The sequence below is a fragment of the Streptomyces sp. NPDC016677 genome, assembly GCF_055562815.1.
Genome location: NZ_JBVHEO010000001.1, coordinates 338,367 through 451,051 on the forward strand (window position 1 = coordinate 338,367; position 112,685 = coordinate 451,051).

At 73.4% G+C, this 112,685-nt stretch carries 101 protein-coding genes and 3 tRNA genes (2 of these 104 cut by a window edge); 59 read left to right on the forward strand and 45 right to left on the reverse strand.

Translation table 11 applies throughout. The features are described from left to right. From ACZ3IG_RS01485 to ACZ3IG_RS01505, 5 genes are all read left to right on the forward strand, one after another. A protein-coding gene (locus ACZ3IG_RS01485) for an ABC transporter permease (RefSeq protein ID WP_467427946.1) crosses the window boundary here: on the forward strand, positions 1-678 show its 3' portion. The gene continues 186 nt to the left of window position 1, outside the view; the window shows 678 of its 864 coding nt (coding positions 187-864); its start codon lies off the left edge, out of view; it ends in the stop codon at positions 676-678. Between the two features lie 46 nt (positions 679-724). Next, the gene (locus ACZ3IG_RS01490) at positions 725-2,218 is read left to right on the forward strand and encodes a YfbK domain-containing protein (RefSeq protein ID WP_467427947.1); all 1,494 of its coding nucleotides are present in this window, start codon (positions 725-727) and stop codon (positions 2,216-2,218) included. 72 nt (positions 2,219-2,290) lie between these two features. Then, the gene (locus ACZ3IG_RS01495) at positions 2,291-4,216 is read left to right on the forward strand and encodes an AMP-dependent synthetase/ligase (protein WP_467427948.1); all 1,926 of its coding nucleotides are present in this window, start codon (positions 2,291-2,293) and stop codon (positions 4,214-4,216) included. Between the two features lie 138 nt (positions 4,217-4,354). Beyond that, positions 4,355-4,492: a hypothetical protein gene (locus ACZ3IG_RS01500; RefSeq protein ID WP_467427949.1), complete on the forward strand. Its 138-nt coding sequence runs from the start codon at positions 4,355-4,357 to the stop codon at positions 4,490-4,492. A 268-nt stretch (positions 4,493-4,760) separates the two neighbouring features. Continuing rightward, a complete protein-coding gene (locus ACZ3IG_RS01505) occupies positions 4,761-5,384 on the forward strand; it encodes an LPXTG cell wall anchor domain-containing protein (protein WP_467427950.1) in 624 nt (207 codons plus the stop codon). Between the two features lie 190 nt (positions 5,385-5,574). Here ACZ3IG_RS01505 and ACZ3IG_RS01510 read toward each other — a convergent pair whose 3' ends face one another. Beyond that, on the reverse strand, positions 5,575-6,861 hold the full coding sequence (locus ACZ3IG_RS01510) for a carboxylate--amine ligase (RefSeq protein ID WP_467427951.1): 1,287 nt from the start codon (positions 6,859-6,861) through the stop codon (positions 5,575-5,577). A gap of 116 nt (positions 6,862-6,977) precedes the next feature. On the opposite strand from ACZ3IG_RS01510, the gene ACZ3IG_RS01515 reads away from it, so the two are divergent. Further along, complete coding sequence (locus ACZ3IG_RS01515) at positions 6,978-8,345, forward strand: glycoside hydrolase family 26 protein (protein WP_467427952.1); 1,368 nt, start codon at positions 6,978-6,980, stop codon at positions 8,343-8,345. Positions 8,346-8,370: 25 nt separating this feature from the next. Here the strand turns inward: ACZ3IG_RS01515 and ACZ3IG_RS01520 are convergent, their stop codons facing one another. From ACZ3IG_RS01520 to ACZ3IG_RS01555, 8 genes are read right to left on the reverse strand one after another with little or no spacing between them, the layout of a single operon-like run. Continuing rightward, positions 8,371-9,474, reverse strand: a complete 1,104-nt coding sequence (locus tag ACZ3IG_RS01520; RefSeq protein WP_467427954.1) for a GNAT family N-acetyltransferase — start codon at positions 9,472-9,474, stop codon at positions 8,371-8,373. Next, entirely contained in the window at positions 9,471-10,259 is a 789-nt protein-coding gene (locus ACZ3IG_RS01525; RefSeq protein WP_467427955.1) for a YveK family protein, read from the reverse strand. Before ACZ3IG_RS01525 ends, ACZ3IG_RS01520 begins: the two co-directional genes overlap by 4 nt. Next, the gene (locus ACZ3IG_RS01530) at positions 10,256-11,407 is read right to left on the reverse strand and encodes a glycosyltransferase (protein WP_467429151.1); all 1,152 of its coding nucleotides are present in this window, start codon (positions 11,405-11,407) and stop codon (positions 10,256-10,258) included. The genes ACZ3IG_RS01525 and ACZ3IG_RS01530 overlap by 4 nt, the downstream gene beginning before the upstream one ends. Before the next feature lie 10 nt (positions 11,408-11,417). Then, complete coding sequence (locus ACZ3IG_RS01535; RefSeq protein WP_467427957.1) at positions 11,418-12,188, reverse strand: polysaccharide deacetylase family protein; 771 nt, start codon at positions 12,186-12,188, stop codon at positions 11,418-11,420. Beyond that, positions 12,157-13,866 carry a lipid II flippase MurJ gene (locus ACZ3IG_RS01540; RefSeq protein ID WP_467427958.1) on the reverse strand — a complete coding sequence of 570 codons (1,710 nt, stop codon included), beginning with the start codon at positions 13,864-13,866 and terminating at the stop codon, positions 12,157-12,159. Before ACZ3IG_RS01540 ends, ACZ3IG_RS01535 begins: the two co-directional genes overlap by 32 nt. Beyond that, on the reverse strand, positions 13,863-15,218 hold the full coding sequence (locus tag ACZ3IG_RS01545; RefSeq protein WP_467427959.1) for an O-antigen ligase family protein: 1,356 nt from the start codon (positions 15,216-15,218) through the stop codon (positions 13,863-13,865). Before ACZ3IG_RS01545 ends, ACZ3IG_RS01540 begins: the two co-directional genes overlap by 4 nt. A 5-nt stretch (positions 15,219-15,223) precedes the next feature. After that, positions 15,224-16,981, reverse strand: coding sequence for a sugar transferase (locus ACZ3IG_RS01550; protein WP_467427961.1), 1,758 nt, complete (start codon positions 16,979-16,981; stop codon positions 15,224-15,226). Then, positions 16,978-18,159: a glycosyltransferase gene (locus ACZ3IG_RS01555; RefSeq protein WP_467427963.1), complete on the reverse strand. Its 1,182-nt coding sequence runs from the start codon at positions 18,157-18,159 to the stop codon at positions 16,978-16,980. Before ACZ3IG_RS01555 ends, ACZ3IG_RS01550 begins: the two co-directional genes overlap by 4 nt. A 345-nt stretch (positions 18,160-18,504) precedes the next feature. Between ACZ3IG_RS01555 and ACZ3IG_RS01560 the strand changes: the two genes are divergently transcribed. From ACZ3IG_RS01560 to ACZ3IG_RS01575, 4 genes are all read left to right on the forward strand, one after another. Beyond that, the gene (locus ACZ3IG_RS01560) at positions 18,505-18,744 is read left to right on the forward strand and encodes a chaplin (RefSeq protein ID WP_467427966.1); all 240 of its coding nucleotides are present in this window, start codon (positions 18,505-18,507) and stop codon (positions 18,742-18,744) included. A 270-nt stretch (positions 18,745-19,014) separates the two neighbouring features. Then, the gene (locus ACZ3IG_RS01565; RefSeq protein WP_467427968.1) at positions 19,015-19,707 is read left to right on the forward strand and encodes a hypothetical protein; all 693 of its coding nucleotides are present in this window, start codon (positions 19,015-19,017) and stop codon (positions 19,705-19,707) included. A gap of 155 nt (positions 19,708-19,862) precedes the next feature. After that, positions 19,863-20,429, forward strand: coding sequence for a tyrosinase family oxidase copper chaperone (locus ACZ3IG_RS01570; RefSeq protein ID WP_467427970.1), 567 nt, complete (start codon positions 19,863-19,865; stop codon positions 20,427-20,429). Next, positions 20,413-21,279, forward strand: a complete 867-nt coding sequence (locus ACZ3IG_RS01575; protein WP_467427972.1) for a tyrosinase family protein — start codon at positions 20,413-20,415, stop codon at positions 21,277-21,279. The genes ACZ3IG_RS01570 and ACZ3IG_RS01575 overlap by 17 nt, the downstream gene beginning before the upstream one ends. A 13-nt stretch (positions 21,280-21,292) precedes the next feature. On the opposite strand, the gene ACZ3IG_RS01580 is transcribed toward ACZ3IG_RS01575, so the two are convergent. Both ACZ3IG_RS01580 and ACZ3IG_RS01585 read right to left on the reverse strand, forming a co-directional pair. Beyond that, positions 21,293-22,252, reverse strand: a complete 960-nt coding sequence (locus tag ACZ3IG_RS01580; RefSeq protein ID WP_467427973.1) for a D-2-hydroxyacid dehydrogenase family protein — start codon at positions 22,250-22,252, stop codon at positions 21,293-21,295. A 259-nt stretch (positions 22,253-22,511) separates the two neighbouring features. Next, positions 22,512-22,802 (reverse strand): hypothetical protein, encoded by a 291-nt coding sequence (locus ACZ3IG_RS01585; protein ID WP_467427974.1) that lies wholly within the window; start codon positions 22,800-22,802, stop codon positions 22,512-22,514. Between the two features lie 684 nt (positions 22,803-23,486). On the opposite strand from ACZ3IG_RS01585, the gene ACZ3IG_RS01590 reads away from it, so the two are divergent. Then, positions 23,487-23,780: a hypothetical protein gene (locus tag ACZ3IG_RS01590; protein ID WP_467427977.1), complete on the forward strand. Its 294-nt coding sequence runs from the start codon at positions 23,487-23,489 to the stop codon at positions 23,778-23,780. A 368-nt stretch (positions 23,781-24,148) separates the two neighbouring features. On the opposite strand, the gene ACZ3IG_RS01595 is transcribed toward ACZ3IG_RS01590, so the two are convergent. Beyond that, positions 24,149-24,224: transfer RNA gene (locus ACZ3IG_RS01595), tRNA-Arg, on the reverse strand. A 323-nt stretch (positions 24,225-24,547) separates the two neighbouring features. Between ACZ3IG_RS01595 and ACZ3IG_RS01600 the strand changes: the two genes are divergently transcribed. The 5 genes from ACZ3IG_RS01600 to ACZ3IG_RS01620 all read left to right on the forward strand — a co-directional run bounded on the left by ACZ3IG_RS01600 (position 24,548) and on the right by ACZ3IG_RS01620 (position 31,210). After that, positions 24,548-26,176, forward strand: coding sequence for a dynamin family protein (locus ACZ3IG_RS01600; protein ID WP_467427978.1), 1,629 nt, complete (start codon positions 24,548-24,550; stop codon positions 26,174-26,176). Positions 26,177-26,179: 3 nt separating this feature from the next. Beyond that, the gene (locus ACZ3IG_RS01605; protein ID WP_467427980.1) at positions 26,180-28,498 is read left to right on the forward strand and encodes a YfjP family GTPase; all 2,319 of its coding nucleotides are present in this window, start codon (positions 26,180-26,182) and stop codon (positions 28,496-28,498) included. A 191-nt stretch (positions 28,499-28,689) separates the two neighbouring features. Continuing rightward, the gene (locus ACZ3IG_RS01610; protein ID WP_467427982.1) at positions 28,690-29,157 is read left to right on the forward strand and encodes a single-stranded DNA-binding protein; all 468 of its coding nucleotides are present in this window, start codon (positions 28,690-28,692) and stop codon (positions 29,155-29,157) included. A 248-nt stretch (positions 29,158-29,405) separates the two neighbouring features. Further along, positions 29,406-30,809, forward strand: a complete 1,404-nt coding sequence (locus ACZ3IG_RS01615) for a TQXA domain-containing protein (RefSeq protein WP_467427983.1) — start codon at positions 29,406-29,408, stop codon at positions 30,807-30,809. Further along, the gene (locus tag ACZ3IG_RS01620; RefSeq protein WP_467427984.1) at positions 30,806-31,210 is read left to right on the forward strand and encodes a hypothetical protein; all 405 of its coding nucleotides are present in this window, start codon (positions 30,806-30,808) and stop codon (positions 31,208-31,210) included. The genes ACZ3IG_RS01615 and ACZ3IG_RS01620 overlap by 4 nt, the downstream gene beginning before the upstream one ends. Positions 31,211-31,229: 19 nt before the next feature. Here the strand turns inward: ACZ3IG_RS01620 and ACZ3IG_RS01625 are convergent, their stop codons facing one another. Further along, positions 31,230-31,898: a YdcF family protein gene (locus tag ACZ3IG_RS01625; RefSeq protein WP_467427986.1), complete on the reverse strand. Its 669-nt coding sequence runs from the start codon at positions 31,896-31,898 to the stop codon at positions 31,230-31,232. A gap of 13 nt (positions 31,899-31,911) precedes the next feature. Continuing rightward, entirely contained in the window at positions 31,912-33,012 is a 1,101-nt protein-coding gene (locus ACZ3IG_RS01630) for a helix-turn-helix domain-containing protein (protein WP_467427988.1), read from the reverse strand. Positions 33,013-33,164: 152 nt separating this feature from the next. On the opposite strand from ACZ3IG_RS01630, the gene ACZ3IG_RS01635 reads away from it, so the two are divergent. From ACZ3IG_RS01635 to ACZ3IG_RS01655, 5 genes are all read left to right on the forward strand, one after another. After that, positions 33,165-33,392 (forward strand): hypothetical protein, encoded by a 228-nt coding sequence (locus ACZ3IG_RS01635; protein ID WP_467427990.1) that lies wholly within the window; start codon positions 33,165-33,167, stop codon positions 33,390-33,392. A gap of 8 nt (positions 33,393-33,400) precedes the next feature. Next, positions 33,401-33,841, forward strand: coding sequence for an ATP-binding protein (locus ACZ3IG_RS01640; protein ID WP_467429152.1), 441 nt, complete (start codon positions 33,401-33,403; stop codon positions 33,839-33,841). 460 nt (positions 33,842-34,301) lie between these two features. Next, entirely contained in the window at positions 34,302-35,966 is a 1,665-nt protein-coding gene (gene ettA / locus ACZ3IG_RS01645) for an energy-dependent translational throttle protein EttA (RefSeq protein WP_215165884.1), read from the forward strand. A gap of 6 nt (positions 35,967-35,972) precedes the next feature. Beyond that, the gene (locus ACZ3IG_RS01650) at positions 35,973-36,386 is read left to right on the forward strand and encodes an acyl-CoA thioesterase (RefSeq protein ID WP_467427992.1); all 414 of its coding nucleotides are present in this window, start codon (positions 35,973-35,975) and stop codon (positions 36,384-36,386) included. After that, the gene (locus ACZ3IG_RS01655; protein ID WP_467427994.1) at positions 36,383-37,054 is read left to right on the forward strand and encodes a DUF8010 domain-containing protein; all 672 of its coding nucleotides are present in this window, start codon (positions 36,383-36,385) and stop codon (positions 37,052-37,054) included. Before ACZ3IG_RS01650 ends, ACZ3IG_RS01655 begins: the two co-directional genes overlap by 4 nt. Here the strand turns inward: ACZ3IG_RS01655 and ACZ3IG_RS01660 are convergent. After that, complete coding sequence (locus ACZ3IG_RS01660; protein ID WP_215165880.1) at positions 37,038-37,451, reverse strand: globin; 414 nt, start codon at positions 37,449-37,451, stop codon at positions 37,038-37,040. The genes ACZ3IG_RS01655 and ACZ3IG_RS01660 overlap by 17 nt on opposite strands. 106 nt (positions 37,452-37,557) lie before the next feature. On the opposite strand from ACZ3IG_RS01660, the gene ACZ3IG_RS01665 reads away from it, so the two are divergent. Then, entirely contained in the window at positions 37,558-38,565 is a 1,008-nt protein-coding gene (locus ACZ3IG_RS01665) for a methyltransferase domain-containing protein (RefSeq protein ID WP_467427997.1), read from the forward strand. Positions 38,566-38,577: 12 nt separating this feature from the next. Here ACZ3IG_RS01665 and ACZ3IG_RS01670 read toward each other — a convergent pair whose 3' ends face one another. The 8 genes from ACZ3IG_RS01670 to ACZ3IG_RS01705 all read right to left on the reverse strand — a co-directional run bounded on the left by ACZ3IG_RS01670 (position 38,578) and on the right by ACZ3IG_RS01705 (position 50,820). After that, the gene (locus ACZ3IG_RS01670) at positions 38,578-40,011 is read right to left on the reverse strand and encodes an FHA domain-containing protein (protein ID WP_467427999.1); all 1,434 of its coding nucleotides are present in this window, start codon (positions 40,009-40,011) and stop codon (positions 38,578-38,580) included. A 96-nt stretch (positions 40,012-40,107) separates the two neighbouring features. Then, entirely contained in the window at positions 40,108-41,454 is a 1,347-nt protein-coding gene (locus ACZ3IG_RS01675) for a vWA domain-containing protein (RefSeq protein ID WP_467429154.1), read from the reverse strand. Between the two features lie 108 nt (positions 41,455-41,562). After that, positions 41,563-42,825 (reverse strand): PP2C family serine/threonine-protein phosphatase, encoded by a 1,263-nt coding sequence (locus tag ACZ3IG_RS01680; RefSeq protein ID WP_467428000.1) that lies wholly within the window; start codon positions 42,823-42,825, stop codon positions 41,563-41,565. A gap of 3 nt (positions 42,826-42,828) precedes the next feature. After that, a complete protein-coding gene (locus tag ACZ3IG_RS01685) occupies positions 42,829-45,498 on the reverse strand; it encodes a serine/threonine-protein kinase (protein ID WP_467428001.1) in 2,670 nt (889 codons plus the stop codon). Positions 45,499-45,562: 64 nt separating this feature from the next. After that, on the reverse strand, positions 45,563-46,876 hold the full coding sequence (locus tag ACZ3IG_RS01690; protein WP_467428002.1) for a hypothetical protein: 1,314 nt from the start codon (positions 46,874-46,876) through the stop codon (positions 45,563-45,565). A gap of 77 nt (positions 46,877-46,953) precedes the next feature. Next, positions 46,954-48,006, reverse strand: coding sequence for a glutamate ABC transporter substrate-binding protein (locus ACZ3IG_RS01695; RefSeq protein WP_467428003.1), 1,053 nt, complete (start codon positions 48,004-48,006; stop codon positions 46,954-46,956). 65 nt (positions 48,007-48,071) lie between these two features. Next, a complete protein-coding gene (locus tag ACZ3IG_RS01700; protein WP_467428004.1) occupies positions 48,072-49,532 on the reverse strand; it encodes a hypothetical protein in 1,461 nt (486 codons plus the stop codon). Between the two features lie 166 nt (positions 49,533-49,698). Beyond that, positions 49,699-50,820 carry a mechanosensitive ion channel family protein gene (locus ACZ3IG_RS01705; RefSeq protein WP_467429155.1) on the reverse strand — a complete coding sequence of 374 codons (1,122 nt, stop codon included), beginning with the start codon at positions 50,818-50,820 and terminating at the stop codon, positions 49,699-49,701. Between the two features lie 331 nt (positions 50,821-51,151). Between ACZ3IG_RS01705 and ACZ3IG_RS01710 the strand changes: the two genes are divergently transcribed. After that, entirely contained in the window at positions 51,152-51,688 is a 537-nt protein-coding gene (locus ACZ3IG_RS01710; protein ID WP_189412569.1) for an HNH endonuclease, read from the forward strand. A gap of 133 nt (positions 51,689-51,821) precedes the next feature. On the opposite strand, the gene ACZ3IG_RS01715 is transcribed toward ACZ3IG_RS01710, so the two are convergent. Next, entirely contained in the window at positions 51,822-52,406 is a 585-nt protein-coding gene (locus ACZ3IG_RS01715; RefSeq protein ID WP_467428007.1) for a Uma2 family endonuclease, read from the reverse strand. Between the two features lie 38 nt (positions 52,407-52,444). Further along, positions 52,445-52,885 carry an ATP-binding protein gene (locus ACZ3IG_RS01720; RefSeq protein WP_467428009.1) on the reverse strand — a complete coding sequence of 147 codons (441 nt, stop codon included), beginning with the start codon at positions 52,883-52,885 and terminating at the stop codon, positions 52,445-52,447. A gap of 185 nt (positions 52,886-53,070) precedes the next feature. Here ACZ3IG_RS01720 and ACZ3IG_RS01725 point away from each other — a divergent pair, with 185 nt between their 5' ends. Both ACZ3IG_RS01725 and ACZ3IG_RS01730 read left to right on the forward strand, forming a co-directional pair. Further along, positions 53,071-53,979, forward strand: coding sequence for a DUF5753 domain-containing protein (locus tag ACZ3IG_RS01725; protein ID WP_467428011.1), 909 nt, complete (start codon positions 53,071-53,073; stop codon positions 53,977-53,979). After that, complete coding sequence (locus ACZ3IG_RS01730) at positions 53,979-54,182, forward strand: DUF397 domain-containing protein (RefSeq protein WP_403537928.1); 204 nt, start codon at positions 53,979-53,981, stop codon at positions 54,180-54,182. The genes ACZ3IG_RS01725 and ACZ3IG_RS01730 overlap by 1 nt, the downstream gene beginning before the upstream one ends. Before the next feature lie 74 nt (positions 54,183-54,256). Here ACZ3IG_RS01730 and ACZ3IG_RS01735 read toward each other — a convergent pair whose 3' ends face one another. The 3 genes from ACZ3IG_RS01735 to ACZ3IG_RS01745 are packed head-to-tail and all read right to left on the reverse strand — an operon-like array spanning position 54,257 to position 56,882. Next, positions 54,257-55,615, reverse strand: coding sequence for an ABC transporter permease (locus ACZ3IG_RS01735; RefSeq protein ID WP_467428014.1), 1,359 nt, complete (start codon positions 55,613-55,615; stop codon positions 54,257-54,259). After that, positions 55,612-56,310 (reverse strand): ABC transporter ATP-binding protein, encoded by a 699-nt coding sequence (locus ACZ3IG_RS01740; RefSeq protein ID WP_467428015.1) that lies wholly within the window; start codon positions 56,308-56,310, stop codon positions 55,612-55,614. The genes ACZ3IG_RS01735 and ACZ3IG_RS01740 overlap by 4 nt, the downstream gene beginning before the upstream one ends. A gap of 38 nt (positions 56,311-56,348) precedes the next feature. Continuing rightward, positions 56,349-56,882 (reverse strand): PadR family transcriptional regulator, encoded by a 534-nt coding sequence (locus ACZ3IG_RS01745; RefSeq protein ID WP_215167658.1) that lies wholly within the window; start codon positions 56,880-56,882, stop codon positions 56,349-56,351. Positions 56,883-57,120: 238 nt separating this feature from the next. Here ACZ3IG_RS01745 and ACZ3IG_RS01750 point away from each other — a divergent pair, with 238 nt between their 5' ends. Genes ACZ3IG_RS01750 through ACZ3IG_RS01760 form a run of 3 tightly spaced genes read left to right on the forward strand, consistent with a single transcriptional unit; the run spans position 57,121 to position 59,799 of the window. After that, positions 57,121-57,387 (forward strand): hypothetical protein, encoded by a 267-nt coding sequence (locus tag ACZ3IG_RS01750; RefSeq protein WP_467428016.1) that lies wholly within the window; start codon positions 57,121-57,123, stop codon positions 57,385-57,387. After that, complete coding sequence (malQ, locus tag ACZ3IG_RS01755) at positions 57,388-59,499, forward strand: 4-alpha-glucanotransferase (protein ID WP_467428017.1); 2,112 nt, start codon at positions 57,388-57,390, stop codon at positions 59,497-59,499. A 9-nt stretch (positions 59,500-59,508) separates the two neighbouring features. After that, positions 59,509-59,799, forward strand: coding sequence for a hypothetical protein (locus ACZ3IG_RS01760; RefSeq protein WP_467428018.1), 291 nt, complete (start codon positions 59,509-59,511; stop codon positions 59,797-59,799). Between the two features lie 92 nt (positions 59,800-59,891). Here ACZ3IG_RS01760 and ACZ3IG_RS01765 read toward each other — a convergent pair whose 3' ends face one another. Continuing rightward, the gene (locus tag ACZ3IG_RS01765) at positions 59,892-60,497 is read right to left on the reverse strand and encodes a TetR/AcrR family transcriptional regulator (RefSeq protein ID WP_467428019.1); all 606 of its coding nucleotides are present in this window, start codon (positions 60,495-60,497) and stop codon (positions 59,892-59,894) included. Between the two features lie 170 nt (positions 60,498-60,667). On the opposite strand from ACZ3IG_RS01765, the gene ACZ3IG_RS01770 reads away from it, so the two are divergent. After that, on the forward strand, positions 60,668-62,122 hold the full coding sequence (locus ACZ3IG_RS01770) for an FAD-dependent monooxygenase (RefSeq protein ID WP_467428020.1): 1,455 nt from the start codon (positions 60,668-60,670) through the stop codon (positions 62,120-62,122). Positions 62,123-62,182: 60 nt separating this feature from the next. Here ACZ3IG_RS01770 and ACZ3IG_RS01775 read toward each other — a convergent pair whose 3' ends face one another. Next, positions 62,183-62,578 (reverse strand): hypothetical protein, encoded by a 396-nt coding sequence (locus ACZ3IG_RS01775; protein WP_467428022.1) that lies wholly within the window; start codon positions 62,576-62,578, stop codon positions 62,183-62,185. 202 nt (positions 62,579-62,780) lie between these two features. On the opposite strand from ACZ3IG_RS01775, the gene ACZ3IG_RS01780 reads away from it, so the two are divergent. Both ACZ3IG_RS01780 and ACZ3IG_RS01785 read left to right on the forward strand, forming a co-directional pair. Beyond that, the gene (locus ACZ3IG_RS01780; protein ID WP_467428024.1) at positions 62,781-63,296 is read left to right on the forward strand and encodes a SigE family RNA polymerase sigma factor; all 516 of its coding nucleotides are present in this window, start codon (positions 62,781-62,783) and stop codon (positions 63,294-63,296) included. Between the two features lie 8 nt (positions 63,297-63,304). Continuing rightward, entirely contained in the window at positions 63,305-63,820 is a 516-nt protein-coding gene (locus ACZ3IG_RS01785; RefSeq protein ID WP_467428025.1) for a hypothetical protein, read from the forward strand. A gap of 237 nt (positions 63,821-64,057) precedes the next feature. Here ACZ3IG_RS01785 and pepN (ACZ3IG_RS01790) read toward each other — a convergent pair whose 3' ends face one another. After that, on the reverse strand, positions 64,058-66,628 hold the full coding sequence (gene pepN / locus ACZ3IG_RS01790; RefSeq protein ID WP_467428026.1) for an aminopeptidase N: 2,571 nt from the start codon (positions 66,626-66,628) through the stop codon (positions 64,058-64,060). A gap of 111 nt (positions 66,629-66,739) precedes the next feature. On the opposite strand from pepN (ACZ3IG_RS01790), the gene ACZ3IG_RS01795 reads away from it, so the two are divergent. After that, a complete protein-coding gene (locus ACZ3IG_RS01795) occupies positions 66,740-67,249 on the forward strand; it encodes a DUF1203 domain-containing protein (protein ID WP_467428027.1) in 510 nt (169 codons plus the stop codon). Here ACZ3IG_RS01795 and ACZ3IG_RS01800 read toward each other — a convergent pair. After that, positions 67,210-68,226, reverse strand: a complete 1,017-nt coding sequence (locus tag ACZ3IG_RS01800) for an aspartate-semialdehyde dehydrogenase (RefSeq protein WP_467428029.1) — start codon at positions 68,224-68,226, stop codon at positions 67,210-67,212. The genes ACZ3IG_RS01795 and ACZ3IG_RS01800 overlap by 40 nt on opposite strands. Positions 68,227-68,618: 392 nt before the next feature. On the opposite strand from ACZ3IG_RS01800, the gene ACZ3IG_RS01805 reads away from it, so the two are divergent. Together ACZ3IG_RS01805 and ACZ3IG_RS01810 are read left to right on the forward strand one after the other, a co-directional pair. Continuing rightward, positions 68,619-69,149: an RNA polymerase sigma factor gene (locus tag ACZ3IG_RS01805; protein WP_467428031.1), complete on the forward strand. Its 531-nt coding sequence runs from the start codon at positions 68,619-68,621 to the stop codon at positions 69,147-69,149. A gap of 1 nt (position 69,150) precedes the next feature. Then, positions 69,151-69,963 carry a hypothetical protein gene (locus ACZ3IG_RS01810; protein ID WP_467428032.1) on the forward strand — a complete coding sequence of 271 codons (813 nt, stop codon included), beginning with the start codon at positions 69,151-69,153 and terminating at the stop codon, positions 69,961-69,963. Between the two features lie 66 nt (positions 69,964-70,029). Here ACZ3IG_RS01810 and ACZ3IG_RS01815 read toward each other — a convergent pair whose 3' ends face one another. Continuing rightward, positions 70,030-73,344, reverse strand: coding sequence for a S8 family serine peptidase (locus ACZ3IG_RS01815; protein ID WP_467428033.1), 3,315 nt, complete (start codon positions 73,342-73,344; stop codon positions 70,030-70,032). A gap of 300 nt (positions 73,345-73,644) precedes the next feature. Between ACZ3IG_RS01815 and ACZ3IG_RS01820 the strand changes: the two genes are divergently transcribed. The 5 genes from ACZ3IG_RS01820 (at position 73,645) to ACZ3IG_RS01840 (ending at position 78,499) form a co-directional block, all read left to right on the forward strand. Further along, positions 73,645-74,079: an NUDIX hydrolase gene (locus tag ACZ3IG_RS01820; RefSeq protein ID WP_467429157.1), complete on the forward strand. Its 435-nt coding sequence runs from the start codon at positions 73,645-73,647 to the stop codon at positions 74,077-74,079. Between the two features lie 444 nt (positions 74,080-74,523). After that, positions 74,524-76,290: a TIGR03767 family metallophosphoesterase gene (locus ACZ3IG_RS01825; protein WP_467428034.1), complete on the forward strand. Its 1,767-nt coding sequence runs from the start codon at positions 74,524-74,526 to the stop codon at positions 76,288-76,290. A gap of 23 nt (positions 76,291-76,313) precedes the next feature. Continuing rightward, entirely contained in the window at positions 76,314-76,499 is a 186-nt protein-coding gene (locus tag ACZ3IG_RS01830; RefSeq protein WP_467428035.1) for a hypothetical protein, read from the forward strand. Between the two features lie 113 nt (positions 76,500-76,612). Next, the gene (locus ACZ3IG_RS01835; RefSeq protein WP_467428036.1) at positions 76,613-77,521 is read left to right on the forward strand and encodes a zinc-binding dehydrogenase; all 909 of its coding nucleotides are present in this window, start codon (positions 76,613-76,615) and stop codon (positions 77,519-77,521) included. Between the two features lie 33 nt (positions 77,522-77,554). Then, the gene (locus ACZ3IG_RS01840) at positions 77,555-78,499 is read left to right on the forward strand and encodes an AraC family transcriptional regulator (RefSeq protein ID WP_467428037.1); all 945 of its coding nucleotides are present in this window, start codon (positions 77,555-77,557) and stop codon (positions 78,497-78,499) included. Positions 78,500-78,503: 4 nt separating this feature from the next. Here the strand turns inward: ACZ3IG_RS01840 and ACZ3IG_RS01845 are convergent, their stop codons facing one another. Together ACZ3IG_RS01845 and ACZ3IG_RS01850 are read right to left on the reverse strand one after the other, a co-directional pair. Continuing rightward, positions 78,504-78,926: a hypothetical protein gene (locus ACZ3IG_RS01845; RefSeq protein ID WP_467428039.1), complete on the reverse strand. Its 423-nt coding sequence runs from the start codon at positions 78,924-78,926 to the stop codon at positions 78,504-78,506. A gap of 26 nt (positions 78,927-78,952) precedes the next feature. Further along, the gene (locus tag ACZ3IG_RS01850; RefSeq protein WP_467428041.1) at positions 78,953-79,690 is read right to left on the reverse strand and encodes a hypothetical protein; all 738 of its coding nucleotides are present in this window, start codon (positions 79,688-79,690) and stop codon (positions 78,953-78,955) included. A gap of 215 nt (positions 79,691-79,905) precedes the next feature. On the opposite strand from ACZ3IG_RS01850, the gene ACZ3IG_RS01855 reads away from it, so the two are divergent. From ACZ3IG_RS01855 to ACZ3IG_RS01865, 3 genes are all read left to right on the forward strand, one after another. Next, the gene (locus ACZ3IG_RS01855) at positions 79,906-80,613 is read left to right on the forward strand and encodes a Crp/Fnr family transcriptional regulator (protein ID WP_467428042.1); all 708 of its coding nucleotides are present in this window, start codon (positions 79,906-79,908) and stop codon (positions 80,611-80,613) included. A 171-nt stretch (positions 80,614-80,784) separates the two neighbouring features. Continuing rightward, complete coding sequence (locus ACZ3IG_RS01860) at positions 80,785-83,229, forward strand: ATP-binding protein (protein WP_467428045.1); 2,445 nt, start codon at positions 80,785-80,787, stop codon at positions 83,227-83,229. Positions 83,230-83,240: 11 nt separating this feature from the next. Then, positions 83,241-83,471 carry a hypothetical protein gene (locus tag ACZ3IG_RS01865; RefSeq protein WP_467428046.1) on the forward strand — a complete coding sequence of 77 codons (231 nt, stop codon included), beginning with the start codon at positions 83,241-83,243 and terminating at the stop codon, positions 83,469-83,471. On the opposite strand, the gene ACZ3IG_RS01870 is transcribed toward ACZ3IG_RS01865, so the two are convergent. Further along, complete coding sequence (locus ACZ3IG_RS01870; RefSeq protein WP_467428048.1) at positions 83,468-84,508, reverse strand: hypothetical protein; 1,041 nt, start codon at positions 84,506-84,508, stop codon at positions 83,468-83,470. The two genes, ACZ3IG_RS01865 and ACZ3IG_RS01870, sit on opposite strands and share 4 nt — an antisense overlap. 185 nt (positions 84,509-84,693) lie before the next feature. Next, positions 84,694-87,273: an aminopeptidase N gene (gene pepN, locus ACZ3IG_RS01875; protein WP_467428051.1), complete on the reverse strand. Its 2,580-nt coding sequence runs from the start codon at positions 87,271-87,273 to the stop codon at positions 84,694-84,696. Between the two features lie 107 nt (positions 87,274-87,380). Between pepN (ACZ3IG_RS01875) and ACZ3IG_RS01880 the strand changes: the two genes are divergently transcribed. After that, a complete protein-coding gene (locus ACZ3IG_RS01880) occupies positions 87,381-87,860 on the forward strand; it encodes a mycothiol-dependent nitroreductase Rv2466c family protein (protein ID WP_467428052.1) in 480 nt (159 codons plus the stop codon). A 137-nt stretch (positions 87,861-87,997) separates the two neighbouring features. On the opposite strand, the gene ACZ3IG_RS01885 is transcribed toward ACZ3IG_RS01880, so the two are convergent. Both ACZ3IG_RS01885 and ACZ3IG_RS01890 read right to left on the reverse strand, forming a co-directional pair. After that, complete coding sequence (locus ACZ3IG_RS01885; protein ID WP_467428054.1) at positions 87,998-88,639, reverse strand: superoxide dismutase; 642 nt, start codon at positions 88,637-88,639, stop codon at positions 87,998-88,000. Between the two features lie 176 nt (positions 88,640-88,815). Next, positions 88,816-90,198 (reverse strand): amino acid permease, encoded by a 1,383-nt coding sequence (locus ACZ3IG_RS01890; protein ID WP_467428055.1) that lies wholly within the window; start codon positions 90,196-90,198, stop codon positions 88,816-88,818. A 322-nt stretch (positions 90,199-90,520) separates the two neighbouring features. Between ACZ3IG_RS01890 and ACZ3IG_RS01895 the strand changes: the two genes are divergently transcribed. Then, positions 90,521-91,102: a biotin transporter BioY gene (locus tag ACZ3IG_RS01895; RefSeq protein WP_467428056.1), complete on the forward strand. Its 582-nt coding sequence runs from the start codon at positions 90,521-90,523 to the stop codon at positions 91,100-91,102. A 468-nt stretch (positions 91,103-91,570) separates the two neighbouring features. Here ACZ3IG_RS01895 and ACZ3IG_RS01900 read toward each other — a convergent pair whose 3' ends face one another. Continuing rightward, positions 91,571-93,010 (reverse strand): amino acid permease, encoded by a 1,440-nt coding sequence (locus ACZ3IG_RS01900; RefSeq protein WP_467428059.1) that lies wholly within the window; start codon positions 93,008-93,010, stop codon positions 91,571-91,573. A 153-nt stretch (positions 93,011-93,163) separates the two neighbouring features. Here ACZ3IG_RS01900 and ACZ3IG_RS01905 point away from each other — a divergent pair, with 153 nt between their 5' ends. Together ACZ3IG_RS01905 and ACZ3IG_RS01910 are read left to right on the forward strand one after the other, a co-directional pair. Beyond that, a complete protein-coding gene (locus tag ACZ3IG_RS01905) occupies positions 93,164-93,649 on the forward strand; it encodes a ribose-5-phosphate isomerase (protein ID WP_467428061.1) in 486 nt (161 codons plus the stop codon). Between the two features lie 70 nt (positions 93,650-93,719). Beyond that, the gene (locus ACZ3IG_RS01910; RefSeq protein ID WP_467428064.1) at positions 93,720-94,529 is read left to right on the forward strand and encodes an Fpg/Nei family DNA glycosylase; all 810 of its coding nucleotides are present in this window, start codon (positions 93,720-93,722) and stop codon (positions 94,527-94,529) included. Between the two features lie 29 nt (positions 94,530-94,558). Here ACZ3IG_RS01910 and ACZ3IG_RS01915 read toward each other — a convergent pair whose 3' ends face one another. Next, positions 94,559-95,809 (reverse strand): GNAT family N-acetyltransferase, encoded by a 1,251-nt coding sequence (locus ACZ3IG_RS01915; protein ID WP_467428066.1) that lies wholly within the window; start codon positions 95,807-95,809, stop codon positions 94,559-94,561. 164 nt (positions 95,810-95,973) lie between these two features. Here ACZ3IG_RS01915 and ACZ3IG_RS01920 point away from each other — a divergent pair, with 164 nt between their 5' ends. After that, entirely contained in the window at positions 95,974-97,170 is a 1,197-nt protein-coding gene (locus ACZ3IG_RS01920) for a SpoIIE family protein phosphatase (protein ID WP_467428068.1), read from the forward strand. Between the two features lies 1 nt (position 97,171). Beyond that, a complete protein-coding gene (locus ACZ3IG_RS01925; RefSeq protein ID WP_467428070.1) occupies positions 97,172-97,624 on the forward strand; it encodes an HD domain-containing protein in 453 nt (150 codons plus the stop codon). 9 nt (positions 97,625-97,633) lie between these two features. On the opposite strand, the gene ACZ3IG_RS01930 is transcribed toward ACZ3IG_RS01925, so the two are convergent. Beyond that, positions 97,634-98,767 carry an acyltransferase family protein gene (locus tag ACZ3IG_RS01930; protein WP_467428072.1) on the reverse strand — a complete coding sequence of 378 codons (1,134 nt, stop codon included), beginning with the start codon at positions 98,765-98,767 and terminating at the stop codon, positions 97,634-97,636. A 490-nt stretch (positions 98,768-99,257) separates the two neighbouring features. Between ACZ3IG_RS01930 and ACZ3IG_RS01935 the strand changes: the two genes are divergently transcribed. After that, positions 99,258-99,452 (forward strand): hypothetical protein, encoded by a 195-nt coding sequence (locus ACZ3IG_RS01935; protein WP_215168989.1) that lies wholly within the window; start codon positions 99,258-99,260, stop codon positions 99,450-99,452. A 19-nt stretch (positions 99,453-99,471) separates the two neighbouring features. Here the strand turns inward: ACZ3IG_RS01935 and ACZ3IG_RS01940 are convergent, their stop codons facing one another. Then, positions 99,472-100,110 carry a hypothetical protein gene (locus ACZ3IG_RS01940; RefSeq protein ID WP_467428075.1) on the reverse strand — a complete coding sequence of 213 codons (639 nt, stop codon included), beginning with the start codon at positions 100,108-100,110 and terminating at the stop codon, positions 99,472-99,474. Between the two features lie 103 nt (positions 100,111-100,213). Continuing rightward, a tRNA-Gly gene (locus ACZ3IG_RS01945) sits at positions 100,214-100,287 on the reverse strand. A gap of 163 nt (positions 100,288-100,450) precedes the next feature. Here ACZ3IG_RS01945 and ACZ3IG_RS01950 point away from each other — a divergent pair. The 5 genes from ACZ3IG_RS01950 (at position 100,451) to clpX (ending at position 105,293) form a co-directional block, all read left to right on the forward strand. Further along, positions 100,451-100,527, forward strand: a tRNA-Pro gene (locus tag ACZ3IG_RS01950). Between the two features lie 237 nt (positions 100,528-100,764). Next, complete coding sequence (gene tig, locus ACZ3IG_RS01955; protein WP_467428078.1) at positions 100,765-102,153, forward strand: trigger factor; 1,389 nt, start codon at positions 100,765-100,767, stop codon at positions 102,151-102,153. Positions 102,154-102,475: 322 nt separating this feature from the next. Then, complete coding sequence (locus ACZ3IG_RS01960) at positions 102,476-103,081, forward strand: ATP-dependent Clp protease proteolytic subunit (protein ID WP_024887530.1); 606 nt, start codon at positions 102,476-102,478, stop codon at positions 103,079-103,081. 52 nt (positions 103,082-103,133) lie between these two features. Further along, a complete protein-coding gene (locus ACZ3IG_RS01965; protein ID WP_308114655.1) occupies positions 103,134-103,814 on the forward strand; it encodes an ATP-dependent Clp protease proteolytic subunit in 681 nt (226 codons plus the stop codon). Positions 103,815-104,003: 189 nt separating this feature from the next. Then, entirely contained in the window at positions 104,004-105,293 is a 1,290-nt protein-coding gene (clpX, locus tag ACZ3IG_RS01970) for an ATP-dependent Clp protease ATP-binding subunit ClpX (protein WP_215168995.1), read from the forward strand. A gap of 60 nt (positions 105,294-105,353) precedes the next feature. On the opposite strand, the gene ACZ3IG_RS01975 is transcribed toward clpX, so the two are convergent. Further along, entirely contained in the window at positions 105,354-106,367 is a 1,014-nt protein-coding gene (locus ACZ3IG_RS01975; RefSeq protein ID WP_467428082.1) for a hypothetical protein, read from the reverse strand. A gap of 136 nt (positions 106,368-106,503) precedes the next feature. Here ACZ3IG_RS01975 and ACZ3IG_RS01980 point away from each other — a divergent pair, with 136 nt between their 5' ends. From ACZ3IG_RS01980 to ACZ3IG_RS02000, 5 genes are all read left to right on the forward strand, one after another. Next, positions 106,504-109,128 (forward strand): valine--tRNA ligase, encoded by a 2,625-nt coding sequence (locus ACZ3IG_RS01980; RefSeq protein ID WP_467428084.1) that lies wholly within the window; start codon positions 106,504-106,506, stop codon positions 109,126-109,128. A 118-nt stretch (positions 109,129-109,246) separates the two neighbouring features. Then, on the forward strand, positions 109,247-110,740 hold the full coding sequence (gene folC / locus ACZ3IG_RS01985) for a bifunctional tetrahydrofolate synthase/dihydrofolate synthase (RefSeq protein WP_467428086.1): 1,494 nt from the start codon (positions 109,247-109,249) through the stop codon (positions 110,738-110,740). 6 nt (positions 110,741-110,746) lie between these two features. Further along, on the forward strand, positions 110,747-111,091 hold the full coding sequence (locus ACZ3IG_RS01990; RefSeq protein ID WP_467428087.1) for a DUF4233 domain-containing protein: 345 nt from the start codon (positions 110,747-110,749) through the stop codon (positions 111,089-111,091). 324 nt (positions 111,092-111,415) lie between these two features. Next, on the forward strand, positions 111,416-111,829 hold the full coding sequence (gene ndk, locus ACZ3IG_RS01995) for a nucleoside-diphosphate kinase (protein ID WP_403537845.1): 414 nt from the start codon (positions 111,416-111,418) through the stop codon (positions 111,827-111,829). 299 nt (positions 111,830-112,128) lie between these two features. Further along, positions 112,129-112,685, forward strand: the 5' portion of a protein-coding gene (locus ACZ3IG_RS02000) for a rod shape-determining protein (protein ID WP_006133575.1). The gene runs 463 nt beyond the window's last position; only the first 557 of its 1,020 coding nucleotides appear in the window; its start codon is at positions 112,129-112,131; the stop codon falls past the right edge of the window.

Sequence of the window (112,685 nt, forward strand, 5' to 3'; positions counted from 1 at the left end):
GCCGGCCAGGTCTCCCTGATGGACTCGGCCACCGCGTCCGGCGCCAACTTCGCCGCCGTCACGCTGTTCGCGTCCGCGGGCTTCCTCCTGGTCGTCCCCGTCGCCCTGTTCTGCGGCGACACGGTCGCCTCGGAGGCGAGCTGGTCCTCCCTGCGCTATCTGCTGGCGGCACCCGTCCCGCGCGCCCGGCTGCTGCTGTCCAAGCTGACCGTGGGCCTCGGCCTCTCCCTCGCCGCGATCGTGCTGCTGCCCCTGGTCGCCCTCGCCGTCGGCACGGCCGCCTACGGCTGGGGCCCGCTGGAGCTGCCCACCGGCTCCACCCTGGCCACGGACACCGCCACGGCCCGCCTCGCCCTGACGGTGGCGTACGTCTTCGTCTCCCAACTGGTCACCGCCGCCCTGGCGTTCTGGCTCTCCACCTGGACCGACGCCCCGCTCGGCGCGGTCGGCGGCGCGGTGGGCCTGACCATCATCGGCAGCGTCCTGGACGAGGTGACGGCGCTCGGCGACTGGCGCTCCTTCCTGCCCGCGCACTGGCAGTACGCCTGGCTGGACGCCGTCCAGCCGCAACTGGACCTCACCCGCATGATCCAGGGCACCTCGCTGTCGGTGACGTACGCCCTGGTCCTGTTCGCCCTGGCCTTCCGGGGCTTCGCCCGCAAGGACGTCGTGTCCTAGCCGACCGGGCACCGAACGCTCCACCGGGCTCCGGCGTCACCGTCACATGCGACGACGACACCAGAGCCCGTTCCTCCTGATCCCGGCGGCCGGCCTGCTGCTCACCGGCTGCACCGTGGGCGGGACCGACGGCGGCCACCGGGCGGCGGACGAGGCCCGTGCGGCTCCCGCCACCGCCCCGGCCGTCCCCGACGACCACGGCCACCTCTCCACCTTCGCCCTGGACGTCGACACCGCCTCCTGGGACTTCGCCCGCCGCACCCTCGCCGAGGGCAGGCTGCCCGACCCGTCGACGGTCCGCCCGGAGGAGTTCGTCAACAGCTTCCGCCAGGACTACGACCGTCCCGGCGGCGACGGCTTCACGGTCACCGTCGACGGCGCCCGCACCGACGACGCGGACTGGTCCCTGGTCCGGGTGGGCCTGGCCACCCGCGCCGCCGACCGGGAGGGCGACCGCCCGCCCGCCGCCCTCACCTTCGTCATCGACGTCTCCGGCTCCATGGCCGGACCCGGCCGCCTCGACCTCGCCCGGCACTCCCTCGGCGTCATGACGGACCGGCTGCGCGACGACGACTCGGTGGCGATCGTCACCTTCAGCGACGAGGCCGAGACCGTCCTGCCGATGACCCGCCTGGGCGAGGGCCGCGACGAGGTCCACGCCGCGATCGAGGACCTGGAGCCGGCCGACTCCACCGACCTCGGCGCGGGCGTCGAGGCCGGCTACGAGACGGCCGTCGAGGGCCTGCGCGAGGGCGCCGTGAACCGGGTCGTCCTGGTCTCCGACGCCCTCGCCAACGACGGCGACACCGACGCCGACACCATCCTCGAACGCGTCGCGCACGAGCGCCGCGAGCACGGCGTCACCCTCTTCGGCGTCGGCGTCGGCGGCGACTACGGCGACGCCCTGATGGAACGCCTCGCCGACCGGGGCGACGGCCACACCGCCTACGTGTCGAGCGAGGCGGAGGCCCGCGAGGTCTTCAGCGAGCGACTGCCCCGCCACCTCGGCCTGACCGCCCGCGACGCCAAGGCCCAGGTCGCCTTCGACCCCGGCACCGTCGAGGAGTACCGCCTCGTCGGCTACGAGAACCGCCGCGTCGCCGACGACGGCTTCCGCGACGACCGTGTGGACGGCGGCGAGACCGGCCCCGGCCACACGGTCACCGCCCTGTACGCCGTCCGCACCGCGCCCGGCGCCGAGGGGCACCTCGCCACCGCCACCGTCCGCTGGCTCGACCCGGACACCCGCGCCCCGCACGAGGCGTCCGGCGAGATGAGCGCCGGCGCCCTCGACGGCTCGGTGTGGACCGCGGACCGCGGCCTGCGCACCGCCGCGACCGCCGCCTACTTCGCGGACGCCCTGCGCACCGGCGCGCAGGACCCGTCCCTGCCCGGCGCCCCGGGCCTGGGCGACCTCGCCGAGCGCGCCGGGGACCTGGCGGCCCGCGCCGAGGACGAGGACGTACGGGAACTGGCGGAGGCGATCGAGGCGGCGGCCCGGCTGGTCCGGCCTGACCAGGCGCGGCCCGAGCCGGCCTGACCCCTTGACTTTCTTACGCGCGGGTAAGTTGACTCGTCGGTAAGTAAGCGACCGCCACGAGCAGGAGCCGTCATGGGCGTACGCAAGGATCTGAAACGGGCCGCACGCCGCGCCGACCTGGCCGCCCGCGCCCGGCCCGAACTGGTCAGGGACGACTCCGGCGCGGTGTGCGAGGTCCGCACCGCGCCCCTGGTGACACCCCCGGCCACCGGCTCCACCGCCGACATCCCGTTCACCAACGCCGCCGAGGCCCCCGACGCGGTCGTCCTGCGCCGCCAGGTGGACGGAGAATGGCGGCCGGTGACCGCGGCGGCCTTCGCCGGCGAGGTGACCGCCGTGGCCAAGGGCCTGATCGCGGGCGGCCTGGAACCCGGCGGCCGGGTCGCCGTGATGGCCCGCACCCGCTACGAGTGGACGGTGCTGGACTTCGCGGTCTGGGCGGCCGGCGGACAGACCGTCCCCGTCTACCCCACCTCCTCCGCCGGCCAGGTCGAGTGGATCGTCCGCGACTCCGGGGCCCGGCACGTCGTCACCGAGACCGCCGAGCACACCGCCACGGTCCGCGCCGCCACCGCCGACCACCCGGCGGGCCCGCGCGTGTGGGAACTGGACGCCGGTGCCCTCGCCGACCTCACCGCCCTCGGCACGTCCGTCCCCGACGAGGAGGTCACCAAGCGCCGCACCGCCCTGACCCCGGCCACGGTGGCGACCCTCTGCTACACCTCCGGCACCACCGGACGCCCCAAGGGCTGCGTCCTCACCCACGCCAACCTGCACGCCGAGGCCGCCAACACGGTCGAACTGCTCCACCCGATCTTCAAGGCGGCCACCGGCCAAGCCGCCTCCACCCTGCTCTTCCTCCCCCTCGCCCACATCCTGGGCCGCACCATCCAGATCGCCTGCCTGCTGGCCCGCATCGAGATCGGCCACTTCCCGAGCATCAAGCCGGCCGAACTCCGCCCCGCCCTCAAGTCCTTCCGCCCGACCTTCCTGGTCGGCGTCCCGTACCTCTTCGAGAAGATCCACGACACCGGCCGCGCCACCGCCGAGAAACTCGGCCGCGGCGCCTCCTTCGACCGCGCCCACCGCGTCGCCGTCCGCTTCGGCGAGGCCCACCTGGACCGGTTCCTCGGCCGGGGCAAGGGCCCCGGCCCCGGCCTGTGGGCCGCCTGGGCCCTGTACGACCTGCTGGTCTACCGCCGGGTCCGCAAGGAACTGGGCGGCCGCACCCGCTACGCCATCAGCGGCGGCTCCCCGCTCGACCGCGACCTCAACCTCTTCTTCTACGCCGCCGGCATCATGATCTACGAGGGCTACGGCCTGACCGAGACCACCGCCGCCGCCACCGTCGTCCCGCCCCTGGAGCCCCGCCCCGGCACGGTGGGCAGGCCGGTCCCCGGCACCTCGGTCCGCGTCGCCGGCGACGGCGAGGTGCAGATCAGGGGCGACATCGTCTTCGCCGAGTACCGGGGCGACCCGGCGGCCACCGCGAAGGCCCGCACCGACGGCTGGTTCACCACCGGCGACCTCGGCACCCTGGACGCCGACGGCTACCTCACCATCACCGGCCGCACGAAGGACCTGCTGGTCACCTCCGGCGGCAAGAACGTCTCCCCGGCCGTCCTGGAGGACCGCCTGCGCAGCCGTCCCCCGGTCGGCCAGTGCCTGGTCGTCGGCGACAACCGGCCCTACGTCGCCGCCCTGGTCACCCTGGACCCCGACGCCGTCGCCCACTGGCTCGCCGTGCGCGGCATGCCCGCCGGCACCCCGCTGTCCGAGCTGGTCCGCGACGAGCGGCTGCGCGCCGACGTCCAGCGGGCCGTGGACTGGGCCAACCAGGCCGTCTCCCGCGCCGAGTCCATCCGCGCCTTCCGGCTGGTCGAGGGCGAGTTCACCGAGGAGAACGGGCTGCTCACCCCCTCCCTGAAGGTGAAGCGGCACGCGGCGGTGACGGCGTACGCCGACGAGATCGAGGCGCTGTACGCCCAGGGCCGCTGACGGGGCCGCCGACGGGCCGCCGTGCGGGCCGACCGGGTGAACCTCCGAAACCATTTGTCCGCCACCCGGTTGATGAGGCCGTAGGACACGCGCCGCTGCGCCTCTGGCACGCGGTCGCCGTGAGGAAAGGAACGCGAAGTGCTCAAGAAGGCAGTACTCGCCCCGGCGGCAGTCGTTGCGGCAGTCGCTGCGGCCATCGGCACGCCGGTGGCCGCCGCTCCCCACGCGCCCGCCCTCCAGGACGCTCCGGTCCCGCCGGCGAACGCCGAGGACTGAGCCGCCCCGCCCGGCCGGGCGGCCCACTGCTTCCCCACGGGCCGGCCGGCCCCGCACGGGCCGGCCGTTCGCCGGCCGGCCCGGCGGCGCGCGTGTCCGGTCCGGACGCACGACCGTCCTGCCTCCCGGGGCGCCGGAGCGCGTCCGCCCGTACCAGCCGTCCGGCTGCGTCATCGCCGGCCCCGGCCGACCCGTCGGTCCGGGGACGGCTTCTCCCACTCCTCCCAGCAGGAAGACAACGAGAGTGCGACAGACCTTGAGTAGGGGAATGGTCGTGGCAGCCGCCGCGACGAGTGTGCTGTCCCTGTGCGGCAGCCCCGCCCTCGCCGAAACGTGGTCGGACGGGCCCGCGGTGGACGCGCAGGCCCCGTCCGACGCGCCGGCGCACGTGTGCGACGAGACCGTCGGCGGCGCCGCCGCCCTGAACCGGGCGTTCGGCGAAGCCTGCTCCCACGGCACGGACGCCGCGGAGGCCAGGAGCCAGGGCGGCTACGGCGACGAGGACGAGCAGGAGCCGTCCGGCCTGCCGCTGGACATCTGCGGCGCCACGGACAACCTGGCCGGGGTGGACAACTACGCCTCCGTCAACATCTGCGTGGAGGAGGAGTCCGACAAGGGCGGTCACCACCCGGGCTACGGCGACGACGACACGCCGTCGACCACGACCCCGCCGGTGGAGCACCACACCCCGCCGGCCGACACTCCGGCCGTCGAGCAGCCCGAGCCGCAGGGCGGTCACGAGGAGGCGGCCCCGCCCGCCGAACCGGCTCCCGTCCTGGCGGAGACCGGCGGCGACGCCACGACCGCCCTGGGCGCCGCGGCCGGTTCCGTCGCCCTGATCGCCGGTGGCACCCTGCTGTACCGCCGGTCCCGGGCCGCGTCCCGCCCGTAGCGACACCCCGGGTGCCGGACGGCGACGTCCGGCACCCGACGCATGTCCCCTCCTGCCTGTCCCTTCCCGCCTGCTCCCTCCTGCCTGTTCATTCCTGCCTGTTCCCTCTGCCTGTTCCCTCTCGTCCGTCCCCTTTCGTCCGTCCCCTTTCGTCCGTCCTCTCCCGTCTGTTCCTTCCTGTCTGTCCCCCTCAGCGGCTGCCCGCCCGCTCGTCGTCGGCCAGGCCCGTCGGATCGGCCGGCGCCGCCTGGGCCGGCACCCGCACCACCCGCTCGGGCCCGGCTCCCCGCGGGTCCTGGTCCGCCCGGCGCAGCCGCCGGCCCAGCCGGTCCGCCACATGCCGGCCCCACAGCCCCCACAGCGCCCGCCCGGGCCCCCGGTCGTCGCGCGCGTGCCAGGCCAGCTCCCGCCCGCCGCGCACCGGCCACAGCGCTGTCAGCGGCGCGTAGTTCTCCACCACGAACGCCCGCCCCGGCACCGGCGCCCCCTCCGGCAGCGGCCGGTGCGTCAGATCCAGGTGCAGGGCGCGTACGACGTCCAGGCCGGCGGTGTCGGCGAACAGCCGGAACTGGGCGCCGGGGCGCGGGTTGAAGTCGAGCAGGTGGTAGGCGCCCGTCGCGCCGCAGCGCCGGAAGTCCAGGTCGAGGATGCCGCGGTAGCCCAGCTCCCCGACCAGCCGCTCCGCCAGCGCCCGTACCCGCGGGTTCGGCGTCCAGCGGCCCGCCGCCGTGAGCCCCGCGCCGCGCGGCCGGGACCGCGTCTTGCGTCCGGTGCCGCCCGCGCGCAGCGCCCCGGACCGGTCGGCGTACCCGTGGCAGAACCAGTCCCGGTCCCGGCCCGGCGGCAGGAACGCCTGGAACAGCAGCCGGCTGCCCGCCTCCTCGGCCCGCAGCGCCAGCTCCCGTGCCTGCCGCGCCGAGCGCACCAGCACCGTGCTGCGCAGCCCGCTGCCGGGCGGCAGCAACCAGGGCCGGCTCCACTTCGCCACCGCCGGCAGCCCCAGCCGCCCGGCCGCCCGGACGGCGTCGTCCGGCCCGTCCGCCACCAGCGTGCGCGGATGCGGCACGCCCAACGCCGCGCACACCCCGGCCAGTTCCGCCTTGTCCGCCACCCGCTCGGCCAGCGCCCCGCGCGGCTCGGGCAGCAGGAAGGCGGGCGCCAGCTCCTCGCGCAGCCGGCCCACCGCGACGGCGCCCGCGTCGTCCATCGGGATCAGTACGGCGGGACGCGCGAGGCGGACGGCGACCCGCCCCAGCGCCGCCGCGAGGTCGGCCGGGGACGCGCCGGGCGGCGGCGGGGCGTGCACCCCGCCCAGGAACCGGGACGCCCGGACGGGGCTGTCCGCGCAGTCGGCGACGACGTGCACCTCGACGCCCGCCCGGCCGAGTGAGCGCACGGCACCGAGCGTGCCGTGGTGGAAGGGGTTCCGGTCGGTCCGCAGCAGAACGGCGGGGACGCGGATGTCGAGCATCGACACGGACTTGTTTCCTTCGGATCGGAGAAACACCCGGAAGCCGTAGCGGCGGTGGCGCGGGTCCTTCTCATATGACTGAGTGTCAGTGGACGAACACAACCGCGGAGAAGGGAGCCGGCATGGCCCGACAGCAGTCGAGGGTCCGGTCCGGGCGGCGGCAGGCGTGTGTCGCGGCGGCCGTCCTGGCATCGGTCGCGCTGGCCGCGGCCCCGGGGGCCGCCGTCGGCGACCCCCCTGAGCCCGTCCCCGCCCCCGCCACCGTCCCCGTAGCGACGCCCACGGCACCGCCGGTCCCGGCGGCGCCTTCCGCCCCGGCGGCACCGGCACCCGGGGAGGCGGCCGGGGAGGCGCCCGAGGAGTCGGCCGAGGAGGAGGTGCCCGGGTTCGCCTTCGGCGCCTACCTCGACTACGGTCCCCGCGGCGTGGCCCGGATGGCGGAGCTGAGCCAGTGGCTGGGCGGGGCCGACCTGCGCGTCGGCCACACCTATCTGCCCGGCGACCGCTGGAGCAACATCGAGGGCGCCCCCGGCTTCCTCGACGTCTGGGCGCGCTGGCGGACCGAGCGGGACGACCGGGTGCTCGTCCTCAACGTGCCGATGCTGGAGCGCAACGAGGAGAACCTCGACGACGACGAGGTGCGGGGCCTGCTGCGGCAGGGCGCGGCCGGCCGGTTCGACCACCACTTCCGGGCGCTGGCCGAGCGGCTGGTGCGGCTGGGCGTGCCGGACACCGTCCTGGTGCTCGGCTGGGAGATGAACGGGACCACGTACACCCACCGCTGCGGCCCGGACCCCGAGGCGTGGAAGGCGTACTGGAACCGGATCGTCACCACCATGCGCGCGGTGCCGGGACAGAAGTTCCGCTTCGACTTCACCCCGAGCCGGGGCCGGGACGCCGTGCCGTGGACGGAGTGCTACCCGGGGGACGGGACCGTCGACGTCATCGGCATGGACGCCTACGACCAGCCGCGCGGCATGCCCTTCGAGGAACAGGTGCGGGAGCCCTACGGACTCCAGGCCCACGTGGACTTCGCCAAGGCGCACGGCAAGCCGGTCTCGTACCCCGAGTGGGGACTGTTCCGCAACGGCGACAACGCCGCGTACATGAAGGGCATGCTCGCCTGGATGGACGAGCACGAGCCGCTGTACAGCACGCTCACCGACTACTGCCCGCACGGCGTGTGGACCTGCGACGACAACCCCCGGTCGGCCGCGGTCTACCGGTCCGTGCTCTTCGGCCGCGGCGACGGCCCGGACACCCGGCCGGCACCGGACGCCACCACGGACCCCACCACCGGCCCCACCACGGTCCCCACACCGGTCCCGACGCCGGACCCGACAGCCCCTGTGCCCACTCCCGAGTCCACCCCCCGGCCCACTCCCCGGCCCTCGGGCGACTGTTCGCCGCTGGACCTCGGCGACTGGGCCGAGTACTGGCTCGGCGGCAGGCTCTGCGTGCGCCTGGACTGGGCCGCGCGCTCCCGGTAGTGACCCGCGCCGACGGCGGGCCCGGTCACCTCCCGCCGCCACCGTCGCGCTCCTTCCAGCGCCGCCGCAGCTCCCTGCCCCGCCGCCGCGCGGCGACGTCGCCCAGCGCCGCCGCCAGCAGCGGGGCGGTGCGCCACCGGGCCAGCAGCAGCCGCTGGTTGACCACCGGCCGCGGACGCCAGTGGTGCTTGTACGGCTCGTTGCCGCGCAGCAGGCTCAGCGTGCCCTCCGGTTCGGGCGGCAGATGGCCGGTGCACGCGTCCAGCAGCATCACCGCGACGTCCGCCTTCCGCTCCCGCAGCCGGGGGTGGGCGCCGTACAGGTAGCCGCCCGTCAGCCGCCGCCCCAGCAGGGTGACGTCGACGGCCACCACCTCGTCGTCGAGCCGGAACTCGGTGACCACCGCGTCCCCGGCCCGCACCATCGGCCCCACCGACCGCACCAGATGGTCCCGGAACCGGGCCCGCAGGTGCTCGCCCGTCACCTGCCGGCCCTGCCACTGCAGCTGGTGCAGCTCCAGCAGCCGGCGCAGGGCCGCCTCCGCCTCCTCGGGGAGGACGGTCCGGCTCTTGACGCCGAGCGTGTCGAGCCTGCGCAGCTTGGCGCGGACCCGCTGCTGGGCCTTGGCCGAGGGCAGCCGGGCGGTCAGTCCGGCCAGCGGCAGGGCGGGCAGCTCCAGGCAGAGCGAGTCGTCGACGCGGCGGCGGGGCCCGCGCCAGCGCTCGTAGACCCGTTCGGCGGCGCCGCCGGGCCGTACCTCGCGCAGGTCGACCAGCGCGGTGCCCGCCGCCGCGGACAGCCCCTCGGCGAGCGCGGCCGCCGCCCGGGGGCCGCGTCCGTCGTCCAGGAGGACGTCGCCGTAGTCCGAGATCGCCCCGCCCAGCGGCACCAGCGCCGGGACCGGACGGCGTACCCGCATCAGGGGCGCGGCGCCGACCAGGTCCCGGCCGTCGCGGGCCAGCACCAGCCGCAGCCGGCCGGGCCGGCCGTACGACAGCCACCAGGAGTGCAGCCAGGCGTGGCTCTGGAACGGGGTCGCCGCCGCGCACCGCCGGTACAGCCGCGTCCAGTCGGCGGCCAGGGCGGCGAAGTCCCGCTCGTCGGTGACCAGCTCGGTCGTGTACGTCACAGCGGGGTGCGGACGTCGGCGGCGGGGGCGGGGGCGGGCACCGGGGCGGCCGGTTCCGCCGCGGGGGCGTCCCGGCGGGGCCGGACCAGCAGCGCCAGCCCGCCCAGCAGCCCGCCCGCGCTCGCGCCGACCAGGCCGGTCAGGGCGGGGGAGGCCGTGGAGGGCGCGGTGGGCGCGGTGGCGCGGGCGAGCTGACGGAGGGTCACGTGGGTGGCGTCCGCGGCGGTGCCCGCGTGCCGGGTCAGGGCGCGGGCGACGGCGTCGGCCATGTCGACGGCCCGGCCGGGGCGGTCGGCGGTGGCGCTGACGGAGACCATCGGGGCGTCCGGCGAGGTGGCCGTCCGCACGCCGTCGCGGAGCGTCGCCACCGGCACGCCCGCCCACACCTGGGCGTCCCCGAGCACCGCGAGCTGCGTGGCGACCCGGCCGTACGCCTGCGCGAAGCCCAGCGCCGCCGCCGGGTCCGACCCCTCGGCGGGGACGGCGACGACATAACTGGTCGCCGTGTACTGCGGCGTCCGCGCCAGCCCGTACCCGCCGCCGGCCAGTCCCCCGAGGAGGACACCGGCGGCGAGGAGGGACCAGGGGGGCAGGGCGCGGGCGCGGGTGAGGAGAGGGGGCCTGTCCGTGGCCTTGGTCCTCTTCGCGGTCCTGGTCCTCTTCGCGGTCCTGGCTTCGGTCTCGGTCCTGGCTTCGGCCTCGGTCCTGGCTTCGGTCTCGGTCTCGGTCTCGGTCTCGGTCTCGGTCTCGGTCTCGGTCTCGGTCTCGGTCACGGTTTCGGTCATACGGCGGTGACTCCCTCGGGTACGGGGGACAACGGGTGCGTGAGCACGCCGGCGTACACGTCCATCAGCCGGGCGGCGCTGCGGCCGACGCAGTAGTGCCGGGCGGCGTCCGGGGCGGTGCGGGGGCCGGGGCCGGCCTCGCGGGCCCCGGCGAGGGCGGCGGCGAACTCCGCGACGCCGCCCGGCACCCGGCGGGCCCCGGGGGCGGTGTGCGGGGGCAGGTCCTCCAGCGCGGGGCAGGAGGCGTACCGCACCGGCAGCCCCGACGCCAGGCCCTCCACGACCGCGAGGCCGAACGCCTCCTCGGGGGACGGCGAGGCCAGCACGTCCATCGCGGAGGTGAGCGAGGGCAGGTCGGGGCCCGGGGAGCCGTCGGGGACGCAGGGGCGTTCGCCGGTCAGCAGGACGCGGTCGGCGACGCCCGCCTCGTGGGCGACGCGGCGCAGCACGTGCTCCTCGGGGCCGCCGCCGACCAGCAGCAGCCAGCAGTCCTCGGGGAGCAGGGCCAGCGCCCGCACCAGTACGTCGAACCGCTTGCCCGGCGTGAGCCGGCCGATGCCGCCGACGACGTACGCCCCGTCCGGCAGGCCCAGGCGGCGGCGGGTGCGGTGCCGGGCGACGGGGTCGAAGCGGAAGCGCTCCAGGTCGACGCCGTTGGGCACGACCTGGATGCGGGACGGGGGCACGCCCCAGCGGCGCAGCCGGCCGGCGACGGTGTCGGACACGGCGACCGTGGTGCTGCCGAGCCGCTCACCGGCCAGGTACAGGGCGCGCACCCCGGGGGTGAGCCGGCGTCCCTCCATCAGGGTGTCCCCGAGGGAGTGTTCGGTGGCCACGACCGCCCGGACGCCGGCCAGGCGTGCGGCCAGCCGGCCGTAGAGGCAGGCGCGGTACAGGTGGGTGTGGACCAGGTCGTAACCGCCGGCGCGGATCAGGCGGGTCAGCCGGGGCAGCGCGCTCAGGTCGCGGTTGCCGGTCATGCCGAGGTGGACGACGCGCACGCCGTCGGCCCTCAGTCCGCGGGCGACCGGGCCCGGGTCGGTGAGGGTCACGACGTCGCAGCGCGGCGGGAGGTGACGCAGCAGCAGCCGCAGCTGCTGTTCGGCGCCGCCCACGCCGAGGCCGGTGATGATGTGCAGCACCTTGATGCCGGACATGTCAGACCCCCGCCACGGGGCGCCGCCGCAACCGGTGCAGCCGGGTCTTCAGCAGCATCCGCACGGCGGTGTCGCGCTGCCCGACGTGCACTCGGGGCAGGGCGTACGGGCCCGTCAGCGGGCCGGGGTCGATGGCGCAGGCGTAGCCGTACCCGGCGGCGCGGACGGCCTCGACGGCACGGGCGTCGACGGTGCCGTACGGGTAGCAGAAGCCGGTCACCGCGGTGCCGGTCAGCTCCGTGAGCCGCACCCTGCTGCCGGCGGTCTCGGCCGCCAGCGTGGCGTCGTCGGCGGTGGTGAGGTCGACGTGGGTGAGGCCGTGCGAGCCGATCTCCACGCCCTCGGCGGCGGCGCGGCGGATGCCGTCGGCGTCCAGCAGCGGCCTGCGGGGGCCCAGCGGGTCCCAGGCGTTGTCGCCGCCGAGCCGTCCCGGTAGGACGAACAGGGTGGCGCCGCAGCCCCAGCGGCGCAGGCACGGCAGAGCGTGCTCGGTGAAGTCGGCGTACCCGTCGTCGAAGGTCAGCGCGATCAGGCCGCGGGCCGTGCCCCGCGCCCGCGCGGCCAGCAGGTCGGCCACGGAGACGCCGCGCAGCCCGCGCCGCCGCAGCCAGCCGAGCTGCGCGTCCAGCCGGGCGGGCGTGACCGTGATGCGGTACGGGTCGTCCGAGGGGTCGCCGACCGAGTGGTACATCGCCACCCACGGCACGGGACCGGTCCGGGCGCCCGCGCGGGCGGGGACGTCAACGGAACCTACGGAAGCGGAAGCAGCCATGACGGACCCTTCGGAGGAGGGAGCGGGAAAGGGAACGGGCGGGGGCGGGGGCAGGAGCGGGGGCGGGGGCGATGCCCTGGACGCCCAGGGCCCGGCCGAGCAGCAGGTACGTGCCGACGACGGCCAGCGCGCCGGCGGCGAGGGCGGGCGCGGGACGGTCGCAGCGGGCCGCGGCGGACATGCCCGCGACGGTCGCCGCCCCGGCCGCCAGTGCCGGACGGGCCAGGCCGGCCAGGACCCGCCGGACGCGGACGGGGACGCCGCGCGGGCCCGTTCCGGCGAGCAGCAGGGCGGCGGTGACGGTGATCCCGGCGGCGTTGGCGGCGGCGATGCCGCGTACGCCCCAGGCGGCGACGCCGGCCGCGCCGATGACGGCGGTGGCGGCGACGCCCACGGCCATCGCGCCCAGCGGGTACCAGCTGGCGCGGCCGGCGCCGAAGTAGGACCGGGCCAGCGCGCCCACCACGGTCTGGCCGAGCAGCCCGAGGGCGTACACCCGCATCACGCCCGCGGTCGCCGCCGTGTCCCCGGCGGTGAACGCGCCGCGCTGGAACAGCAGTTGGACGATCTGCGGGGCGCAGGCCACCACCGTCGCCGCGCCGAGCAGCACCAGCGCGGCGGCCACGGCCACGTCCCGCTCCACCCGGTCCCGGGCCCGTACGACGTCGCCGTCGGCCAGCGCCCGCGCCACCACCGGGAAGGTGACCGTGCACAGCATCAGCGACAGGGTCATCGGGATCTGCGCCACCTTCTGCGCGTAGTTCAGGTGGGAGATCGCCCCGGCGGGCAGCCCGGAGGCGAGGAACCGTTCGATGAGCACCTGCGACTGCCGGCACAGCGCGAACAGCAGGACGGTGGCGAACAGGGCCGTGACCAGCGGCCGTACGCCGTCGCTGGCGCCGGCGCCGGACGCCGGCCGGGGCGGCTCCTGGTCGCGCTCCCGCAGCCGCCGCACCAGCGCCGGCACCTGCGCCGCCACCATCAGGCAGCCGCCGACCGCCACCCCGGCCGCCGCCGACCGCACCCCCCAGGCCCCGCCGAGCAGGAACATCGTGGCGATGACGCCGGTGTTGTAGGCGACGTAGATCGCCGCCGGGACCAGGAACCGCCGGTGCGCCCGCAGGGCCGCGCTGCAGTAGCCGGCCAGGCCGAAGCTCAGGACGCAGGTCGCGGTCAGGCGGGTGCAGTCGACGGCCAGGGCGGGGTCGGCCAGGCCGGGTGCCAGGACGCGGACCAGCGCGGGAGCGGCGACGGCGACCAGCGCGCCGGCCGCGGCGAAGGCCAGGGCCAGCCGGGGCAGGGTCGCGGCGACGAGCGCCCGGACCGGGTCGCCGGGGGCACCCCGCGCGCGCCGGGCCAGGGCCAGGCTGAACATCGGGACCAGCGCGAAGGCGAGCCCGTCCTCGATGAGCAGCGTCGCCGCGAACTCCGGTACCGTCCACGCCACCAGGAACGCGTCGGTCCCGCTGCCCGCCCCGAACAGCCGGGCCAGTGCCTGGTCCCGGGCCAGCCCGAGCACCGAGCCGGCCACCGACAGTACGGCGGTCACGGCGGCGGCCCGCGCGAGGAACCCCCGCGACCCCCGCCCGGTCCCCGCCGCACCGTCCGCCCCTGGTGGTGCCTCGGGTGCCGCCCCACCCGCCACCGTCCCCGCACCCCGCACCGGCGTGGACGTCATCGCCCGGCCCCCTCCCCGGCGCGCGCGGCCAGCGCCCAGTGGGCCGCGAGGCCGAGGCACACCGCCGTCAGCACCGTCGACGGGCCGCCGATGTCGGCGTACGCGAAGTCGGTCAGCTGCCACACCAGCAGCCCGCAGCCGATCAGCCCGCGGTCGAGCCCCGCCGGGCCCGCACCCGCTGCCCGCCCCTCTCGCCCCGGCCGCCCGGCACGGCGCGCCGCGCGCAGCCGGCGCAGGCCCAGGACGAGCAGCGCCAGCCAGCTCCCGGCCAGCGCGACCAGCCCGAGCAGGCCCTGTTCGGCGAGGACGAGGAGGTACATGTTGTGCGGGGACAGCAGCGGTTGCCGGACGTATCCGGCGCCCGCGCCGCCGGTCTCGCTGCCCGAGGACAGCGCCAGCGAGGCGTGCGTGTCCCGGTGCTCGGGGAAGCCCTTGACGCCGACGCCGGTCAGCGGACGCTCACGCCACATGTCCACGGCCGCCGCCCACATGGTGTACCGGTCGGTCACCGACTGGTCGGGCGCGTCGGCGACCCGGGTGATGCTGCCGACCCGCTCCTGGAGCATCGCCGTACCGACCCCGAACCCGCCGACCAGCACCACGCCCGCCGCGACGACGGCCGTGCCCAGCGCCACCGCCCGCCGCGCCCCGGTCAGCAGCGCCTGCGCCGCGCAGGTCACCGCCGTGGCGATCCACGCGCCCCGGCTGAAGGACAGCGCGAGCGGCAGCAGCAGCGCCACCGCGCACCCGGCGGCCAGCACCCGGTGCCGCACCGGGCCGCTCCGGCCCAGCGCCAGCCCCGTCGCGCACACCAGCCCCAGCGACACCACGGTCGCCATCCCCATCACGTCCTGCGCCCCGAACGTCCCCACCGCCCGGACCTGTTCGCCCTGGTAGGAGGCCCCGGTCCCGGTGACGTACTGGTGGGTGCCGACCGCCCCCTGCCACAGCGCGAGCCCCACCACCGTCCAGGCGAGCAGCCGTACGTCGCCGCGGCCCCGGACCAGCAGCAGTACGGCGGCCGGAACGAGCACGAAGACCTGGAGGCAGCGGCCCAGCCCCGCGAGCTGGCCCTCCGGCGCCCCGGTGGCGCACACCGCGGCCAGCGCCAGCGCCGGCACCGGCAGTCCCAGCACCACGGCCGCCGTACGGGACAGGGGGCGCCGCCGCTCCCGCAGCAGGCGGACCGCGCAGTACAGCACGACCAGCGCGGAGAGGACGTCGGCCGGGTGCGCGCCGCCCTCGCCGGCGTCCAGGGGCAGGGCCAGCAGCGCGATCACGGCGGCCACGGCCGTCGCCGGCGGCAGGTGCCGTACGCGGGCCGTCGCGGACCGGGGCAGGGCGAGGCTCACGTCGGTCAGCTCCCCGTGGGGCGCAGCAGCGCCACGGCCGTGCGCAGCAGGATGCAGACGTCCTGCCACAGCGACCAGGTGTCGATGTACGCGTTGTCGTAGCGGGCCCGGTCCTCGATGGAGGTGTCCCCGCGCAGCCCGTGCACCTGCGCGAGGCCGGTGATCCCGGCCGGCATCCGGTGGCGGGCGGCGTAGCCCGGGTAGGTCTGGCTGAACCGGTCGACGAAGTAGGGCCGTTCGGGACGCGGGCCGACCAGGCTCATGTCGCCCCGGAAGACGTTCCACAGCTGGAGCAGTTCGTCCAGCGAGGTCCGTCGCAGGAAGCGGCACAACCACGGCATCCGGCGTTCGTCGGCCACGCTCCACCGGGTCGCCGACTCGTGCTCGTCCACCGGGCGGTGGGTGCGGAACTTCAGCAGCGTGAAGGGCCGGCCGCCCTGCCCGACCCGCTGCTGCCGGAACACCACCCCCGGCCCGCCGCTGACCCGCAGCGCCACCGCGCACGCCAGCAGCACCGGGCCGGCCAGCAGCAGCAGCGCCCCGGACACCACCACGTCCAGCGCCCGCTTGCCGCGCCCCGGCCGGGCGGGCCCGGTCAGGAGCCGCCGGCAGGGGAACCCGGCGATCTCCTCCCGGACGGCGTCCGCCGGACGGCCGGCGTCGACCTCCCACACCGCGCACCCCGCCTCGGCCAGCGCCCGCAGCAGCGCGTCCTGCCGGGTCCGGACGGCGGGGTCGACGACCAGCACGTCCCGGACGCCGTTCTGCACGACCGCCCGGTGCGCCTCCTCGCCGGTGGTCAGCACGGGCAGCCCTGGGCCGCTGTCCGGCGCGTCGCGGACGCTTGTGCGCACCGCTGTCCCGTGTGTGTCTTCGCGGGTGGTCGGTACGGGTAGTGCGGGGCTGCTGTCCGGCGTGTCGTGGAGGCTTGTGCGTACCGCTGCCCTGTGTGTGTCTTCGCGGGTGGTCGGTACGGGCAGCCCGGGGCTGCTGTCCGGCGCGTCGCGGACGCTTGTGCGCACCGCTGTCCCGTGTGTGTCTTCGCGGGTGGTCGGTACGGGCAGTGCGGGGCCGCTGTCCGGCATGTCCCGGACGCCGTTCTGCACGACCGCCCGGTGCGCCTCCTCGCCGGTGGCCAGCACGGGCAGCCCTGGGCCGCTGTCCGGGCCGTCGGCCACCACGCCGACCGGCCGCACCCCGCACCGCGCGTCGCGCAGCACGGCGGCGGCCACCCGCCGGGCGGTCGCGGCGGGGCCGACGACGAGCGCCGCGTGCGGACGCCGGCGCAGCGCGCGGCGCCGCCACCGGTGCACCAGTCCCCGGCCCGCGCAGCTCGCCGCCGACTGCGCCGCGCAGCCCAGCAGCAGGGCACCGGCGGACAGGGCGTGCCCCGGCGCGTACGCCGCGATCAGCGCGGCCGACGCCAGCCAGGCCGTCGCGATCCGGGCGCACACGGCGGGCAGTTCGTCCAGCAGGCCCGGCAGCCGCCGGGGCGGCGGCGGACGCAGCAGCAGGGCGGCGGCGACCAGCAGGGCCGCGAGCGGCGCCCGCACGGGGCCGCCGGTGAGGGCGAGCGCGCCCACCAGCGCCGCCGCGCCGTCCGCGAGGAGCAGCGGCAGCGCCGGCGCGGGCCGGACCGCCCGGCGTCCGGCGGGCAGCCGGGGGCCGGGGGCGCCGGGGCGCGGCGGCAGGACCGGGACGGGGGACCTGCCGAGGTCCCGCGCCTCTCCGGCGGGGACGGGGACGGTGCTTTCCGCGGTCACGAGTGGACGGACTCCCTGTGCTCGGTGGGCTCGGCGACCGGCCGGGCGGCTGCCGGCGAGCCGCCGAGGAGCGCCCGGTACACCGCCGCGTGGGCCGCGGCCGTACGGCGGACGTCGTGGGCGGAGACCACGTGCGCGCGGCCCCGCAGGCCCAGCCGGGCGCGCACCGCCGGGTCCGGGAGCAGCGCGGCCACGGCGCCGGCCAGCGCCGCGGGGTCCTCCGGCGGCACCAGGCAGTGCGGTACGAGCGCGGACGGCAGGCCCTCCCGGGCGCCGTCGACGTCCGTCACCACCACCGGCCGGGCACAGGCCATCGCCTCCAGCGGCGCCAGCGCCATGCCCTCCCAGCGGGACGGCAGGACGACCAGATCGGCCGCCCGGTACCAGGGCGCCGCGTCCGGCACACCGCCCGCGAACAGCACGGAGGCGGGCGCCGAGGCGGCCAGCCGGGCCCGGTCCGGTCCGTCGCCGACCAGGACGAGCCGGGCGCCGGGCACCCGTTCCACCACCCGCCGCCACGCCGCCAGCAGCACGTCCTGCCCCTTCTGCCGGCACAGCCGCCCCACGCACACCACCAGCGGCGCGTCGGCGACGCCGGGCAGCAGCCGGGACCGTACGGCGGCGGCGGGCGCGGGCCGGAAACGGTCGGTGTCGACGCCGTTGGGGATCACCGCCCAGCGTGCGCGGACCCCGGCCCGCACCCCGCGCAGCCGTTCCGCCTCGCTCACGCACACCACCCGCGCCGCCCAGCGCGCCCCCCACCGCTCCCAGCCGCGGGCCAGGGCCGCCGCGCCGCCGCCGACCGCCTCGAACGACCAGGCGTGCGGCTGGAACACGGTCGGGATCCGCCCCCGCACGGCCAGCCGCCCGGCCAGCCCCGCCTTCGCGCTGTGCGCGTGCACCAGGTCCGGCCGCACCTCGGCGACCGTCCGCGCCACCCGCCGCACCTCCGGCCCGAGCGACGCGCCCGGCGCCCGCGTCGCCGGCCAGTGCCGTACGTCCGCGCCGAGCGCCCTCAGCGCGGCCGCCAGCGGACCGTCCGGGCAGGCGGCCACGACCTCCAGGCCGGCGGCGAGCTGAGCGCGGGTCAGATCGGTCAGCGCGCGGGCGACGCCGCCCTCCACGGGCTGGACGAGATGGAGGACCCGCGGCCGAGGGACGGTCGGTGACTGGTGCATGCGCGGCTTCCTCGCTCACGGTGGCGCTCAGGACGGGCGCGAACGCGCCGCACCTCGGTGCGCCGATCTGGACGCCCGCTTCGGCGTACGCGTGTCAGGCCGGCCGGCGGGCCCGGAGACCCGCTGACCACCGACCGGGTCCGGCCGCCGGTGCGTCGGACGGCGTGGACTCTAGCCGTTATCCGTACGAATCAGACGAAACCGCCCATAGGTGTCGGAAGGGAGGGAGGAGGCGATCGGGGGAGATCACCCCATCGGCCGCACACCCCGGGCACGGGCCGCGCGTTGACACTGCACCGGGCACCCGCCCGGACGCACGTGTGTCACATCAAGGAGCACCTCTCCATGTCGCGTATCGCGAAGGGCCTGGCCCTGACCTCCGTCGCCGCCGCCTCGGTGGCGGGCGGTACCGGTGTCGCCGCCGCCGACGCCGGCGCGCACGGCACCGCCTCGCACTCCCACGGCGGGTCGTCGGGCGACGTCGTCCAGGTCCCGGTCTACGCGCCGGTCAACATCTGCGGCAACACCATCGACGTCGTCGGGGTGCTGAGCCCGTCGTTCGGCAACAAGTGCAAGAACGGCTGACGCCGGCCCCGACGCCGCCCCGGCCGTCCGTACGCGGTTCCTCCTCCGCGTACGGACGGCCGGTTCGCTTTTCCCGCGTGCGGCGGGGCGCTGCCTCGAATGGGGGGTGCGTCACCCGGCCCGGCGACGGCCCTCGACACGCGGGCCGGCCAGGGACGATGCCGCGTCTCCCGGGATCGGTGGGGCACGTGGAGTAGGCGCCCGGTTGCAGCGTGCCAGGGGCGATTCCACGGTGGGCACAACATCCGACGCACACCGAAAGGAACCCCCATGCGTCTGCCCGCTCGACGAATCGCCACTTCCGCGCTCTGCGCCACCTTCCTGCTGGGCCTGACCGGCCCGGCGGCGATGGCGGCGGAAGGCGAATCGGCCCGGGAGCACGCCCGGACGGCGCCTCGCGCGCCCCTGCCCAACATGGAAACCCTGCGCGCCCAGGCCGGCGACATCGGCCTCCTGGGCGGCACCCTCAGCCCCGTCGCCGGTCTGCTGAACGCCGTACTGAAGGCCGACGACGGCCGGCTCACCCAGGCCGAGGCGGACAAGCACGCCAACGCGGTCAGGGAAGCCCTCGCCCAGGCGGAGGCGGCCCGCACCACCACGCCGGGCACCAACGCGCCGGCCGGCACCGCCCAGGACAGCGCCGCCGACCCGGTCACGCTGCCGGCCGGTTCCGCCGCCGACGAGCAGGCCCCGGAGGCCGACCTGACCACCCACGCGCTCAAGGACCTGCAGAAGCGGGTCGACACCCTGGTCGAGGCGGTCACCAAGGCCGGCAGCGAGCAGGTCCGCCCGGCCGCCGACCACGTGGTGACCGGAGTGGTCAACATCCTCACCGCCACGCTGTCGGGCGGCCGGATGCCCGCCCCGGACCTGGCCGGCCTTCAGACCCCGTCCGAGGACCCGGGCGAGCTGCGGCAGCGCGCCGCGCGCCCGGCGACGGAGGGTGCCGCCGCCCGGCCGTGACCCGCGTCCGTGTCCCGCCCCGTTGTGCCGGCCTCCCTGGCCGGCACAACGGCGTTCGCCCGGTACCCGGACCCGCCGCGCCCGCCCCGCGGTGACCACGAGGCCCCCCGGCCGGTTATCGAGAACGGATCACCGGACCGGACGAGGAGCGACCCATGGCCGTCACCGCACCCGAAGTGCCGAACGGAACCACCGGGGACCCCGAGCGGCGAGTGACCGCGGGGACGGCCCCACCGGACGCCGCCGCCCCCGCCACCCGCCGTCACGTCGTACGCGGCCTGCTCGCCCCGGCCGCACTCGCCGTGACACTCACCCCCGCGGCGGTGGCGGCCGTGTCCGCGACCACCCCGTCGCCGCCCTCCCGAGCCGGAACCGCCCGCCCCGCCCCCGGCCCCGACGGCCCCGCCTTCGACGAGACCTACCGGGGCCGCCGTGTCCAGGGCTTCCGCGACCACCACGACCACCGCGACTTCCGCGGCCATGAGACCGCCCCCGAGGACCACGCGGCCGGCGCGGACACCTGGCACGTGACCGTGGACGGCCGCCCCCTGCACCTCCTGCGCCGCGCCGACGGCACCTGGCTCACCATGGTCGACCACTACGGCTCGTACCCGACCCCCCTGGACGCCGCCCGCGCCGCGGTCGACGAACTCGGTCCCGGCCGCCACCTGCGCGACACGGGCCACCACCACCCGGGGAGCGGTCATGGCGTACACGCGTAAGGACGTCAGCACCCTCACCCGGTCCGAGCGGCAGCGGTTCGTCAAGGCGCTGCTGGAACTGAAACGCCGCGGGGAGTACGACGAGTTCGTACGTCTCCACATCGACTTCTACGTCTCCGACGGGGACAACCGTCTGCGTACGGCCCACATGGCCCCCTCCTTCCTGCCCTGGCACCGCAAGTTCGTGCTGGAGCTGGAACGGGCGCTGCGCCGGGTGGACGCGTCGGTGACGGTGCCGTACTGGGACTGGACGAAGGACCGCTCCGCCACCGCCGCGCCCTGGACCGCCGACCTCCTCGGCGGCACCGGCCGCGCCTCCGACCAGCGGGTCGTCACCGGACCGTTCGCCCACGCGGAGGGCGACTGGACGCTGCGGGAGAACGTCACCGACACCGACTTCCTCACCCGGGACCTCGGCCGCCGCCGCGCCCCGATCGAGTTGCCGACCGCCGGCGACCTGGAGTGGGCCCTGAAGGACCCGGTCTACGACACCGCGCCCTGGAACTCCACGGTGGGCAAGGGGTTCCGCAACAAGCTGGAAGGGTGGGGACCCGGCCGCGGCAGCGTCTCCTGGCGCAACCACAACCGGGTGCACCGCTGGGTCGGCGGGGCGATGCTCGGCGGCGCCTCCGTCAACGACCCGGTGTTCTGGCTGGTGCACGCCTTCCTCGACCTCCAGTGGGACCGCTGGCGCCGGCGCCACCGAGGCGCCCGCTACCTGCCCGCGAAGCCGCCCGGCCGAGGCGGCGACCAGCACGGCCGGGTCGTCGCCCGCCACGAGAAACTGCCGCCGTGGGACGTGACGCCGGACGAGCTGGAGGACCTCGGCGCGATCTACCGGTACGCCTGACGGCCTCAGGGCCTCAGGGCAGGCGGCGTATGGGGGAGCCGTCGAGGTAGGCCCGGACGGCCTCGACGGCCTGGCCGTAGTAGGTGGCGTAGTTGGCGCGGGTGACATAGCCGAGGTGGGGCGTCGCCAGCAGCCGCGGCGCGGTGCGCATCGGGTGGCCGGCGGGCAGCGGCTCGATGTCGAAGACGTCGACACCCGCGCCCGCGATCCGGCCCGCGCGCAGGGCGGCGAGCAGGGCGTCCTGGTCGACGATGGCCGCCCGCGAGGTGTTGACCAGGTACGCGGTCGGCTTCAGCAGCGCCAGTTCGGCCGCGCCGAGCAGCCCCCGGGTGCGGTCGCCGAGCGCCAGGTGCACCGAGACGAAGTCGCTCTGTGCGAGCAGCGCTTCCTTGGAGGGGGCGAGGTCGACGCCCACCTCGTCGGCGCGGTCCCGGGTGAGGTTCTGGCTCCACGCGCTGACGCGCATGCCGAAGGCGAGGCCGACCCGGGCGACCCGGCTGCCGGTCTTCCCGAGGCCGAGCAGCCCGAGGCGGCGGCCGTGCAGGTCGGCGCCGACGGTCCGCTGCCAGGGGCCGCCCGCGCGCAGCCCCCCGCTCTCCTCGACGACGCCCCGGGCCAGGCCCAGCAGCAGGGCCCAGGTCAGCTCGACGGGCGGGGTGGACGAGGAGGCCGTACCGCACACGGTGACGTCGTGCGCCTCGGCCGCGGCGTAGTCGATGACGCTGTTGCGCATCCCGGAGGCGACGATCAGCTTCAGCCGGGGCAGACGGGCGATCAGGGAGCCGGGGAACGGCACGCGTTCGCGCAGGGTGACCACGATGTCGATGTCGGCGAGCGCCGCGGCGAGGGCGTCCTCGCCGTCGATGTGGGTGTCGAAGACGACGACCTCGACGTCGTCGCGGACCGGTGACCAGTCGGCGACCTCGGTCGCCACCCGCTGGAAATCGTCCAGGACGGCACAGCGCAGGCGCACCTCGGTCGGTCCTTCCTCTTCGCCGAACGGCCGGCGGCGCCCCGGTGGGAGCTTCCTCGCCCGGCGCCCTCGCCATCCTCGCACGGCCGGCGTACGGGCACGCGGGCCCGGGCCGCGACGCACGGAAGCGGCCCCGGGTGTGGAAACCCGGGGCCGCTCGGTCCGTCAGTGAGCAACCGGCCCGCGTTGTCCTGGTGACCCCGTGGTGGGAGCCAGGACCGCTCGGGGAGCCGGCGGACCGGCGCTGCTCACGGCGGTGTTACTTGCCGTGCTTCTTGAGGAGGAAGTTGGCCTGGGAGGCGGTGTCCCTGTCGTCCACGATGTGGACTTCCTTCTCCTCCTCTTCCTTGTTGTTCTTCGAGCAGTCGAGGTTGTTGTTGGCCGACGACAGGATCGGGATGTCGATGACCTCGATGACGTCGCAGCTCAGGACCTGCGAGTTGTTCTCGAACTTCGTGCTGTCGTCGTCGGCGGCGACGGCCGTGGAGGCAGCGCCACCGGCCATGGCCAGCGCGGTGAAGGTGCAGGCGAGAGCCTTCTTGAGAGCCATTCGGAGTCTCCTATGGGTTGGAATGTGTCGCAGTGAGCTCGGGTGAATTCCCGAAGGGTTCGCCCTTGCTCGGTAGCAATATTCGGCTGTGTTTCCAGCGCGACCAGTCATTGAAACGAACCCGCGGTGCGGCGGGTATTGCTCCCACCGGGTGAAGTCGCTACCGGTGGAGGACGGACGTGGTCGTTTCTCGCTCTCCACGATTATCGGAACAGTCGATGCTGGTCTGCGACACAGACGCGATCGGGAGGTCGAGCACCTCGATGTTCACACAAGAAAGGATCTGGGTGTTGTTCTCGAAGCTCGGGGCTCCCTCCTGAGCGTGAACGGTTCCGCCAGGTAGAGCAGCCATGGACGCCGCACACAGCGAGATGGCGGCAATACGAGCGCTCTGCATACCAATCTGTCCTGTCTCGGTCGGGCGGGGCGCTACGGCACGGCACCCCGCGAACGGCGTAAACAGTATGGGGCGTAAGGCCGGTTCGGTCGCATAACTCGTCCTTTTCCTGAGCCGCCGTCCGGGATTCACCGGAACGGTAAGTGTGCTGATCGGGAGAGCGGGTCGGATCCGTAATCGGAGGCGCACTTCACTCCGTCGGAGCAAAACCCCCCGGATAGGGCTTCGTTCTTGGAGTAGTCGCGTTGCTGCGGCTCCCCAACACTCCCAACACGGAGGAGAACCCAATGGCTCTCAAGAAGGCTCTCGCCTGCACCTTCACCGCGCTGGCCATGGCCGGTGGCGCTGCCTCCACGGCGGTCGCCGCCGACGACGACTCGGCGAAGTTCGAGAACAACTCGCAGATCCTGAGCTGCGACACCGTCGAGGTCATCGACATCCCGATCCTGTCGTCGGCCAACAACAACATCGACTGCTCCAAGAACAACAAGGAGGAGGAGAAGAAGGAGGTCCACATCGTGGACGAGGGCGACAACGCCGCCCAGGCGAACATCTTCCTCAAGAAGCACGAGTACCGCTGACCTGCGGTCGAGGGTTGGCACAGGTTTCCTGACCAGCCGTTCGCCTTTTCTTTTCCTAGCGGCTCCCGGTGCTGTTTCGGGGGCCGCTTCCGCATGTCCGGCCGGGGCCGGACGCCATCGCCGCGGGCGCGCGCCACGAGGGGCTGCTGGGGGGAGTCGTCCGCTCGTCGGGCACGGCGGTGCGGATTCCGGCCGGGCGTTGCCCGTGCCCAGGCCCGCTGCTCGCCCCTGAGCCGCCCGCCGGCGTCTCCAGGACGCCGATGGCGAGCCGGCCCGTATCGATGACGCCCGTGATGACGCCCGTATCGATGACGGCCCGTATCGATGACGGCCCGTATCGATGACCGCCTGAACCGGCGATGGACCGGTGGCGCCCCCGGCAGGACTCGAACCTGCGGCCAAGCGCTTAGAAGGCGCCTGCTCTATCCACTGAGCTACGGGGGCCTGGTGTGGTGGCCTGACGTCGTGGAGCCCGCGGAGCGGACTGATGCAAGACGTTGCCGGGGACAAGGATAGGGCTCCCGGCTCCTCGTCCCTGATGCTTCCCCTCCGTGGCTCGATGTGGAGGTTCGGTGAAGCAGCACCGATAATCGCAGGCGAGTGCGAATCGTGCATCGCTTTCGGCGTCTCACGCATCGGGTGTTGTGCACTCGTTATGCCTGGACTGTGTTCTCGCCCCACTCGCCCCTTCCGCCCCAAGTGTCAGGTCGGCGCGCAGACATACTCATATGCTTCAGAATTCCCCTAAAATTGGGCATTCTTCCCATGTGGTGACCTTGGACGTACGGCCTCAGCTGCTCGACGCACTCTCCGCCCTGCGCGACCGTGTCGCGGCCGCACGCTTCCCGCTGCCCCTGGCGGGGGCGCCACGCGCGCGTGCCAACCGCGACGAACTCCTCGCCCAGCTCGACGACTACTTGGTGCCCCGGCTCAGAGACCCCGAATCACCGCTGCTGGCCGTCGTGGGAGGCTCCACCGGGGCGGGAAAGTCCACCCTGGTCAACTCGCTCGTGGGCAGACGGGTCAGCGAGGCCGGCGTACTCCGGCCGACGACACGCACCCCGGTCCTGGTCTGCCATCCGGAGGACCACCACTGGTTCAGCGGCATGCGCGTGCTGCCCGACCTCACCCGCGTGTGGGTGCCCCACCAGGACCCCGGCGACGACCTGCTGCTCCCCGGCGAGAACCCGGCGCGCGTCCTGCGCATCGAGACCGCCGACACCCTGCCGCCCGGCCTCGCCCTCCTCGACGCGCCCGACATCGACTCCCTGGTCGCCGACAACCGCACCCTGGCCGCCGAGCTGATCTGCGCCGCCGACATCTGGGTGATGGTCACCACGGCCGCCCGCTACGCCGACGCCGTCCCCTGGCACCTGCTGCGCACCGCCAAGGAGTACGACGCCACCTTGGTGACCGTCCTGGACCGGGTGCCGCACCAGGTGGTCTCCGAGGTGTCCCGGCAGTACGCGGCCCTGCTCACCAAGGCCGGTCTCGGCGACGTGCCCCGGTTCACGGTGCCCGAGCTGCCCGAGTCCGCGTGGGGCGGCGGACTGCTGCCCGCCACCGCCGTGGCCGCGCTGCGCACCTGGCTCGTGCACCGGGCGCAGGACCCCGCCGCCCGGCAGCACGTGATGGGCCGGACGGCGTACGGGCTCCTGAACTCCCTGAAGTCCCGGATGCCGGAGCTGGCCGGCGCCGCTGCCGCCCAGTACGCCGCCGCCCTGCGGCTCACCTCCGCCGTCGACACGTCGTACGACAGCGAGCACGCGCGCGTACGGGGCCGTCTGCAGTCCGGTGCCGTGCTCGCCGGGGACGCGCTGAAGCGCTGGCGGGCCTTTCCCCTCGACTGCGCGCCGGGAGAGCTTCTCGACTCCCTGGTGGAGAGTCTGAGCGCGCTCCTGTTGTGCGCCGTCACCGCCGCCGACGAGCGGGTCGACGAGGCGTGGCGGCGCGAACCGGCCGCCGCCGCCCCCGCCCTGACGGCCGGCGCCCCCGCCCTGACGGCCGGCGCCCCCGCGCCGGACAGCGTCGAGCACCGTATCGGGCTGGCCGTACGGCGGTGGCGGCGCGAGCTGGAGGAGTACGCCGAGGACGAGGTCCGCGAACTCGACCGGAGCCTGGCGCCGGACCCCGAGGTGGTCGCCGCCCTGGTCGCCACCGTGCTGCTCGGCGGGCGCCGGGGGCGGACCGCCGGGGAGTCGCTCGCCGAGCGGATCGGCGTCCACGGCGCGCTGCGGCTGCGGGACCGGGGCGGGAGCCTGCTCACCGAACACGTGGACCGGATCATGCACGTGGAACGCGAGCGCCGGCTCGCCCCGCTGGACGCGCTGGACGTCCATCCAGAGCCGCAGGCCGAACTGATCGCCGCGCTGTCCCTACTGCAGAAGGAGAGGTGACCGGTGACCGCTGTCACTGACCAGGACCCCACCGAGCACACCGACCACACGGACCCGGCTGGGAAGGGTGCCGGACGCGCGGGGGCAGCCGGGCGGACGGGGGAGACCGCGTCCGCCGGGAGGCCGTCCCGGGCCGCCGGGGAGTCGGACGGCTCGCCGGACACCCACGACGGCTACGACGGCGACGACGACGCCCGCGAGGGACGGGAGGGGCCGGAGGGACGGGAGGACCGTAGAGGGCTGCGGGGGCTGCTGCGCAGGGAGGGCTCCGGCGGTGGCGGCACCAGGAGCCGCGCCGCCACCGCGCGGCGTACGGAGGAGCGGGAGTCGCGGGAGCAGCGGGGGGAGGGGGAGAACCGGGACGGACAGGACGGACAGGACGGACAGGGCGGACGGGACGGACTGGATGGACGGGTCGGACGGGATGGACGGGTCGGACGGGACGGACGGGACGGGCCGGGTGCCGAACGGGCCCGGCGCCGCGCCGATGGTGGCCGCCCGGCGCCCGGGGCCCCCGGCAAGGCCCGCCGGGACGGCCCCCCGCGCGCGGGGGGCGCGGAGGACGGCGAGGGCGCCTGGGACGACGGACTGATCGCGCGGCGGGTGAACGAGTCCACCGGTGCCGTCGACCTCTTCGCCGCCGACCCCTTCGCCGTCGGTGCCGTCACCTCCGCCGGCTCCGTCACCGAGAGCCGGGCCTCCGGCGGCGTCCCCGCCGTGACCCCGCTCGCCTACGACGGCCCGCTCCGCTCGCGGCTCGACGCGCTGCGCGAGCTGGTCGGGCTGTCGCGCGCCCGCCTGGACAACCGGACCCTCGCCGAGGCCGGCCGGGTCCTCGACGAGGCCGCCGCGCGGCGCCGGCTCTCCGGACAGCACACCGTCGTCGCCCTCGCGGGCGCGACCGGAAGCGGCAAGTCACAGCTGTTCAACACGCTCGCCGGGGTGAACATCTCGGAGACGGGGGTGCGCCGTCCGACCACCTCCGCGCCCATCGCGTGCAGCTGGAGCGACGGCGCGGCCACCCTGCTGGACCGGCTCGGCATCCCGGGCCGGCTGCGCCGGCGGCCCGTGCAGCAGCCCGGCGCCGACGAGCACCTGCGCGGTCTCGTCCTGGTGGACCTGCCCGACCACGACTCCGCCGCCGTACAGCACCGCGAACAGGTCGACCGCGTCCTGGCGCTGGTCGACGCCGTCATCTGGGTCGTCGACCCGGAGAAGTACGCCGACGCGGTCCTCCACGAGCGCTACCTGCGCCCGCTGGCGGGCCACGCGGAGGTCACCTTCGTCGTCCTCAACCAGATCGACCGGCTGCCCGGCGAGGCCGCCGAGCAGGTCCTCGACGATCTGCGGCGGCTGCTCGACGAGGACGGCATCGCGCTGGGGGAGTACGGCGAGCCGGGCGCGACCGTGCTGGCCCTGTCCGCGCTCACCGGGGACGGCGTCGGTGAACTGCGCGAACTCCTCGGCCAGTTCGTCGCGGGCCGGGAGGCGCCGGCCCTCCGTATCTCCGCCGACGTGGACGCCGCCGCGCGGCGCTTGCGGTCGGTCTACGTCACCGGGCGGCGCACGGGGCTGAGCGAGGAGGCACGGGAGGAGTTCGCCGACCGGCTCGCCGACGCGGTGGGCGCCACCGCGGCGGGCGAGGCGGCCGAACGGGCCTGGCTGCGCAACGCCAACCGCGCGTGCGGCACGCCCTGGCTGCGGCTGTGGCGCTGGTACCACGACCGGCGCGAGCCTCCCACCGGCCGGCTCACGCCGCGCGCCCAGGCCGACGAGGAGGCCACGGCTCGCCAGCGCGTCGAACAGGCGGTGCGTACGGTGGCCGACCGGGCGTCCACCGGGCTGCCGGCGCCCTGGGCGCAGGCGGTGCGCGAGGCGGCGGTGCGCGGTGCGCAGGGGCTGCCGGAGGCGCTCGACGAGCTGGCCGCCCGTTCGGGACTGCCGCCGGGACGGCCGCCCCGGCCGGGCTGGTGGCCGATGGCCGTCCTGTCCCAGGCCGCCATGACGCTGCTGCAAGTGGTGGGCGGTCTGTGGCTGCTGGGGCAGATCGCCGGCGTCCTGTCCCCCAACCTGGGCGTGCCGGTGTTGCTGATGCTGTCCGGGGTCATCGGCGGCCCCCTCATCGAGTGGAGCTGCCGCATGGCGGCCCGCGGTCCGGCCAGACGGTACGGCCAGGAGGCGGAACGGCGCCTGCGGGAGACGGCCGCCGGGTGCGGCCGGGCACGGGTACTGGACCCGGTGGCGGCGGAGCTGCTGCGGTACCGGGAGGTGCGGGAGCAGTACGGGCGGGTGACGGGGGCGGGGGTCCCGGTGGGCCGGTAGCGGGGGCGGGGATCCCGGTGGGCCGGTGGGTTCACCCGTGCGGGTGGCGGAGTTTTCCACAGCCGAGGGGTGGTCCACAGGGCCCGGCGGAGCCGGCCCGGTCCGGGCAGTCTGGCCGTGCGGCGATCGCGACGGACGCGATCGCCCCGGCCGTACGGGACAGCCCCGTCGGCAGGGAAGGGTTGGCGAAGATGAACGAGACGATGGTCTGCGTGGTGGGCAACGTGGCGACCCGGCCGGTCTTCCGGGAGCTGGCGAACGGCCCGTCGGCGCGGTTCCGGCTGGCGGTCACCTCCCGCTACTGGGACCGCGAGAAGAACACGTGGACGGACGGCCACACCAACTTCTTCACGGTGTGGGCCAACCGCCAGCTCGCCACCAACGTGTCGGGGTCCCTGGAGGTGGGGGAACCGGTCATCGTGCAGGGCAGGCTGAAGGTACGGACCGACGTGCGCGAGGGACAGAGCTGGACCTCGGCGGACATCGACGCGGTGGCCATCGGCCACGACATGGCACGCGGCACGTCGGCCTTCCGTCGGGTGACCAGGCCGGAGACGGCGGCCTCCGCGGCGCGTCCCGAACCCGACTGGGAGACACCGGCGGGCGCGTCCGAGGACCAGGGCGGCGCACGGCGCCCGGAGCCGGCGGCGGTGACATGACGGGCATGGGCGCGGTTGGCGGCTTATCGGCGGATGCATGCCGGTCGAACCGGGGTGGATTTGTCGATAAGGCCTGCTCAGTGGCGGTGTGGCGATAACGATTCCGAGTCGGATCGGTGATCGGACGGCCTCACCGGGAGGCACGGTGCGCCAGATCCTTAGGATGCCGAACGGGCCCTGTGGGGCCGCTGATTCTGCTGGTGGGACCGTGCCCCCACGCCAACCGGTCCTGCTCGAAGGGGAATTTGGTGCTTGCTTCGCTCACTGACCTGTCCGCGCACCGGCGAGGTGCGGCACGCCTGGCCGCCTCGGCGCTGATGTCCGCGCTCGCCGCCACCACCGTGGTGGCGGGCGCCGGCCAAGCCGCCGCCCAGGAGACGGCACGGGGACAGGGCGGCGCGACGGCGACCATGGACGGCCTGAAGACGTACGGCAGCGCCGTGATCCACGACGAGGCGGGAGACCAGGAGGTCTCGGCCGGCCTGTTCGAGATGTCCGTCGAGGGCGGCGGCATGCTGCAGACCTACTGCGTCGACCTCCTCAACCCGACGCAGAAGGACGCCAAGTACCAGGAGACGCCCTGGAGCGGTACCTCGCTGGGCACCAACAAGGACGCGGGCCGCGTCCGCTGGATCCTGCAGAACTCCTACCCGCAGGTCAACGATCTCGCGGCGCTCGCGAAGAAGGCGGGCGTCCGCGGCGGCCTCACCGAGGAGGACGCGGCGGCCGGGACCCAGGTGGCCATCTGGCGGTACTCGGACCAGGCGGACGTCGAGGCGGTCGACCCCGAGGCCGAGCGGCTCGCGGACTACCTGGAGAAGAACGCCCGCGACGTGGCCGAACCCACGGCGTCCCTCACGGTCGACCCGCCCGCCGTGTCGGGCCGGCCCGGCGAGCGGCTCGGCCCGGTCACGGTGCACACCGACGCGGGCGGCGCGACGGTGACACCGCCCGCCGACGCCGCCACCACCGGCGTACGGATCGTCGACGGTGACGGCGCGTCGGTCACCACCGTCACCGACGGCGCCGAGGTCTACTTCGACGTGCCCGAGGACGCGGCGGCCGGTACGGCCGAGCTGACCGTGCACGCCTCGACCACCGTGCCGGTGGGCCGCGCCTTCGCCTCCGTGAGCCGCAGCCAGACCCAGATCCTGGCCGGCTCCAGCGAGTCGACGGTCACGGCGACGGCGACGGCGAGCTGGGCGGAGCAAGGCGCCGTACCCGCGCTGTCCGCGGCGGAGAACTGCACGGCGGGCGGCCTGGACGTCACGACGGTCAACGAGGGCGACGGGGCGTTCACCTTCGAGCTGCTGGACAGCGAGTACACCATCGCCCCCGGCGAGACCCGCACGGTCACCGTCCCGCTCCGGGAGGACCAGCCCTACGACTTCACCATCACCGTGCCCGGCGGTCTCGAACAGCGCTTCACCGGCGTACTGGACTGCGAGAACCTGAGCAGCACGGCCGGCGACTCCACCCAGACGGTGACCGAGCCCAGCCCCGCCACGACGGACGTCGCCACCGCGGACGTCAACCTCGCCGACACCGGCGGTTCCGAGGTCACCCCTCTGATCGGCGGCATGGCCCTCGCCCTGGTGGCGATCGGCGGCGTGACCCTCTTCGTCATCCGCCGGAAGAACACGGACGCGTGACGGCGCCGGACCGCCCGGCCCGGCCTGCGGACTTCACCAACGTCCACGATCTCCTCCACGAGACACGGCGCCGCCCCTCCATGTGGGTCGCCGACGGTTCCCTCCAGCACCTGCATTCCATGCTGACCGGCTACCGGACAGCACTGGAGACCCACGGCATCACGGAACCCAGCCCCTTCTGGCCCGCCACCGGCACCGAGCCGCCCTTCACCACCTGGCTGCGCAACCGCCTCGCCCGCGACAGCTCCCTCACCTGGGCGACGGAGATCGAACACGAGGCGGAGGCGACCGGGGTGCCCGCGATGGAACTGTTCTTCAGGTTCCTCGACGAGTACCTGGCCGGGGATCAGCTCGCCGCCCAGAAGACCGACGTACGCCCGGCACGGTCCGGCGCCGGATGAACCTTGGCCGTCCGGCAGGTCAGGAAGAGATGAGACGGCTCGTGAAGCCGTCATGGACAAGGGATTCGTACGCTCCACGCACGTCTTCCGGCACCTCCTGTTCGATGGCGAAGCCGAGCTTCGGATACTCGATGACCCGCTGGAGATCACCGACGAGCATGTCCAGGACGAGCTTCTCGTCCCCGATGGATTTCACGTAGTCGTCCAGTTCCAGCGGCTCCGACGCGCAGACGATCTCCACCTCGGGCCACAGTTTGCGGGCGGTCGCGAACGACCGCCGTTCCATGTAGGGCTTGGAGATCAGCATCACTGCCGTCGGGGCGATGCCCGCGGCGGCGATGACCGTTCGGGAGAGGGCGATGTTCTGCCCGGTGTTACCGGCGTCCGGCTCCAGCAGGATCGCCTCGGCCGGGACGCCGAGGCCGATGGCGTGTTCGCGAAAGTGGACGGCCTCACCACGTGGGAAGACTTCGGCGGTGGTGGGACTGTTGCCGCCGGTGAAGACCAGGGTCGGGAAGAGCCCGGCGCGGTACAGCTCGGCGCTGCGGGTGGCGACGCCGAGGTCGTGGCTGCCCAGCCCGATCGCCACGTCGACCGGCCGCACCTGGTGGTGCATCTGGTGGTAATCCCAGACGAGCGCGGCCCGGCGCCACTGATCCTCGGTAACGGCCTGCTGGTTGTAGCCCACGCGTTCCTCCTGGTCACCGTCGCCGAGGGCCGGTCGGCCCCTCGTTCATGGCCTTGACACCCTGGATACTGCGCAGTTGGTGCACGAGCCCGTACTGCGCGGCCGTGCGGGTGGCCTGATCGAGGACGAGAAGCCCATCATCCCAGGTCGCCGCGTCGGAGATCAGGATGTGTCCGTGGGCGGTGTCCAGGCGTACGCGCTGTATCGGCGAGTCGGTGACACCACTGCTGCGGGCGATGTCGATGAAGTGCAGCGCCTGGCTGAGGTCACCGGCGCCACGGCGGGCGAGGGCGAGTTTCTGGTGGGCCACCGACCAGTCGTCGGGTTCGGTGAGGTCCTCGAAGTCACGGGTCGCTTTCTGCATGACGCGGGTCGCGTAGTCGTGCCGACCGATTTTGCTCAGCGCTGTGCCCACCCACAGGCGGGCCCTGGCGCGGTCCCGGCGGGAGAGCCGGTCGTCGACGGCGAGGGTTTCGTAGTGACGGGCGGCAACCTCCAGCTCGCCGGACATTTCCGTGACCACCGCGAGGGAGAGGTCGAGCTGGGCGACACGACGCGGAATGCCGAGCTGAGTGAAAACGGCACGAGCCTCGGTGTAGGAGTGCCGGGCGGACAGCGGGCCGAGCACAGAGCCTTGGTCGCGTTTGAGATCCCCGAGCAGCGCGGTCGAGCGAGCGAGAAGATACAGGCCCTTGTCGTCCAGTTCCTGGGCGCTGAAACGCATCAGCCAGCGGCTGAGCAAGGTGTCAGCGAAGGCGAAATCCTGACGGGAGAGCGCGACCACGACACGGTCCAGGTCATCGGCCCACGATTCGTACTCCCAGGCCCGTGGCCCGGTGGCGGTGACGCGCCGTCCGGCGCCCTGCGCGGTGCTGGCCAGCTCGGACAGGAGTGTCTCGAAGCGCAGGTGGGCGGAGACGTCCGCGCGTCCAAGGGCGGTGTCGAGGATGGCCTGAGTGTCGGGTCTGGGCTCGGTCCCCGCGTGTTTGCTCTCCCACTTCGAGACCGTCGCGACGGCCACACCGAGGTGCTCGGCAAAAGCTCGCACGCTCAGGCGCAGGGCAAGACGAAGAGCCCTGGCCTCCAGGCCGGTCCAGCGGTGCACACTCGCCACTCCTGACTCCCTTCCCCTGTCATCGAAGCAGACGCCCGCGGGCGGTGGGACGAAAGTGGGACGGAAGTAGAACGGCAGGCGATTGGCCAGGAGCCCGGGGGACTCCATGCTCGGATCGGCACCGCTCGTCGACCCTTCTGGACGGTCCCCGCATGGCACACCTCACGGCACACCCCATGGAACATCGCCTGGTCAGCAGGCCCGTCGGCTACGGCTTTCCGCAGCCGGTGCGGGTCTCCGAAGCCTGGCCGCCGGCCGCCTCGCTCGCCGCGTACTGCCGCAGCCACGAGCCGGAGCTGCCCGGCATCTGCCCCGAACGCGAGGCGGCCCCCGCCCCCGCCTCGGCGGCCTTCACCCGCCTCCTGGAGACCGAGTCATGAAGGCAGCAATGACCGAATCGGCGCATCGCTTCTTCGAGTCCGTCCCGGAATCCGTGCGAGAGGCAAGGGAATTCGTCTCCACGACTCTGACCGGATGGGGCCTCGTGGAACGCATCGATGACATCCGTCTCTGCGTCTCAGAGTTGGCAACGAACGCGCTGGTCCACGGCACTGTCTCCGGCCACGGATTCCTGGTCCGCCTGCACGCCGAGGACGACGTCGTACGCCTGGAGGTGCACGACAGCCGCCGCCGACGCCCCGAGGCTCGCCGGGCCGCCGACACCGACGTGTCCGGGCGCGGCCTGGTCCTGGTGGCCGCGCTCGCCGACGACTGGGGAGTGCGGGAGCGCGCACCGCTCGGCAAGGTCGTGTGGTCCTGCTTCAAGACCGCGGAGAGTCCGGGAGCCGTCGGGCTTCCCGGACACACGTCGCGGTCCACCACGCCGTGACGCGGTCCGCCATCCCGTCCACGCCGTACGGTCGGCTCAAGCCGAAGTGCTCGGTCAGTCCGAGGTGGAGAAACGCGCGGATCTGCTCCCGGTCGGCGCCGCCCCTCAGCCGGTCGAGGAGTGGGCCGATCATGCGGTCGTACTCGTCGTCCAAGGAGTCGGCCACGCCGATCGGGTCCCACTCGTTGAGCAGGCGCCGTAGATCGTCGTACCCGTCCGCTGCTGTCATGGCCGCAGGATGCCATGTCCCCTGAGTGATCGATCCTGGGCCGTCTCTGGGCCGTCCAAGGGTGCCCGAGGACGATCGACGGCGACCGGCAGTGACAGGCGACCGTCAAGCGTTCGCCCGGAAACCCCAGGTCAGAGCCTCCCTCCGGAACACGTTTCCTCACAGGGGTGGCGGTGCGGCAAGATGGGGTGTATCTGCCCACTGCCTGATTAAGCTGCCGGACGGTTTCTCTTGGCTGAGTACATTTACACCATGCGCAAGGCGCGCAAAGCGCACGGCGACAAGGTGATCCTCGACGATGTCACCCTCAGCTTCCTGCCGGGGGCGAAGATCGGTGTCGTCGGCCCGAACGGGGCCGGCAAGTCGACCGTGCTGAAGATCATGGCGGGGCTGGAGCAGCCGTCGAACGGGGACGCGTTCCTGTCGCCGGGGTACACGGTCGGCATCCTGCTGCAGGAGCCGCCGCTGAACGAGGAGAAGACCGTCCTGGAGAACGTCCAGGAGGGTGTCGCCGAGGTCAAGGGCAAGCTGGACCGGTTCAACGAGATCGCCGAGCAGATGGCGACCGACTACTCCGACGCGCTCCTTGAGGAGATGGGCAAGCTCCAGGAGGAGCTGGACCACGCCAACGCCTGGGACCTCGACGCCCAGCTGGAGCAGGCCATGGACGCGCTCGGGTGCCCGCCCGGCGACTGGCCCGTCAGCAACCTCTCCGGTGGTGAGAAGCGGCGCGTGGCGCTGTGCAAGCTGCTGCTGGAGGCCCCCGACCTGCTGCTGCTCGACGAGCCCACGAACCACCTCGACGCCGAGTCCGTCAACTGGCTGGAGCAGCACCTCGCCAAGTACGAGGGCACCGTCGTGGCCGTGACCCACGACCGGTACTTCCTGGACAACGTGGCCGGCTGGATCTGCGAGGTCGACCGCGGCCGGCTGCACGGCTACGAGGGCAACTACTCCAAGTACCTGGAGACCAAGGCCACCCGCCTCAAGGTCGAGGGCCAGAAGGACGCCAAGCGGCAGAAGCGCCTCAAGGACGAGCTGGAGTGGGTGCGTTCCAACGCCAAGGGGCGGCAGGCCAAGTCCAAGGCCCGCCTCGCGCGGTACGAGGAGATGGCCGCCGAGGCCGACAAGATGCGGAAGCTGGACTTCGAGGAGATCCAGATCCCGCCGGGCCCGCGGCTCGGCAACGTCGTCGTCGAGGTGAACAACCTCAGCAAGGCGTTCGGGGAGAAGGTGCTCATCGACGATCTCAGCTTCACGCTGCCGCGCAACGGGATCGTCGGGGTCATCGGGCCCAACGGTGCCGGCAAGACGACGCTGTTCAAGATGATCCAGGGGTTCGAAGAGCCGGACTCCGGGTCCATCAAGGTCGGCGAGACCGTCAAGATCTCCTACGTCGACCAGAGCCGCGAGAACATCGATCCGAAGAAGACGCTGTGGGCTGTGGTCAGCGATGAGCTGGACTACATCAATGTGGGACAGGTCGAGATGCCGTCCCGCGCGTACGTGTCCGCCTTCGGGTTCAAGGGGCCGGACCAGCAGAAGCCGGCCGGCGTGCTCTCCGGCGGTGAGCGCAACCGGCTGAACCTCGCGCTCACCCTCAAGCAGGGCGGCAACCTGCTGCTCCTCGACGAGCCGACCAACGACCTGGACGTCGAGACGCTGAGCAGCCTGGAGAACGCGCTGCTCGAATTCCCCGGGTGCGCCGTGGTCGTCTCCCACGACCGGTGGTTCCTGGACCGGGTCGCCACGCACATCCTCGCCTACGAGGGCGAGTCCAAGTGGTTCTGGTTCGAGGGCAACTTCGAGTCCTACGAGAAGAACAAGATCGAGCGGCTGGGCGCCGACGCCGCGCGTCCGCACCGCGCCACCTACAAGAAGCTGACCCGGGGCTGATCGGTCTTGCGGCACATCTACCGCTGCCCGCTGCGCTGGGCGGACATGGACGCGTACGGTCACGTCAACAACGTGGTCTTCCTGCGCTACCTGGAGGAAGCCCGGATCGACTTCCTGTTCCGCCCGGACAAGGAGTTCAAGCAGGGGTCGGTGGTGGCCCGCCACGAGATCGACTACAAGCGCCAGCTCGTCCACCGGCACGCCCCCGTGGACATCGAGCTGTGGGTCACACAGATCCGGGCCGCGTCCTTCACCCTCGCCTACGAGGTGAAGGACGGGGACCAGATCTACGTCCGCGCCTCCACGGTGATCGTGCCGTTCGACTTCGAGGCGCAGCGCCCCCGCCGGATCACCGCCGAGGAACGCGAGTTCCTGGAGGAGTACCGGGACGACGAGAAGGAGGAGGCCGTCGCCGCATGACGGTGCTCCAGCTGGCCGACGAGGGGGAGGCGGCGGATCTCGCGGCCTTCCTCTCCCGGCTGCTCCACTACGACCGCGGTGCCGCGGTGCGCCTCCAGGCGTCCGGCACCGCGCTCGCCGTCTTCGGCCGGCCGCCGTCGTTCGAGGTGCTCGCGGTCCGCGCGGTGCGGCTGGCCAAGCCGTACGAGGACGGGCTCGACGACGCGCTGGACGTGACCGTCTCGGCCGGTGAGCTGCTGGAGGCGGTGGAGGAGAAGGCCGCCACGGCCGCCGTGCCGCGCGCGGTGACCGGGCCGCCGTGGGCCGGTGTGCTGCCGCCGCGCGGGGGCTGGCGGGCCGAGCCCGGGCTGCCGCCCCTGGACGCCCTGCGGGCCCTCGTCGCCACCGGGATCGCGGAGTTCCGGGCGCGGACCGGCGAACTCGGCGCGGAGCGGCGTACCCGGGCCGAGTTCGACCGGATCGGCGGGGACATCTGGTCCCGCACGGTGGCGGGGACCCGGCTGCCGGTACGCGCCGTGCACGCCGCCCAGTCGCTGGGCTTCCTGCGGGGCGAGGGCGGCCTCGCGCTGGTCTCCTCGGGGGCGTGGCTGCGGCTGCGCACGCCCTACGGGTCCGTCGCCGTACGGCGGGCGGGCAGCGGCACCCTGGGAATCAGCCCGGCGCGTTGACCATCGACGCCGCCGCGTACGTCAGGTACTTCCACAGGGTCTGCTCGTGCTCCTCCGACAGGCCCAGCTCGTCCACGGCGTCCCGCATGTGCTTCAGCCAGGCGTCGTGCGCCGCGCGGTCCACGGTGAAGGGGGCGTGGCGCATCCGCAGCCGGGGGTGGCCCCGGTTGTCGCTGTACGTCGTCGGGCCGCCCCAGTACTGCATCAGGAACAGCGCGAGGCGCTCCTCCGCCGGACCGAGGTCCTCCTCGGGGTACATCGGCCGCAGCAGCGGGTCGCCGGCCACCCCCTCGTAGAAGCGGTGGACCAGCCGGCGGAAGGTCTCCTCCCCGCCGACCTGCTCGTAGAAGGTCTGCTCCTGAAGCGTGCCGCGCCGAATCTCATTCACGTCCCCCATGGTCTCAGACGGCCGGAACCAGGACTCGGGTCCTACGACCTCCGAGACCTTCCGTGCAGACGCCTTCCGTGAAGAGACCTCTCGCGAAGAGACCTACTGTGGAGGCATGGGCAGCGGCGGCATGGACGAGCTGGCCGCCTCGGCGCGGGCCGCGCTGGTGCGGGAGATCGAGCTGAGCGGCGCCTGGGCCGGTGACCCGGTGTGGCGGGCGGCCTTCGAGGCGGTACCGCGCCATCTCTTCGTGCCGTACTACTACGTCGGCGCCGTCGGCGGCTACGAGCGCCGCTGGTGCGGGCACCCCGACCCGGCGGCGCGCGAGCGCTGGCTGCGCGGTGCCTACGTCGACACCCCGCTCGCGACCCGGCTGCGCGACGGCGAGCTGGTGTCCTCCAGCAGCCAGCCGTCGCTGATGGCGCTGATGCTGGCCGAGCTGAGGGTGGCGGACGGCGACCGGGTGCTGGAGATCGGCGCCGGGACCGGTTACAACGCCGCCCTGCTCTGCCACCGGCTCGGCGACGACGGTCTGGTCACCACCGTCGACCTGGACCCGGAGATCACCGAGTCCGCCCGCCGGCACCTGGACGCCGCCGGCTACCACCCGGCCGTCGTCACCGGCGACGGGGCGCGCGGTGTGCCCGAGCGCGCTCCCTACGACCGGATCATCGCGACCTGCGCGCTGCCCGCCGTACCGCGGGCCTGGGTCGCGCAGTGCCGGCCGGGGGGACGCATCCTGACGCCGCTGGCCACCGGGCTGGTGGCGCTCACCGTGCGGGACGCCGGGCACGCCGAGGGGCGGTTCCTGAGCACGCCCGCCTACTTCGTGCCGCTGCGCGGCGGCGAGCGGGCCGCCGAGCTGCCGGCGCCGGGCCTGAGCGGCATACCGCGCCGGGCCCGGGACGACGACCGGTTCCGCTTCCTGCTGGCGCTGACCCGGGGCGGCCTCGACCCGCAGGAGGCGTACGCGCTGTGGGAGCGGGAGGACGCGCCGCCCCGGGAGCGCTACGGCGTCACCGTCGGCGGAGACGGAGGCGACAGTGGCGGCGACGGAGACGGCGGCGCGTGGGCGTGGCTGGACGATCCGGAGGGGCCGTACGTCTGGCCCCTCCCGGCCTGATCCAGGCCCCCGTCAGCCCCGGCGGATGGTGATCGTCGTCCAGGCGCCGACGTGCACCCGGTCGCCGTCCTGGAGCGGCACCGGCACGTACGGCTGGATGGGCTCCTCGCCGCCGTTGACCGTCGTGCCGTTGGTCGAGTTCTGGTCGACCACCGCCCAGCCGCCGTCCGGCTGCTGCACCAGGATCGCGTGCTGGTGCGAGACGCCCGGGTCCTCCGGCGGCACCGACAGGTCGATGTCGGGGGTGTCGCCGGTGGAGTGCCGGCGGCGGCCGATCGTCAGCTGGTTGCCGGTCAGCGGGCGCTGCTGCTCGGGCGAGTACGCGGGCAGGTTCAGGCCGGCGGCCTCGGGGCCGGAGCGCTGCATCATCGCCATGAAGTAGTCGCGGTCCGGGCCGATGGTCGCGGTCCAGGGGCCCTGCGGCTGGGGCGGCTGGGGTGCCTGGGGCTGCGGCGGCTGTTGGGTCTGTTGCTGTTGCTGTTGCTGCTGCTGCGGGTAGCCGTAGCCAGGCTGCGGTGGGGGCGGGGGCGGGGGCGGGGCCTGGTGGCCGCCGGGCTGCGGGTAGCCGTAGCCGTTCTGGCCGCCGGGGCCGCCCGGAGCACCCTGGCCGCCGGGGCCGCCGGGACCTGCCTGGGTACCCGGGCCGTTCTGGCCACCGCCGGGCGGGGCGATGCGCCAGTCGTCGTCACCGCCGCCGAAGGAGGGGCCGCCCTGCCGGGGCGGGCCGCTCGGCTGCTGCCGGCCGTTCTCCTGCGGGAACGCGGGCGCAGGTGGCGGCGGGGGCGGGGCGGACGGTCCGGCCTGCTGCTGCCACGGGGCCGGGGGGCCGCCCGGGGCGGTGGTGCCGGGGCCGGTGCCGTGCGGGCCCGCGCCGGGGCCCTGGGGGCCGGGGCCGCCGGGCCCGCTCGCGCCACCGGGGCCGCCCGGTCCGCCCGGTCCTCCGGGGACGCCGGGCGGTGGGCCCGGCGGGGGCGGGACCGGGCGGGACGGGTCGGAGCCGAAGCCGGGCGGGCCCGGCGGGATCGGCTCGGCGGGGCGGTTGATCTGCGACGGGCGTGAGCCCTGGTACTCCGGCGGACGCGCGCCCGGATAGGAGTCACCGCCGCCGTAGGACGGGGGCGGAGGGGGCGGGCCCGGCTGCTGCTGGAAGTGGGGCGGCGGGCCGGAGGAGGGGCGCGGGGCGGCCGGGGTGTACGAGGTGGCCGTGTTGGTGAGGAAGTTCCACCGGCACTCCTCGCAGAACGGAGCGCCGCCCTCCCGGGGCGTACGGCACTGCGGGCACAGCTCGGGCCCGGCTCCGGGGCCGCCGGGCGCCGGCGGCGGGAATCCGTAACCGCCCGCCGGGGGCGGCGGGGGAGGCGGCGGCACGGCACCGGCCATGCGGTGACCGCAGACCTCGCACCAGTCGTCGGAACCCGACTGGTGTCCGTTCGGGCAGGTCGGCATGTCGGCGCGTCCCCCTCTCCTCGCAGGTCCCGCTACAGCGGTACGTACGGCACTTTTCTGTGCTTCTTCGGTACTTCTTCGGTACTTCTTACTTCTTCACTTCTTTACACGAACAGTCTTTGTGGACCGGGTTTCGAGAGTCATCTCGTCGGCCTCCTCGACCTTCGCTTTCAGTCGCACAGTACCTGCCGCGGCGTCGACCACGTCCACCACCTTCGCAAGCAGTTTCGCAGTATCCGCGTTCCCGGAGGAGCCCGCGAGCTGAACCGCGCGGCCCAGTTTGGCCGTCGCTCCGTCTACATCTCCCACTTTGCGCAGTTCCAACCCTTGTTGGATGGCCTGGGCCAGTTCCGCCTGCCCGGTGTAGTGGGCGACCTGGGGATTGATCGAGGTGGAGGCGGTCAGGTCGTCCGTCCACACGGCCCGTACGAGACCCTGGGCGCCCAGGTCGCGGACGCCGCCGTCGGGCCGGGGGACGACCAGGGACACCCGGGCGGCCAGCATCTCCTGGCCCAGGCCGGCGGGGGAGACCTCCACGCAGACGTGGTAGTCGCGGGACTCGTCGCCCCAGGAACCCGTGGGGTAGTCGCCCGCCCGCGCCGTCGCCTCGGTGCGCCGGCCGGTCAGGTCCTCGACGGCCGGGGCGACCTGCTTGACGAACCTCACCGTGGAACCGGCCGGGGTCCACAGCCGCAGGGCGACGTCCGCGACCTCCTTGCCCATGGCCGTCTCCATCATGCTCGTGAAGTCGGCGGCGAGACCGGCCGGGTCGGCGACGATGTCGGCGGTGCCGAGCAGCGCGGAGGAGACCGCTGTGAGTTCTTTCACTTCCCAGTCGGTGCCCACGCCCCGGGCGTCACAGGTGAACCGCCCGGCGCAGGCGTCCAGCGTCGCCTTCAGGTCCTCGGGCGACTCGTGCTCGTTGCGTCCGTCGGTGAGCAGGATGCCGTGCCGGATGGCGACGTCCGCCGAGGACAGCAGCCGGTCGGCCAGCCGGAGCCAGGTGCCGATGGCGGTGCCGCCGCCCGCGCTGAGCTTGCGCAGGGCCAGTCCGGCCTGCTCCCGGGTGGTGGTGTCGGCGACCGCGAGGCGCCCGCCGCCCGGGTAGACCTCCTTGGCCACGTGCGTGCCGCCGATCACGCAGAAGTGCACGCCGTCGCGCAGGGTGTCGATCGCGGCGGACGTGGCGTCCCGGGCGTTGCGCATCTTGGTGGGCGGGTAGTCCATCGAACCCGAGCAGTCCACCATGACCGCCACGGCCGCGGACGGGCCCTGGCCGGGCGCGTACAGGTGGGGCGCCGCGACCGCGCCGCCGACGGTGCCGCCGCCGGTCGCGGTCACCGTGACGATCGCGTTGACCTCGCGTCCGCCCTCGGGCAGGTACTCGTTCTGGTACACGTCCACCGAGAAACGCGGTGCGTTCGACTTCGAGAAATTGGCCATGCCGGTTCGCATCCCCCTCGACAGCGCCCCCACCGAGGCGGGGACGTGACGGTGAGCGGACCGCCCCCTGCGGTCCGCGAGGCCCCCGTGCGCGTACTTTGTCCGGCCTCAGGCCGATCCTGCCCCCTGCGGCGGGGCGGGGAACGGCACCACTGCCACTGTTACGTTGTCGTGGCCCCCGCCGTCCAGGGCGTGACCGACCAGAACCCGGGCGCTGTGCAGGGGGCGCACGGCGGCGTCCGGCGGGACGACCTCGGCCATCTCCTGGGCCGACTCCGCGTAGTTCCACAGGCCGTCCGTGCAGACCACGACCACGCCGGGGCGGTCCGGCTTGAACGAGGCGGTGTGCGGCTCCAGTTCGTAGGCGTCCGCGCCGAGCCAGCCGGTGATCGCGTGGGCGCGCTCGTCGGCGTACGCCTCGGCCTCGCTCATCAGGCCCGCGGCGACCATCTGGGCGGCCCAGGAGTCGTCCTCGGTCAGCCGGGCGGCCGGTGCGGAACGGTCGGACGGCACCCAGTAGACGCGGCTGTCGCCGACCCAGCCGACGACCAGCAGTCCGGCGGTGACGACGGTGCCGACCAGGGTGCAGGCCGGGGCGTTCTGGTGCGGGGTGTGCTCCCGGGCGACGGCGGGATCGCCGGCCAGGGAGTCGACCGCGTGCGCGGCGGCGACGATCGCGTCGTGCATCGCCTGCTGCGGGTGGGTGCCGCGCGGCAGGGCGGCGAGCAGCGTCTCGCTGGCCGCGCGGGACGCGGCGAGCGACGCCTCGTCCGGGCGGGTCGCGGAGGAGACGCCGTCGCAGACGATCGCCACGGAGGCCGGGGTGCCGTCGGGCAGCGCGGTGTGGCCGACGCCGAAGGCGTCCTCGTTGCGGTGGTGGCGCAGGCCGCGGTCGCTGACGGCGGCGAGCGGGCCGCACTCCTGTTCCATGTGGTCGCGTTCGCGGGGCTGGGCGTGGCCGCAGTTCTCGCAGTACCCGTCGTCGTCGACCCGGCCGTCCCGGCAGGCGACGCACACGGTCCCGTCCTGGGCGGGGGAGGGGGCGGGGACCGGGGTGGGTGCGGGCATGGGCGCGGGTGCGGATACGGGTGTGCTCATGCGCGGGTCCGGTGCCTGGAGGAGATATTCGTCGGGTTCCTGCGGCCGGGGCTGGGGCGGAGGCGGTGGTCCGCCCCGCTCCGCGCCGCTCATGACGATGGTCCGACTGTCCGTCATGTGCGCCGTGTCCGCGCTGTTCACCACGTCCGCGGGCCGTACCGGCACCGTGGACAGGTCCAGCCCGCACGCACCGCAGAAACGGTCCCCCGTCTCGAAGGGTTCCGCACAGCTGGGACACATCGGCCGAGCGGCCTGCCGGGGCTCTTGCGACATCAACTACACCCACGTCCGGGGGCGGTAACGATTGGCACGTTCCACCAGGTCGATCCTCTCCTCGCCGCCTCGGGCCAGCCGGGCCAGCGTGCGGTACGAACGCTCCAGCCCGAAGCGCAGGCCCCGTTCGTCCAGAGCGCTGCCGAGCAGCGTCCGGGCCCCGGCGGCCCCGGGGGTCCCCTCGCCCGGACCCCCGCCCCCGGAGAGTACCCAGTCCAGCGCCGAGCCGAGGACCTCGGCCGACAACTGCTCACGGCGCGCCGGGTCCAGACCGTACACGTCCAGCGCCTCGACCTGCCGCGCGGCGGCAGTCAGGTCGTCCAGGAACGGTACGGCGGAGGCGGCCGCCGTACGTTGACGCAGCCGTGCCCGCACGGCCGCCATGCGTGCCGCCGTGTAGTGGATGGACGATTCCGGGACCGACTCCAGCGTGCGTACGGCACCCTGGCGGTCGCCGGTGGCCAGGCGGACCCGGGCCAGGCCGAAGGCGGCGCCGACGAAGCTCGGGTCGGTCGACCAGACCAGGCGGTAGTACTCGGCCGCGTTGTCGAGCTGGCCCAGTACCTCCGCGCACAGGCCGAGCCCCAGCTTGGGCGCGGCCTCGCCGGGGAAGGCGTCGTAGACCGCGTCGAAGGAGAGCGCGGCCCCCTCGTGGTCGCCGGTGACCAGCGCGGCCACGCCCCGGTACCACACCACCCGCCAGTCGTCGGGCCGTTCCGCTTCCAGGGCGCGCAGTGCCTCCAGCGCGGGCGCGGCCTCGCCCTGTTCGAGGCGGGCCCGGATCTGCCGCAGCCGGGTCTCGACCGACGCGGCCGGCGCGGCGGCCAGCGCCCCCAGCAGCTCACCGGGCGCGGACGCCATCAGCCCCGCCAGGAAACCGGCGTTGGGGTCGGCGGGGTCCACCCGGGGCACCGGGAGCGCGAGGGCGGCCCGGGGTCCGTCGACCGCCTTGACCAGGCGCTCCGGGCCGGCCGCCGCACCCGGCGCGGGAAGGGCGGACGGTGTGCCGTTCGGTCCCCGGGCGGTCCGTCCCCGGGCGCGTGGCGGCCGGGCGCCCAGCCGGGACACCTCGCCGTGCGACCGCGGGAACAACTCCGTGTCGGGGACCCGTACCTCCGGCCCGAACAGCGTGGACAGCGACGGCCGGGCCCGTCCCGACTGGAGCGAGACGACCTCCCGCAGCACCCCGGTCAGCTGCTCGGCCATCTCCTGCGCGGTGGCGAACCGGCGGTGCGGGTCGGGGTCGGTGGCGCGGACCAGCAGCCGGTAGAACGACTCGTAACTCCGGAAGACCTCGATGGTGTCGGGGTCCGGCAGCGAGTCGGCGTAGACGTTGGTGTAGCCCTGGAAGTCGAAGGTCAGCACGGCCAGCGTCCGGCCCACCGTGTACAGGTCGGAGGCGACCGACGGGCCGACGTCCGCGACCTCGGGCGCCTGGTAGCCCACCGTGCCGTAGATCGCCGACTCCCCGTCGTCCATCCGGCGCACCGCGCCCATGTCGATCAGCTTGAGCTGGTCCTCGGTCTGGATGGCGTTGTCGACCTTGAAGTCGCAGTACAGCAGGTGCCGGCTGTGCAGGTGGTCCAGCGCCTCCAGCGCCTCGATGCCGTACGCGCACGCCTGCTCCACCGGCAGCGGGTCGCGGCGGCCCTCCGGGGTGCGCCGGGCGTTGGCGATCTCCTTGAGCGACTTGCCGCCGACGTACTCCATGACGATGTAGCCGTCGAGGGAGCCGGTGCGCTGGTCGAGGTGTTCGACGAAGTTGTAGATCCGCACGATGTTGGCGTGCTCGATCTCCGCGAGGAAGCGCTGCTCGGAGATCGCGGCGGCCATCGCGTCCTGGTCGCCGGTGTCCAGCAGGCCCTTGAGGACCACCCAGCGGTCGGAGACGGCCCGGTCGACGGCGAGGTAGATCCAGCCGAGCCCGCCGTGCGCCAGGCAGCCCGCCACCTCGTACTGGCCGTGCACCACGTCCCCGGCGCGCAGCTTGGGCACGAAGGAGTACGGGTGGCCGCACTTGGTGCAGAAGCCCTCCGTGCGCCCCGGCCGCCCGGCGCGGGCCCGGCCCACCGGCGCCCCGCACTCGCCCCGCGAGCAGAACCGCTTGCGCTCGGGCACCTCGGGGTTGTCCAGCACCATCGACCGCGGGTCCGGCCGGGGCACCGCCGGGACCCGCACCAGACCGGCGCCCAGCCGGCCCCGCCCGGAGGAGGCGGAGGCGGAGCCGGAGCTGCGCACCGACACCGAACGGCTCGTGGCCCGGCCCGACAGCGAGCGGGAGAGCCGTCCCGACACCGAGCGGCGGGACTTCGAGGACTGCGAGGACGTACGGCCGCTGCGCGAACCGCTTTCCTCCCCCGAGGGGCCGGTGACGCCGGTGGGCGGCGAGCCGAGCAGGCCGGACGGTGCCACCACCGGGGCCAGTCCGCAGGTGTCGCAGTAGAGTTCGCCGCCGCCGACGTCCTCGTAGGTGCCGTCGCAGCCGGGGCGCTGGCAGGTGCGGGGGGCCGCCGGCGGCTCCTCGCCGGGCGGGGCGGCCTCGGCCAGTCCGCAGGTGTCGCAGTAGAGTTCGCCGCCGCCGACGTCCTCGTACGTGCCGTCGCAGCCGGGGCGGCGGCAGGCGCGCGCCGCCCGGTCCGGTGCCTTCGCCCGCTGCCCGCCCGGCTCGCTCATCTCCCCGCCGCCCCCTCGTCCTCGTCCTCGTCCTCGTGCTCGTCCCGGTGCCGGTCCGGGCCGCTCAGGCGCCCGGCTCCGCGCCGTCCGTCCGGGCCGGCGGGCCGCCCTGGCCGGGCACCCGCTCCCCGCCGGTCAGCAGCTCCGCCGCCGCCCGCTGGTAGCGCAGTACCGCCTGCTCGGCGACGCGCAGGTCGCAGGGCGCGCTCCACAGCATGCGGCGGGCCTTCTCGTACTTCTCCACCAGCTCGGGGTCCTCGGCCAGGCCGTGCCGGGCGACCTTGGCCTTGTAGGCGTCGAGCCGGCCGCGCAGCTCGGCCCGGACCGCGAGCGGCGCGGTCACCGCGGTCAACGACTCGCGGGCCCGGATCAGTTCGTCCTCCGCCTTCTGCTCCAGGGACTCCAGCAGCGGGGAGAGCCGGTGCCACTGGGCGTGCCGGCGGTACTCGGCCGCCGCCGCGAGCTGCTCCTGGAGCGCGGTCGGCGGGCCGCTGACCACCGGCACCTCGGTCGCGGCGATCTTGGCGAGCACCTCGCCGCGCGCGGTGCGGGCCTCGGCGAGGGTGCGGTCGGCGCGCGAGAGGACGTCCCGCAGCCGCACGATCCGCTGCTCCGCGTCCTGGCGGACCGTCAGCACCGCGTCGATCTCCCGGCGTACGTCCTCCAGGGCGCGCGCCTCCCGGTCGTACACCGTGGTGTCCGGACGGCCGCCGCCGGGCGCCGAACTGCCCTCGGCGGGCACCCAGTACGCCAGCGGGTCGGAGATCACCTCCTCGCGCAGCCGGGTCAGGGTGCGGGTGATCCGCTCCAGGTCGTCGCCGGCCGGGTGCTCGCCGGGGCGGACGCCGACCGAGTGGGCGAGGCGGCGGGTGCGCTGCAACTCGGCGGAGAGCAGGTCGATCCGGGCGGGCAGCGCGGACCACACCGCGTCGGCGGCCACCACCATGTCCAGCGAGGACGCGTACAGCTCGTTCATCCGGTCGACGAGCGCCGCCAGGGTGAAACGCTCGCTGAGCAGGCCGCCGGTCGCGCCGGCGCCGGACAGGGTGACGCACTCGCCGCGCAGCAGCTCCGTCAGCTCCACCAGGTCCTCGCGGCTGGACCAGCGGCGCCGGGCGCGGACGTCCCGGGCGGCGCGCAGGGCGTCCGCGTAGGCGTCGAAGTACGTCCACAGCAGGGTGATCCGCGCCTCCGTGTCCGCCCAGCGGTCCTTGGTGACGCCGGTCAGCTCGGCGCCTTCGAGGAGTCTGCGGCCCGCGTGGTCCTGGAGGGCGAGGAGCGAGGTCTCGATCGCCTCGTGCTCCGCGCCGAGCCGGGCCAGCGCACGGTCCACCTCGTCCCGGTCCATCACCGGCCCGGTGGCTCCCGTGACGCCCATCGATCACCTCTCGCTGCGGTCGGGTCGGTTGACGGCTTGACGGTTGACGTTGACGGTTGACGCGTCGGACGGTCGGTTCAGCTCTTGCGCAGGTACCGCGGTGCCGGGGGCTCCGACCGCGCCGGGTCGTCACCCAGTGTCGCCGACAGCCACTTCTCGTACGACGTCCGCCAGCCGTCGGGGTCCTGACGGAAGTCCACCAGGATCTTGTTCACCCGGCGTACCAGGTCGTCGGCGTCCTTCTGCATCGCCACGCCGTAGTACTCGGTGGTGAACGCGTCGCCCTTGAGCGCGACCGTGGGGTCCTGCGCGGCCTGGCTGGCCGCGAGCGCGCCGTCGGTGACCACCGCGTCGACCTGGCCGAGCTGGAGCCGCACCAGACAGTCGAGCTGGTTGGGGACGGTGACACTCAGGTCGGCGGTGGCGGCCGGCCTGCCCGTCGCCCGGTCCTCCTCCAGCGTGCTGAGCGCGGTCGAACCCGCCGCCGTGCAGATCTTCTTGCCGGCGAGTGTCTCGTCGTACCCGGTGATCGTCGAGGACTTGGGGGCGAGGAGCTGCTGGCCGGTCCTGAAGTAGGGGGCGGAGAAGGCGACGTCCTCCAGCCGGTCGCAGTTGATGGTCATCGTGCGGACCACCATGTCGACCCGGCCCTCCTGGATCGCCGGTATCCGCTGGTCGGTGGGGATCGCCTTGAACAGCACCGCGTCCCGGTCGCCGAGGATGTCCTCGGCGATGCGGTGCACCAGGTCGATGTCGAAGCCCTCCAGCTCGGCCGTGCCGCCGCTGTTGGGGTCGCGGTAGCCCCAGCGGTAACTGTTCTGGTCGACGCCGACGATCAGTTTGCGCCGTTCCGCGGGGCGGCTCCGTATCTCCTCGATGGTGGGGCCGTCGTCCCCGGCCGGGGACAGCGTCTGCTTCTCCGGGTCGGCGCACTCCTCCTCGGCGCGCGCCGGACTGCCCTGGGTGACGGTCCGGCCGTCGTCGCCGGAGCCGCCGGCCCGGCCGGTCTCCGGCCGGAACGCGGGCAGCAGACACGCGACGAAGAGCAGCGCGAGGAGGCAGCCGAACGCCATCGCGCCCACCCCGCCCCAGCCCCGCAGCCGGGTCCGCGGACGTCGTACTCGCCGCATCCTCGTGCCCCCTTCCCCGGGCCGGCCGCCCATCGGTCCGTCGAAGCCCGTCGCCACGCCGTCGCTCATCGGTACTCCGACAGCCTGCGGGCGATGCCCAGCACCGCTCCGGTCGCGCCCAGGGCGGCCAGGGCGCCGGCGCCCGCGGGCAGGCCCGTCATCGCGCCCCGCCCGTCACCGGCCGCCCGCTCGAACTCCTTCTCCTCGTGCGTCAGCGCGGCGGCGAGCCGGCTGTCGACGCCGTCGAAGTACTCGGCCGTGGCGTCGTCGTCGCCGATCACCATCTCCAGCGCCCGCTGGTAGTCGCCGTTCTCGTCCTCGGCGCGGGCCGCCCTGTGGCGGGCCTGCCACTGCTTCACGTCCTCGGCCGCCGCGGTCAGCGGGTCTTCGCCCGCGGCGTCGTCGGCCAGCCGTCTCGCCTCGGTCAGGTCCTTGCCGAGGACCTTCATCTCGGCCTGGTACTCAAGGTCGTAGGCGTCGTGCTGCGTGCCGTCCACCGTCCTGCTCTCGGCGCCCCGCGCGACCAGGGTGAGGTTCTCGTTGCCGCGGGCCTTCAGGGAGGCCAGGCGGGCCTCGTTCAGCACGTTCAGCGAGCGGACGCCGTGGTCGTAGGAGGCGCTCAGGTGGGAACGGGCGACGCTGTGGCCGACGGTCAGCCAGAGCAGGGCGACGACGGTGGCGGCCGTGGCCGCGACCAGCCCCGGGTTCAGTACGCGGTTGGTGCGCCGGTAGGTGCGGTACTGCGCCCAGGCCAGGGCGGCGAGCGCGAGGACGCCGAGGGCGATCGCGGCCCAGGGACAGCTCCCGGCGGCGTCGTAGTCGCCGTCCAGGCGCCGGTTCTCCGATGTGTAGAGGGCCTCCGCCTTCGGCAGCATCTGCTTCTGCATCGTGTCGTTGGCGTAGCGCAGGTAGGCGCCGCCGACCGGGAAGCCCTGGCGGTTGTAGACGCGGGCCCGCTCGATCAGGCCCTTGTACTGGGGCAGCAGGCGGTTGAGCTCGGCGACGGTCCGGGCGGCGGCGGAGCCGGGTTCGGAGTTGGCGGCGGCCGTCACCAGGCCTTCGGCGGCGGTGCGGATGCCCCGCTCGTAGCGCTCGCGGGATTCCTCCGTCTCCTGCCCGCCCGCCAGGAACCCGGTGGAGGCCGCGGTGTTCGCCTCGGCGAGAGAGCGGTAGATGGCTGCCGCCTCGGAACTGAGCGGCTGGCTGCGGTGCAGTACGTCGTCGGCGGCGGCGGTCCGGTCGGTGCTCTGCCAGGCGGTGACGGCGCCGAAGGCGACGACGAGCACGGCGAGCAGGGCGCCGAGGGCGCGCAGCCGGCCGGGCTCGGTGACGGCGGCGGCGCGCAGCCGCTCCACACCCTCGGCGAAGGCGGTACGGCGCGGCGGGAGCGGGCCGGGGGGAACCTGCGGGCCCGGCGGAATCCGCGGGGCCGGCGGCTGCTGCGGGGGAGGGGCCTGGGGAGGTACGGAGGGCATGGTGGGCGTGGCCGGCCCCGGCGGTGCGCTGCCGTTCGGCGGTCGAGTCACCCTGACCTCCCCCATGGTCATCCGTCACCGCAAAGTATCGCTGTCCGGGCCCGGATGCGCACCGGCCTTCACGGACGCGACCTCGTACCGGTCCCCCGCACCACCCCTGCCCATCAATACGCCAGGGGAACCGGTTCGGTTCCCCTGGCGTAGGTCACGGCGCGGGTCACTTGGTGATGTTGGGCGGCGTCAGCGGGGCGGCCGCGGCGGACTGCGGGGAGGTGGTGCTGGCGTAGGCGGAGGGGGCCGCGACACCGGCCGTGGGGTCGGGGGCGGGCTGCGCGGACTCCTCCAGCGGGGCGGTGGCGCCGCCGACGATGGGGATGTCGGCCGCGTCGAAGGCCCGCTTGATCCGCCAGCGCAGCTCGCGCTCGACGGTGAGGGACTTGCCGGGCATGGTCTTGGCCGAGACGCGCACCACCATGGAGTCCAGCAGGACGGAGTCCAGGCCGAGCACCTCGATGGGGCCCCAGAGCAGCTCGTTCCAGGGCTCCTCCTTGCTCATCCGCTCGGCGACGGCGTCGATGGTCTCCTTCACCCGGTCCAGGTCCTCCCCGGAGCGCACGGTCACGTCCACCCCGGCCGTCGACCAGCCCTGGGAGAGGTTGCCGATCCGCTTGACCTCGCCATTGCGGACGTACCAGATCTCGCCGTTGTCGCCGCGCAGCTTGGTCACCCGCAGCCCGACCTCGATGACCTCGCCGCAGGCCACGCCCGCGTCGATGGTGTCGCCGACGCCGTACTGGTCCTCCAGGATCATGAAGACGCCGGAGAGGAAGTCGGTGACCAGGTTGCGGGCGCCGAAACCGATGGCCACGCCCGCGACACCGGCGGAGGCCAGCAGCGGGGCCAGGTTGATCTGGAACGTGGAGAGCACCATCAGGGCCGCCGTGCCCAGGATCACGAAGCTCGCCACCGAGCGCAGTACGGACCCGATGGCCTGCGAGCGCTGCCGGCGGCGCTCGGCGTTGACCAGCAGCCCGCCGAGCGCGGTGCCGTCCATGGTCTGCACGGTGCGGTTCATCCGGTCTATCAGCTTGGTGATCGCCCGCCGCACCACCACCCGGAGCACCGCGGCTATCACCACGATCAGCAGCACCCGCAGCCCGATCGCCAGCCAGGTCGACCAGTTCTCCTCGATCCACCCGGCGGCGTTCGACGCGCTCTCCTGGGCGTCCTGGAACGAGGGCACCGACGGCGTCGACTCCGAGGGCGACGGCGACGGGGACGGCGACGAGGCCGACGGTGAGGGATCGGCGGCCGCCAGGACGGCGGCGTAGGCGGACATGACGGACGGGGACACGACGGGACCTCCAGAAAGCAGCGGTCCGCTCCTCCGGGGACCCGAGGGGCCGGGCCAAGGTCACGAAAAGGTCACCGGACGGGCGGAACAACCACACTAACGGGGCATGATGTGCGAATCGGCGGGATGAGCGAAGGAGAGACGGTGCTCACCCGTGCTTGAACTGGTCAGGCTCCGGGGGATGTATCAGATGTGGTCGAAAACACTCCCAGCCCGTTACCGGGACATGGTGGCGCTTCCACCAGGCATGAGGGGACACTGACCACGGATCGTCCCGGCGCGAGCCACGCGCCGCCGGCGTACAAGGAGGCCATCCGTGCCGCATGTCCTGGTCCTCAACGCGTCGTACGAGCCCCTCGGCGTCGTACCGCTCCGCCGCGCGCTCGTCCTCGTCCTGGAGAACAAGGCAGTCTGCCTGGAGGAGTCCGGCGCCTTCCTGCACAGCGCGACCGTCACCGTCCCCGCGCCCAGCGTGGTCCGGCTCAAGCGTTTCGTGCGGGTCCCCTACCGGGGGCCCGTTCCCCTCACCCGCCGCGCGCTCTTCGCCCGTGACGGCGGGCGGTGCATGTACTGCGGTGGTGTCGCAACCAGCGTCGACCACGTCGTACCGCGCAGCCGCGGGGGCAAGCACGCCTGGGACAACGTGGTGGCGTCGTGCCGCCGCTGCAACCACACCAAGGCCGACCGGCACCTCACCGAGATCGGCTGGCGCCTGCGCCACAAACCCGCCCCGCCCACCGGCCTGGCCTGGCGCATCATCGGCACCGGCCACAGGGACCCGCGCTGGCTGCCGTACTTGCAGCCGTACGGCGCGGACGACGCCCTGGCCCGGATCGACGGCATCTCCGCCTGACCGCGATCCGGGCCTTCGTGTGCCGGGGGCGGGGGCGGGGGCGGGGTGTCGGGGTGGGGTCCGGAAAAGCGTGAGCACTTCGGCGTCAAGTGTTCACGCTTTTCGAGGAGGGTCCCCGGGAGGGGGCGGCGGCTCAGCGCACCCAGTTCTTCAGCGGCTCGGTGTCCAGCGCGATCCCGACCGGCTCGGGCAGCGCGACCTCCTTGCCGAAGGGCAACGTCCGCACGGTCTCGTACCGCCCGCCGTCGGGCGTGCTGTACACCTTGACCTCGCAGGTGTCCCGGTCGATCAGCAGATACACCGGGATGCCGGTGGCGGCGTACGCCCGGGGCTTGTCGACCCGGTCGCGCCGGTCGGTGTCGGAGTCGTACGAAGTGACCTCGACGACCATGAGGACGGGGGCCGGGTCGGCCCACTCACCCTGCCCGACGAAGGCTTCCGCCGGGGCGAGGGAGCCGTCGGGGCGGGCGCGGCCCTCGCGGTAGGCGTCGACCATCAGGCCCTGTGTGGGGTCGAGCCACAGGTCGGGCCGGTGCTGCATGCAGATGCGTGTCAGCCACTGGATGATGCGTCCGTGATCGCCGTCCGGCACGGCCTTCCCCCCAAGATGTCCGTTGATGAACTCGAGCCGTGCGCCTTCTATGCTCCGGGCGGCATGACGGGCGAGTTCCTCGAACTCGGTGACGAGCATCTGGGGCCTGTCGGCGGTCACGGTCACAGGGCTCCTCCGGGATTGCGGGGGTCCACGTGCTCAGGTTAAGGGAGACGGGCCGGCCGGGGCGGGGTGTCCCACTCGGCATAGACGGTCTTGCCCACGCTCCGGGGCTCACAGCCCCACCGCGTGGCGAGCGCTCCCACCAGCAGAAGCCCCCGCCCGAACTGATCCTCGGTGTCTCCCGCCGTGCGTGCGCCGGGCAGCCGCTCACCGCGCGGATCGCTGACCTCGACCCGCAGAACACGGTGGTCGAGTGTGACGCCCACGCGGATGAGCCGCCCCCGGAGGCTGCCGTGCAGCAGCGCGTTGGTCATCAGCTCCGACACGACGAGGGCGACGTCGCCGGCGATGTCCGCCCGCCCCCACTCGGTGACGAGCCGGGCAGCTCTGCGCCGGGCGAGGGGGACGCTGCGCTGGGTGGGGGTGTAGTCGAGGCGGTCCTCGCGGAGGGGCGGCTCCGGCAACGCCGCGGGTTCTGTCATGGAGACGTGCCTCCTGGTACGGGACGGTGGCTTCGCCGGACCTGCGTGGGGCTTGTGGGGCAGGGCGGTGCGCTTCCGTCGTGACGACAGCCGGCTGTGTAGCCGATCGGATGCACAACGTAACGGAAGCGGGTCTTCGGGAGCAATCTGGACGGGGAATAAATTCCCCGGAGTTCGACGCGGCCATGGATCACCGTGAGAATGTGGCCGTGACGCGATCGACTCAAGCCGCAGGGAACCGGATCTCGACGGTTCTGGGCCGCAAGCTGGGCGCCGAATTGCTGCGCCTGCGTGATGCGGCGGGCAGTACCCAGCAGCAGGCCGCCGCCGCCATCTCCGCGACCGCGACGAAGGTCGTCAAGATGGAGCGCGGCTGGGTTCCCATGAGGGACCCCGACATCAGGGCGCTTTGCGACTTCTACGGGGTGCGTGACGAGCGGGCAGTGACTCGTCTCCTCGCTCTCGCCCGGTTGGACCGGGAGCGCCGCAGGGCGAAGGGGTGGTGGAAGCAGTCCCCGCAGGCCGAGGCGTTGGCGGAGTACATTTCCATGGAGGATGTGGCCAGCCGTATCCGCACGTGGCAACAGGCGTTCGTGCCCGGCCTCCTCCAGACTCCTGAGTACACCAGGGCCTTGGTGGTCAGCGAAGGCGTGTGGACGGACCCGGACGAGATCGAGGGTGTCGTCGAGGTGCGGATGAAGCGGCAGGAGCGCCTGGTGGACAGCGAGCCGCTCCAGTTGTACGCGGTTGTCTGGGAGGCCGCCCTGCGACAGCAGGTCGGTGGGCCCGACGTGATGCGCGCGCAGCTCCACCGCATCCTGGAACTGGCTCAGCTTCCCAACGTGCGCCTCCAGGTGCTGCCTTTCCGCGCGGGCGGGCATGCCTGTATGGCTGGAGCCTTCAGCATCGTCTCGTTCGCCGAGCCCGAGGCCGCCGACGTGATCCACGTCGACACCATCGCCGCTACCGTGTGGGTCGAGGACGAGGTCGAGAGCGGCACGTACAGCTCGTTCTTCGACCGCACCGCACGGCTGAGCCTGGCCCCCAAGGACTCGCTCAGGCTGATCGAGAGCGTCAGTGAGGACATGCGTTGATGAACGGCTTCGACTTCGTCGCGTCCAGCTACAGCAGCGGCAGCGGCGAGTGCGTGGAAGTAGCCCGCAACGTCCCCGGGATCGTCGCCGTCCGGGATTCCAAGGACCGCGGTGACGGTCCGATAGTCCGGCTCGGGGCACCGGCCTGGGGGCGGTTCGCCGGATCGCTGGTGACGGACGACCCGGGGCGCCGACGGGCGTGACGGGGGCGCCCCCGGACCGATGCGGTCCGGGGGGGGGGCTTCCACGGGTCCTCGGCGGCCGGTGAGCCGGGGCGTCACGCGTAGCGCAGTTCTCCCGGCCGGACCGTGCGGCCGAGCAGCGGCAGTGCCGTCGCCGAGGCCAGCAGGCAGGACGCGTAGACCGCCGGGGCGGCCAGTGGGGCCGTCCACGGGAGTGAGCCGACGCCGGTGAGGGCGGAGTACCAGACGCCGATCGCCAGTCCCGCGGCGCCGGCCGCCAGCAGGGCGGGCGCGAGGGGGAGGGCGGTCTCCAGGAGCAGGGCCCGGTTCAGGACCGCGCGCGGGACGCCGGCGGCGACCTGCGCGGCGAGGGTGCGGCGCCGGGTGGCCAGCGACTCGGCGCTGCCCACGGCCAGCCCCGACAGGGCGACGACCAGGGCGACGAGGAGCGCGGCGCCCGTCAGGTCCAGCCCGGTGCTGTAGTACGCCGGGTCGGCGGCCGGATGTTCCGCCGCCGCCAGGGCGGCCAGGAGCGCGTGCCGGACGCACAGGAACGCCGTCCCGGTGACCGTCACCAGCAGCACCGCCGCATGGGTACGGGCAGCCGCCCACGGGTCGGCCCGCAGCTGCTCCGCCGCGATCAGCGTTGCCGCCGTGCGGGCCCGCGCCGCCAGCAGCCGCCCGGTGAGCCGGGAGACGGCCCCGGACAGCCAGACCGCGCCCGCGCCGGTCGCCACCGCCAGGGCGCACACGGTCGCGGACGCCTGCCAGCGGACCCGGCCGTCCGTACCGCCGCCGGTCGCGGCCACGGCCGCCGCTGCCGTCACCGCCACCAGCAGCAGTGCGCCCAGGAACACCAGCCCCGGTCCGCGGCCCGAGCGCGGGGTGACCCGGCGCACCCGGCCCAGCGGATGGGCCACCACCCGGCGCAGGGCCAGCGCGCTCACCGCCGCACCGGCGGCCGGGACCGTCACGGCGACCAGGGCGAGGCCCGACCAGGCAGCCACGGGCGGGCTGTTCCAGACCTGCAGGACGGCCACGACCGCGCAGACCGTGGCCGTGACCGAGCCGAGCAGACAGGCCGGCCCCGTCTCCAGCGCCGCGATCCGCCGCACCTGCCCCGGTGTCGCCCCGGCCAGCCGCAGTCCGGCCAGCCGCCGGTCGCGGTCGACCGCGCCGACCCGCGCGCACTGACCGAGGAAACCCAGCACCGGGACGAGCGACAGCAGCAGGCCGACGACGATCCCGGCCCGGGTGCCCGGCTGGTCCAGCAGGCCGTGGAAATGGGGGACGGAGTAGGTCCCGCGCAGCGAGGCGAGGAGGACGGCCGCCAGCGCGAAGCCGGTGGCGAGCGCCGCGCCCGCCGCCGTGAGCCCGATCCGCCACCACTCCCGCCGGTCCGTGCCGCGCACGAGCGCCCAGGCCAGCCGGACGTCGGTCCGCAACGCGCTCACGCGCTCACCCCCGCCGGGGCCGCCACGCCGTCGCGCAGCGCGACCTCGCGGTCCGCGTACGCCGCGACCTGGGCGTCGTGCGTGACCAGCAGCACCGCCGTGCCCGACTCGCGGACCGTGTGCGTCAGCGCCGTCATCACCTGTTCGCTCGCCAGGGAGTCCAGTGCTCCGGTGGGCTCGTCCGCGAAGACCACCGCCGGACCGGTGACCAGGGCGCGCGCCAGCGCCGTCCGCTGGGCCTGTCCGCCGCTCATCTCGCCCGGCCGCAGCTCCTGCTGCCCGCGCACCCCGAACCGCTCCAGCCAGGTACCGGCCCGCTCCCGCGCCTCGGCCCGGCCGCTGCCCCCCAGCAGCAGCGGCAGGGCCACGTTGTCCAGCGCCGTCAGCTCCGGGATCAGCTGGCCGAACTGGAAGACCACGCCGAAGTCGGTGCGGCGCAGCTCGCTCAGCCGTTGCTCCGTCGCCACCTCCAGCCGCTCCCCGGCGTACGTCACCGTCCCGGAGTCCGGCCGGACGATCCCGGCCAGGCAGTGCAGCAGCGTCGACTTCCCGCTGCCGCTGGCGCCGGTGACGGCGACCGTCTCGCCGGCCCGCAGCTCGACCGAGGCGCCCCGCAGCGCCTGCGTCCCGCCGTGCGCCTTGACCAGCCCGCGGGCGGACAGCAGCGGCGCTGCCGGATCCGGTGTGTGTGGCATGCCGGGTGTGTCCGGCGTGTCTGCCGTGTGGCCGTTCCTCATGTCGCGTCGACCTCCGCGGTCAGGGTGGTGAGCCGGGCCGCCGTGGTGGTCATCCAACGGAGGTCGGCGTCGAGGTGGTTGAGGGCGTAGTCGGCCGAGAGCACGGTCGCGAGGTCCGCCCCCGGCGCCGTCTTGACGGCCGTGAGTTCGCGCATCCGCGCCAGATGGGCGGCGCGCTGGTCGCGCAGATAGGCGGCCGGGTCGCCGCCCGCCAGGGCCGAGACGACGACCTTGGCGAAGATCTCGTTGGTCACGTGGGGGGCCGGCGGTGCGACCTCGGCGGCCCAGCGGGCCAGTTCGCGCCCGCCTTCCTCGGTCGCGCGGTACGCCGTCCGCTCCGGGCCGCCGTCCGAGCCGGTGCCGTCGATCTCGGCGAGGCCGTCGCGGACCAGGCGTTGCAGGGTCGTGTAGACCTGCCCGTAGGCCAGCGGGCGGGCCTGCGGGAAGCGTGCGTCGTGCCGTCGCTTCAGGTCATAGCCATGGCTCGGCCCCGAGGCGAGCAGCCCCAGCAGGATGTGGCGGGTGCTCATGGCGCTCAGTATTCACTGAGTACATGTACTGAGTGAATAGTAGTGGACGGGGGTGTTGGCGCGTCGGACGTTTTGTCCCGGCGTGGGTGGGGAGGGATGGCCCGTTCGTCCCGGTCCGGTGGGTGATCTCCTCCGGAGGGTGTGACCAGGGTCACGTTGGCGGGGTCGGGGCGTCTGGTTACGCATCTGCTGGGTAGGGCTGCGATTACCCCTGGCCGTACCCGACAAGGAGGCCTTCGTGGCTGCACACCTCACCTTCCCCGCCCCCTCCAAACCCTCGGCGGAGCAGTCCGCCGAAACCGAGGACGCGTTCGGGACGCCGGACGCGTACGCCGAGCCGCCGCTCACCAGTGAGCCGCCGCTGCCCGACGCCGAGCCGCTCACCAGCGAGTCCCCCTTCCCCGATGTCGTGCCGCTGACCAGCGAGTCCTCGCCCGAGTTGACCGCGGTCGTACCGGAACAGGGCACCGCCTCGTTCGCCGTACCGGAAGCCACGAGGCCGTAGGTGACGGCTCCCCGGCCGGACGGGCCCCCTTCCGAGGAGCTGACCCGGCTCGCCGAGTTGTACGGCGTCGCCGCTTCCTACCGGCCGTCCCCCGATCGCACGGTCGCCGCCTCCGCCACCGCGCTCGTCCGCGCCCTGGCCGCCCTCGGTGTCGACGCCGACGGCCCGGCGAAGGCGCGGGCCGCGCTCGCCGCCCGTGCCGAGGAGCTGGGCGCGCGGCTGCTGCCGCCGACCGTCGTCCAGTGGTCCGGCGGCGCCGTCCCGGCCGTCCTGGCCGCGCTGCCCGAGAGCGCTCGGCTGCGCGTCGACACCGAGCAGGGGGAGACCCGCACCGGGGTGGACGACCTGCCGGACGGGGTGCACACGCTGACCGTCACCGTTCCCGACGGGCGCACCGGCCGGGCCCACCTCGTCGTCGCCCCGCCCCGGCTGCCCGCCCCGCCCGACCGCTCCTACGGGCTGCTCGTCCAGCTCTACTCCCTGCTCTCCCGGCGTTCCTGGGGCATGGGCGACCTGGGCGACCTCACCGAACTGGCCGCCTGGGCCGGGCGCGCGCTCGGGGCGGGGTTCGTGCAGGTCAACCCGTTGCACGCCGCGGTGCCCGGCGCGCCGGGCGAGCCCACCGACCCCTCGCCGTACCGGCCCTCCTCGCGCCGCTTCCCCGACCCGGTGCACCTGCGGATCGAGGACGTCCCCGAGTACCGGTACGCCGGCGACCGCGCCCGTCTGGACGGCCTGCTGGAACGGGCCGGGCGGCTGCGCGCGCACGTGCTGAGCGGCCCGCAGGCGCTGATCGACCGGGACGCGGTGTGGGCGCTGAAGAAGGAGGCGCTGGAGCTGCTGCGCGAGGTGCCGCTCGGGCCCGGCCGCCGGGCCGCCCACCGGGACCACCTCGCCGCCCAGGGGCAGGCCCTGGAGGACCACGCCACCTGGTGTGCGCTGGCCGAGGTGCACGGCCCCGACTGGCGGCGCTGGCCGGCCGGACTGCGCGACCCCCGTTCCGCCGACACCGCCCGCGCCCGCGCCGCGCTGCGGGACCGCGTCGACTTCCACGCCTGGCTCACCTGGCTCACCGAGACCCAGCTCACCGACGCCCAGCGCACCGCCCGCGAGTCCGGGATGCCGGTCGGCATCGTGCACGACCTCGCGGTGGGGGCGCATCCGGTGGGCGCCGACGCGTGGGCGCAGCAGGAGTACTTCGCCGAGGGCATGTCGGTGGGCGCCCCGCCGGACGCCTTCAACGCTCGCGGCCAGGACTGGGGCCTGCCGCCCTGGCGGCCGGACCGGCTCGCGGAGTCCGGCTACGCGCCCTTCCGCGACCTGCTGCGCGCCCTGTTCCGCTACGCCGGCGCCCTGCGCATCGACCACGTCATGGGCCTGTTCCGGCTCTGGTGGGTGCCGCAGGGACTGCCGCCCACCGAGGGCACCTACGTCCGCTACGACGCCGAGGCCATGCTCGCCGTACTGGTCCTGGAGGCGTCCCGGGCCGGGGCCGTGGTGATCGGCGAGGACCTGGGCACCGTGGAGCCGGGCGTGCGGGAGGCGCTGCGCGAGCGCGGGGTGCTCGGCACCTCCGTGCTGTGGTTCGAGCGGGACTGGGAGGGCGACGGGCGGCCGCTGCCCGCCGACCGCTGGCGGGCCGACTGCCTGGCCACCGCCACCACTCACGACCTGCCGCCCACCGCCGCCCGCCTCACCGGCGAGTACGTCGGCCTGCGCGACCGGCTCGGCCTGCTCACCCGCCCGGTCGAGGAGGAACGGGCCGAGGCGGCGGCCGACGCGGGGGAATGGCTGGAACTGCTGGCCCGGCTGGGGCTGCTGGACGTTTCCGCCGGTCCGGCCGCCGAGGAGGCCGGCATTCAGGCCGTCCACCGCTTTCTGCGGGCCACCCCGGCCCGCATGGTGGGCCTCTGGCTGCCGGACGCGGTCGGCGACCGCCGCCCGCAGAACCTCCCCGGCACCTGGGACCAGTACCCGAACTGGCGGCTGCCGATCACCGACGCCGCAGGCCGCCCGGTGACCCTGGAGGAGCTGGCGGCCTCGCCCCGGCTGCACGCGCTGATCGACGCCGTACGGCACCCCGGGCGCGCGGGGCCGGGCGGCGTTCGCTAACTTGGGGACGTGGACAAGAAGAACGCCTTGCGCGCCGGCACCTTGGCGGCCGGTACGACGCTGATGATGCTGCTCATGTCGTCCCCCGCGCTCGCGCTGACCCGCGACGACGGTGACGACCCCGGCACGGGCCTGAGCGTCATCGAGACGCTGGGCCTCTACGTCTTCGCCCCGATCGTGCTCTTCGCGGTCATCGCGGCGCTGGTCATGGTCCTGGACCGCTCCAAGGAGGAGCACCGGGTGACCAGCCGCAACATCAAGACCCGGGAGACCATGAGGAAGGCCGACGCCAAGGCCTGACACACCGGTCGCTTCCCGTCGAGGGCGCCTGCCGCGGGCAGGTGCCCTCGACGTGTGTCAGGCGTCCTCGACGCGCGTCCGGGGTCCGTTCGTCACGGGCTCGGTGCGGTGAGGTAGCGCTGCACGGTGGGGCCCAGCCACGCCACCAGCTCCCCTTCGGACAGGTCCACGGCCGGCGGGATGCGCAGTACATAGCGGGTGAGCGCCATCCCGAGGAGCTGTGAGGCGATCAGCGCGGCCCGGGTCGGGGCCTGTTCGGGGTCCGGGCAGACCCGCTGGGCGACCGGCAGCACCTGGTCGCGGAAGATGCCCCGGGTGCGCTCGGCCCCGTCGGCGCTCAGGGCACCGGCCCTGAGGACGGCCGTCAGCACCTCGTTCTTCTCCCAGAGGGAGAGGAAGTGCCGGACCAGGGCCGCGCCCACGGTGTCCCGGGGGAGGGCGGAGACGTCGGGCAGTCTCAGGTCCACGGAGACGGCCGCCGTGAAGAGGCCCTCCTTGCTGCCGTAGTACCGCATCACCATCGACGGGTCGATCCGCGCGTCCCGCGCGATGGCGCGGATGGTGGCGCGGTCGTAGCCGTCGACGGCGAAGCGTTCGCGGGCGGCTTCGAGGATCGCGGCGCGGGTGGCGTCGGAGCGGCGGGCGGGCGGCGGGCCGGCCGGGGCCGAGGGGTCGGGCGGCGGGGGAGTGGCTGACATGCGCCCCAGCGTAGGCCAACACTCGTAGGCCAACAACTGTTGACAACGGCTCCGAGCGGCTCCTACGGTTGACAACAAGCGTTGGCAACGTGTGTTGGCAAACGGTGGTTGGCCAACACGCGTTTGCCTCCGGCTGTTTGCCCCGGCTGTTGGCCCCCAGGAGGCTCACCATGAACGGCACGCCCCGCACCACGCCCGGCACCGTGATCGTCGTAGGCGCCGGCCCCACCGGCCTGCTCCTGGCCGGTGACCTCGCCGCCGCCGGCGTCCCCGTCACCCTCGTCGAGAAGCGCCCCTCCCGGATCAGCAACCTCTCCCGCGCCTTCGGACTGCACGCCCGCAGCATGGAGCAGCTCGACGCCCGCGGCCTGGCCGAGCCGCTGGAGGCGATCGGCCGTCGCCTCGAACACATCCGCTTCTTCGATCTCGCCCTCGACTTCGCCGCCCTCCCCTCCCGCTTCAACCACGTCCTGATGGTTCCGCAGTACGAGGTGGAGACGGTCCTGCGGCGGCGCGCGGTGGAGGCGGGGGCGGAACTCCGGTACGAGACGGAGGTGACCGGACTGCGCCAGGACCCGTCGGGGGTCACCGTCGCCGTACGCGGACCGGACGGCACCCCGGGCGAACTGCGCGCCCAGTACGTCGTCGGCGCCGACGGCGTGCGCAGCGCCGTGCGGCACGCGGTCGGGCTGCCCTTCCCGGGCCGTGCGGTGATCCGCTCGGTGGTCATCGCCGACGTGCGCTTCGCCGAGGAGTACGGCGCGCGGCTCACCGGGGACTCCGTCCCGGGCGCCTTCGTCGTCATCGCGCCCTTCGGCGACGGCTACCACCGGGTCGTCGGCTGGCAGCGCGAGCGCGACGTCCCCGACAGCGAGCCGGTCGACCTGGCCGAGGTCAAGGAGCTGGTGCGCCGGGTGACGGGCGGGGACTACGGAATGCACGACCCCCGCTGGCTCTCGCGTTTCCACAGCGAGGAGCGCCAGGTGCCCGCCTACCGGGCCGGCCGGGTCTTCCTGGCCGGTGACGCGGCGCACGTACACAGCCCGGCCGGCGGCCAGGGCATGAACACCGGCCTCCAGGACGCGGCCAACCTGAGCTGGAAACTGGCGGCCGTCCTGCACGGCCGGGCGCCGGAGACGCTGCTCGACAGCTACCAGTCCGAACGCCACCCCGTCGGCCGGGCGGTCCTGCGCAGCAGCGGCGGGATGATCCGCCTGGCCATGGCCTCCCGGCCCGGGGCGCGGGCGCTGCGGTCGGCGGCCGTCACGGCACTGGACCACGCGGGTCCCGTCCGGCGCCGGGTGACCGGGCTGATCGCCGGCCTCGGCTACAAGTACGACGCTCCGCGCGGCGCCCACCGGCTCACCGGCGCCCGGGTCCCCGACGTGGCCCTCGCGGGCGGCGGGCGGCTGTACGAGGCGCTGCGCGGCGGACGGTTCGTGCTGATCTCCCCGGACGCGGCCGAGGGCGGGGGCGACGGCCGTGCGGACCGGCTCGCGGTGGAGCGCTGGGCGAGCGGGCGCCGTACGGCGGTGCTGGTGCGGCCCGACGGCTACGTGGCCTGGGCGGCCGAGGACCCGGACCCCGTGGCGACCGAGGCGGCACTCGCCGCGCACGTGGGCTGAACGGGCCCGCGGCGGCCGGCGCCTCCCGTGGGCCGGGAGGCGCCGGCGCTTCTGGCGGGGTCAGCCCACCGCGGCGGCCCGCTCGGCCGCGCTCAGCTCGGATACCGGGACGGGCACCGACACCCGCTCCGCTTCCTGGCGGACCTCGACGGGCGTGGCGGTCTCCTCCGGGACGGCGACCGGCGCGGCGGCGTCCTCGGCGTGGCCGACGGGCATGGGGACCTCCTCGGGGACCTCGACCGGCGTGGCGGTCTCCTCCGGGACCTCCACGGGCGTCGCGGTCTCCTCGGGGACGGCGACCGGCGTGGCGGTCTCCTCCGTCACGGCGACCGGGGCGGCGGCGTCGTGGCCCGTGGCCGCGGAGGCGATGCCGGCCGTGCCCGCGGCGGCCAGGACGGTTCCGGCGGCCAGGCTGTACAGGCGGCGGCGGTTCTGCGAGATCTTACGGTGCTTCAACGGTCGTCCTCATTCTCGGTCGGGGCCCACCGCGCGGGGCGGGAGCCTTCGTGTGAGAGGAGTACGGGGCGGCCGGGACCGGGGTTGCACGCGGTCGCGGAGGAATCTTTTCCGCCGCGCGGTGCAACCCTCCGGGCCCCGGTCCCCGTATGCCTTACAGGCGGGGTGGGCGGGTCGGTGCGGGAGCGGAAGGTCGGCAAGAGTGAGGGAAGCGGTCCGGGAGCGGGAGTTCCGGGAATTCGCCGAGGCGCGGCAGGCGCAACTGCGCCGCAGCGCCTACCTGCTGTGCGGGGACTGGCACCAGGCGCAGGACCTGACCCAGACCGCCCTGATGAAGCTGTACGCGGCGTGGAGCCGGGTCCGCCGGGACGGCAACGTCGACGCCTATGCCCGTACGATCCTCACCCGTACCTTCATCGACCAGCAGCGCAAGGGAGGCTGGCGCGAGGAGCCGGTGAGCGAGCCGCCCGATCTGACCTCTACCGTGTCGGCCACACCGGAGTTGCGCCTGATGATGCAAGAGGCCCTGATGGAGTTGTCGCCCCGTTACCGGGCCGTGCTGGTCCTGCGGTTCTGGGAGGACTGGACGGTCGAGCAGACCGCGCAGGCGCTGCGGGTGAGCCCGGGAACGGTGAAGAGCCAGAGCGCCCGCGGCCTCGCCCGGCTGCGGGCGATCGTCGAGGACCTGACCGGCGAGCGCGAACGGACGGCCAGGTGAACCCGGGCATGGACGGCCCCCTGGACGGCCACGACGACGAAACCCTGCACGCCGTCTTCCGGGAGGTGCTAGGCGCCCACCCGGAGCCCGCTCTGCCCAGCGTCGTCGACGCGGCCGTCGCCGGCGGGCGCCGCATCCGGCGCAGGCGCCGCACGGTGCTCGCCGCGGCCGGTGCCGTCGCGGCGCTGGTCTGCACGGTCACCGCCGCCGCCGTCACGCTGTCCGGCGCGGACGCCGAGCCCGCTGCGCCGCTCGCCCCGGCCGGTCCCACGCACCCGGCCACGTCCGTTCCCACGCCCGTGCCCACGGAGGCCATGACGGAGGTTCCGTCCACCGACGGGACGGCGGGCCCCGGCCGGTCCGCGGCGGGCGCCGTCCCCGGCGCGGCGACGGCCTCGGACGACGCGGCGGACCCCGCGAACCCCGCGAACCCCGCGGACCGGGGAACCGTGCCCGTCCCGGAAACCGCGGCGGACGCGGCGACTTCGAAGGACGTCCCCGACCCGGCCGGCACGGCCCCCTGACGCTCCGCCCCCGCGACACCTCGCCCCCGTGACACCTCGCCCCCGTGACACCTCGCCCCCGTGACACCTCGCCCCCGTGACACCTCGCCCCAGCGACACCTCGCCCCAGCGACACCTCGCCCCCGTGACACCCCGCCCCTGCGACACCCCGCCCCCGTGACACCCCGCGAAACGCCGAGGGCGCCCGGGAGACTCCCCGGGCGCCCCACCACGTCACGAGCCCGGAGGGCTCCCGCGTCAGCCCGCCGCCGCGTCCGCCGCCTGCGCCCGCAGCGCCCGCTCCACGCCCGAGCGGCACTCCGAGACCAGCCGCCGCAGGGCCGCGTTCGGCCGGGCGGACGCCAGCCACGCGTCGGTCTTGCGCAGCGTCTCGTCCGTCACCTGCACCGCCGGGTACAGACCGACGGCGATCTGCTGGGCCATCTCGTGCGAACGGGACTCCCAGACACCCGCCAGCACCTCGAAGTACCGGTCCGTGTACGGCGCCAGCAGCTCCCGCTGGTCGGTCTGGACGAAGCCGGAGATCACCGCCTCCTGCACGGCGTTCGGCAGCTTGTCGGAGTCGATCACCGACGCCCACGCCTCCGCCTTGGCCTGCTCGGTCGGCCGGGCCGACCGAGCCGTGGCGGCGTGCCGCTCACCGGCGGCGGTGCGGTCCCGCTCGTACTCGCCGGCGATCTCCGTCTCGTCGAAGCGTCCGACCGCCGCGAGCCGCTGCACGAACGCCCAGCGCAGCTCGGTGTCGACGGCCAGCCCCTCCACGGACCCCGTCCCGTCGAGCAGCGCCTCCAGCAGGTCCAGCTGCTCCGGCGTGCGGGCCGTCGCCGCGAACGCCCGCGCCCAGGCCAGCTGGTGGTCGCTGCCCGGCGTGGCCGCGCGCAGGTGCGCCAGCGTCGCCTCGGTCCAGCGGGTGAGCAGCGTCTCGCGGGCCGCCGGGTCGGAGTACTGGTCCACGGCCAGCTTCACCTGCCGCTGCAGGGACTGCACGACGCCGATGTCGGACTCCTTGCCGATGCCGGACAGCACCAGGGAGAGGTAGTCGCGGGTGGCGAGTTCGGCGTCCCGGGTCATGTCCCAGGCCGACGCCCAGCACAGGGCGCGCGGCAGGGACTCGGCGAAGTCGCCGAGGTGCCCGGTGACGAACGCCAGCGACTGCTCGTCCAGGCGGACCTTGGCGTAGGACAGGTCGTCGTCGTTGAGGAGGACCACCGCCGGGCGGCGCGTGCCGACCAGCTGCGGTACGTCGGTCAGCTCGCCGTCCACGTCCAGTTCGACGCGCTCCCCGCGCACCAGCTTGCCGCTCGGGTCGAGGTCGTAGCAGCCGACGGCGATGCGGTGCGGGCGCAGGGTGGGCTCGCCCTTGGCGCCGGCGGGAAGCGCGGGGGCCTCCTGCCGGATGGCGAAGGAGGTGATGGTGCCCTCGGCGTCCGTGTCGATCACCGGGCGCAGCACGTTGATGCCGGCTGTCTCCAGCCACGCCTTCGACCAGGACCTCAGGTCCCGCCCGGAGGTCTCCTCCAGCGCGCCCAGCAGGTCGGACAGGCGCGTGTTGCCGTACGCGTGACGCTTGAAGTACGCCTGCACGCCCTGGAAGAACGCGTCCTCACCGACGTACGCCACGAGCTGCTTGAGCACGGAGGCGCCCTTGGCGTACGTGATGCCGTCGAAGTTGACGAGCACGTCGTCGAGGTCGGTGATGTCCGCCATGATCGGGTGCGTGGACGGCAGCTGGTCCTGCCGGTACGCCCAGGTCTTCATGGAGTTGGCGAACGTCGTCCACGAGTGCGGCCAGCGCGAGCCGGGCGCCGCCGCCTGGCAGGCGATCGACGTGTACGTGGCGAACGACTCGTTCAGCCACAGGTCGTTCCACCACTCCATGGTGACCAGGTCGCCGAACCACATGTGGGCCAGCTCGTGCAGGATGGTCTCGGCGCGCGTCTCGTAGGCCGCGTCCGTCACCTTCGACCGGAAGACGTACTGGTCGCGGATGGTGACCGCGCCCGCGTTCTCCATCGCGCCCGCGTTGAACTCCGGCACGAAGAGCTGGTCGTACTTCTCGAACGGGTACGCGTAGTCGAACTTCTCCTGGAACCAGTCGAAGCCCTGCCGCGTCACCTCGAAGATCGCGTCGGAGTCGAGGTGCTCGGCCAGCGACGGACGGCAGTAGATGCCCAGCGGCACGTTCTGCCCGTCCTTCTCGTACACGCTGTGCACCGAGTGGTACGGGCCGGCGATCAGGGCCGTGATGTACGACGAGATGCGCGGCGTCGGCGCGAAGGCCCAGACGTTGTCCTGCGGTTCGGGCGTGGGGGAGTTGGAGATGACGGTCCAGCCCTCGGGCGCCCGCACGGTGAACTGGAAGGTCGCCTTCAGGTCCGGCTGCTCGAAGCTGGCGAAGACCCGGCGGGCGTCCGGCACCTCGAACTGGGTGTACAGGTACGCCTGCTCGTCGACCGGGTCGACGAACCGGTGCAGGCCCTCACCGGTGTTGGTGTACGCGCAGTCGGCGACGACCCGCAGGATGTTGCGCCCCTCCAGCAGACCGGGCAGCGCGATCCGGGAGTCCGCGAAGACGCTGGACACGTCGAGCTGGTCGCCGTTGAGGACGACCTCGTGGACGGCCGGGGCCACCAGGTCGATGAAGGACGCGGCCCCGTTCTCGGCCACATCGAACCGCACCGTCGTCACGGACCGGTACGTACCGCCCTCCTGCGCGCCGGAGAGGTCGAGATCGATCTCGTACGCGTCCACGGAGAGCAGCTTCGCCCGCTGCTGCGCCTCTTCGCGGGTCAGGTTTGTGCCAGGCACGCGGTCATCTCCTCGTATGTGTCGTTTCCGCCATCCTTCCACGCGCGCCGGGCCGAACGCGATGTCCGTTTCCCGCCGGTGCGCGGCCCCCTCGCCCCGCAGCCTGGGGGGATGACGACGTACACCGCACACCCGATCCCGGCGGACACCCTGAAGGAGCTGCGGATCATCGACGACGCGGGACGCGCGGCGGTCCCCTTCACCGACGAGGAGGGCGGCGCGCCCCTGCGCTGCTGTCTGCACCGCAGCGCCCCCGGCGACCGGCTCGCGCTGGTGTCGTACGCGCCGCTGCGCCGCTGGGCGGCGGCGACGGACGCCGACCCGGCGGCCTACGACGAGCAGGGCCCCGTCTTCGTCCACGCCGAGGAGTGCCCGGGACCGGACCTCGGCGGCGGCCTGCCGTTCACCGACAGCCACCGGGTGCTGCGTCGCTACTCGGCCCAGGGACACATCCTGGGCGGGCGGCTGGTGGAACAGGACTTCGAAGGGGCCCTCACGGCAGCGTTCGACGACCCGGCCGTGGCGTTCGTCCACGTCCGGGCCGTCGAGTACGGCTGTTTCTACTACCGGGTCGAGCGGCCTCAGCCCTTCAGCTCGGCCGCCACCAGCTCCGCGATCTGAACGGCGTTCAGCGCGGCGCCCTTGCGCAGGTTGTCGTTGGAGACGAACAGGGCGAGGCCGTGCTCGACGGTCTCGTCCTGGCGGATGCGGCCGACGTAGGACGGGTCCTGACCGGCGGCCTGGAGCGGGGTCGGGACCTCCGCGAGGGCCACGCCGGGGGCGCCGCCGAGCAGCTCCTTGGCGCGCTCCACGCTGATCGGGCGGGCGAAGCGGGCGTTGATCTGGAGGGAGTGGCCGGTGAAGACCGGGACCCGGACGCACGTGCCGGAGACCTTCAGCTCCGGGATCTCCAGGATCTTGCGGGACTCGTGGCGGAGCTTCTGCTCCTCGTCGGTCTCGTGCAGGCCGTCGTCGACGATCGACCCGGCCAGCGGCAGCACGTTGTACGCGATCGGCGCGACGTACTTGTCCGGCTCGGGGAACTCGGCGGCACCGCCGTCGTGGGTGAGCTTCGGCGCGTCCTCGCCGACCTTCTTGACCTGCTCGAACAGCTCGTCCACACCGGCCAGACCGGAACCGGACACCGCCTGGTACGTGGCGACGACCAGCGCTTCGAGGCCCGCCTCGGCGTGCAGCGGACGCAGCACCGGCATCGCGGCCATCGTGGTGCAGTTCGGGTTGGCGATGATGCCCTTGGGGCGGGAGGCGATCGCGTGCGGGTTGACCTCGGAGACCACCAGCGGCACGTCGGGGTCGCGGCGCCACGCCGAGGAGTTGTCGATCACGACCGGGCCCTGCGCGGCGACCTTCTCGGCCAGCGCCTTGGAGGTGGCGCCGCCCGCCGAGAACAGCACGATGTCCAGGCCGGAGTAGTCGGCGGTGGCCGCGTCCTCCACCGTCACCCCGTCCAGCTCCTTGCCCGCGCTGCGGGCGGAGGCGAACAGCCGCAGCTCGGTGACCGGGAAGTTCCGTTCGCCGAGGATCCTGCGCATGACCGTGCCGACCTGTCCGGTGGCTCCGACGATTCCGACCCTCACGGCGACTCCCTTGCGTGACATGCGTGACTTGCGTGACATGCGTGACCTGCGTGCGCCCGGCCTGTGTGGCCGGGACTTTTCCATCGTGCGAACTTTTCCATCATGCGGTCATCCCCGGCCCACCTGTCCACCGCATTCCCCGGTGATCTGGCCGAACGGGCCGCGACGGTAGGGGGCGCCACCGCCGTCCCTGCGGCCACACCCCTGCCGAGCTGCAGGAATTCACCCCCTGAGGCCCCGGCGCCGCAAGCTGTGCTGCCTCGCCCCTGCCCCTTTCGTCCCGGCCCACACCCGGTGTGACGTACGCCTCGGTGCGGGCCGGCGGTGTCGGAGCGAACGTTTCCGCCCGCTGCGGCGTCGTAGGGGAAACGCGGCGAGGGGAGGGGTGGCCGGTGCTGCGCAGAAAGGTCCGCCGAGGGGCGGGGGAGGCCGTCGGCGACGATCCGCTGGACGCGGCCCAGGAGCGCCGGGTGCGGGCGGTGCTCGCGCTCGGCGGAGTACCGCAGGCGGACCTGCCGGACGGGGTGCAGCAGGTCCGCCTGCGGCTGCTGGAGCGCGCCGCCAGCGGCCGTGAGGCACCCCGGGACGTCTCGGCGTGGGCGGCGGTGGTCGCCTCCAACCTCGCCATGGACTGGCACCGGGCCAAACGCCGCCAGGAGCGGATCGGCGAGCGGCTCGCCGCGCTGCGCCAGAGCGACCACCCCTCCGGCGAGGACACCAGCCTGCTCTCCCTCGCCGTCGCCCGGGGCCTGGACGCGCTGCCCGACGCCCAGCGCCAGGTCGTCGTGCTGCGCTTCTACGCCGATCTGCCGGTGCGCGGCATCGCCGAGGAGCTGGGTGTTCCCGAGGGCACGGTCAAGAGCAGGCTGCACACGGCGGTACGGGCCCTGCGCGCCCGGCTGCACGAGGACGAGGTGGTGTGACGTGGCCGCCGAGCACGACGCGTACGACGCGTACGACGGGTTCGACGAGCGCGAGGCGTCCGACGGGACTGACGTGCGTGACGCGTACGACGGGACCGACGCGTACGAGGGTGCCGTTCCCGATGACGCGCTGATGGCCGCGATCCTGGGCGAGCCGCTGCCGCCGGGGTCCGCCGAGGCGGCCGACGTGGCGGTGCTGCGGGAGCGGCTGGGGGTCCTCGGGCGGGTCCTGAGCGAGCCCCCGCCCCCACCGGGGCCGGCCCCGGCCGCGCCCCGCCCCCGCCCCCGCCCCCGCCCCCGTCCGCATCCCCGCCCCCGTTCCCGGCGCCACCGCCGGAACCTGGCCCTCGGCGCGCTCGCCGTCGCCTGCGCGGGCGCCTTCCTCTCCGGCATGGCGTGGCTGGTGACGCAGGCCGGGGGCGGCGGCGCCGAGGACGCGGGGGCCTCCAGCGCCCAGGCCGGCTCCGGCGCCAAGGAGGCCGCCGTCACCTTCGGCAGCCCCGCCTACCTGGCCTGCGCCCGGCTGGTCGCCGAGGGCACGGTGACCGGGGCGGAACCGGCGCCCGGGGAAGCGGGCCGGCGGATCACGGTGGAGATCACCCGGCAGTACGCGCCCGAGGGGGTCTCGCGCGAGGTCGCCTTCCTGACGGGGGCGGGCACCGGCGCCCCCGGCGTGGGCGACCGCGTGCTGTTCGGGCTCCCGGCGCACGGCGTCCACCCGGACGCCCTCTTCGTGGGCGAGGCCGAGATCGCCCCCGAACGCGCCCGTGTCACCGCCGCCCTCCCCGCGTCCCGCACCCTCACCTGCGAGTGACCGAGGGGGAAAGGGGAAAGGGGGCGGGCGCCGAAGCACCCGCCCCCTCCTTCGCGCCGTACCGGACTACGGCACGACCTTCTCGATCGCCACGCTGCCGGTGCCCGCGACCGTGCCGCGGGCGTCGACGAGCTGGACCCGACCGAAGAACTCCCGGCCCTCGGGCGCGGCGGCCAGCGCCGTCACGCTGCCGGAGACGGCGGCCGAGTCACCCGTGCCCAGCGACACCGGCGCCCCGTCGACGTCGACCGTGCCGAGGGTGGCCGCGAAGTACACGTCCCGGTAGTCGTACTCCGTGGAGCCGGACGGCACCGCGTAGCCGACGACCTCGACGGTGTACGTGCCGGCGGCCGGGTCGGGGACGGAGACGGACTCCTCGGAGTCGCCGTCGGCGCTCTGCCCGACCAGGGTGCCGTCCGCGTCGTAGACCGCCAGGTCCAGGTCGGCGGAGGCGTCCGAGACGCCGCCGATGGCCACGTCCAGCGAGGTCGCGCCCTCGGGGACCTCGACCGTGGTGGTCCGCGTGTCGCCCTCGGCGAGGGCGGGACGGTCGGTGAGGGAGGAGCCCAGCGGGCCGCCCGTCAGCTTGCCGCCGGCGATCGCGGCGTACCGGTTGGTCACCGTCCAGGAGGCGGTGACCGGGGTGCCGGCCTCGGCCTCGGGCACGGTCACGACCTCGGGGTCGAAGTCCGCGCCGAGCAGGGAGACGTCCAGGGTGTACGGGTTGTCGAGCAGCGGCGAGGTGCGCCGCGACTCGACCTCGATCTCCCACACGCCGGGCTGCGGGTCGGCGTACGCACGCACGTCCGGCTTGCAGCCGTTGCCGTCGAGGTAGTTGCTGTAGCAGTACGGCGTGGAGGTGTTGTCGAGCGGGACGCCGTACGGGTGGATGGCGATGAACCGGGTCTGGCTCCGGTCCTTCAGCCCGCCGATGGCGACCTCCAGGGTCCTGGCGCCCTCGGGGACCGTGACGAAGTGGGACGTGGTGCTGTTGCGCTGCACCGAACCGGACGCGGAGTAGCTGAACCTCTGCTCCGCCCCGAGCGGGGCCGCGACCACGACCGTGGTCATGACCTGCTGGTCGACGCCCTCCGTCTTCGGGTCGTCGACCTCCAGGATCGCGCTCTTGAGCCCGGCGGACCGGGGCACCGCCCGCACCTCGACGGTGACCGGCTGGTTCAGCGGCAGCCTCACCGTGTCGGAGCCGACGACCTCGAAGGTGCGGCCCGCGTTGTTCTCGAAGCGCAGCTCGTGCCGGAGCGCCTTGTCGGCGCCGGTGGTGCGGGTGAGCGTGATCTCGTACGTCTTCTTCTGGCCCGCCTTCAGACCGCCCTCGCGGTCGTAGAGGCCGGTGCCGGAGCCCGGGGTCTCAAGGGCGTGGTCGATCGCGGTGTCGACCGGGGCCTTGACCGTGTACTCGTGCGCCGAGGCGCCGCGCCGGATCGACTTCCAGGCGTCCACGACATTGATCAGGCCCGCGCCCTCCTCGTACGCCTGCACACCCTTGATGTGGTCGGCGGTGGAGGTCAGCGCGGTGCGCAGGGTGGCCGGGGTGAGGTCGAGGTGCTTCTGCTTCGCCGCCGACAGCAGCAGCGCGGAGGCGCCCGCCGCCTGCGGGGAGGCCATCGAGGTGCCCTGGAGCATGCCGTAGCCGGCGGGGAGCGCGTAGCCGGCCTCGGTGACCGGGGCGCCCGGCATCCAGGTCTGGATGGTGTTGATCGCCGCGCCCGGCGCGGTCAGCGTCGGCGTGAAACCGCCGTCCTCCCGCGGGCCGCGCGAGGAGAACGGCATCATGGCGTACTTCTTCTCCACCGCCGAGCCGTAGTTGACCGCCCAGGTCTCCTTGGAGATGGACGCGCCGACCGAGACGACCTTGTCGGCCAGGCCGGGGTCGCCGATGGTGTTGGCGCCGGGGCCGGAGTTGCCGGCGGAGATCACCAGCTGGACGCCGTACTCGTCGATGAGCCGGGTGTACAGCTCGGCGCGGGCGTTGTTGCCGTCGTTGAGGGACGGCAGGCCGCCGATCGACATGTTGACGATGTCGACGCCGCGGTTGACGACGAGGTCGATCATGCCCTCGGTGAGGGCGACGTTGGTGCAGCCGCCGGTCCAGGTGCAGGCGCGCGAGGAGACGATCCGCGCGCCGGGGGCGGCGCCGTCCATCTGCCCGCCGAACAGGCCGTTGGCGGCCGTGATGCCCGCGACGTGGGTGCCGTGCTCGGACTCGATGACGCCGATGTTGACGAAGTCGGCCTTGGCGCCCGTGCTGTTGTGGACGACGTCCTTGCGGATCTCGACGACGAACGGCTGCCGCTCGGCGACGTCCGTCTTCGGGTCGTCGGTGCCGAAGTACCCGATCTGGTAGCCGTCCTTGTACGGCTTCATCGGGGTGTCGTCGGCGAAGTCGTGGTTGCCGTTGAGGTCGACGCGGACCGTGCCGGCCGCCGCGTCGTACAGGACGCCCCAGGAGTCGGTGGTGTCGCCGTCCCGGTTGGCGTCGCCGGCCGCGTCGCCGCCGGTGGTGTACGACTCCAGGAAGGTGCTCACCTTGTAGGAGCCGGCGGGGGCGGTCCAGGTCTCGCCGCCGTAGGTGAACGCCGGGCCGGAGACGGCGGCGGTCATCGGCCGCCAGGTCTCGTCGCCGTCGACGACCGGGTCGGTCGCGGTGACCCAGTCGACGATCTTCCGCTGCCCGGTGGTGGTCTTCTGGAGCGCCGGGTGGGCCAGGTCCACCCCGGAGTCCAGGATGCCGATGGTGATGCCGCGGCCGTCCGCCTTCGGGTTCTGCTTCACGAAGTCGACGGCGCCCGTCTCGAAGGACGGGTTGTACGGGTTCTCCGCCGGGGTGTTCCTGCCGGGGGCCTTGGCGGCGGTGGCCGTCGCCCCGGTCGCGGCGCCCTTCGCGGTGTCCGCGCTGGGCGTCGGGTCGTCCAGCGCGATCTCCTCGCGTAGATCGATGCCGTGCACGGAGGAGAGCTTCGCGGCGGCGGCGATCGCGGCGTCCGCCTTGGCGGTGGGGACGGTGGCGCGGACGTAGCCCAGCTTGTCGTAGGTGCGGCCCACGGTGCCGCCCTGGACCGCGTCCAGCTTCTTCGCGACCTCGGCGGTGTCGCCGGGGGCGGTGGCGACCATCATCGTGACGTTCTTCTCGCCGTCGGCCCTGGCCTCGGCGAGCCGGTCGGCGTCGTCCGAACCGAGCTTTTCGTGCGCGGACTTGACGGAGGGGCCGGCGGCCGGGGCGGTGGTGGCCGGGCCGTCGGCGGCGAGGGCCACGGGTATCGGCCCGGCCGCGGCGAGTGCGGCGACGAGACCGGCGGCCACGGCGATACGGGCCGCGCGTCTGCCACCCGGTATCGGGTCGCGCTGGGGGGTGTGGGTCATCGGCATCCCTTGCAGGTAATCGGCATCCCTTGTGGGCTGTGGTCTACGGGCACAGGCACGGAAACGATCGGAGCCGCTCTGCTCTGATCGCCGTCGTCCGGAATGTGATCTCGGATGACCGCTCAGCTTTACGTAAGGGGTCGCTGTTTGGGGAGTGTTCACCGGGGCGGGCAGGAGTCATGGCGTACTTCCGCCATGCGTCACCGGGGACATAAGGGGCGGTGCATGACAATCGAGCGGGGGGCTCTGCCGTCGGCCCGTCCGGCGGGTTAGCGTCCCGGCGTGCGACGGAAACTGCGGGTGGCGGCCTACGCCCTGTGCGTACGGGACGGACACGTGCTGCTGGCCCGGTCGCCGGGGCCCGGCGGGGTGCCCGAGTGGGTGCTGCCGGGCGGCGGCATGGAGCACGGCGAGGACCCGTACGACACCGTCCGGCGGGAGGTCGCCGAGGAGACCGGCTACCGCGTCGAGGTCACCGGCCTGCTCGGCGTGGACTCGTTCCGCTCGGTCCGCCCCGGACGGTTCCGCCGCCCCGTCGACCACCACGGCGTACGGCTCGTCTACGAGGCCCGCGTCACCGGCGGCACGCTGCGGCCCGAGGTCGGCGGCTCCACCGACCTGGCCGCCTGGCAGGACCTCGACGCGGTGCCCGGCCTGACCCGGGTGCCGCTGGTCGACACGGGGCTGCGGCTGTGGCGGGAGCGGCCGGCGACGGGGCGGCTGCCCGGGGTGTAGCGCCACCCCGGCACTCCGCCGCCGCCCCGGTACTCCGCGCGCCGCCCCGGTACTCCGCCGCCGCCCCGGTACTCCGCGCGCTGTCCGGTACTTCGCGCACCGTCCCGGCACCCCGTGCGCTGCCCGGTACTTCGCGCACCGTCGCGGCACCCCGCGCGCTGCCCGGTACTCCGCACCGTCCCGGCGCCCCGCACCGTCCCGGCACCCCGCGCGCGGCCCGTTACCCCGTCAGGTGAACGCCCGGCGACCGTTTCCCGGCCAGTCGCGGAGCGGTCGCGAACGCGCAGGGCATCGCATGATCCACGTACCGTGATCGGCGTTGCCCGTTGCCGCCCCGTTCACGCACAGGCCATCCCCGGTGCCAAGCATCCGGTAGAGCGGACGTTCGCGGTTGCGACCGTCCGCGGTCACCGCCGACGCGTTCGCACTCGGGGAGAGAAGCGCATGTCGCGCACACGCTCAACCACCGGCTCCGCGCCGGGCGTCCACCGCCGCTCCGTCCTCGCCGCCACCGCCGCGGTGGCCGTCGCCGGGGGTGTCGGCTACGGCCTGCGGCCCGACGACGCCGCGGCGACGGCCACCACGGGCACCGACGAGACGGCGGCCCTCGCCTCCTCCCGCCGGGCCCCGGCCGCCCCCCTCGCCCCCTACACTCGCGGCACCACACTCGCCGCCCTCGCCACCCCGCGCTCCGGCTCGGGCTCCGGTTACCGGCGCCTGGCCGACGGCCCCGGCTGGGACCGCGTCGTCCGCGACGGGCTGGCCGCCGCCCGGTCCGGCCGGGCGGGGCGCCGCACCGCCCTCGCCGCGTTCGTGCAGCTCACCGACCTGCACCTGATCGACACCCAGCACCCGCTGCGCCTCGAATACCTGCGCTCCACCGACGTGCACGCCTGGCGTCCCCAGGAGGCGCTGACCGTGCAGGGCGCGATCGCGCTGGTCGAGCGGGTCAACGCGCTGCGCGGCGCCCCCGTCACCGGTTCCCCGCTGCACTTCGCGATGACCACCGGCGACAACACCGACAACAACGCCCGCACCGAACTGGAGTGGTTCCTCACCGTCATGAGCGGCGGGCGCGTCACCCCGAACTCCGGTGACCTCCGGCACTACGAGGGCGTCCAGAACAGTGGCATCACCCAGTACTGGCAGCCCGACGCGGCCGTCCGCGACGCCGACAAGAAGCGCGGCTTCCCGCACCTCGACGGCTTCCTGACCGCCGCGACCCGCGAGGTCCGCAGCCCCGGCCTCAATCTGCCCTGGTACTCGACGGTCGGCAACCACGACGCCATGCCGCTGGGCTGCTACGCCTCCCACGGCGACTCCTACCTCACCGAGCTGGCCGTCGGCGGACGCAAACTGATGGAACTGCCCGCCGCCGAGGCCGCCAGGCTCCAGACCGCCCTGAAGAAGGCCGACGACCCCGAGGGCGCCCTGTACCGGGAGTTCCTCAAGGCGCACGCCCGCTCCATGCGCTCCGTCACGCCGGACGAGCGGCGGGCCCCCTTCACCCCGGCCGACTACCTCAAGGCCCACCTCGACCCGGCCCACCTCGGCCCCGGCCCGCACGGCCACGGCTACTCCACCGCCAACGTCGACGCCGGCACCCAGTACTACAGCTTCCGCATCTCCGACGACGTGATCGGCATCAGCCTCGACACGACCGACCCCGGCGGCCACTACGAGGGCTCCCTCGGCGCGGGGCAACTGCGCTGGCTGGAGCGGACGCTGAAGGACAACGCCGACTCCTACGCCATCGTCTTCAGCCACCACACCAGCGAGACCATGGACAACACCCGCCCCGACCCGGCCCACCCGGACGACCGGCGCCACACCGGCGCCGACGTCGTCGACCTGCTGGGCCGCCACCGCAACGTGCTGGCCTGGGTCAACGGGCACATCCACCGCAACGCCATCACCCCGCACGAGGGTGCCGACGGCAATGCCTTCTGGGAGATCTCCACCGCCTCCCACGTCGACTTCCCCCAGCTCGCCCGCGTCATCGAGGTGGTGGACAACAAGGACGGCACGCTGTCCCTGTTCACCACCCTCGTCGAGTCCGCCGCCCCGTCCGGCACCGACTTCACCGACCTGTCCCAGACCGGCCTGGCGGCCCTCTACCGCGAACTGTCCCTCAACGCCCCGGGCGCCCGCACCGACCTCGCGGGCGACGCGGACGACCGGAACACGGAGCTGCTGCTCAAGAAGAGGTAGGGCCGCGCCGGCGGGCGAGGTGGGTGAGGTCCTCGGAGCTGGTCGGCGACGCCGTACGGCACGGGCGGCTGCCCGGACACGAGCTGCGGCTGCGGCTGAGGGAACTGGAGGGCGGCGTGCTGGGCGCGGCGCTGGAGCGGTTCCCGCGTGCGGACGTCGGCAAGACGGTGCGGGCGCGGCCGGCGCCGGGAAGGCCCCCTTGCGGATGACACAGATCGTCAACTGATCGAGCCGCACGGGACTGGCCGCCGTCCCGGCCCTGCGTGAGGGTTTTCCCGAGCCGAGTCTTCCGGCGCTGTCCCGAGAGAAGGAAGCACACCCTATGCGCGCCCTTGTGGTCGCCCACGGCGAGGCCGGACCCGTCCGGTTCGCCGATGTCGACGAACCCGTACCGTCCGCCGGAGAGGCGTTGGTGGAGGTACGGCATATCGCCCTCAACTTCGGAGAGCTGAACTACGTGGACCAGTGGCCGGCCGGCGCTGTGCACGGCCATGACGCGGCCGGCGTCGTGGTGCGCGCCGCGTCCGACGGCTCGGGGCCGCCCGAAGGCACGCGCGTCGCGGTGGGGATGGCTGCGCACGCGTGGGCGGAGCGGGTGGCGGTCGGCCCCGCCTCGCTCGGCACCGTCCCCGAGGGCGTGGAACTCGCCGACGCCGCCGCGCTGGGCATCGCCGGGGTCACCGCGCTGCGGGTGCTGCGCACGCGTTCCCTGCTGGCCCGCGACGTCCTGGTCACCGGCGCCAGTGGGGGCGTGGGGCGCTTCGCCGTCCAGCTGGCGGCGCTGGCGGGCGCCCGGGTGACGGCGCTGGCCGGCTCGCCGGAGCGGGCCGCCGGACTCCGCGAACTGGGCGCCGACGAGGTCCTGAGCGACCTGGCCGGGACCGGGCGCCGGTTCGACCTCGTCCTGGACACGGTCGGCGGGCCGCTGCTGGCCCAGGCGTGGGGTTCCCTCGCCGAGGGCGGCACCATCCACCTGGTCGGCTACTCCTCCGGGCAGGACACCACGTTCCCGGCGGGGACCCTGTTCGGCTTCGGTGAACCCCGCCGCATCGCCACCTACGGCGACATGACGCCGACCGGCGGAGAACTCACGGACCTGCTGGGCCTCATGGCCGCCGGCAGGCTCTCGGCACCGGTCGGACGGCGCGGCGACTGGCGGGACGTGGACGACGCCGTGCGGGCGCTGTTCGCGCGGAAGGTGCACGGAAAGGTCGTCCTCGACGTGACCTGAAACTCCACCGCGGCGGCGGACGAGAATGGGCCCATGGACGTGCTGGCGGAGGTGTTGCGGGTCTCGGGGGCGCGGGGAGCGCTCGGGGTCGTGCTGAAGGCCGGGGGGACCTGGGGCATGTGGCTGGACTCCTACCCGGGAGCGGCGCTGCACGTGGTCTCCCGCGGCACGGTGTGGCTCCACGTCCCCGGCGAGAAACCTCTCCGGGTGCGGGCCGGGGACGCTGTCCTGATGGCGCCGGGCACCGCCCACGGGATAGCGAGCGCCGCCGGCGTGACGATGGGTTCCTGCGACCGCGAGGCGGCGGCCCGGGCGTTCGGCGCCGGCCGGGCCCTGCGGCTGGGTTCGGCGCCGGCGGAGACGGAGGTGATCGTCCTGCACTACGAGCAGGACCCGGAGGTGAGCACCCCGGTGCTGACCTCCCTCGCCCGGCCGATGCACGTCACAGCCGACCAGAACGCGCAGTTCGGAAGGACCGTCGAACTGCTCACGGCGGAACTCGCGCAGCCCCAGATCGGCACCACCGCCGCCGTCAACAGCATCGTCGACCTGCTGCTCGTCCAGTTCGTACGCGCCTGGCTGGCCCGCCACCCGCAGGAGCGGTCCGGCTCATGGCTGGGCGCGATGCGCGACCCGGTCGTGCGCGACGCCCTGGCGCACGTCCACGCCCGGCCGGAGCACCCCTGGACGACGGAGACCCTGGCCGCCGCGACGAGCGTCTCCCGGGCGACGCTGTCCCGCCGGTTCAGGGCCGCCCTCGGACAGACGCCGGGCGCGTACGTGACCCAGTGGCGCGTCGACCTGGCCTCGGTCCGGCTCCGCGACACCGACGAGCCGGTGGAGTCGATCTCCGGTGCCGTCGGCTACGCCTCCCCGCACGCCTTCAGCCGCGCCTTCCGACGGGCCCGGGGCATGCCCCCGGGCGCGTACCGCTCCCGCCTCCGCCGCCGCGCCGACAGGCCCGCCGCAAACGGATGACACCTCACCCCGGCGTGTCATCCGTTCCCGGAGCCCAGTGCGCGTGCTGCGTGCCCTGCTGCACGGCGAACACGGCCGCGCCGTCCCGCGCCGTGTTCGTCTGCCGCAGCACGGACGCGCCCGGACCGGCCGCCGCGGCGAGCCCGGCCAGCAGCGGCCCGCAGGACGGGTCGCGGCGCAGCAGCGCGGCCAGCTCCAGGGACCAGTACCCGGACAGGACGCGGCGTACGTCGTCCGGCGCCCCCGCGTCCCGGAGCAGCGCGGCGTCGTCGTCGAGCCGGTGCTCCATCGCGGCGCCCCGGCCGTCACCGGACCGGCGGAACAGTCCGACGACCGTGTTCCGGGTCTCCTGCCACACGTCCGTGGCCATGGCGGCGACCAGCGCGGCGGCGCCCGACTGGGCGAGGAGGGTGAGTTCGTCGTTCATCGGTGCTCCTCCACGGGGTGCCGGTCTCAGCGGCCTCGGGTGACGGTGATGTGCTGGTCGCCGTTCTGACTGGCGTTGACGACACCGCCCCGCGAGGCGTTGTTGACCATCGTCGAGCCGCCCGCCGGTGCCTCGGGCCGGCGGTCCCGTGCCCGCCCGGCCGGCTTCGGGAGCGCCGGGGTCCAGCCGGGGGTGTGCAGCCAGGCGTGGGTGGCGAGTTCCTTCACCTCGACGTCCACCCGGTGGAACTGGCCGGGGTCGATGCCCTCGTAGCCGTGCCGCACCGTCTCGTCGTAGAAGTGCTGCGACATCAGCAGGCAGAGGGGGACCGGCCACGGCGCCGCCGCCAGCGCCTCGCGCGCCGCGGGGGCGTCCAGGAGCCGGGCCAGCGTCTCCAGCGGGCTCCCGGCGACCTCGCCGCCGGGCATCAGACAGACCTCGCCGGCGTGCAGGGCGACGCGGACCCGGAAGCGGGTCGCCGCGTCGCGGGCGGCGCTGTTGTGGGCGGTCAGCAGGTCCGCGAGCGCGTGGACGAGCGGATGGACCAGGTTCGCCTTGCGCGTCCCGGCGGGCGCGACCAGCCGCAGCCCGTCGCCCAGATCGGCGCGCGGACACGCCTCCCAGTCGACACCGCCGCGCGCGCAGGCCGCGCGCAGCACCGAGCGCAGCGTCTCCCGGTTCTCCAGCAGCGGCATGTTGCCCCGCCCGGACGACTTCTCGATGTCCACGGCCAGCACGGCCCGGTACTCCCACTGCTCATCCATGCGGCAAGCGGCCCTTCTCGGCGATCGGTGGCGCGGGGCGCGGCGCGGAGCCCGCACGTACGACGGGCCCCGCGTCGGCTCCCCCGCGTCCCAGTGTGGCGCGGGGGCCGTGCGAACAACTCGTAGGAATACGGGGAGTTGTGGGGTTCCGGAGACTTTCCGGTGCGCACACTGGTCCGGGCGGCACCACCGGACCCGTCGGGGAGGCGGAGACCATGAAGGCAGGGCACGCGGACCGCGCGGACGGCGACTGGCCGCCGGCGACCCTGCTCGGCGGCCTCGGCCCGGCCGACCGGCGGCGGCTGCTGGAGCTGGGGACGCGGGTGGCGTACCCGGCCGGCCGGGTGCTGCTGCGCGAGGGGGACCGCACGGACCACGTACTGATCCTGCTCGACGGCCTGGTCAAGGTCACCGCGCACGCCGACGACGGGCGCGACGCCCTGCTGGCCGTACGGGTGGGCGGGGACGTCGTCGGCGAGTTCGCCGCGGTCGACGGACGCCCCCGCTCGGCCACGGTGACCGCCTGCGGACCGGTGCTCGCGCGCAGCGTCACCCGCGCCGACCTCGACGCCTGCACCCGTACCGAGCACCGGATCGCCCACGCCCTCCAGCAGGCCGTCGTCGCCAAGCTGCGCGCCGCCACCACCCACCGGGTCACCTTCACCGGCTGCGACGCGGCGACCCGGGTGGCCCGTGTCCTGCACCACCTGGCGCTGGCCTACGGCGAACGCAGCGGCGCCGGCGCCGAGATCCGCTGGCCGATCACCCAGCAGGAACTGGCGACGCTCGCGGGCGCCTCCGAACCCAGCGTGCACAAGACGCTGCGCCGCTTCCGGGAGACGGCGGTGGTCACCCCCGGCTACCGCTCCATCCGCGTCGACGACCTGCGGCGCCTGCACGCCATCGCCTACGCGGAGCACTGAGTTCCGTATCTCCGCGGTGACCGGAGCCCGGCGCCTCCGGTTGTGAGGGACGGGTGCCGACCGTGGCGGGTCCGCCGGGAAACCGTATTTCTACGGTGGCCAGGTCGGCGTACGGGACTAGCGTGACGACCCGTTCCACGGACCGACGGCACGACAACGGGGTGAGAGGGAATGGCCGGAAACGCCGACAACGCCGACAACACGGACGAGGACGACGTGCGCGCCGACAATCGCGCGGACATCGGCGGGGACGCCAACGCGCCGGTGGTGGTGGGCTCCAACAACCTGGTCATCGACGCGGACCACGGTTCCACGGTGACCGTGCTCATGGAGCGCCGACGGCCGCGGCCGGGACGCCGGGACACGGTGGCGCTGCTCCCGCGCCGGCAGCGCGCGCCGCTCGGCCGGGAGGCCGAACTCGCCGCCGTCGCCGCCGCCGTCGCGGCCGGCGAGACGGTGCAGCTGTGGGGAGAGCCCGGCGTCGGCAAGAGCGCGCTGCTGCGCTACGCCGCCCGCGCCCTCCCGCCGGGCGAGGACGGGGTGATCTTCCTCGACGCCGCCCGGCGCGAACCGGAGGACCTCGCCCAGGACATGTTCGAGGCCTGCTACGAGACCAGCGGCTACGCCCCCTCCAGCAGCGACCTGCGCCACCTGATGGCCGGCCTCAGGCCGACGGTGTACGTCGACAACGCCGACTACCCCGCCCCGCGGCTGCGCGCCTTCATGGACACGGCGCCCGACGCCACGTTCGTCCTGGCCTCCCAGGAGGGTTCGCTCAGCGGGACCGACGGCACGGCGCGGCGGCTGACCGGCATCGACCTGGACGCGGCGATGGAACTGCTGGGCCGGGAACTGGGCCGGCACGTGGTCGAGGCCGACGAACAGGACATCGCCGCGTCCCTGTGGGAGGCCGCGGCCGGCCGCCCGCTGCCGCTGCTGCGGGCGGCGGCCCTGGCCCGGCTCGACCCGTCGGGCCCGGCCGTGCTGCCCCGGCCCGGCGCGGTGGCCGAACTGCTGCCCCGGCTGCTCGCCGGACTCGACACGCCGGCCCGGCGCGCCCTGCACCTGCTGGCCATCGTCGGCGCCGACCTCGACCCCGTGCACTTCGGTCTGCTCGACGGCGCCCCGGACCCGGGGGCGCTGTGCGCGTCGCTCGCCAGGCTCGGCCTGGCCGAGGAGACGGAGCGGGGCTACCGGGTGGTGACGGACGTCGTACCGGCGCTGCGGGAGCACGGCGGGCCCGCGCCGTTCTCCGTGGAGCAGCTGTGCCACCACTTCGCGCGGTGGGCCGGGCAGGCGACGACGAGCGCCGCCCAGGTCGCCGCGCACAACGGCGCCCTGGAGCGGGTCGCGGACCTCGCGGTACGGGCCGGCCGCCCCGACCTCGCCGTCCGGGTCGCCCGCGCCGCCTCCCCGGCCCTCGCCCGCTCCCTGCGCCTCGGCGTCTGGGGCCGCCTCCTCGACCGGGGGCTGCCCGCGGCACGGCGGGCCGAGGACCGGTGGGCGGAGGCGTACTTCACGCACGAGCAGGGCATCCACGCGGTCCTGACCGGCAACCGGGTCGCCGCCGGGGTGCTCCTGGCCGGAGCGGCCAAGCTGTGGCACGACCTGGGCGACACCCAGGGCGCGGAGGCGGCGCAGGCGGCCCAGCAGTACCTGCCCCAGCAGCCGCCGGCCGCCGACCCGACACCGGCCGCCCCGACGCCCGACGGGGGCGCGGAGCCCGTGACGCCCGACCCGCCCTCCCTGGAGCCGACGTCCGCCCAGCCGATGGACGCGGCGGGCCCCGACCCGGTATCCGCCCAGCCGGCGAACGCGCCGGGCCCCGACCCTGCGTCCGCCCAGCCGGTGAACGCGCCGGACGCCCACACGATGTCCGCGCACCCGGCCGACCCGCCCGGCGTCGACCCGTCGTTCGCGCACCCGCAGGGCCCGCCGACCGGCACCGACCCCTACTCCGTGTCCAGCGCGACCACTCCGCCCCCCGACCTGTCCACCGTGCACGCCACACACACCGCGGCGACGCACTCGGGCGCGGGCGCCGCGGGCGCCGGAGCCGCACCGATGAGCACGGGAGCCGCCGCGGTCCTCAAGGTGGCCGCGGCCGTCGCCGCCGTCGTCATCGGCGGCGTCGCCGTCGACCAGTACCAGGACGCGCGGAACAGCTCCCACAGCTCCGCGACGATCCCGAGCTACTCGTCCACCTACTCGTCCACGTACACGCCCACCTACACGCCGGACACGAACATCTACGAGGAGGAGGAACCGGAGCCCGAGCCGACCGGGCTCGCGGGCGTGTGGCAGATCAGCGACGGAAGCACGGTCCAGTTCACGGAGTCGGAGACGGGAAGCTACACGACCCTGTGGCGGGACAACTGCGGCGAGACGCACACCACGGAGTACACCGGCGGCGGCAGCACCTACAGCGCCACGCAACCGGTCTACGACGTCAACGACACCACCTGCGACGCGGACCCCGTCGGGGAGGCGTCCCTGACGGTCACGCTCGGCTCGGACGCGGACACCGCGGACTACTCGGTCGAGATGACGTCCGCCTACCAAGAAGGCGCGCAGTGCTACAGCTGCGGGTCGTACACCCTGACGCGACTGTCCTGAGGAGCCGGCTGATGACCGACAAGAAGAAGCCTTCCCACAACTCCGTCCACATCGGCGGCGACGCCCACGCCCCCGTCATCGCCGGCGACGGCAACCGCGTCGACGTCCGCACGCCCGAGCCGACCGCACAGCCCGCCGGCCCGGCCATGCACAACACGGCGGACCAGGGCGCCACCGTCTACGCCGTCATGAACGGCAACCAGTACCTCGACCGGCCCGCCCCCGAGGCGGCGGACGGCTAACGGGGCAGCACCACCAGATACGCGGCGGGCTCCCGGTCGCCCGCCGCCATCAGCGCCGTACGCACCACCACCGCCTGCTGCTCCGGGAAGTCCCGCAGCCCCCGCGCGGTGAGGTGGACGACGGTGACGCCCAGCCGCTCCAGGCGCTCGCGCTTGCGGGCGGCCCGGGACGCCTGCGCGTCGTCGCCCGGCCGGTGGCCCCGCGTGTCCAGTTCCACCGCGACCGCGTGGTCCGGCCAGTAGGCGTCCAGCCCGCCCAGGCGGGGCCCGCCGGGCAGGCGCAGTTCGACGTTCCAGACCGGGTCCGGCAGCCCGTACTCGCGCACCATCCGGTACAGCCGATCCTCCGTGATCGCCCGCCCCTCGGCCACCAGCGACTCCACCGCGTCCACCACGTGCGGCCGGCTCAGCAGCCGGGCCCGGCGCAACTCCCGTACCACCGCCGCCGGTTCGCAGTGGCCGCCGCGCACCGCCTCGGTCAGCAGGCGGTGCACGGCGCCCGCGTCGGTCAGCACCGCCACCGCGTCGGCCAGGGCGCGGGCGACCGGCGCCACGGGAACCCCGGTGACGGTCTCCGGCTCCGGCGGCGCGGTCGCGCGGACGATCCGCGCCCAGCCGGCCGACCGCAGCCGCCGCTGCCGGGGCACCAGGACGTCGACGGTGTCCAGGGACGGCAGCGGGGGAGCGCCGGCGACACCGTGCAGGGTCAGCGCGGCCAGTCCCGTGATCATCGCCTCGGACCGCCCGGCACCGGCCTCCCCGCCCGGACCGGGCTGCGCCGGCACGCCGCCCGCGGCCCGCTGCGGCGCCGCGTACAGCAGTACGGCCCGCAGCCGTTCCTCGCCGGTCGGCGGGCCGGAGCGGAGCAGGACGACGCCGGGCAGCAGCCGCTGCCAGGGCCCGCCGGGCCGGCACCGCTCGTCGGTCTCGGCGGCCGTGACGCCGTGCGCGCGGAGCTGGGCGGCGGTCAGGACACGCCCCGAGCCGGCGGCCAGGTGGTGCGAGGGGCGGGGCGAGAGCGGGGTGTTGTGCGTCATGAACCGAAATTTCCCGCATCCAGGCCCTCTTTTAACCCCTGTGACAAGACCGCCACCGAATCCGGACAAGACCGCCTTTCGGGACGCCAGTTCGGATACCGGAAACCCCTGGCCCGCCGGTTGCGGACCAGGGGTTACGGGACGGATCGCGCCGGTTGTGCAACAGAGGGACGCGGCGGTGTGCCTCAGCCGGCGGCGGCCTCGTCGCACGCCTGCCCGCGCAGCGCCCTGCCCAGGTCGTCCCGCGCCTCCAGCACCAGCCGCCGCAGCGCGGGCGCGGCGTCCTCGTGGGACGCCAGCCACGCGTCCGTGGCCGCCAGCGTCCGCGGCGAGTCCTGGAGCCCGGGGAACAGCCCCCGGACCACGTCCATGCCGATCTGGATCGACCGCTCGCTCCACACCCGCTCGATCACCGCGAAGTACTTCTCCGCGTACGGCGCGGTCAGCTCCCGCTGGGAGGGCTGCGCGAAGCCCGCGATCGTCGCCTCGACGAGGGCGTTGGACAGCGCGTCCGACTCCACCACCTGCGCCCACGCCTGCGCCTTCACCGCCGCCGACGGCCGGGCGGCCAGGCAGCGCACCTGGTGGCGCTTGCCGGAGGCGGTGTCGTCCCGGGCCAGCTCGGCGGCGAGCACCGTCTCGTCCACCGCGCCGTGCGCCGCCAGCGGCTCCAGGAACGCCCAGCGCAGCTCCTGGTCCACGTCCAGGCCGTCGATCTTCTCGGTGCCCTCCAGCAGCCCGCGCAGCAGCGCCAGGTCCGCCTCCTCGGCGGCCACCGCCGCGAAGAAGCGCGCCCACGCCAACTGCGGCTCGCCGCCCGGGGCCGCGGCCCGCAGCTCCCGCAGCGCGCCCTCGGCCAGCAGTCGTCCGCCGGTCTCCCGCCAGGCGGGGGCGGCGTAATGGGTCAGCGCCGAGTCCGCCCAGGCGTGCAGCATCTGGAGCACGCCGATGTCCGACTCGCGCCCCGCGAACCGCAGCACCAGGCCGACGAAGTCCCGCGCGGGCAGCAGCGCGTCCCGCGTCATGTTCCACAGCGCCGACCAGCACAGCGCGCGGGCCAGCGGGTCGGTCATGTCACCGAGCCCGTCCCGCAGCGTGGCCAGCGAGGCCGTGTCGAACCGGATCTTGCAGTACGTCAGGTCGTCGTCGTTGACCAGCACCAGCTCCGGTGCCTGCTGCCCGGCCAGCTCCGCGACGACCGTCCGCGGACCGTCGACGTCCGCCTCGGCCCGCGCGTACCGCTCCAGCGCGCCGCCCCCGCCCCGCCGGTACAGTCCGATCGCCACCCGGTGCGGACGCAGCTCGGGGTGCGACTCGGCGGCCTCCTGCACCACTGCCAGCTCGTCGATCCGCCCGTCGGTGGTGAGCAGCACCTGCGGGGTCAGCGCGTTGACCCCGGCCGTCTGGAGCCAGGACCGCGCCCAGGCCGCCATGTCCCGCCCGCTGGTCTCCTCCAGCACCGACAGCAGGTCGCCCAGGCGGGTGTTGCCGTACGCGTGCCGCTTGAAGTAGCGCCGCGCGCCCTCCAGGAACGCGTCCTGGCCGACGTACGCCACGAGCTGCTTGAGCACGGAGGCGCCCTTGGCGTACGTGATGCCGTCGAAGTTGAGCTTGGCGTCCTCCAGGTCACGGATGTCGGCCGTGACGGGGTGCGTGGAGGGCAGCTGGTCGGCGCGGTACGCCCATGCCTTGCGGCGGTTGGCGAAGGTGATCCAGGCGTCCTCGAACCGGGTCGCGCCGACATTGGCGAAGGTGCCCATGAAGTCCGCGAACGACTCCTTCAGCCACAGGTCGTCCCACCACTCCATGGTGACCAGGTCGCCGAACCACATGTGCGCCATCTCGTGCAGGATCGTGTTGGCGCGGCCCTCGTACGACGAACGCGTCACCTTCCCGCGGAAGATGTACTCCTCCCGGAAGGTCACCAGCCCCGGGTTCTCCATCGCCCCGAGGTTGTACTCGGGCACGAACGCCTGGTCGTACTTGCCGAACGGGTACGGGTAGTCGAAGTGGTCGTGGAAGAAGTCCAGTCCCTGCTTGGTCACCAGGAACACGTCGTCGGCGTCGAAGTAGGGCGCGAGGCCCTTGCGGCACAGCGCGCCCAGCGGGATCTCCAGCCGCGACCCGTCCGCGAGGGTCCGCTCGTAGGTGTCCGTCACGTAGTGGTACGGCCCCGCGACCACGCACGTGATGTACGTCGAGATGGGCTTCGTCTCCGCGAACCGCCACACCCCGTCCACGCGCTCCCCGGCGCCGCCCGACCACACCGTCCACTCCTCGGGCGCCCGCACCTCGAACCGGAAGGGCGCCTTCAGGTCGGGCTGCTCGAAGCCCGCGAAGACCCGGCGGGAGTCGGCCGGCTCGTACTGGGTGTAGAGGTAGACCTCGCCGTCCTCCGGGTCGACGAAGCGGTGCAGGCCCTCGCCGGTACGGGAGTACGCGCACTGGGCGTCGACGACCAGCTCGTTGTCGGCGGCCAGGTCCTCCAGGGCGATCCGGGCGCCGTCGAAGACCTCGCTGGGGTCGAGGTCGCGGCCGTTGAGGGACACGGCGGTCACGCTCGGCGCGACGAGGTCGGCGAAGCTGGAGGCACCCGGCTCGTTGCAGCGGAAGCGGACCGTGGTGACGGACCGGAAGGTGCGCGGGCCCGCGCCGTCCGTGTCCCCGACCGCCGACCGGACGTCGAGGGACACCTCGTACCCGTCGACGGACAGCAGGGCGGCCCGCTCCCGGGCCTCGTCACGGGACAGATTCTCACCGGGCACGGGCGGCACTCCCTCGGCGCGTGTTCAGGATGTGGACAGCACCGATCCTCCCATGTGCCCCTGACGGCGGACAGCCGGGGAACGGGCGTGCCCGGCCAGGTGTGCAGATGACCTCCCGCTGGGTGCTGGAGGTCGAGAAGGTCCGCGACATCCAGGTGCGCCGGCACGTGATGAGCCTGGCCGTCCTCAACGAGGACAAGCTCGACGACCTCCCCGAGGAGTACCGCGAGATGCTGGCGGCCAAGGCGTGGGGCCCGGCCAAGGAGGAGGCCGCCGCCGCCCTGAAGGACGCCGGCCTGCCCGAGTCCCTCATGGGCCACTGGGACGACACGCCGTACGAGCCGCAGCCGCGCGCCTCCCACAAGGAGGGCATCGACAAGGTCGGCCAGGAGGTCGGCACCCCGGTCGTCGCCGTCCCCGGCGCCGACGGCGAGCAGCTCGCCTTCTTCGGCCCGGTCGTCACCCCGCCCCCCCAGGGCGAGGAGGCCGCCCGCCTCGGGGACGGCACCCTCGCGGCCGCCTCGGTCCCCGGCTTCTACGAGATCAAGCGCACCCGTACCAAGGGCCCGGACTTCAGCAACCGGTGACCACTTCCGGCCCGCCCGCGCAGGACGCCAGGGAACCCCCGTGAGTCACGTCCTCACGGGGGTTCCCCTCTCTCCGCCTGCCGTCGCGAAGGGTGAGAAGACGATCACGAGGCAGGACGCTTCACCCGGGCCGGGCCTCAGGGCGCCAGCAGCAGCACGTCGGTGCGGGACCTGGCCGCCTCGTGACGCCGGGCCACGTCCTGCCAGTTCACGACCGCCCACATGGCGTCGATGAAGTCGACCTTCTGGTTCTTGTACTGGAGGTAGAAGGCGTGCTCCCAAGCGTCGAAGACCAGGATCGGGACCGAACCCTGGCCGACGTTGCCCTGGTGGTCGTAGACCTGCTCGACGATCAGCCGGCCGCTCAGCGGCTCGTAGGCGAGCACGCCCCAGCCGGAGCCCTGCGTCGTCGCGGCGGCCTTCGTCAGCTGTGCCTTGAAGCCGGCGAAGGAGCCGAAGGACTCGGCGATCGCGTCCGCGAGGTCACCGACGCCGTCGGCGGCCAGAGGTTCGCCGCCGCCGTCGCCGGTCATGTTGTGCCAGTAGATCGAGTGCAGGATGTGGCCCGAGAGGTGGAAGCCGAGGTTCTTCTCCAGGCCGTTGATCGATCCCCACTGCTCCTTGTCCCGCGCCTCGGCGAGCTGCTCCAGGGTGTCGTTGGCGCCCTTCACATAGGCCGCGTGGTGCTTGTCGTGGTGCAGCTCGATGATCTCGGGGCTGATCACGGGGGCCAGCGCGGAGTAGTCGTACGGCAGTTCAGGAAGCGTGTACACGGGCATGACGGACCGATCCCCTTCGACCTCTTATTGCAAAAGGCTTGCAAGTGCACGCTAGCAGCAAGAGTCTGCCGGGGGGATCGGAGGGAAGGATTTCCCGGGCGTGGCGCCGGAACGCGGAAGGGCCCCCGCACGGAACGCTGTCCGTACGGGGGCCCTTCCGCGCCGCCTGGCGGCCGTCAGCCGCGCGCCCGCCGCCGCTGCCGGGCCCAGCCGACGGCCGCCAGGGCCAGCGTCATCGCGCCCGTCGAGTACAACTGCACCCGCGTGTCCGGCTCACGGGCCATCAGCACGAACACCGCGGCCATGCCCGCCAGTGCCACCCAGGTCAGCCACGGGTACGCCCACATGCGCACCACCAGCTTCTCGGGCGCCTCCCGCTCCAGACGGCGCCGCAGCCGCAGCTGGGAGACGGCGATGAAGACCCAGACGACCAGGATGACCGCGCCGATCATGTTCAGCAGCCAGGCGAAGACGTCGTCCGGCCGCCAGTAGCTGAGCAGCACGCAGCCGAAGCCGAACAGGGAGGAGACCAGCACGGCGACCCGCGGCACCCCGCCCGACACCCGGCCCAGCGCCCTCGGCCCCTGGCCGCGCTCGACCAGCGAGTAACCGATGCGGGAGGCGCCGTAGATGTTGGCGTTCATCGCGCTCAGCAGCGCGACCAGCACGACGACGTTCATGAGCTGACCGGCGCCGGGGATGCCGAGTTCGTCGAGGGCGGCCACGTACGGGCCCTTCTCCACGACCTCCGGGGAGTCCCAGGGGACCAGGGTGACGATGACCGCCATCGAGCCGATGTAGAACAGCGCGATCCGCCACATCGCCGTGCGCACCGCGCTCGCCACGCCCTTGACCGGGTTCTCCGACTCGGCCGCCGCGATGGTCACCGTCTCCAGGCCACCGTAGGCGAAGACGGAGGCGAGCAGGCCGATGATCAGACCGTTGCCGCCGTTGGGCAGGAAGTCGCCCAGGTGGGAGGTGCCGGGGGAGTCGGTGCCCGGCAGGACGCCGGCGACCGCCAGCACGCCCAGCACCAGGAACAGCGAGATCGCGCCGACCTTGAGCGCGGCGAACCAGAACTCGAACTCGCCGAAGTTCTTCACGGCGGCCAGGTTCGTCCCGCAGAACACCACCATGAACAGCGCCACCCAGGCCCACTCGGGCGTGCCCGGCAGCCAGCCGTGGACGATCTGCGCGGCGCCGATGCCCTCCAGGCCGACGGCCGTGCACAGCAGCACCCAGAACGCCCAGCCCGCCGTGAACCCGGCCCACGGGCCGATCGCCCGCTCGGCGTGCGCGGAGAAGCTGCCCGACGAGGGATGCGCGGCGGACATCTCGCCGAGCATCCGCATCACCAGCATCACCAGCAGGCCGGAGAGGGCGTAGGCGATGACGATCGACGGCCCGGCGGCGGCGATGCCGGCCCCGGACCCGACGAACAGCCCCGCCCCGATCACCCCGCCGAGGGCGATCATCGACAGATGGCGCTGCTTGAGGCCGTGGGAGAGCGAGACGCCGTCGGCGGTCCCCGACGACGGATCGGTGGTGGTGCTGGGCATGGGCGCGGCTCGTCCCTTGCTGCGAGGGGGTAAAAACGACAACAGTCTGGGCGTACGCGCGCTCCGCCGAAATGACTGACCAGCATCCGGAATGGAGAATTTCGGAGCGTGGTGCTCCGATTACTCGACGGCGGTACGGGAGACAGGTCACGCCACCTCAGTGACCGGTGTCACCTCCGTGCCGGTGTGGCGCGCTGCCGTTGTCCGAAGCCAACCAACTCCGCGACCCCGCCTTTGTCGGGCGCCGACGGTGATCCGTGTCAGTGCGGCGGTATAGCGTCACGGTGTCCCGAACCGTCCCTCACCGCCCAGCGGAGGCCCCATGAGCACCGCCACCGTCCTCGCCCGTCCCGGCCGGGTACTCGCCGACCTGCTCCCTGCCTCCCGGGTCAGGGACGCCGCGCTGGTGGCCGGCGGCGCCGCGCTCACCGGCCTCGCGGCCCAGATCGCCGTGCCCGTCCCCGGCTCCCCGGTGCCGGTGACCGGCCAGACCTTCGCCGCGCTCCTCGTCGGCACCGCCCTCGGCGCCGGCCGCGGCGTCCTCTCGCTCGTGCTGTACGCCCTGGTGGGCATGGCGGGCGTGCCCTGGTTCGCGGGCGGCGGCTCGGGCGTGTCCATGCCGTCCCTGGGCTATGTCTTCGGCATGATCCTCGCCGCCGCGGCCATGGGCGCCCTCGCCCGCCGCGGCGCCGACCGCTCCGCCTGGCGGACGGCCGGCGCGATGCTGCTCGGCGAGGCGATCATCTACGCCGTCGGCGTCCCCTACCTGGCCCTGTCCACCGGCATGTCGGCCGGCGCCGCGATCGCGGCGGGCCTCACCCCGTTCCTCATCGGCGACGCCCTGAAGGCGGCCCTGGCGATGGGCGTGCTGCCCGCCGCCTGGAAGCTGGCCGACCGGCGCTGACGCCGGTCCGCAGCCGCGCACAGGCCCGCCGGGCCGCCGTACACCTCCGTACGGCGGCCCGGCGGGCCTCTCGCGTACCGGGGTGGCGGCCGGCGGGCCTCTCGCGCACCGGGCCCCGCCCCGGCGAGGCCGACGAGGGCGGCCACGCGGCAGTCACCGCGTCCACCGCCGCCTCCGCTCCCGGCGTCGCCTCCACTCCCACCGTCGAAGGCACCGCCCGCCCGCCCGGCCTGCCGCCCGGCGCGCGAGCGGAGGCCGGGCGGCTTCCCCTGGGCGCCGCCCGACGGACTACCGCAAGATCCGCCTCGCGGAGACGACGTTCCGCGACCACCCGGCGGTGATCTGGGAGTACGCCTTCACCCTCAAGGACGTCCCCTGGCACGCCCGGCGTACCAGGTCAGCACCTGGTACCAGCCAGAGACCGAGGGGAGGACGCCCTGAAGGTCTGCGAGAAGGTCAAGGCCGGCTTCACTCCGCTTCGGCCCCGCGCCCGCCCCCGACCCGCTCCCGGACCACCGCCACCACCAGCACCACCGCCGCCACCAGCAGCGACAGCAGGATCGTCGTACGCCCGTCGTGCTCGGTGTCGGTCAGCATGTAGCCCAGCACGAAGACGATCAGCGCCGCCGTCGCCCAGGTCAGATACGGATACAGCCACATCCGCACGACCAGCTTCTCCGGCGCCTCCGCCTCGATGATCCGCCGCATCCGCAGCTGCGAGAAGCAGATCACCAGCCAGACGAACAGGGCCACCGCGCCCGAGGAGTTGACGAGGAAGAGGAAGACGGAGTCGGGCCACTTGTAGTTGAAGAAGACGGCGAGGAAGCCGAACGCCACCGAGGTGAGGATCGCCGTCCGCGGCACCCCGCCCGGGGTGGTCCGCGCGAACGACCGCGGCGCGTCCCCGCGCTCACCCAGCGAGAACGCCATCCGGGACGCGGTGTAGAGCCCCGAGTTGAGGCAGGACAGTACGGCGGACAGCACGATGACGTTCATGATCTGCCCGGCGTGCGGGATGCCCAGCGAGTCCAGCGCGGCGACGTAGGAGCCCTCCTCGGTGATCGAGGCGCTGTCCCAGGGCAGCAGGGACACCACCACGAGGATCGACCCCAGGTAGAAGACGGCGATCCGCCAGATGACGCTGTTGGTCGCCTTGGCCACCGCCCGCTGCGGATCGTCGGACTCGCCGGCCGCCAGCGTCGGGATCTCACTGCCCATGAACGAGAAGACGACGAGCAGGACGCCGGTGAGGACGGCGCCGGGCCCGTTGGGCAGGAAGCCGCCGTGCTCCGTCAGGTTGGACAGCCCCGCCTGATCGGTGTCGGCCCCCGGCAGCACACCGAAGACGGCCAGCCCGCCGACGACGATGAACGCCGCGATGGCGACGACCTTGATCCCGGCGAACCAGAACTCGAACTCCCCGTAGGAGCCGACGGAGACGAGGTTGGTGGCGGTCAGCACGATCATCACGATCAGCGCCCACCCCCACTGGGGCACGGCCGGGACCCACTCCTCCAGGATCGACGCCCCGGCGGTCGCCTCGACCGCCAGCACCACCACCCAGAAGAACCAGTACAGCCAGCCGATGGAGAAACCGGCCCACCGCCCCAGCGCCCGGTCGGCGTGCGCGGAGAACGAACCGGAGGTCGGATTGGCCACGGACATCTCGCCCAGCATCCGCATCACCAGCACCACCAGCGTGCCGACGAGCGCGTACGACAGCAGGATGCCGGGACCGGCGGCGGCGATACCGGTGCCGGAGCCCACGAACAGGCCGGCGCCGATGACACCGCCGATGGCGATCATGGTCAGATGACGGTTCTTGAGGCCGGGCTTGAGCCCGGTGCCGGACGCGGCGCCGGCCTCGGGGCCGGGCGCGGCTTCGGTACGAGTCGGCTGAGAGGTCATAGTCGGACCAGTGAAACCGAGGCTGTCAATTTCCTGAACCTTTGATTCCGATACGTTATGCAAAGATTCTCTGTTGCTTCTGTGGCGCTGTTCACTTTTCCGCACGTGCCACCCGACGCCGCCTCCCCCTGCCCCGCGTGTCACACTCGACGCATGCGCGTGTATCTCGGCTCCGACCATGCGGGCTACGAACTCAAGAACCACCTCGTCGAGTGGCTGAAGGCCGCGGGCCACGAGCCCGTCGACTGCGGGCCCCACATCTACGACGCCCAGGACGACTACCCGCCGTTCTGCCTGCGCGCCGCCGAGCGGACGGCCGCGGACGAGGGCGCCCTCGGCGTCGTCATCGGCGGCAGCGGCAACGGCGAGCAGATCGCCGCCAACAAGGTCAAGGGTGTACGCGCCGCACTGGCCTGGAGCGAGGAGACGGCCTCCCTCGGCCGTCAGCACAACGACGCCAACGTCGTCGCGGTCGGCGCCCGCATGCACTCCCAGGAGGAGGCGACGAAGTTCGTCGAGACCTTCCTCAACACCCCCTTCTCGGGTGACGAGCGGCACAGCCGCCGCATCGAGATGCTCGCCGGGTACGAGACGACCGGGGACCTCCCGCCGATCCCGGCCCACCACCCGCAGCAGTAGACCGGCAGGTCCGTACCCGCCCCGCCGCAGGACACGGCAGGGCGGGACGTGAGGAAAAGGACGACAGCAGGTGCCAGAAGGGCACACGATCCACCGGCTGGCCCAGGACTACGACGCCGCCTTCGCCGGCCGGGCCGTCCGGGTGACCAGCCCCCAGGGCAAGTTCTCCGACGCCGCGGCCCTCCTGGACGGCGCGGAGCTGACCGCAACCGAGGCGCACGGCAAGCACCTCTTCCTCGGCTTCCGCGACAGCGACTGGGTCCACATCCACCTCGGCCTCTTCGGCAAGGTCACCTTCGGCCCGGCCCCCGCGCCCCCGCCCACGGACACCGTCCGGCTGCGCCTGCTGAACGACACCGCCCACGTCGACCTGCGCGGCCCCACCGCCTGCGCCCTGATCACCCCCGCCGAGAAGCGGGCGATACACGACCGCCTCGGCCCCGACCCGCTGCGCGCGGACGCCGATCCGGCCGCCGCCTACGCCCGGATCTCCCGCAGCCGTACGACGATCGCCGCGCTGCTCATGGACCAGAAGGTCATCGCCGGCGTCGGCAACGTCTACCGCGCCGAGGTCCTCTTCCGGCACGGCGTCGACCCCTACCGCCCGGGCCGGGACATCGGCCCCGCCCTCTGGGACGCGCTCTGGCACGACCTCGTCGGCCTGATGCGCGAGGGCGTCCGCACCAACCGCATCGACACGGTCCGCCCCGAGCACACCCCGGAGGCGATGGGCCGCCCGCCCCGCGTCGACGACCACGGCGGCGAGGTCTACGTCTACCGCCGGGCGAACCGGCCCTGCCACATCTGCGGCGGCGAGATCCGCACCGCCGGCCTCGCCGCCCGCAACCTCTTCTGGTGCCCGGCCTGCCAGCGCCCCTGACCCGGACCCCGCGGCCCGGGGCCCCGCGCTCAGAAGCCGTGCGGCAGCCAGGGGGCGACATCGGAGGAGAAGCCCAGCGACGCCTCCGCCAGCGCCCCCGGCCGCAGCTCCCGCACCCGCCCGGCCAGGCCCAGCGCGGTCAGCGGCACACCGCCGAGATAGGCCGAGCCCAGCTCCCGCACGGACAGGGCGAGGTCCGCCGGATCGGACGTCCGGGTGCAGGACGCCCCCTTCTCGTTGCCCGCCAGCCGCCAGCGCCCCGCGTTCCACGGGCAGAAGGCGTCCTCGACCTCGAAGACCACGTCCACCGGCGCCCGGTACGTCCGCGCCTGAAGCGCGGCCCCCACGTCCACCAGCCGTACGTACAGCATGTCCCGCAGCTGCGGCAGGCACCGCCGTATGTCGGAGACCTGGTACTGCCACGCGTCGTCGGCCGGCCGGCCCCGCACGCTGAGCGTCGTCGTCAGGTCGATGTCGAACAGGAACCGCCACAGCGCCGCCCGGGTCGCCGGGTCGAGCCCCTCCAGGTCGGCCAGGACCACCGTGCCCTCGTGCCCGGCCTTCCCCCACCCCGGCCGCACCCGGAACCGCGCGTACCCCGTGACCTCGCCGTCCCGGGACGCGACCACGCACTGCAGCGGCGACGCCCCGTCCCGCCCGCTCTCCGGGTCCAGCAGCCCCAGCCGCTCCCACCCCGGCTGCCGGGCCAGCATCCCCGGCCGCCCCGGCACCAGCCGGGCGTACACCGCCTCGCACGCGTCGAGGACGTCCGCGGGCTCCGCGTACCGCAGCCGTACGTCATCCGTCCCGGGCGGGACGGACAGCCGTACCTGACTGGTGTCGATCTCCGCGCTGACCTGGACGGTCGCCGCGCCGTACCCGAACCGGCCGTAGATCGCCGGCTCGGACGCCGTCAGCACCGCCAGCGGCTCGCCCCAGGAACGTATGTCGTCCAGCTGCCGGCGCATCATCGACGTCAGCACGCCCCGGCGCCGGTGCGTCGCGGCGACGCCGACCATCGTGACCCCCGCGGCCGGCACCAGAGCCCCGCCCGGGACGCTCATCCGGAAGCCGAACGCCCCCGCCGTCCCGACGCACTCGTCCCCCTCCCAGACACCGAGCGAACGGTCGGCCTCGGTCAGGGACTTGTACAGCGCCCGCTCCTCGGGCGCCTCCGGCACCCCGCCGAAGGCACGCAGCAGCGTGTTGTACCACCTGTCCCATTCGTCCTGCCGCAGTACCCGCAGGGCCGTCGTCCGCTCTGTGCTGTCCATGCTCATGGACCATGCCTATCAAGGACGATGCGGGGCGAGCCAGGGAAATTTCTCCCGCCGGCCCACACGACGGCCCCGCTTGCAGTTCACTGTGAACTCCGGCCTCGGACGGGGGACAAGTGGTACCTCCCGTGCCAAGCGCCCGCTCCGATGGATAGGGTCCCGAACTGATGGCAGCAGGACGACAGCGGCGCGCGGAAGCCGACACGTTCACGGCCCGGTTGAAGAAGCAGTGGCACCGGGCCCGCGTCGCGCTGCGCAAATCCGCCGTCGACTACTTCCGCGGCGACGGCTCGGACTGGATCGCGCTGGCCGGGCTGCTGCTCACCGTGCCCGTCATCGCGGTCACCACCATGGTCAACTCCGTGTGGGTCTCCCCGGCCGCGCTGGTCCTGCCGATCGTCGCCGGCGGCCTGCTGCTGCGCCCGTCGAGCCTGCTCGGCCTGTACGCGGCGGCGGCCACCGCGCTGATCGTGGAGTCCGTCCGGCTCGGCCCGTACACCGAGGGCCCCTCCCGGGTCACCCCGGGCGTGGTCCTGGTCGTCGCCGCCTGCGGGTTCATCGGCCTGCTGATCGCCCAGTTCCGCAGCCGGGTCGGCGTGCCCTGGCGGCGCGGCGGCACCATGCTCTTCGACCTGCGCGAACGCATCCGGGTGCAGAGCAAGCTGCCCGAACTGCCGCCGGGCTGGCACCGCGAGATGTCGCTGCGTCCGGCCGGCGGCCAGTCCTTCTCCGGCGACTTCGTGGTCGCCGCCCGCACAGGCGGCGGCCGGACCCTGGAGGTCGTCCTCACCGACGTCTCCGGCAAGGGCATGGACGCCGGTTCCCGCGCCCTGCTGCTCTCCGGCGCCTTCGGCGGCCTGCTGGGCAGCCTGCCCCCGCACGCCTTCCTGCCCGCCGCCAACGGCTACCTGCTCCGCCAGGACTGGGACGAGGGCTTCGCCACCTCCACCCACCTCGTCCTGGACCTCGACTCCGGCGACTACGAGCTGTACACCGCCGGGCACCCGCCGGGCCTCCAGCTCAGCGCCGGCACCGGCCGCTGGGAGGAGAAGGCGGCCGAGGGACCGCTGCTGGGCGTGTACGACGGCGCCCAGTTCGACCCCGTGAAGGGCTCGCTGCGCCCCGGCGACGTGCTGATGCTGTTCACGGACGGCCTGGTGGAGACCTCCGACCGCGACATCGTCGAGGGCATCGACCGCCTCACCGGCGAGGCCGACCGCTACGTCGCCGGCGGCTTCCACGGCGCCGCCTGGCACCTGATCGAGGCCGTCGCCAAGGACGTCAACGACGACCGGGCCCTCCTGCTGATCTGCCGGGAGGGCCCGACCACGGCCCAGGCGCTGGCCCAGGACGCGGATGCCTGACATGAGCGCGCCCACCTTGTCCCTGGCCGCCGTCGAGGCCACCGCCCGCGCCGCCCACGCGGGCCAGACCGACAAGGCGGGCCGCCCGTACGCCGAGCACCTGGCCGCCGTCGCCGAGGGCGTACGGCGCCGGGGCGGCGACGACGAGCAGATCGCGGCGGCCTGGCTGCACGACGCCGTCGAGGACGACGCCCTGTCCCGCGCCTGGCCGGCCGAGGCCCCGCTGAGCCGCCGTACCAAGGCCATCGTGCTCGCGGTCACCAAGCGGGCGGGGGAGCCCCCCGAGGCGTACGCCGCCCGCATCCGCGCCACTCCGGGCGCGCTGCTGGTCAAGGAGGCCGACCTGGCGCACAACGCCGACCCGGCCCGGCTCGCGGTCCTCGACGAGGCGACCCGCACACGGCTGACGGAGAAGTACACACGGATGCGCGCACTCCTCGGTCTACCGGGCTGAGAACAGCGGCTAGGCGGAGACCTTCTCCCGGCTGCCCTCGCCCCGCGCCCGGTCCGGCTCCGCCCGCTCGCGCTCCCGGGCCGCCTGCGCCGCGTCCCGCTGGAAGGCCCACGCCATCGTCGGCTCCATCGCGAAGCGGAAGACCCGCCGCACCGGCGCGGTGCACAGCAGCGTGACGGCCGCCGCGGCCAGGACGGTCACGAGGACCTCCCCGAGCGGCGCGCGCAGCCAGGCGGGGTCGAACAGGCCCAGGGAGTCGGCGCCCTTGATCACGAAACCGTGCAGCAGGTAGCCGTAGAGCGTGCCCGCGCCCAGGGCCGTGAACCAGTGCTGCCGGCGCGGCACCCAGGCGAAGAAGCAGGCGGTCAGCAGCAGCGAGCAGCCGAACAGCGCCAGCGTCATGACCGGCCCGGTCCACCAGGGCGCGCCCAGCTCCTGGGCGGAGTCGCGGTGGTAGAACCAGCCGGTGTTCATGCGCGGCACCGCCCACCAGCCGGCCACCACGGCCGCCGCGAACACCGGCACCGACGCGCTCCGCACCCACCGGCGGCGCACCCACTGGAAGTGCTCGGCCCTCATCCGCAGCCCCAGCACGAAGAACGGCAGGAACTGCAGCACCCGCTGGAGATCCAGGTCGTCGCCGATCGCCGGCGAGACGGACGCCAGCATGGCGATGACCAGGGCGACGGGCAGCGGGTACCGGATCAGTTTCCAGACCGGTGTGGTCAGCCGCCACACGAACAGCGCGATCAGGAACCACGTCAGGTACCAGGGGTCCAGGAGGCTGATCTCCTGGTCCGGCGCGCTGCCGGCGTAGCGGTTGAAGAGCGAGTACGCCGTCTCGAAGAGGACGTACGGCACGACGACCCCGGTGATCAGCCGCCGCAGCCGGTCCGGGCGCATGTCGAAGCTGCGGGAGAAGAAGCCGGAGATGATGATGAACGCCGGCATGTGGAAGGCGTACACCACCTGGTACAGACCCTCCAGGACGCGGCTGTCGCCCTTGAGCGGCTCCCAGGAGTGGCCCATGGCGACCAGCACGATCGCCAGGTACTTGGCGTTGTCGAAGAACGCGTCGCGCTGTTTGCCGGGAGGGGGCGGCGTCCTGCGGTCGCCGTGCGGGGACGGGGCAGCGTGGAACATTCGAGGCACCCTAGCGCTGTCTGCGGGACTCCGTAAAACGCCCGGCGCCATTGCTGTGTCATTCCCGCATATGGGCCGCCAAAAGGCCGTGACGCACAACGATCCACCGCACTCCGAGCGTCGGCCACCCACCCAACCTCACCCCTCTTGTCCTGATTCATCAGGACAAGAGGGGTGAGAAATCGGGCACTTGGCGGCGACTCGATGTGCCCGCCGCAACAATTCGAAATGCCTGCGAACACTTGGTGGGGGAGTGGAGGTGAACCGGTCGGACTTTCTCCCCGAGCACTCCTTCGCATTACTGTGCGGACCACGGGTGTCGGGGTACCGGAGGCGTCATGGTGCCCGGTGGACCCGTGGGGCGCCGGGCAGACGTTGCGTCACCGGCCGCATGAGGTGGCCGCGTTGGTGGCACGATGGTTCCTGGCGGGGGTGCGCGAGACCGTACTCCCGGGCCGGGAGAGCGGACCGACCTAGGGTGTGATCAGTTGTGGCCATTTCACTGTCTGTGGTGCTGCTGTTGGCGATCATCCTGGTGGTGCTCATCCGCGGGGGATCCCTCAAGGCCGGCCCCGCGATCGTCGCGGTGCTCTTCGGCTTCTTCCTCGCCTCCACCGGCATGGCGCCGTCGATCAACCGCTTTATGAACTCGATAGCGGAGACGATCAACTCGATCAGCTTCTGACACCACCCAGGGCTCCGGTTCACGGAAGCCGGGGCGCACCGCCGCTCGGAGCGCGCTGTGCGGGACGGCTGTCCCCGGTGCCGTGGCGCTCGGCGAGCAGCCGCCTGCGGTGGCCTCTCCGGCGGAAGGCGGTGACGAGGGCGACGGCGGCACCGACGCCGATCCCGAGCAGCGGGACGAGGACGGCCAGTGCCAGCCGGCCCCCGAGCGCGACCAAGCCCCCGGTGTCCCCGACGGCGTACCGGGACGGCCCTTCGGAGGTGCAGGTGACCTCGTACTCGCCCGCCCGCGACACGTCGATGTCGTAGAACGGGTTCCAGGTCTGGCCGCGGGTGAGGAACACGTCGATCCCCGGGCCGGTGAGAGCGGGGTCGCCCGGGCCGGTGATGGCGCACGCCTCCTCGGACGACGAGCCGAACTCGTCGTCCTCCTTCCAGATCGCCTTCTCGTGTCGCGGGTCGAGCCGCAGCGTGACGGTGTCGCCGTCGGCGAACTGGTTGTCCGTGTCCACCGCGTCGACGGCGTCTTTGAACCCGTACACGCCGATGGCCGCGCCCAGCACGATCAGCACGACACTGATCGCGGCCGCCGTCACGTACCAGTGGCGGCCGGGCCTCAGTTCGTTCGGCGGTATCCGCGGCGAGGGGAAGGGCTGCATCGGCACAACCTAGATCACCCGCGCCGCCCCGGGACCGGACGGTGCCCGGGACATGACCGGGGTCAGGCGGAGGAAAGACCCTCCGACCTGGCCCCGAGCCGTCTGGAGCGGGCGACGGGAATCGAACCCGCGTAGCCAGTTTGGAAGACTGGGGCTCTACCATTGAGCTACGCCCGCACAGCGCGCGCCGCGGATCACCGGCCGCGGCACTGAAGGCATCGTAGCGGGTCGTCCCCCTTCGCCGCACACCCCGTCGCCGTCACCATCGGACCTTCACGGCAGCCCGTGGAATGCGCGGGTCCGAGGGGCCGTCGGCATGTACCCTACGTGTCGCACCAGACGGGGTGTGGCGCAGCTTGGTAGCGCGTCCGCTTTGGGAGCGGAAGGCCGTGGGTTCAAATCCCGCCACCCCGACCATCCACCGGCCGTGCGCTCGGCCGTCCGCTCGGCCGTCCACCGGCCGTGCGGCCGGTCACCTCGCGTGATCGTGCCGCGATCGACGTGATCGCCTTTTGGGCCGTGTACCCGCTGCCGTTACTATGCAAGCTGCACGCCCGTGTGTCTCATCCTGTGCAGTCTCCCGGGCGGCGAACATCGGCCGGGCCGCTCTGGCTCCGGCAGAACCCAAGAAGTCAGCCACAAGGAGACCGAACCGTGAAGAGCGCCGTGGAGACCCTGAACCCGACTCGGGTTCGGCTCACTGTCGAGGTGCCCTTCGAGGAGCTCAAGGACAGCCTCGACGCGGCGTACAAGAAGATCAACCAGCAGGTCACGGTGAAGGGCTTCCGCAAGGGCAAGATCCCGGCCCGCGTCATCGACCAGCGGTTCGGCCGCGGTGCGGTGCTGGAGGAGGCCGTCAACGACGCCCTCCCGAAGTTCTACACCGACGCCGTCAACGAGGCCGAGGTGGACCCGCTGGGCCAGCCCGAGGTCGACATCACGGAGCTGAAGGACGGCGAGACGCTGAACTTCACCGCCGAGGTCGACGTCCGCCCGACGATCGAGATCCCGGACTTCTCCGGCATCGAGGTCGAGGTCGACGCGGTCGAGGTCACCGACGAGGACGTGGAGAAGTCGGTCGAGCAGCTCCGTGAGCGCTTCGCCTCCACCTCCCCGGTCGAGCGGGCCGCCGAGGACGGCGACGTCGTCACCATCGACCTGGAGGCCAAGGTCGGCGGCGAGGTCCTGGAGGACGGCGTCGCCAGCGGCGTCTCCTACACCATCGGCTCCGGCGAGCTGCTCGACGGCATCGACGAGGCCGTCAAGGGCCTGGAGGCCGGCGGCGAGGCCACCTTCACCTCCGAGCTGAAGGGCGGCTCGGCGGCCGGCCAGGAGGCCGAGGTCACCGTCAAGGTCAGCCAGGTCGCCGCCCGCGAGCTGCCCGAGCTGGACGACGACTTCGCCCAGCTCGCGTCGGAGTTCGACACCCTCGACGAGCTGAAGGCCGACAGCCGCAAGCGCCTCGAGAACATGAAGCAGTACGACCAGGCCACCCAGGCCCAGGAGCGCGTCCTGGACAAGCTCCTGGAGCTGGTCGAGGTCCCCGTCCCCGAGAAGCTCCTCGAGGACGAGGTCAACACCCGCAAGCACAACCTTGAGCACCACCAGCTCGGCCAGATGGGCCTCGACCTCGCGAAGTACCTGGAGATCCAGGGCAAGACCGAGGAGGAGTTCGAGACCGAGACCCGTGAGGCCGCGGTCAAGGGCATCAAGACCCAGTTCGTCCTCGACGAGCTGGTCAAGCAGGAGAAGCTCAACGTCAACCAGGAGGAGCTCACCGAGCACCTCATGCGCCGCGCCTCCTCCTCCGGCATGTCCCCCGACCAGTTCGCCCAGGCCGTCGTCGAGCAGGGCCAGGTCCCGCTCCTCGTCGGCGAGGTCGCCCGCGGCAAGGCCCTGGCCGTCGTGGTCGAGAAGGCCACGGTCAAGGACACCAACGGCGAGATCGTCGACCTGAGCGACGACGAGGAGGAGACGGAGGCCGCCGAGGCCGCCGCCGAGACCTCCGAGGACGCCCCCGCCGAGGAGAAGACCGAGGGCTGACCCTCGCGTCGTATCCGACGGACACGGACGGGCCCCGAGACGCGCGAGCTTCTCGGGGCCCGTCCCGCTCGTGCCTTCAGGGGCGCGGGGAACCGTGCGACCAGCCACCCACAGACCCGCAGCGGCCGACGTGCCGCGAGAACCCCCTGCGCTACGCCCCCGGCGAACACCCCACTTACCGGGATTCCCCGAAGCAACCCGCGCGTTAGGGTCCATGAATACGAGGGCAGTGGAGTCCCCGAATACGGCTCCAGCCCCGCAGGGAAACGTGAGACGGCCCGGCGCCGTCGTAAGACGAGCAGGTGGATACGTGACGAATCTGATGCCCTCAGCCGCCGGCGAGCCCTCCATCGGTGGTGGCCTCGGCGACCAGGTCTACAACCGGCTGCTCGGCGAGCGGATCATCTTCCTCGGCCAGCCGGTCGACGACGACATCGCGAACAAGATCACCGCACAGCTGCTGCTCCTTGCCTCCGACCCGGACAAGGACATTTACCTGTACATCAACAGCCCGGGCGGTTCGATCACGGCCGGTATGGCGATCTACGACACCATGCAGTACATCAAGAACGACGTGGTGACCATCGCCATGGGCCTCGCGGCCTCGATGGGTCAGTTCCTGCTCAGCGCGGGCACGCCCGGCAAGCGCTTCGCGCTCCCGAACGCCGAGATCCTGATCCACCAGCCCTCCGCCGGCCTGGCCGGCTCCGCCTCGGACATCAAGATCCACGCGGAGCGGCTGCTGCACACCAAGAAGCGCATGGCCGAGCTGACCTCTCAGCACACCGGCCAGACGGTCGAGCAGATCACCCGCGACTCGGACCGCGACCGCTGGTTCGACGCCTTCGAGGCCAAGGAGTACGGCCTCATCGACGACGTCATCGCCACGGCCGCGGGTATGCCGGGCGGCGGCGGCACGGGCGCCTGAGCCCCCTCTTCCGCCCCCAGCCGACCGCCTCAGCCTCTTTCCAGGAGACACTGTGAACGACATCCCCGGCAGCGGCCTGTACGACCGCACCCGCGCCGAGTACACCGGCCCCACGGCCGAGTCCCGCTACGTCATCCCCCGCTTCGTCGAGCGCACCTCCCAGGGCGTGCGCGAGTACGACCCGTACGCCAAGCTCTTCGAGGAGCGGGTGATCTTCCTCGGCGTCCAGATCGACGACGCCTCCGCCAACGACGTCATGGCGCAGCTGCTGTGCCTGGAGTCGATGGACCCCGACCGCGACATCTCGGTCTACATCAACAGCCCCGGCGGCTCGTTCACGGCCCTCACGGCCATCTACGACACGATGCAGTACGTGAAGCCGGACATCCAGACGGTCTGCATGGGCCAGGCGGCCTCCGCCGCCGCCGTCCTGCTCGCCGCCGGCACCCCCGGCAAGCGCATGGCGCTGCCCAACGCCCGCGTGCTGATCCACCAGCCCTACAGCGAGACCGGCCGCGGCCAGGTCTCCGACCTGGAGATCGCCGCCAACGAGATCCTGCGGATGCGTACGCAGCTGGAGGAGATGCTGGCCAAGCACTCCACCCAGGAGATCGACAAGATCCGCGAGGACATCGAGCGCGACAAGATCCTCACGGCCGAGGACGCGCTCTCCTACGGTCTGATCGACCAGATCATCACCACCCGGAAGATGGACAACTCCTCCCTCCGCTGAGACGAGCTGAGGCGAGAGGCTGTATCGTCTGCCGCCCCTTGGCATGGTTCCGCACGGTCACGTCAACCCGAACCGTGCCAAGGGGGGCCCGGACGGGGGTCCAGGCAAGGTACCGTCGACATAAGGCAGCACCAGGAGTCCGCTGGACCTCGGCGTCCAGGAGTCTCCCAGGCGAAGGGGAAGCACACCGTGGCACGCATCGGTGACGGCGGCGATCTGCTCAAGTGCTCGTTCTGCGGCAAGAGCCAGAAGCAGGTCAAGAAGCTCATCGCAGGGCCCGGTGTCTACATCTGCGACGAGTGCATCGACCTCTGCAACGAGATCATCGAGGAGGAGCTGGCCGAGACCAGCGAGGTCCGCTGGGAGGAGCTCCCCAAGCCCCGCGAGATCTACGAGTTCCTCGAGGGGTACGTGGTCGGCCAGGAGGCCGCCAAGAAGGCGCTCTCCGTCGCGGTGTACAACCACTACAAGCGGGTCCAGGCCGGTGAGAACGGCGGCGCCCAAAGCCGCGAGGACGCCATCGAGTTGGCGAAGTCCAATATCCTCCTGCTGGGCCCCACGGGCTCCGGCAAGACGCTGCTGGCGCAGACGCTGGCCCGGATGCTGAACGTCCCGTTCGCGATCGCCGACGCCACGGCGCTCACCGAGGCGGGGTACGTCGGCGAGGACGTCGAGAACATCCTGCTGAAGCTGATCCAGGCGGCCGACTACGACGTCAAGAAGGCCGAGACCGGGATCATCTACATCGACGAGATCGACAAGGTCGCGCGCAAGAGCGAGAACCCGTCGATCACGCGCGACGTGAGCGGCGAGGGCGTCCAGCAGGCACTGCTCAAGATCCTTGAGGGCACCACGGCCTCGGTGCCGCCGCAGGGGGGACGCAAACACCCCCACCAGGAGTTCATCCAGATCGACACGACGAACGTGCTGTTCATCGTGGGCGGCGCCTTCGCGGGCCTGGAGAAGATCATCGAGGCCCGGGCCGGCGCCAAGGGCATCGGCTTCGGCGCGCAGATCCGCTCCAAGCGGGAGCGCGAGTCGCAGGACCACTTCCAGGAGGTCATGCCGGAGGACCTGGTCAAGTTCGGCATGATCCCCGAGTTCATCGGCCGGCTGCCGGTGCTCACCTCCGTGCACAACCTCGACCGCGAGGCCCTGCTCCAGATCCTCGTCGAGCCGCGCAACGCACTGGTCAAGCAGTACCAGCGCCTGTTCGAACTCGACGGCGTGGAGCTGGACTTCGAGCGCGAGGCGCTGGAGGCCATCGCCGACCAGGCGATCCTGCGCCAGACCGGCGCGCGCGGCCTGCGCGCCATCATGGAGGAGGTCCTCCAGGGCGTGATGTACGAGGTGCCGTCCCGCAAGGACGTCGCCCGGGTCGTCATCACGGCCGACGTGGTCCTCTCCAACGTCAACCCGACGCTGATCCCCCGCGACTCGCGCGGCGGACGCGGCCCCGGCGAGCAGAAGTCGGCGTAGCGCGCAGCGAGAGGGGCCCCGGTCGTCCGGCCGGGGCCCCTCGTCACATCCGGGTGCGCATCACGACGCGACGCGGACCTCCGCGCGGAGCCTCTTGGTGAGATCCACGGCCTCGTCCTTGCCCATGCCGGCCTCCGCCGAGCCCGGCGACACCATGGCGATGGTGCTGTGGTCCGCCCAGGCGCAGAACCAGTCGGAGGTCTTCTTCTCGCTGACCGGGTCGAGACCCGTGGCCCGCTGGCACTTCATGAGGGCGCCGTCGATGTCCACGGACTCGGGCTCGCCGACGAGTTCCAGCGTGCTGGTGCCGCTGTCGGAGGAGCCCTCCGACGACGACGTCTCAGCCTTCGAGAAGAAGTTGTCCAGGGCGGCCTCGGGGTCGTCGATCTCCCCGTAGACACCGATCATCATGAGGGTCGAGAAGTCGCTCGACAGCGAACCGGGGTCGCTCGGGTCATAGCTGTCCAGGTCCATGGTCGAGTACACACCGACCACCGACGTCCCGTTCTCGACGCCGCTCGCGAAGTCCTTCGTGGAGTCGGAGCTACCGGTACCGCTGTCGGACAGGATCTTGTACTCGCCGTCCAGCACGGTCTTCGGCGTCGCCAGCTTGTGCGCGCCGTCGTCCGCCACGGAGCTGGAACCGCCGTCCGCGCCGAAGACGAAGTACGCGCCCACCCCGATCGCCGCGACCACCGCGACCGCGCCGATGATCAGCCCGGCCTTCTTCTTGCCGCCGGCCGGCGGCGGGGGCTGGGGGACGCCGTAGAGGGCCTGCCCGTACGGCGGCTGCTGGCCGTACGGCCCGGGCTGTCCGTACGGCGGTGGCTGCTGGCCGTAGGGGCCGCCCTGCCGGCCGTAGGGCGGCTGCTGCGGATAGCCGTAGCCGGGCTGCGGCTGGGGCGGGACCGGCGGGGTCTGCGGAGGGGCGGCCGGCTGCTGGGGGTAGCCGTAGCCGGGCTGCGGTGGCTGCGGCGGCTGTCCGTACGGGCCCGGCTGCCCGTACGGACCGGGCTGCTGACCGGGGTGCGGGGGCTGCTGCCCGCCGTACGGGCCCGGCTGGTTCTGACTCATCTCTGGGTTCCCCTCCAGATGTTCACGCGTACCCGACATCCTGGCCGAGGAGCCGTCCGCGCAGGGCGCAGGGGATCGCACCGTTACAAAGGAAACGGGTTTCGGGACTCGGTCGCGACACCTCTAAACTGGCCCGGTGACCGAGAACACTCAGCAGCCGCACGCAGCGCCCACGACCGATCTGCCGACCCAGTACACGCCGGCCGACGTAGAGGGGAAGCTGTACGAGCGCTGGGTGGAACGGGGTTGGTTCACCGCCGACGCGACCAGCGAGAAGCCCCCGTACACCATCGTCATCCCGCCGCCGAACGTCACCGGCTCGCTCCACCTGGGCCACGCCTTCCAGCACACGCTGATGGACGCGCTGACCCGCCGCAAGCGGATGCAGGGCTTCGAGGCGCTGTGGCTGCCCGGCATGGACCACGCCGGCATCGCCACCCAGAACAAGGTCGAGCAGCAGCTCGCCGAGGAGGGCAAGTCCCGGCACGACCTCGGCCGCGAGGAGTTCGTCCGGCGCGTCTGGCAGTGGAAGGAGGAGTACGGCGGCAAGATCCTCGGCCAGATGCGGCGCCTGGGCGACGGCGTCGACTGGTCCCGGGAGCGCTTCACCATGGACGAGGGCCTGTCCCGGGCCGTCGGCACCATCTTCAAGCGGCTCTACGACGACGAGCTGATCTACCGCGCCGAGCGCATCATCAACTGGTGCCCGCGCTGTCTGACCGCCATCTCCGACATCGAGGTCAACTACCAGGAGGACGACGGCGAGCTGGTCTCCATCCGGTACGGCGAGGGCGACGAGACGCTCGTCGTCGCCACCACCCGCGCGGAGACGATGCTCGGTGACACCGCCGTCGCCGTCCACCCCGACGACGAGCGGTACCAGCACCTGGTCGGCAAGAAGATCAAGCTGCCGCTGACCGACCGGTTCATCCCGGTCGTCGCCGACAGCCACGTCGACCCGGAGTTCGGCACCGGCGCGGTCAAGGTCACCCCGGCCCACGACCCCAACGACTTCGCGATCGGCCAGCGCCACGGCCTGGAGTCGATCACCGTCATGGACGAGCGGGCCGTCATCACCGCGCACGGCCCCTTCCAGGGCCTGGACCGCTTCGAGGCGCGCTCCACCATCGTCGCCGCCCTGCGCGAGCAGGGCCGGATCGTCGCCGAGAAGCGCCCCTACGTCCACTCCGTCGGCCACTGCTCGCGCTGCGGCACGACCGTCGAGCCGCGGCTGTCGATGCAGTGGTGGGTCAAGGTCGCCCCGCTCGCGCAGGCCGCCGGCGACGCGGTCCGCGACGGGCGGGTCGCGATCCACCCCGAGGACATGTCGAAGCGCTACTTCGACTGGGTCGACAACATGCACGACTGGTGCATCTCGCGCCAGCTGTGGTGGGGCCACCGCATCCCCGTCTGGTACGGCCCCGACGGCGAGATCGTCTGCGTCGGCCCCGACGAGGAGCCGCCCACCGGGGAGGGCTGGCACCAGGAGACCGACGTCCTGGACACCTGGTTCTCGTCGGGCCTGTGGCCGTTCTCGACGCTGGGCTGGCCGGAGCGGACGCCGGACCTCGCGAAGTTCTACCCGACCGACGTCCTGCTCACCGGCCACGACATCATCTTCTTCTGGGTCGCCCGGATGATGATGTTCGGCCTGTACGCCATGGACGGCGAGGTCCCCTTCAAGACCATCGCCCTGACCGGCCTGGTCCGCGACGAGCGCGGCAAGAAGATGTCGAAGTCGTTCGGCAACGTCGTCGACCCGCTGGACTGGATGGACAAGTACGGCTCCGACGCCGTCCGCTTCACCCTGGCCCGCGGCGCCAACCCCGGCACCGACGTGCCCATCGGCGAGGACTGGGTCCAGGCGTCCCGCAACTTCGCCAACAAGATCTGGAACGCCACGCGCTTCGCGCTGATGAACGGCGCCACGATCGAGGGCCCGCTGCCGGACGCGTCCGAGATGTCGTCCACGGACCGCTGGATCCTGTCCCGGCTGAACCGCACGGTCGCCGCCGTGGACGCGTACTACGAGGACTTCCAGTTCGCGAAGGTCTCCGACGCCCTCTACCACTTCGCGTGGGACGAGGTCTTCGACTGGTACGTCGAGCTGTCCAAGACCACCTTCCAGGCGGGCGGGGCGGCGGCCGAGGTCAGCAAGCGCGTCCTCGGCGAGGTCCTCGACGTCGCGCTGCGGCTGCTGCACCCGGTCGTCCCGTTCGTCACCGAGGAGCTGTGGACCACGCTGACCGGCGGCGAGTCGGTCGTCGTCGCCCAGTGGCCCACCGACAGCGGCTTCCGCGACGAGGCCGCCGAGCGCGAGATCGAGCTGGTCCAGTCCGTCATCACCGAGGTCCGCCGCTTCCGCGCCGACCAGGGCCTCCAGCCCGGCCAGCGCGTCCCGGCCCGCCTCACCCTGGGCGGCACGGTCCTCGCCCCGCACGAGCCGGCCGTCCGCCAGCTGCTGCGCCTCCAGCCGGAGGGCGAGTCCTTCACGGCGACGGCGACCCTGCCGGTGGCGGGCGTGGAGGTCGCCCTCGACCTCTCCGGCGCGATCGACGTGGCGGCCGAGCGCAAGCGCCTCGCCAAGGACCTCGCCGCCGCCGAGAAGGAGAAGGCCCAGGCCACGGCCAAGCTCGGCAACGAGGCGTTCCTGGCCAAGGCCCCGGACCACGTGGTCGACAAGATCCGCGGCCGCCTGGCCAAGGCGGACGAGGACATCACACGCCTGACGGCCCAGCTGGACAGGCTGCCTCAGCAGTAGCCGACTCCCGGGGGCGCGGGGAACTGTGCGACCAGCCACAACGTTCCCCGCGCCGCCCGACGACCGGCACCCCCCACTCCCCGGGCGGTCTGTCGGTCCCGCTCCGTAGACTGGTCCCGTGAGCGACCAGAACGAGTCCGACGCCTTCGACGAGCTGATCGCGGAGCAGACCACCCGCGACCCCGACCTCGCCGTCATCGAGGCCGGCAGCCGCACCCTGCGCACCCAGGGCGGCCCCCCGCAGGCCGACGTGCCGGCCCGCCCCGAGGACCCCGAGGTCGACAAGGCCCTGCGCGAGGTCGAGGCCGAGCTGGCCACCCGCTGGGGCGAGACCAAGCTGGAGCCGTCCGTCACCCGGATCGCCGCCCTGATGGACGTCCTGGGCGAGCCCCAGCGCTCGTACCCGTCGATCCACATCACCGGCACCAACGGCAAGACCTCCACCGCCCGCATGATCGAGGCCCTGCTCGGCGCCTTCGAGCTGCGCACCGGCCGGTACACCTCGCCGCACGTCCAGTCGATCACTGAGCGGATCAGCCTGGACGGCGCCCCGATCGGCGCCGAGCGCTTCATCGAGACGTACCAGGACGTCAAGCCGTACGTCGAGATGGTCGACGGACAGCAGGAGTACCGGCTGTCGTTCTTCGAGGTGCTCACCGGCATGGCGTACGCCGCCTTCGCGGACGCCCCCGTCGACGTCGCCGTCGTCGAGGTCGGCATGGGCGGCAGCTGGGACGCCACCAACGTCATCGACGGGGACGTCGCCGTCGTCACCCCGATCGACCTCGACCACACCGACCGGCTCGGGAACACCACGGCCGAGATCGCCGGCGAGAAGTCCGGGATCATCAAGCAGGACGCCACCGTGATCCTGGCCCAGCAGCCGGTGGACGCGGCCCAGGTCCTGCTGAAGAAGGCCGTGGACGTGGACGCCACGGTGGCCCGCGAGGGCCTGGAGTTCGGCGTCGTCTCCCGCCAGGTCGCCGTCGGCGGACAGCTGCTCACCCTGCGCGGCCTGGGCGGCGAGTACACCGACGTCTACCTGCCGCTGCACGGCGCCTACCAGGCGCACAACGCGGCCGTCGCGCTCGCCGCCGTCGAGGCGTTCTTCGGCGTGGGCGCCCAGCGCCCCGACCCGCTGGACATCGACACCGTCCGCAAGGCGTTCGCCGCCGTCGCCTCGCCGGGCCGCCTGGAGGTCGTACGGACCTCCCCGACCGTCGTGCTGGACGCCGCCCACAACCCGGCCGGCGCCCGCGCCACCGCCGAGGCGGTGGGGGAGGCGTTCGACTTCAGCCGGCTGATCGGCGTGGTCGGCGCCAGCGGCGACAAGAACGTCCGGGGGCTCCTCGAGGCCTTCGAGCCGATCTTCGCGGAGATCGTCGTCACCCAGAACTCCAGCCACCGCGCGATGGACGCCGACGCGCTGGCGGCCATCGCCGTCGAGGTGTTCGGCGACGACCGCGTCCAGGTCGAGCCGCGGCTGCCGGATGCCCTGGAGGCCGCGATCACGCTGGCCGAGGAGGAGGGCGAGTTCGCCGGCGGCGGTGTCCTCGTCACCGGTTCCGTCATCACCGTCGGCGAGGCCCGACTGCTGCTGGGAAGGGGCTGACATCCCGTGCGTACCCTCTGCTCCTCGACGCTGATCGGCGAGTTCTTCGTGATCGGCTTCGCCGGGCTGGTCGCCATGAAGGACCCCGGCCTCACCATGGGCACGGTGTGGACGGTCAGCGGCATCGCGATGTTCCTGTGCGTGGTGCTGTGCGGCGTGGTCACCCGCCCCGGCGGGGTCGCCCTCGGCTGGGTGCTCCAGATCGCCCTGATCGCGTCCGGGTTCGTCGTCCCGATGATGTACGTCCTCGGGGCCGTCTTCGCCGGCCTGTGGTGGGCGTCGGTGCACTACGGCAAGAAGATCGACGAGGCCAGGGCGAGGTTCGCTGCGCAGGCGGACGCCGCCGCCTGACAGGCGGACCCCGCCCAGGGGCTGTCGACACATGCCCGTCGTCCGCCCGGTGGGCGGACCCGGCGGCGTGCGGTGCGTGCTCCGGGGGTCCCCCGGCCGGAGGGGCTGGGGGAGTGCCGGCCCTGACCCTCGTACTGGATGTACTCGGGTCAGGGAGGCCGGTGCGGCGAGTGGGGTCCCCTCCGGGGGAGCGTGCATGGCGTCGCCAGGCAGCCGGGAATGTGACGGCAGGCCCCAGGGGCTGACGCTGCGTGACCGGGGCCACGACACGCCCGGTAGTGTCAGTCACCACATGGCCCGTCCTCACCTTCCAAGGAGCCCGCAGTGACCCAGCGCACCCTCGTCCTCCTCAAGCCCGACGCCGTCCGTCGTGGCCTGACCGGCGAGATCATCAGCCGTATCGAGCGCAAGGCCGGCTGGCGGATCACCGCGCTGGAACTGCGGACCCTGGACCAGGAGACCCTGGAGCAGCACTACGGCGAGCACAAGGGCAAGCCGTTCTACGAGCCGCTCGTGGAGTTCATGGCCTCCGGCCCGGTCGTCGCGATGGTCGTCGAGGGCGAGCGGGTCATCGAGGGCGTACGCGCCCTGGCCGGCCCCACCGACCCGATCGCCGCGGCGCCCGGCTCCATCCGCGGCGACTACGGCGTGATCGTGCGGGAGAACCTGATCCACGCCTCCGACTCCGAGGAGTCCGCCGAGCGCGAGCTGAAGATCTTCTTCCCGGGCCGCGACTGAATCGGGGAGCCTCGTTCTTCTGACGGCATGTCAGCCGAATGGCCCAGCTGACCAGGGCGGTCGCGCACATGCGGCCGCCCTGTGACATATGCGTGCCGATCGGGGGAACGTTTGCCTCCGTCGGCCCGTCTCCACAAGCGAGGCAGGACGTGATCTGCTGACAATGGCGAAGACCCTCGCGCAGTGTTCGCGAAAGCGCGTCTACGATGGAAGCCTTCACGCCACTGCACCCACTTCGCCGACCTGAAAAGCCCTCAAAAGCTCCTGGGAAGGCCAGTCGAATCCTGATGGGGAACTCAATGTCGTTCATCGGCCGTGACATGGCTGTCGACCTCGGGACCGCCAACACGCTGGTGTACGTCAGGGGTCGCGGGATCGTACTCAACGAGCCGTCCGTCGTCGCCATCAACACCAACACCGGCGGCATTCTCGCGGTCGGCGCCGAAGCGAAGAAGATGATCGGGCGCACGCCCGGCAACATCGTTGCCGTGCGACCTCTGAAGGACGGTGTGATCGCCGATTTCGAGATCACCGAGCGCATGCTCCGCTACTTCATCCTGAAGATCCACAAGCGGCGGTATCTGGCTCGTCCGCGCGTCGTCGTCTGCGTGCCCTCGGGCATCACCGGCGTCGAGCGCCGTGCCGTCATCGAGGCGTCGTCCCAGGCCGGCGCCCGCCAGGTGCACATCATCGAGGAGCCCATGGCCGCGGCCATCGGCTCCGGCCTGCCGGTCCACGAGGCCACGGGCAACATGGTGGTCGACATCGGCGGCGGCACCACGGAGGTCGCGGTCATCTCCCTCGGCGGCATCGTCACCGCCCAGTCCATCCGCGTCGCGGGCGACGAACTGGACAA

What these genes read in the sequence shown, in the direction of transcription:
- ACZ3IG_RS01870 (WP_467428048.1), bottom strand. Translation starts at nt 84,508, where the DNA reads ATGACGCACAACACCCCGCTCTCGCCCCGCCCCTCGCACCACCTGGCC.
- ACZ3IG_RS01900 (WP_467428059.1), bottom strand. Translation starts at nt 93,010, where the DNA reads ATGACCTCTCAGCCGACTCGTACCGAAGCCGCGCCCGGCCCCGAGGCC.
- ACZ3IG_RS01690 (WP_467428002.1), bottom strand. Translation starts at nt 46,876, where the DNA reads ATGGGCGTCACGGGAGCCACCGGGCCGGTGATGGACCGGGACGAGGTG.
- ACZ3IG_RS01685 (WP_467428001.1), bottom strand. Translation starts at nt 45,498, where the DNA reads ATGAGCGAGCCGGGCGGGCAGCGGGCGAAGGCACCGGACCGGGCGGCG.
- ACZ3IG_RS01785 (WP_467428025.1), top strand. Translation starts at nt 63,305, where the DNA reads ATGGACGGCCCCCTGGACGGCCACGACGACGAAACCCTGCACGCCGTC.
- ACZ3IG_RS01695 (WP_467428003.1), bottom strand. Translation starts at nt 48,006, where the DNA reads ATGCGGCGAGTACGACGTCCGCGGACCCGGCTGCGGGGCTGGGGCGGG.
- ACZ3IG_RS01925 (WP_467428070.1), top strand. Translation starts at nt 97,172, where the DNA reads ATGAGCGCGCCCACCTTGTCCCTGGCCGCCGTCGAGGCCACCGCCCGC.
- ACZ3IG_RS01745 (WP_215167658.1), bottom strand. Translation starts at nt 56,882, where the DNA reads ATGAGCACCCGCCACATCCTGCTGGGGCTGCTCGCCTCGGGGCCGAGC.
- ACZ3IG_RS01770 (WP_467428020.1), top strand. Translation starts at nt 60,668, where the DNA reads ATGAACGGCACGCCCCGCACCACGCCCGGCACCGTGATCGTCGTAGGC.
- ACZ3IG_RS01655 (WP_467427994.1), top strand. Translation starts at nt 36,383, where the DNA reads ATGACGGTGCTCCAGCTGGCCGACGAGGGGGAGGCGGCGGATCTCGCG.
- ACZ3IG_RS01835 (WP_467428036.1), top strand. Translation starts at nt 76,613, where the DNA reads ATGCGCGCCCTTGTGGTCGCCCACGGCGAGGCCGGACCCGTCCGGTTC.
- ACZ3IG_RS01570 (WP_467427970.1), top strand. Translation starts at nt 19,863, where the DNA reads ATGGCCGTCACCGCACCCGAAGTGCCGAACGGAACCACCGGGGACCCC.
- ACZ3IG_RS01585 (WP_467427974.1), bottom strand. Translation starts at nt 22,802, where the DNA reads ATGGCTCTCAAGAAGGCTCTCGCCTGCACCTTCACCGCGCTGGCCATG.
- ACZ3IG_RS01920 (WP_467428068.1), top strand. Translation starts at nt 95,974, where the DNA reads ATGGCAGCAGGACGACAGCGGCGCGCGGAAGCCGACACGTTCACGGCC.
- ACZ3IG_RS01850 (WP_467428041.1), bottom strand. Translation starts at nt 79,690, where the DNA reads ATGGATGAGCAGTGGGAGTACCGGGCCGTGCTGGCCGTGGACATCGAG.
- ACZ3IG_RS01795 (WP_467428027.1), top strand. Translation starts at nt 66,740, where the DNA reads ATGACGACGTACACCGCACACCCGATCCCGGCGGACACCCTGAAGGAG.
- ACZ3IG_RS01905 (WP_467428061.1), top strand. Translation starts at nt 93,164, where the DNA reads ATGCGCGTGTATCTCGGCTCCGACCATGCGGGCTACGAACTCAAGAAC.
- ACZ3IG_RS01560 (WP_467427966.1), top strand. Translation starts at nt 18,505, where the DNA reads ATGTCGCGTATCGCGAAGGGCCTGGCCCTGACCTCCGTCGCCGCCGCC.
- ACZ3IG_RS01515 (WP_467427952.1), top strand. Translation starts at nt 6,978, where the DNA reads ATGGCCCGACAGCAGTCGAGGGTCCGGTCCGGGCGGCGGCAGGCGTGT.
- ACZ3IG_RS01675 (WP_467429154.1), bottom strand. Translation starts at nt 41,454, where the DNA reads ATGGCCAATTTCTCGAAGTCGAACGCACCGCGTTTCTCGGTGGACGTG.
- ACZ3IG_RS01705 (WP_467429155.1), bottom strand. Translation starts at nt 50,820, where the DNA reads ATGTCCGCCTACGCCGCCGTCCTGGCGGCCGCCGATCCCTCACCGTCG.
- ACZ3IG_RS01975 (WP_467428082.1), bottom strand. Translation starts at nt 106,367, where the DNA reads ATGAGTCAGAACCAGCCGGGCCCGTACGGCGGGCAGCAGCCCCCGCAC.
- ACZ3IG_RS01740 (WP_467428015.1), bottom strand. Translation starts at nt 56,310, where the DNA reads ATGCCACACACACCGGATCCGGCAGCGCCGCTGCTGTCCGCCCGCGGG.
- ACZ3IG_RS01635 (WP_467427990.1), top strand. Translation starts at nt 33,165, where the DNA reads ATGGCACACCTCACGGCACACCCCATGGAACATCGCCTGGTCAGCAGG.
- ACZ3IG_RS01610 (WP_467427982.1), top strand. Translation starts at nt 28,690, where the DNA reads ATGAACGAGACGATGGTCTGCGTGGTGGGCAACGTGGCGACCCGGCCG.
- ACZ3IG_RS01565 (WP_467427968.1), top strand. Translation starts at nt 19,015, where the DNA reads ATGCGTCTGCCCGCTCGACGAATCGCCACTTCCGCGCTCTGCGCCACC.
- ACZ3IG_RS01960 (WP_024887530.1), top strand. Translation starts at nt 102,476, where the DNA reads ATGCCCTCAGCCGCCGGCGAGCCCTCCATCGGTGGTGGCCTCGGCGAC.
- ACZ3IG_RS01880 (WP_467428052.1), top strand. Translation starts at nt 87,381, where the DNA reads ATGACCTCCCGCTGGGTGCTGGAGGTCGAGAAGGTCCGCGACATCCAG.
- ACZ3IG_RS01895 (WP_467428056.1), top strand. Translation starts at nt 90,521, where the DNA reads ATGAGCACCGCCACCGTCCTCGCCCGTCCCGGCCGGGTACTCGCCGAC.
- ACZ3IG_RS01575 (WP_467427972.1), top strand. Translation starts at nt 20,413, where the DNA reads ATGGCGTACACGCGTAAGGACGTCAGCACCCTCACCCGGTCCGAGCGG.
- ACZ3IG_RS01525 (WP_467427955.1), bottom strand. Translation starts at nt 10,259, where the DNA reads ATGACCGAAACCGTGACCGAGACCGAGACCGAGACCGAGACCGAGACC.
- ACZ3IG_RS01930 (WP_467428072.1), bottom strand. Translation starts at nt 98,767, where the DNA reads ATGTTCCACGCTGCCCCGTCCCCGCACGGCGACCGCAGGACGCCGCCC.
- ACZ3IG_RS01940 (WP_467428075.1), bottom strand. Translation starts at nt 100,110, where the DNA reads ATGCAGCCCTTCCCCTCGCCGCGGATACCGCCGAACGAACTGAGGCCC.
- ACZ3IG_RS01540 (WP_467427958.1), bottom strand. Translation starts at nt 13,866, where the DNA reads ATGACGTCCACGCCGGTGCGGGGTGCGGGGACGGTGGCGGGTGGGGCG.
- ACZ3IG_RS01680 (WP_467428000.1), bottom strand. Translation starts at nt 42,825, where the DNA reads ATGTCGCAAGAGCCCCGGCAGGCCGCTCGGCCGATGTGTCCCAGCTGT.
- ACZ3IG_RS01825 (WP_467428034.1), top strand. Translation starts at nt 74,524, where the DNA reads ATGTCGCGCACACGCTCAACCACCGGCTCCGCGCCGGGCGTCCACCGC.
- ACZ3IG_RS01505 (WP_467427950.1), top strand. Translation starts at nt 4,761, where the DNA reads ATGGTCGTGGCAGCCGCCGCGACGAGTGTGCTGTCCCTGTGCGGCAGC.
- ACZ3IG_RS01915 (WP_467428066.1), bottom strand. Translation starts at nt 95,809, where the DNA reads ATGAGCATGGACAGCACAGAGCGGACGACGGCCCTGCGGGTACTGCGG.
- ACZ3IG_RS01555 (WP_467427963.1), bottom strand. Translation starts at nt 18,159, where the DNA reads ATGCACCAGTCACCGACCGTCCCTCGGCCGCGGGTCCTCCATCTCGTC.
- ACZ3IG_RS01535 (WP_467427957.1), bottom strand. Translation starts at nt 12,188, where the DNA reads ATGGCTGCTTCCGCTTCCGTAGGTTCCGTTGACGTCCCCGCCCGCGCG.
- ACZ3IG_RS01490 (WP_467427947.1), top strand. Translation starts at nt 725, where the DNA reads ATGCGACGACGACACCAGAGCCCGTTCCTCCTGATCCCGGCGGCCGGC.
- ACZ3IG_RS01495 (WP_467427948.1), top strand. Translation starts at nt 2,291, where the DNA reads ATGGGCGTACGCAAGGATCTGAAACGGGCCGCACGCCGCGCCGACCTG.
- ACZ3IG_RS01815 (WP_467428033.1), bottom strand. Translation starts at nt 73,344, where the DNA reads ATGACCCACACCCCCCAGCGCGACCCGATACCGGGTGGCAGACGCGCG.
- ACZ3IG_RS01720 (WP_467428009.1), bottom strand. Translation starts at nt 52,885, where the DNA reads ATGACAGAACCCGCGGCGTTGCCGGAGCCGCCCCTCCGCGAGGACCGC.
- ACZ3IG_RS01890 (WP_467428055.1), bottom strand. Translation starts at nt 90,198, where the DNA reads ATGCCCAGCACCACCACCGATCCGTCGTCGGGGACCGCCGACGGCGTC.
- ACZ3IG_RS01730 (WP_403537928.1), top strand. Translation starts at nt 53,979, where the DNA reads ATGAACGGCTTCGACTTCGTCGCGTCCAGCTACAGCAGCGGCAGCGGC.
- ACZ3IG_RS01590 (WP_467427977.1), top strand. Translation starts at nt 23,487, where the DNA reads ATGGCTCTCAAGAAGGCTCTCGCCTGCACCTTCACCGCGCTGGCCATG.
- ACZ3IG_RS01865 (WP_467428046.1), top strand. Translation starts at nt 83,241, where the DNA reads ATGACCGACAAGAAGAAGCCTTCCCACAACTCCGTCCACATCGGCGGC.
- ACZ3IG_RS01670 (WP_467427999.1), bottom strand. Translation starts at nt 40,011, where the DNA reads ATGCCGACCTGCCCGAACGGACACCAGTCGGGTTCCGACGACTGGTGC.
- ACZ3IG_RS01885 (WP_467428054.1), bottom strand. Translation starts at nt 88,639, where the DNA reads ATGCCCGTGTACACGCTTCCTGAACTGCCGTACGACTACTCCGCGCTG.
- ACZ3IG_RS01660 (WP_215165880.1), bottom strand. Translation starts at nt 37,451, where the DNA reads ATGGGGGACGTGAATGAGATTCGGCGCGGCACGCTTCAGGAGCAGACC.
- ACZ3IG_RS01725 (WP_467428011.1), top strand. Translation starts at nt 53,071, where the DNA reads ATGGATCACCGTGAGAATGTGGCCGTGACGCGATCGACTCAAGCCGCA.
- ACZ3IG_RS01665 (WP_467427997.1), top strand. Translation starts at nt 37,558, where the DNA reads ATGGGCAGCGGCGGCATGGACGAGCTGGCCGCCTCGGCGCGGGCCGCG.
- ACZ3IG_RS01845 (WP_467428039.1), bottom strand. Translation starts at nt 78,926, where the DNA reads ATGAACGACGAACTCACCCTCCTCGCCCAGTCGGGCGCCGCCGCGCTG.
- ACZ3IG_RS01840 (WP_467428037.1), top strand. Translation starts at nt 77,555, where the DNA reads ATGGACGTGCTGGCGGAGGTGTTGCGGGTCTCGGGGGCGCGGGGAGCG.
- ACZ3IG_RS01860 (WP_467428045.1), top strand. Translation starts at nt 80,785, where the DNA reads ATGGCCGGAAACGCCGACAACGCCGACAACACGGACGAGGACGACGTG.
- ACZ3IG_RS01640 (WP_467429152.1), top strand. Translation starts at nt 33,401, where the DNA reads ATGACCGAATCGGCGCATCGCTTCTTCGAGTCCGTCCCGGAATCCGTG.
- ACZ3IG_RS01855 (WP_467428042.1), top strand. Translation starts at nt 79,906, where the DNA reads ATGAAGGCAGGGCACGCGGACCGCGCGGACGGCGACTGGCCGCCGGCG.
- ACZ3IG_RS01765 (WP_467428019.1), bottom strand. Translation starts at nt 60,497, where the DNA reads ATGTCAGCCACTCCCCCGCCGCCCGACCCCTCGGCCCCGGCCGGCCCG.